The following is a 114,393-nucleotide window of genomic DNA, read 5'->3' on the forward strand; positions in this document are numbered from 1 at the left end:
GCATTCTGACGAATAGAGGTACGCACGCAGTCCATCGCGGTATCACCCCCGCCCAGTACCACCACACGTTTGCCTTCCATGCTAACGAAAGGCTCATCGGCGGTTTCGCCGTAGCCCATCAGCTGTTTGGTGTTGGCAATCAGGAACGGCAGTGCGTCGTATACGCCCGGCGCATCTTCGTTGTCCAGCCCACCGCGCATTGACTGATAGGTGCCCACGCCCAGGAACACGGCGTCGTAATCTTTCAGCAGCTCGTCAAGCAGCACGTCGCGACCCACTTCGGTATTGAGTTTGAACTCAATACCCATGCCGGTGAAGATTTCACGGCGGCGGGTCATCACCTCTTTCTCCAGCTTAAAGGCCGGGATGCCGAAGGTCAGCAGGCCGCCGATTTCCGGGTGACGGTCAAACACTACCGCCTTCACGCCGTTACGGGTCAGCACGTCCGCACAGGCCAGGCCCGCCGGACCCGCACCGATGATCGCCACACGCTTGTCGGTCTGACGTACGCCGGTCATGTCCGGGCGCCAGCCCATCTCGAACGCTTTATCGTTGATATAGCGCTCGATGTTACCGATGGTCACTGCACCGAACTCGTCGTTCAGTGTGCAGGAACCTTCGCACAGACGGTCCTGCGGACACACACGTCCGCACACTTCCGGCAGGGTGTTGGTCTGGTGAGACAGCTCGGCAGCTTCGAAAATACGCCCTTCGTTGGCCAGCTTCAGCCAGTTCGGGATGTAGTTATGGACCGGGCATTTCCACTCGCAGTATGGGTTGCCGCAGGACAGGCAGCGGTCTGCCTGTGCTTTGGCCTGGCCTTCTGAAAACGGCTCATAAATTTCAACAAATTCAATTTTACGGATCTTCAGCGGCTTCTTCGGCGGATCCACACGCTGCAGGTCGATAAACTGGTAAACATTCTGGCTCATCTGAATTCCTTACTGCGCCTGCACACGCAGCTCTGCTGCGCTACGACTACGGTGACCCAACAGGGCTTTAACATCGCTGGATTTCGGTTTAACCAGCGCGAATTTCGCAGAGAACGCTGGCCAGTTCGCCAGAATCTCTTCGCCGCGCACGGAACCGGTATGGTGCACGTGTTCGGTAATCAGACCGCGCAGGTGCTCCTCGTGGATCGCCAGGCTGTCAACGTCCAGCACTTCCACCAGCTCCGGGTTCACGCGTTTGCGGAACTCACCGTTTTCATCCAGTACATAGGCGAAACCACCGGTCATACCTGCGCCGAAGTTCACGCCCGTTTTGCCCAGCACGCAGACAATCCCACCGGTCATGTATTCACAGCCGTTATCGCCGATACCTTCCACCACGGTGATGGCGCCGGAGTTACGTACCGCGAAACGCTCACCCGCACGGCCTGCGGCAAACAGACGACCACCGGTTGCGCCGTACAGACAGGTGTTGCCGATGATGCTGGCATCACAGCTGCGGAAGGCAGAGCCGACCGGAGGACGTACCGCCAGCAGACCGCCCGCCATGCCTTTACCGACGTAGTCATTGGCATCGCCGGTCAGATACAGTTCCACGCCGCCGGCGTTCCACACGCCGAAGCTCTGGCCCGCGGTACCGCTGAAGTGTGCGGTGATCGGATCGGCTGCCAGCCCCTGGTCACCGTGCGTCTGTGCGATGTAACCGGAGAGGGACGCGCCCACAGAGCGGTCGGTGTTGCGAATATCAAACCAGAAGGTTTTGCTCTGCTTCTCATCCACAAACGGCTTCGCCTGCTGCAACAGTTGCGCATTCAGCACGCCATTATCGAACGGCGGGTTTTTCTCGGTGCAGTACACCGCTTTGCCTGGATGCGGCTCAGCCGTTTCCAGCAGGCGGGACAGCTTCAGGTTCTGCTGTTTGGCGGTAAAACCATCCAGCTCTTTCAGCAGGTCGGTACGGCCAATCAGATCCACCAGACGCGTCACGCCCAGCTGCGCCATCAGCTCGCGGGTTTCGCGGGCGATGAAGTCAAAGTAATTCGTCACTTTGAACGGCAAACCGTGGTAGTGGTTTTTACGCAGCTTGTCGTCCTGGGTGGCAACACCGGTTGCGCAGTTGTTCAGATGACAAATACGCAGGTATTTACAGCCCAGCGCCACCATCGGACCGGTACCGAAACCAAAGCTTTCCGCACCTAAAATCGCCGCTTTAATGATGTCGAGGCCGGTTTTCAGGCCGCCGTCCACCTGCAGACGGATCTTGTGACGCAGGCCGTTAGCTACCAGCGCCTGCTGCGTTTCAACCAGACCCAGCTCCCACGGGCAACCCGCATATTTCACGGAAGAGAGCGGGCTTGCTCCCGTACCACCGTCATAACCGGCGATGGTGATGAGATCCGCATAGGCTTTCGCCACACCGGTTGCGATGGTGCCGACGCCAGGTTCGGAAACCAGCTTCACGGAGATCATCGCTTTCGGGTTGACCTGCTTCAGGTCGAAAATCAGCTGTGCCAGATCCTCGATAGAGTAAATATCGTGGTGCGGCGGCGGGGAGATCAGCGTCACGCCCGGTACCGAGTAGCGCAGTTTAGCGATGTAAGGGGTGACTTTGTCACCCGGTAACTGACCACCTTCGCCCGGTTTTGCACCCTGAGCGACTTTAATCTGAATGACATCGGCATTGACCAGGTACGCTGGCGTCACACCGAAGCGGCCAGAGGCGACCTGCTTGATGCGCGACACTTTGTTGGTGCCATAGCGCGCCGGATCTTCACCGCCTTCGCCGGAGTTAGAGTTACCGCCGATGCTGTTCATTGCCTCAGCCAGCGCCTCGTGGGCTTCCGGACTCAGCGCGCCGATAGACATCGCGGCGGTATCAAAGCGTTTGAACAGTTCAGTCGCCGGTTCAACGTCATTGATGCTGACCGCCGTATCGCCCGGGTTCAGCGCCAGCAGGTCGCGCAGCGTGGCCGCCGGGCGGTTGTTTACCAGCTCAGCATACTGTTGATAATCGCTGTACTCACCGCTCTGAACGGCCTGTTGCAGGGTGCGCACCACATCAGGGTTATAGGCGTGGTATTCGCCGCCGTGCACATACTTCAGCTGTCCGCCCTGATCGAGTGGCTTACGTGCCAGCCAGGCGCGTTTGGACAGGTTCAGCAGATCCTGCTGGAAGTCGCTGAAGCTCGCTCCGCCGATGCGGCTAATCACGCCCTGGAAACAGACCTCCGCGACATCATCATGCAGACCAACGGCTTCGAACAGCTTCGAGCAGCGGTAAGAGGCGATGGTCGAGATGCCCATTTTGGACATGATCTTGTACAGACCTTTGTTGATGCCGTTACGGTAGTTCAGCATCACGGTACGGTAATCTTTTTCGATGGCGTTGGTGTCAACCAGTTTCGCCAGCGTTTCGTAGGCAAGGTACGGATAAATCGCCGTCGCACCAAAGCCCAGCAGCACGGCAAAGTGGTGCGGATCGCGGGCGCTTGCAGTCTCAACAATGATGTTGGCATCACAGCGCAGGCTTTTTTCAACCAGGCGAGTCTGAATCGCGCCCACCGCCATTGGTGCCGGAACCGGCAGGCGGTTCTTCGCGATGTTACGGTCGGACAGCACCAGCAGAACGGTACCGTTACGCACCATCTGTTCAGCTTTGTCGCACAGCGCGCTCACCGTCTCTTCGAGGCTCGCTTCAGTCACGTCGAAGGTAATATCGAGCGTGTCGGCGCGGTAGTGCTCCTCTTCCATGGTGGTGAGCTGGGTAAAGTCGGAGTAGAGCAGGATCGGCGACTTAAAGGTCAGACGGTGCGCCTGGCCTTCGGCTTCGCAGAAGACGTTCATCTCTCGGCCGATGCTGGTCGCCAGCGACATCACGTGTGCTTCACGCAGCGGATCGATTGGCGGGTTGGTCACCTGCGCAAACTGCTGACGGAAGTAGTCGTAAATGATACGCGGCTGGCTGGAGAGTACGGCGAACGGGGTATCGTCACCCATGGAGCCGACCGCTTCCTGGCCGTTTTCACCCAACACGCGGATAACGGAGTCCAGTTCTTCCGCGCTGTAGTTGAACTGTTTCTGGTAGCTGGCCAGGGTATCGTCATCCAGCTCGCGGCTGCCCACGTCCTGATCCGACAGATCTTCGAACGGCACCAGACGGCGAACGTTCTTTTCCATCCACTCTTTATACGGATGGCGGCTTTTCAGATCGTTATCGGTTTCCGCGGAGTGCAGAATGCGGCCGCCACGGGTGTCGATAACCATCAGCTCGCCAGGTCCGACGCGGCCTTTTTCGACCACTTCGTCAGGCTGGTAGTCCCAGATGCCCACTTCGGAGGCACAGGTAATCAGCTTGTCTTTGGTGATGACGTAGCGCGCGGGACGCAGACCGTTACGGTCGAGGTTACAGGCGGCAAAGCGACCGTCGGACATCACGATACCGGCCGGACCATCCCATGGCTCCATGTGCATGGAGTTAAAGTCGAAGAAGGCGCGCAGCTCCGGATCCATATCCGGGTTGTTCTGCCAGGCTGGCGGAACGAGCAGGCGCATGGCGCGAACGATATCCATCCCGCCAGCGAGCAGCAGTTCCAGCATGTTATCCATCGAGCTGGAGTCAGAGCCGGTTTCGTTAACGAACGGCGCGGCATCGTGCAGATCCGGAATCAGTGGGGTCTGGAATTTATAGGTACGCGCGCGTGCCCACTGGCGGTTACCGGTGATGGTATTGATTTCGCCATTGTGCGCAAGGTAGCGGAACGGCTGAGCCAGCGGCCAGCGTGGTACGGTGTTAGTGGAGAAGCGCTGGTGGAACAGGCAGATGGCCGATTCCAGACGCAGGTCCGCCAGGTCCAGGTAGAAGCGCGGCAGGTCAGCCGGCATACACAGACCTTTATAGATGTTCACCAGGTTTGAGAGGCTACAAACGTAGAACTCTTTATCGTCCTGCAGGCGTTTTTCAATGCGGCGACGGGCGATAAACAGGCGGCGTTCCATATCACGCGGACGCCAGCCCGCGGGCGCGTTGACAAAAATTTGCTCGATACGAGGCAGCGAGGAGAGGGCGATTTCACCGAGCACCCCTTCGTTGGTTGGCACATCGCGCCAGCCGACAATAGACAGGGTTTCGCGTTGAAGTTCTTCTTCGACGATGCGGCGTGATACGGCTGCTTTTTCAGCGTCCTGATTCAGGAACAGCATGCCGACAGCGTAGTTTTTAGCTAAACGCCAGCCGCGCTCTTCCGCCACGATGCGGAAGAAACGATCCGGTTTTTGCAGCAGCAGACCGCAACCGTCGCCGGTTTTACCATCCGCAAGGATAGCGCCACGGTGCTGCATACGGGCCAGTGCGTGTATAGCGGTACGCACTACCTTGTGGCTAGGTTCGCCTTCTATGTGGGCGATCAGGCCGAAACCACAGTTATCCTTCTCAAGGGATTTATCGTACAACATATCAGTGAACCTCCCCAGGCTCGTCGGGCTTCCCACTGAACCGTGGCGCACAGGCACAGAAAGAGGATGGCGACGGGGTTTGCGTTTCATACGCTTACCTCGCATTCGCCCTCTTAATATCCTTTTCGCGCAGGTAAACAAGTTTGAGGACTTGCTTCAGAGGGAATCTCAATTACTGCATAAATATGATGAGCAGGCTGCTCATCCAGAAAGCTTCCAGCGGATTTCCAACTTATCGGGAATCTGTACACAGGTCAAATGGCAATCTTATTTATACAAAAGTGTGCTAAAGTAAGGTTAATTAATTGATTTTTATAGATAATTAACCAGTTTCACATCCCTGTAACCTTGCTGTGGGCTTTGGGGTAGTGTGATCTGACTCACTATATGAAAGCGGTATTATCGCTGTAGCATGCTGAATAGTGCGATTTAAGCAGGATTTAATCTGGTCAGGCAGGAAAAGTCCGCATGATGTCACTGTTTTTCAGCGGAGACGATATAAATGAAAAAAACCAGTAGAACATAAGGAAAAGTAATTAAGCAGGCGATGAATGAAATTGCAATTATCCCGGTTAATTATGCAAAGGGTAAAAGCGCGCCGGGGCGATTGATCCAGGTCATCGCCGACGGCGGTTAAAAATGGCAGGCTTGTCCCCTTTCAACGGGGCGGTCTAACAGATTATGCAGTTACAGAAATTAGTCAATATGTTTGGTGGGGATCTTTCACGTCGATACGGGCAAAAGGTCCATAAGCTGTCGCTGCACGGTGGCTTCAGCTGCCCGAACCGCGACGGTACTATCGGACGCGGAGGCTGTACCTTCTGTAACGTGGCCTCCTTTGCTGACGAAGCGCAGCAGTATCAGTCCATCGCCGCCCAGCTCGTCCATCAGTCCACGCGGGTTAACAGGGCGAAACAGTATCTGGCCTATTTCCAGGCCTATACCAGTACCTGGGCTGAAGTGCAGGTGCTGCGCTCCATGTATCAACAGGCGGTGAGCCAGGCGAATATTGTCGGGCTATGCGTCGGCACACGCCCCGACTGCGTACCGGAGGCGGTGCTCGATCTGCTCAGTGAATATAAAGAACAGGGATACGAGATCTGGCTGGAACTGGGACTGCAGACCGCACACGATAAAACCCTGCACCGCATCAACCGTGGACATGATTTTGCCTGCTATCAGCGCACCACCCGGCTGGCGCGGGAGCGCGGGCTGAAGGTCTGCACCCATCTTATTGTCGGTCTGCCGGGAGAAGGGCAGCATCATGCGCTCGAAACCCTGCACAAGGTGGTAGAGACCGGCGTGGATGGCATCAAGCTGCATCCACTGCATATCGTCAGGGGCAGTATTATGGCAAAAGCGTGGGAGGCCGGGCGCCTGAACGGAATCGAGCTGGATGAGTATGTCGTCACCGCCGGAGAGATGATTCGCCACACGCCGCCGGGGGTGGTGTATCACCGTATTTCCGCCAGCGCCCGCCGTCCAACGCTGCTGGCACCGCTGTGGTGCGAGAACCGCTGGACGGGGATGGTGGAACTCGACCGCTATCTGAATGAGCAGGGGGTGCAGGGTTCGGCGCTGGGCATGCCCTGGATGCCTGCATTACCTGCGACGTCCGCCTAATAAGCTGCCCAGCACCCCGCGTATAATCTGATTCGTCACCTGGCGCGCTGCGCTTTTCGCCATGGTTTGCACCACCCCGTCGCGCTTACCGCCGCGCGGGCCGGTGCTGCCAAACAGTATGTCTTTTAGCCCGCCGAGAATACCGTCATCGACCGCCACAGCCTGACCTTTTGCGGCAGGCGACTGCTGTTTCTCCGTCGCGGCTTGCACTCCTTTCTGCAGCATTTCAAATGCGGACTCACGGTCCACCTGATCTTCGTACTTGCCATAAACCGGCGAGTGGTTGATCAACCCGTTACGCTCGTCGTCGCCGATCGGCCCCATTCTGGAGTTGGGAGCAATGACCATAGCGCGCTCGACCATGGATGGACTGCCTTTGGCATCCAGGAAAGAGATCAGCGCCTCGCCGGTACCCAGCGTCTGAATGGCCGCTTCGGTATCAAACGCCGGGTTGGCGCGCATGGTCTGTGCCGCCGCTTTGACGGTTTTCTGATCTTTCGGCGTAAAGGCGCGCAGGGCGTGCTGGACGCGATTACCCAACTGCCCCAGCACGTTGTCGGGAATATCGGCCGGGTTCTGCGAAACAAACCACACGCCCACCCCTTTGGAACGGATCAGGCGGATCACCTGTTCGATCTTATCCAGTAACACCTGCGGCGCATCACTGAACAGCAGGTGGGCTTCGTCAAAGAAGAAGACCAGCTTTGGTTTTTCCAGATCGCCCGCTTCCGGCAGCTGTTCAAAAAGTTCAGAGAGCATCCACAGCAGGCTGGCTGCGTACAGCTTCGGCATCTGATAGAGCTTTTCCGCGCTCAGGATGTTGATAATGCCTTTACCGCTACTGTCGGTACGCATCCAGTCTTTGATATCCAGCATCGGCTCGCCGAAGAAGTGTTCTGCGCCCTGCTGCTCAAGGGTAAGTAATCCGCGCTGGATGGCGCCGATGGAGGCGGAGCTTATATTGCCGTACTGCGTCTGGAAGGCTTTCGCGTTATCGCCGATGTACTGCGTAATGGCCCGCAGATCCTTAAAATCGAGCAGCAGCAGCCCCTGGTCGTCGGCAATGCGGAAGATAATGTTCAGCACGCCAGACTGCACCTCGTTCAGATCGAGCAAACGCGCCAGCAGCAGCGGGCCGAGATCGGACAGGGTCGCCCGTACCGGGTGGCCCCTCTCGCCGAAAATATCCCACGCCACTACCGGATTGCTTTGCGGCTGCCAGTCGGTCACGCCGATATTCTTCAGACGTTCGAGTAACTTATCCGATGCGACCCCCTCCCGGGCGACACCGCTGAGATCGCCTTTTACATCAGCCATAAAGACCGGCACGCCGATGTTAGAAAACGACTCGGCCAGCTTTTGCAACGTCACCGTTTTACCCGTGCCCGTTGCCCCGGTGATCAGGCCATGACGGTTTGCCATCGTGGGCAGTAAAAACAGCTCGGTATTCGGCGTCCGGGCAATCAGCAGGGGTGTACTCATGATGCGCATCCTCGTGGAATCCTGCGTGGAGTATAGGCAACCTGACGGCAAAATGAATGTGTCAATTTCTTAGTTTGCAGCGCATTACGCAACGCGGACTATGCTTTTGCATAGGGTTCACAACATATTGGAAAGCTATGTCCAGATTCTTCTTCAACGACCGCAAACAGCTGGTTAATGATGCCATTGAAGGTATGCTGATTTCTGCTCCGCAAGGCAATCTCGTCAGGCTGGATAGCGATCCGGCTATTCGTGTGGTGGCGCGTGCCGACTGGGATAAAAGTCGTGTGGCTGTCATATCCGGTGGCGGCTCCGGTCATGAACCGGCGCACGCGGGTTTTGTCGGAAAAGGCATGCTCACCGCAGCCGTTTGCGGCGATCTGTTCGCGTCGCCGAGCGTCGAGGCGGTGCTCAGCGCTATTGTGGCTGTCACGGGCGATCGCGGCTGCCTGCTGATCGTCAAAAATTACACCGGGGATCGTCTCAACTTTGGCCTCGCGGCAGAAAAAGCCAAACGCTACGGACTCAAAGTAGAGATGGTGATCGTGGCTGACGACATTGCCCTGCCGGATAACAAGCAGCCGCGTGGTATCGCCGGAACCGCGCTGGTGCATAAGATCGCCGGGTATGCCGCCGAACAGGGCAAGTCGTTAGATGAGGTGCGCGACATGGCCCGCCAGGCCTGCGATAACCTCTGGAGTCTGGGCGTGGCGATGCAAACCTGCAACCTGCCGGGCAGCGATGATGAAGAGGGGCGTATCAAAAACGGCCATGTTGAGCTGGGGCTGGGGATCCACGGCGAGCCCGGGGCCTCGGTGGTAGCGACACAAAACAGCAAGGCGATTATCGATACGCTGGTGCAGCCGCTGCAGGCCCTGGCGGGTGAGGGACGACTGGCGGTCCTGATTAATAACCTTGGCGGCGTGTCGGCCCTGGAGATGGCGCTGTTGACCAAAGAGCTGGCGCACTCTGCCCTGAAGGACCGTATTGCGTATTTGATTGGTCCGGCGCCGTTGGTAAGTTCGTTGGACATGAAAGGGTTCTCGTTATCGCTGCTGAAGCTGGACACGGCGCTCGAGCAGGCACTTAACGCACCGGTGGAGACGCTGGGCTGGCAAAAGCCCGTGGCCTTTGCGCCGCTGCGCACGCTGGCGCACACGCCGCTACATGACAGCGTGGAATTTACCCCATCGATGAATGCGCAAGTGGCACAGTACGTCGCCACGATAACGGAGCGGTTAATCGCCCTGGAAAACCGTCTAAACGCACTGGATGCGAAAGTAGGGGATGGCGATACCGGTTCGACCTTTGCGCAAGGCGCGCGGGATATTGCGCAATGGCTGGAGAGCGAGCGCCTGCCGCTGAACGATCTGCCGCAGCTATTGCTGGTGGTGGGTGAAAGGCTGGCGACAGTAATGGGGGGGTCAAGCGGAGTCTTAATGTCGATCTTCTTCACCGCTGCCGGACAGGCGCTACGAAACGGCAAGCCGTTGCCTGATGCTTTGCTGACCGGGCTTGCACAAATGAAGCACTATGGCGGCGCCGATCTGGGCGATCGCACCTTGATCGATGCGCTGCAGCCCGCGCTGGAAGCGTGGCAGAAAGAGGGGATTCAGGCTACCGCCGGGGCGGCAAAGCAGGGGGCAGATGCCACGACGAATATGGGCAAAGCCGGGGCAGGGCGCTCATCGTATGTGAATAAAGAGAATCTGCAAGGGGTGGCCGATCCGGGTGCGGTCGCGGTGGCCGAGGTGTTTGCGGCACTGGTGCGGTTGTAGGCAAATGCCCGGTGGCGTTACGCTTACCGGGCCTACAAAGCACATGCAGGCCGGGTCAGGCGTAGCCGCCACCCGGCACATTCACCTCAGAAATCCGCTTTTAACACCACGCGGTAACGGGCCTTACCGTCACGGACATGCTGGATCGCTTCGTTGATTTTCGACATCGGGTACATTTCGATGGTTGGCGCGACACCGGTGCGCCCGGCAAACTTCATCAGTTTGCGCAGCTCGTACGGCGTGCCCGTGGCGGAACCTGAGATGCTGCGGTCGCCACCAATCAGCGTAAAGGCTGGAACCGGCAGCGGCTTCATCACGGCACCAACGGTATGGAAATTACCGCCATAGGCCAGCGCTTCAAAGTAGGGCTGCCAGTCGAGATCGACGTTCACGGTGTTGATGATCAGATCGAACTGCCCCGCCAGGGTGGTCAGCGCTTCTGGATCCCGGCTGTTTACTACCTTGTCGGCACCCATCGCCAGCACTTCCTGCTCTTTGGCCGGGTTGGAGCTAAACGCGGTGACTTCACAGCCCATCGCATGCAGTAGCTTGATGGCGATATGGCCCAGGCCACCGATACCAATCACGCCCACGCGGCTGGTGGCGGTGATATGGTGCATCAGCAGCGGTTTAAATACCGTGATCCCACCGCACAGCAGCGGACCGGCAGATTCGATATCCATCTGCTCAGGCAGAGGAATAACCCACTGCCAGTCGGCACGCAGTTTGTCGGCGAAACCGCCGTTGTTCAGAATGGTAGGTGTTGCGCCTTCCAGACAGTTGATCTGGTTGCCGCTGATACAGGCGTCGCAGTGACCACAGCTGCGTGCAGTCCAGCCGATGCCCACGCGCTGACCGATTTTCAGGCCCTTATCCTGTGCGGCATCGCCCAGGGCAACGACGCGACCGATAACTTCGTGACCGCCAATCAGCGGGTATTGTGAGAAACCCCATTCGTTATCGATCATCGACAGGTCAGAATGGCAAATGCCGCAGTAATCCACCTGCACTTCGACGTCTTCTGCTTTCAGCTCGCCCGCATCGTATTCGTACAGCTCGAGTTCTGCACCCGCCTGCGGTGCGGCGTAGCTTTTTATCTTTGACATCAGTTTTCCCCCTCATGGTGTTGAACTGAGAGTGTAGAGCATTCAGTTTACAAGCGCTTAACAGAAGGGGGCGGGAAGAGAGATTACAGCGTTTTCAGCATCCGCACTTCGCAATCAACATGGCCGGTGCAGCCCAGCGGCTGGTCGATATGCTCAAAGCCGAGGTGCTCATACAGCCTGATAGCTTCGGTCAGGAAGGCGGTGGTTTCGAGGTAGCAACGTTTAAACCCTTGCGCGCGGGCATGATCCAGCGCCAGTAACGCCAGTTTTTTCGCTAAACCCTGACCACGTACGACGGGGAGAAAATACATTTTTTGCAGTTCGCAGATGTCCGGTTCGCTGCAGGCGAGCGGCGCAACGCCACCGCCGCCCACAACCTGCCCGTTCTGCTCGACAACCCAATAGGCATGCCCCGGCTGGCTGTACACCGCGTACAGTTCGTCGAGATTGGGATCCGCAACGGTATAACCTTTATCAGCCGTCAGGCCGTATTCGGCAGATACCCGGCGGATAACGCCGGCAATGGCCGGGTTATCCGTGGCGGTGATACGGCGCAGGTGCGCCGTTACAGGAGCATTTACACGCATTGCTTCACTCATTACAACGCACTAATGATTGCCTGCTGCTCAATCAGCTTCGCTTTAGCTTCCGCGTAACCGTTCAGCTTCTCACGCTCTTTGGCGATCACCGCTTCCGGGGCGCGGGCAACAAAGCCTTCATTGGACAGTTTGTTTTCGATACGGCCAATTTCATCGTCAACTTTAGCCACTTCTTTCGCCAGACGCGCCAGCTCAGCATCTTTATCAATCAGGCCAGCCATTGGGATCAGCAGCTCGGCGCCGTCGATGATTTTGGTCACGGAGACCGGACCTTTATCATCAGCAGGCAGCACGGTGATGCTCTCCAGACGCGCCATGGTCTGCAGGAAGGTGCTGTTTTCGTTCACGCGACGCTGCGCCGCTTCGCTGCAACCGCGCAGCAGCAGTGCCAGTGGTTTACCCGGTGCGATGTTCATTTCAGCGCGGATATTACGCACGGCAACGATCGCCTGCTTCAGCCATTCGGTATCGGATGCGGCGGCTTCGTCAATCTGCGCGGCGTCGAATGCCGGGAACGGCTGCAGCATGATGGTATCGGCGTTGATACCTGCAATGACTTTCACGCGCTGCCAGATGGTTTCAGTGATGAACGGGATGATCGGGTGCGCCAGGCGCAGCAGGCCTTCCAGAACGGTGATCAGCGTATTACGCGTACCGCGCAGTTCCGCTTCAGTGCCGCCGTTCATGACCGGCTTGGTCAGCTCCAGGTACCAGTCGCAGAACTGGTTCCAGGTGAATTCGTACAGAATGCCTGCAGCGATATCGAAGCGATAGTTATCCAGCGCCTCGCGGAACGCTTTGGTGGTCTGGTTGAATTCAGCCAGGATCCAGCGGTCTGCCAGAGACAGGGTCATGTCACCGCCGTTAAAACCGCAATCCTGATCTTCGGTGTTCATCAGCACGAAGCGGCTGGCGTTCCACAGCTTGTTACAGAAGTTGCGATAACCTTCCAGGCGCTTCATGTCCCAGTTGATATCGCGACCGGTCGAAGCCAGTGCCGCCAGGGTGAAACGCAGGGCATCGGTACCGTGCGGCTCAATGCCGTCCGGGAACTGCTTCTCGGTGCGCTTGCGGATCTTCTCAGCCAGCTGCGGCTGCATCATGTTGCCGGTACGTTTTTCCAGCAGATCTTCCAGGGAGATACCGTCAACCATATCCAGCGGATCGATAACGTTACCTTTGGATTTGGACATCTTCTGGCCTTCGTCGTCACGAATCAGACCGGTCATGTAGACGGTATGGAACGGAACCTGCGGCTTGCCGTTTTCATCTTTAATGAAGTGCATGGTCATCATGATCATGCGGGCGATCCAGAAGAAGATGATATCGAAGCCGGACACCATCACGCTGGTTGGGTGGAACTGACGCAGTGCGTCGGTGTTCTCTGGCCAGCCGAGGGTAGAGAAGGTCCACAGCGCGGAGGAGAACCAGGTGTCCAGCACGTCTTCGTCCTGACGCAGCGCGACATCTGCGCTCAGGTTGTTTTCCTGACGCACTTCGTCTTCAGTACGGCCAACGTAGACGTTACCTTCGTTGTCATACCATGCCGGGATACGGTGACCCCACCACAGCTGACGGGAGATACACCAGTCCTGAATATCACGCATCCAGGAGAAGTACATGTTTTCGTACTGCTTAGGCACAAACTGGATGCTGCCGTTTTCAACTGCTTCAACAGCCGGCTTTGCCAGCACGTCGGCACGCACGTACCACTGGTCGGTCAGCATCGGCTCGATCACCACGCCGCCACGGTCGCCATAAGGGACGGTCAGGTCGTGCGGTTTGATTTCGTCCAGCAGGCCCAGCGCGTCGACAGCGGCAACGATCGCTTTACGCGCGGCGAAACGCTCCATCTTCTGGAATTCTGCCGGAATCTCGTTTGAGTAGACGTCAGATTCTTCGCCTTTGGTGTCATATACCTCTGCGCTTTCACGGATATCGCCGTCAAAGGTCAGGATGTTGATCATTGGCAGGGCGTGGCGACGACCGACTTCGTAGTCGTTAAAGTCGTGTGCCGGAGTGATCTTGACGCAGCCGGTGCCTTTTTCCATGTCGGCGTGTTCGTCGCCAACAATCGGAATACGACGGTTAACCAGCGGCAGAACCACAAATTTACCAATCAGATCTTTGTAACGTGGATCTTCCGGGTTAACGGCCACGCCGGTATCGCCCAGCAGGGTTTCCGGACGGGTGGTGGCGACAACCAGGTAATCTTTACCGTCTGCGGTTTTTGCGCCGTCGGCCAGCGGATAGCGGATGTGCCACATGGAGCCTTTAGACTCGCGGTTTTCCACTTCCAGGTCAGAGATGGCGGTACGCAGTTTTGGATCCCAGTTTACCAGGCGCTTGCCACGGTAAATCAGGTCTTCTTTATACAGGCGCACGAAGACTTCTTTAACGGCGTTGGAGAGGCCTTCGTCCATGGTGAAGCGCTCACGCTCCCAGTCCACGGAGTTGCCGAGACGGCGCATCTGACGGGTAATGGTGCCGCCCGATTCCGCTTTCCACTGCCAGATTTTGTCGATAAAGGCGTCGCGACCGTAGTCGTGACGGGTTTTACCTTCTTCAGCGGCAATCTTACGCTCAACCACCATCTGGGTAGCGATACCCGCGTGGTCAGTACCGGCCTGCCACAGGGTGTTTTTGCCCTGCATGCGCTGGTAACGGATCATGGTGTCCATGATGGTCTGCTGGAAGGCATGCCCCATATGCAAACTGCCGGTGACGTTCGGCGGCGGGATCATGATGCAGAAGGACTCTTTGCTTTCATCGCCGTTAGGCTTGAAATAGCCCTGCTGTTCCCAGTGCTCGTAAAGCGGCTGTTCGATATCGCGTGGGTTGTATGTCTTTTCCATTATTTCCAGGTTGCCGTATTCAGGTTAAAACCAGCCATGCGGTACGCTTTATAGCGTTCGCGCGCCAGTTGTTTCAGGGAGTCTTCGTGAGGGACAAAGTCTACCACTTCTGTGAAAGCGGTGGCAAAATCTGCAAAGCCGGTACGCAGGCTAATCAGAATATCGCGTGGACTGCTGTTACGCTTTTGCGGCCAGGCGATCTCCACCGGGGCACCGCCGCGCGGCCCTTCTCCCGCCAGATTATGCGGAACAAAACTTTCCGGTGGTCGTGCCCACAGCGCTTCATCCAGACGGATGGCCTGCTGTTCATCTTCGCAGGCGATCAGCACGCGAAGACCCGCGCGCCAACGTTCTGCGGCAATGTCGCACACCAGCTGTTCAACGGCACTTAAGCCATCCTGTTGGGTGTCATTGTCCAGAAGATAGAACGTTGCGTTTTTCATATATGGGGTTTCTTGTCAGGGATTTAAATGCAAAGCCGGGTGGCGGCTCCGCCTTACCCGGCCTACAAAGAGTATTTTTCCGTAGGCCCGGTAAGCGTAGCGCCACCGGGCATCAGACGGCAATTACTCGTCGCCGTTGAAACCTGCACGGTTCAGCAGGAACTGCGACAGCAGGGCAACCGGACGACCGGTCGCGCCTTTGGCTTTACCGGAGCGCCATGCGGTGCCCGCAATGTCCAGGTGCGCCCAGTTGTACTTGCGGGTAAAGCGCGACAGGAAGCAACCCGCGGTAATAGCCCCGCCGGGACGACCGCCGATGTTGGCCATATCCGCAAAATTAGACTCGAGCTGTTCCTGATACTCATCGCCCAACGGCAGACGCCATGCGCGGTCGCCCGCCTGTTCAGAGGCGCCAATCAGCTCATGCGCCAGCGGGTTGTGGTTCGACATCAGACCGGTAATGTGGTGGCCGAGGGCAATCACACAGGCGCCGGTCAGGGTTGCCACATCGATAACCGCTTCCGGATCGAAGCGCTCAACATAGGTCAGCACGTCGCACAGCACCAGACGGCCTTCGGCATCGGTGTTCAGCACTTCAACGGTCTGCCCGGACATGGTAGTGAGGACGTCGCCAGGACGGTAGGCGCGACCACCCGGCATGTTTTCACAGCCCGCCAGCACGCCAGTTACGTTGATCGGCAGCTGCAGCTCGGCCACCATGCGCATCACGCCGTAAACCGCCGCTGCGCCGCACATGTCGTACTTCATCTCGTCCATGCCTTCGGCAGGCTTGATGGAGATCCCACCGGAGTCGAAGGTCAGGCCTTTACCCACCAGCACAATCGGACGTGCGTCTTCAGCCGGGTTGCCTTTGTACTCAATAACCGACATCAGAGATTCATTTTGTGAACCGTTGCCGACGGCCAGGTAGGAGTGCATCCCCAGCTCTTTCATCTGCTGTTCGCCAATTACGCGGGTGACGACGTTTTTGCTGTAGGAGTCGGCCAGCTGGCGCGCCTGCGAGGCGAGGTAGCCCGCGTTACAGATGTTTGGCGGCATATTACCGAGGTCTTTCGCGGCCTTGATGCCGGCGGCAATTGCCAGCCCATGCTGAATGGCGCGTTCACCGCTGGTCAGCTCCCGGCGGGTTGGCACGTTAAAGACCATTTTACGCAGCGGACGGCGCGGTTCGCTTTTGGTGGTTTTCAGTTGATCGAAGCTGTACAGGGTCTCTTTGGCTGTCTCAACCGCCTGGCGGACCTTCCAGTAGGTATTGCGGCCCTTGACGTGCAGTTCGGTCAGGAAGCACACGGCTTCCATTGAGCCAGTATCATTCAGCGTATTGATTGTTTTCTGAATAACCTGTTTGTACTGGCGCTCATCCAGCTCACGCTCCTTGCCGCAGCCAATCAGCAGAATGCGCTCGGACAGAACGTTAGGCACATGATGCAGCAGCAATGTCTGCCCCGGTTTGCCTTCCAGCTCGCCGCGGCGCAGCAGAGCGCTGATGTAGCCGTCACTGATCTTATCGAGTTGTTCGGCGATCGGAGAGAGTCTGCGGGGTTCAAACACGCCGACAACGATGCAGGCACTCCGCTGTTTCTCCGGGCTACCGCTTTTTACACTGAACTCCATGAACTACGCTCCTGAATCTTAAAGACAACAGCGGCAGCTACGGATAGAATTGAAACCTTTCGTAACTCGTACCCGCTGTTGCGGTGACTTCGTGTTAATCTTACGTTATTACGGTTTCGGCACGTCATTACAACTTCTGAAGCGCGAATCCGTCGGGTGTTCTAATCTTAGCGATGATTTCGACGACTCAAGAGAATAAATGACGTTTAAGCCATGAAACAAGCGATTTTCCTGCAAAGAGACGGGTTTTTACGGGCGTATTTAATGTGATAATCATAAGATATCTGGTGCGGGAGACGCTTAAAAGCCAGCTGGCGATACTCTTCATCCTGCTTCTGATTTTTTTCTGTCAGAAACTGGTAAGGATCCTCGGCGCGGCTGTCGATGGCGAAATCCCCACAAATCTGGTGCTTTCTCTGCTTGGGCTGGGCGTGCCTGAAATGGCGCAGCTTATCCTGCCACTCAGCCTTTTCCTCGGACTGTTGATGACGCTCGGTAAACTTTATACCGAAAGTGAAATCACCGTCATGCATGCCTGTGGACTGAGCAAAGCGGTTCTGGTTAAAGCCGCCATGTTACTGGCGCTGTTCACCGGCATCGTGGCCGCCGTGAACGTTATGTGGGCCGGTCCGGTCTCCTCTCGTCATCAGGATGAAGTGCTGGCTGAAGCAAAAGCGAACCCCGGCATGGCCGCGCTGGCCCAGGGGCAGTTCCAGCAGGCAACGGATGGTAACTCCGTGCTGTTTATTGAAAGCGTGGATGGCAGCCGCTTTAACGACGTGTTCCTCGCGCAAATTCGACCTAAAGGCAATGCCCGTCCCTCTGTCGTGGTGGCCGATTCTGGTCAGCTTGCGCAGGATAAAGACGGTTCGCAGATCGTTACGCTGAATAAAGGCACCCGCTTTGAAGGGACGGCGATGCTGCGTGATTTCCGCATCACCGACTTCCAGAATTATCAGGCAATTATTGGTCACCAGGCGGTGGCGCTGGATCCGACTGATACCGAGCAGATGGACATGCGTACCCTGATCAATACCGATACCAATCGCGCCCGCGCGGAGCTGCACTGGCGTATCACGTTGGTGTTCACTGTCTTTATGATGGCATTGATGGTGGTGCCGCTCAGCGTGGTGAATCCTCGTCAGGGGCGTGTACTCTCCATGTTGCCTGCCATGCTGCTTTATCTGGTGTTCTTCCTGCTGCAGACGTCGATAAAATCGAACGGGGGTAAAGGAAAAATTGACCCGGTTATCTGGACCTGGGTGATTAACGGACTCTATCTGCTGTTGGCCGTCGCCCTCAACCTGTGGGACACCGTGCCGATGCGCCGTGTGCGGGCCCGGTTTATGCGTAAAGGAGCGGTGTAATGCAGGCGTTTGGCGTTCTTGACCGCTATATCGGTAAAACCATTTTTACCACCATCATGATGACGTTATTCATGCTGGTGTCGCTCTCCGGCATCATCAAGTTTGTCGACCAGCTGAAAAAGGCCGGGCAGGGGAGCTACGATGCAATGGGCGCGGGCATGTATACCCTGCTCAGCATTCCAAAAGATGTGCAAATCTTCTTCCCAATGGCGGCGCTGTTAGGCGCGCTGCTCGGGCTGGGGATGCTGGCGCAGCGCAGTGAGCTGGTGGTTATGCAGGCCTCTGGCTTTACCCGCATGCAGGTTGCGCTGTCCGTTATGAAAACCGCAATCCCCCTGGTATTGCTGACCATGGCGATGGGCGAGTGGGTTGCGCCGCAGGGCGAGCAGATGGCGCGTAACTACCGTGCGCAAATGATGTACGGCGGCTCGCTGCTCTCTACTCAGCAGGGGCTGTGGGCGAAAGACGGGAATAACTTTGTCTACATCGAACGGGTCACCGGCGATAACTCTCTCGGCGGTGTGAGTATCTACAGCTTTAACGATAAACGTCGTTTGCAGGCGGTACGCTACGCCGCGTCGGCCACCTTTGATGCTGATAAGAAGGTCTGGCGTCTGTCGCAGGTGGATGAGTCGAACCTGCAGGATCCTAAACAGATCACCGGATCGCAAACCGTTTCCGGCGCATGGAAAACCAACCTGACCCCGGACAAACTCGGTGTGGTGGCGCTGGATCCCGATGCGCTCTCCATCAGCGGCCTGCACAACTATGTGAAGTACCTGAAGTCGAGCGGCCAGGATGCCGGGCGTTATCAGCTCAATATGTGGAGCAAGGTCTTCCAGCCGCTCTCCGTGGCGGTGATGATGCTGATGGCGCTGTCGTTTATTTTCGGCCCGCTGCGTAGCGTTCCTATGGGTGTGCGGGTCGTGACGGGCATCAGCTTCGGCTTTGTCTTCTACGTCCTGGATCAAATTTTCGGGCCGCTGACCCTGGTGTACGGCATACCGCCGGTTATCGGCGCGCTGCTGCCGAGCGCCTCGTTCTTCCTGATCAGCCTCTGGCTGTTGCTGAAGCGCTCCTGACCCTTCTCGCCTCACTTCCTCTGTCGGGAGGTGAGGCGTCTCGCCTGTTTTACCCCTCACTTTTTTGCACAACCTTCAACGTCTTGCCTGGAATTTGAGTATTATTGTGCGATGACGTCGTGAAGAGATCCCCTATGAAGCAAATTCGGTTACTGGCGCAATACTATGTCGATCTGATGATGAAGCTTGGCCTGGTGCGCTTCTCCCTGTTGCTGGCACTGGCGCTTGTGGTGCTGGCGATTGTGGTGCAGATGGCCATTACCATGGTACTGCACGGCCAGGTTGAGAGTATCGACCTGATACGTTCCATTTTCTTTGGCCTGCTTATTACCCCGTGGGCGGTTTATTTCCTCTCGGTAGTGGTTGAACAGCTTGAGGAATCCCGCCAGCGGCTGACCCGGCTGGTGGAAAAGCTGGAGGAGATGCGCGAACGTGACCTGAAGCTCAACGTGCAATTAAAAGATAACATTGCCCAGCTGAACCAGGAGATCTCAGATCGTGTGAAGGCGGAGGCCGAACGCCAGACCACGCTGGAACAGCTGAAAATCGAGATGAAAGAGCGTGAACAGACGCAGATCCAGCTTGAGCAGCAATCCTCATTCCTGCGCTCGTTCCTCGACGCCTCCCCGGATCTGGTTTTCTACCGCAATGAAGACAAAGAGTTCTCAGGCTGTAACCGGGCAATGGAACTCCTGACCGGTAAGAGCGAAAAACAGCTAATTAATCTACGGCCGCAGGACGTCTACTCCCCGGAGGCGGCGGCCAAAGTTATCGAAACCGACGAGAAGGTGTTCCGTCATAACGTCTCCCTGACCTATGAGCAGTGGCTCGACTACCCGGACGGGCGCAAAGCCTGCTTTGAAATCCGTAAAGTGCCGTACTACGACCGCGTCGGTAAGCGCCACGGACTGATGGGCTTCGGGCGCGATATTACCGAGCGCAAGCGCTACCAGGATGCGCTGGAGCGCGCCAGCCGGGACAAAACCACCTTTATTTCCACCATCAGCCATGAGCTGCGTACACCGCTGAACGGCATCGTAGGGTTAAGCCGCATTTTACTCGATACCGAACTGACCACCGAGCAGGAGAAATATCTTAAAACCATCCATGTTTCGGCGGTAACGCTCGGTAATATCTTCAACGATATTATTGATATGGATAAGATGGAGCGACGCAAAGTCCAGCTGGATAACCAGCCGGTGGACTTTACCAGCTTCCTCGCCGATCTGGAAAACCTCTCCGGTCTGCAGGCGCAGCAGAAGGGGCTACGCTTTGTGCTGGAGCCGACTCTGCCGCTACCGCATAAGGTGGTGACAGACGGCACGCGCTTGCGTCAGATCCTGTGGAATTTGATCAGTAATGCGGTCAAATTCACCCAGCGCGGCCAGGTTGCGGTGCGCGTGCGCTATGGCGAGGGAGAGATGCTGCACTTCGAAGTGGAGGATTCCGGGATCGGCATTCCGCAGGAGGAGCAGGACAAAATCTTCGCCATGTATTATCAGGTGAAAGACAGCCATGGGGGCAAACCCGCCACCGGAACCGGCATCGGCCTGGCGGTATCGCGCCGGCTGGCGAAGAGCATGGGCGGTGACATCATCGTGACCAGCAACCCTGGACACGGCTCCCTGTTTACCCTGAGCGTCCATGCTCCGGCAGTGGCGGAAGAGGTCGAAGACACCTTTGCACGTGATGATATGCCGCTGCCTGCCCTGCACGTGCTGCTGGTGGAAGATATCGAACTGAACGTCATTGTGGCGCGCTCGGTGCTGGAGAAACTGGGCAGCAGCGTGGATGTCGCCATGACCGGTAAAGCTGCGCTGGAGATGTTCACGCCGGGGGAATACGACCTGGTGTTGCTCGATATTCAACTGCCGGATATGACCGGGCTGGATATCTCCCGTGAGCTGACGAGCCGTTACGCCAGCGATGAGCTACCGCCGCTGGTGGCGCTGACCGCCAACGTGCTGAAAGATAAAAAAGAGTACCTGGATGCCGGTATGGACGACGTACTTAGCAAACCGCTGGCGGTGCCTGCCTTAACCGCCATGATTAAAAAGTTCTGGGACACCTGTGACGAAGAGGAGAGCACCATGACGACGGTAAATACAGAGAAAGCGCAGTCTTTGCTGGATATCGACATGCTTGAGCAGTACATCGATCTGGTTGGTCCGAAGTTGATTACCGATGGCCTGGCAATCTTCGAGAAGATGATGCCGGGCTATTTAAACGTGCTGGAGTCTAACCTGACGGCGCGGGATCAGAAAGGTATCGTTGAAGAGGGGCATAAGATCAAAGGAGCGGCCGGGTCGGTGGGTTTGCGTCGTCTGCAGCAGCTTGGCCAGCAGATCCAGTCCCCGGATCTACCCGCGTGGGAAGATAACGTGGGTGAATGGGTTGAAGAGATGAAACAGGAGTGGCAGAACGATGTGGCCGTGCTGAAAGCCTGGGTGGAGAGCAGAAAAAAATGACCCCGGCCAGGCCGGGGTGCGCGAATACTGCGCCAACACCAGGGAAATCTTGGCTGCGCCTGAATATGTTTTTGTAAGTTGATGGCGTAGCCGGAAAATTTAGGCCGCACGCAGTTAAGATAGCAAATCTTAAATACTTTGTTACATGAATCAGTTAAATGTGTGAAGCATACCGTTTTAATCAGAATCTTTAATGTGCATTTAACGTTTTTCGAGAGGGATCGCAGGATGAAAAAGGTTGGCCTGGTACTGAGCGGTTGTGGTGTTTACGATGGTTCCGAAATTCATGAGGCAGTTCTGACGCTGCTGGCCCTGGCGCGTAATGGCGCCGAAGCGGTCTGTTTCGCACCGGATAAAGCCCAGTCAGATGTGATCAACCACCTGACCGGCGAAGCGATGACCGAAAGCCGTAACGTCCTGATTGAGGCAGCACGGATCGCGCGTGGACAGGTTCGTCCGCTCAGCGAGGCCCGGGCCGCTGAACTGGATGCGCTGATCGTGCCGGGCGGTTTTGGCGCGGCAAAAAACCTGAGCGATTTTGCCCAGCAGGGAAATGCCTGCCGGGTAGATAGCGAGTTAAAAGCACTGGCGCTGCAGATGCATGAGGCGGGTAAACCATTGGGCTTTATTTGTATCGCCCCCGCGATGCTGCCGGCCATTTTTGATATGCCGTTGCGCCTGACCATCGGAACAGATATTGATACCGCAGAGATCATCGAGGACATGGGCGGTGAACATATCCCTTGCCCTGTGGACGATATCGTGGTCGATGAGGAGAACAGGATCGTGACCACGCCCGCATATATGCTGGCGCAAACTATCGCGGAAGCCGCGGCAGGCATTGAGAAGCTGGTCACCCGCGTGCTGGTGCTTGCTGCATGAGGTTAAGGCGTCCGAAAGCTGGCTGGGTAAGACGGATAGCCATTCGCATTCTGGTGATAATGGCGGTCTTCTGGGGCGGGGGAATCGCTCTGTTCAGCTTCCTGCCGGTGCCGTTTTCAGCGGTAATGGTGGAGCGGCAGGTGAGCAACTGGCTGAGCGGTAATTTTCGCTACATCGCCCATTCTGACTGGGTGAGTATGGATGAAATCTCGCCCTGGATGGGGCTGGCCGTTATCGCTGCCGAAGATCAAAAATTCCCCGAACACTGGGGCTTTGACATCGGGGCCATAGAGAAGGCGTTAGCGCATAACGAGCGCAACGAGAGCCGCATTCGCGGCGCGTCCACGCTTTCTCAGCAGACGGCGAAAAACCTGTTTTTATGGGATGGTCGCAGCTGGGTAAGAAAGGGCTTTGAAGCCGGGCTGACGCTGGGCATCGAAACGGTGTGGAGTAAAAAAAGGATCCTGACGGTATACCTGAATATCGCGGAGTTTGGCGAGGGTGTGTTTGGTGTTGAAGCCGCGGCGCAGCGCTATTTTCACAAACCAGCCAGCCGCCTGACGCCATCAGAAGCCGCGCTGCTGGCGGCTGTATTACCGAATCCGATCCGTTTTAAGGCCAGCGCGCCCTCAGGCTATGTACGCAACCGCCAGGCGTGGATCCTGCGCCAGATGCGTCAGCTGGGTGGGGAAGGATTTATGCAGGCCTATAAGCTGCATTAATCTTCATCAAACCCGGCGTTAAACAGCGCAATGACCGCCGCCAGCGCCTCAACTTCCTGAGGGCCGGTGGCTTCGATTTCGATCTGACGGCCCTTCGCCGAATCCAGCATCAGCAGAGCGATTACGCTGTTGGCTTCGGCTTCGGTGCCTTCGTCATTACGCAGCAGAACTTCCGCGTCAAACCCCTGCATCAGTTCAAATAACTTCATCGCCGGGCGAGCGTGCATGCCCAGCTTATTGGTAATTTCAACGGTCTGCTTTACGGTCATGTTTTACGTTTTTCCAGCGTACGATGACGGGACTGCACGTTTTTACCGCGCGAGCGGAAATAGTCAGCCAGCTGCTCAGCAATATAGACCGAACGGTGTTTGCCCCCGGTACAGCCAATCGCCACCGTCAGGTAGCTGCGATTGTTTGTCTCCAGCATCGGCAACCAGAGCTCAAGGTAGCTGCGCGTCTGATAGATAAAGTTATGCACTTCCGTATGTCTGTCAAGGAAAGCGGCAACGGGCTTATCCAGACCGGTCATCGGACGCAGCTTAGGATCCCAGTGCGGGTTCGGTAAGAAGCGCACGTCAAACACGTAGTCCGCATCGATAGGGATACCGTGCTTAAAGCCAAACGATTCAAAGACCATCGTCAGCTCACGCTCGCGTTTGCCCAGCAGACGGGTACGCAGCATCTCCGCCAGTTCATGGACAGACATTTCAGAGGTATCAACGATCAGATCGGCGCGGGAGCGCAGCGGCTCCAGCAGATCGCTCTCCTGGTCAATGGCGCTTTCCAGCGACAGATTTTTACTGGAGAGTGGATGCAGACGACGGGTATCGCTATAGCGACGGATCAGCGTGTTGCGATCGGCGTCAAGGAACAGAAGCTGAGGCGAAAATGCGTCCGGCAAGCTGCTCATCGCCTGCTCAAAGATCTCCGGTGATTCCGGCATGTTACGTACGTCGATGCTGACCGCCGCAGAGATCTGCCGATCCGCCAGAGAACGCGCCAGGTCTGGCAGCAGCACCACCGGCAGGTTATCCACGCAGTAAAAACCCATATCTTCCAGCGCGCGCAGGGCGACCGACTTCCCGGAGCCCGAACGCCCGCTGACGATCATCAGTACCATGTACCGTTTCTCCTCAGGACTGCAGATGTCAACGCCATCACCCGATTACGCATCATCCTGATTGCCTTCCGTTTCCGTAATAATTTGATAGAGTTCTTCGTCGCTCTGTGCCGCGCGCAAACGGCGGCAGATGGTTTTATCCGCCAGACGTTTGGCCACCAGTGAGAGCGTGTGCAGATGCGTTTTAGTCTGATCGGCTGGCACCAGCAGGGCAAACAGCAGATCGACAGGCTGGTTATCAATAGCATCAAAGGCGATAGGTGTTTCCAGCTGAACAAACACCCCTACAGCACGCAGCGTATCCTCTTCCAGTTTGCCATGCGGAATGGCGATGCCATTGCCGATGCCGGTACTGCCCATTTTTTCGCGGGTCAGGATCGCTTCAAAGACCACTTGTGGCGGCAGGCTCAGTTGTTTTGCGGCCAGTTCACTGATGATCTCCAGCGCACGTTTTTTGCTCTGGCAGTGAACGGCACTGCGGGTACATTCCTGATTAAGGACACTGCTCAGTTGTAGAGTGGAATCGTTATTCATCATAATTTCACCTAAGCGCTAACTGTACAAAGGGCCTGTTGTGTTCCACAACAGGCCGTCCTGCACCCGTTAACTGCCCGGACAATTAGTGTTGTTTCAGTTTATCTTTATGTTTGTTTAGCTGTCGTGCCAGCTTGTCGATCAAGCCGTCGATAGCCGCGTACATGTCCTGCCCTTCCGCACTGGCATGGATTTCGCCCCCGTTGACGTGCAGGGTAGCATCCGAGATATGAGTCACTTTTTCCACTTTTAACACAACATAGACCTGGTTGATCCTCTCGAAATACTGTTCGAGCTTAGCAAATTTTGTGTTAACAAAATCGCGCAGGGCTTCAGTGATTTCGACATTGTGTCCTGTGATGTTGAGCTGCATAGTGTCTTCCTTATCGGTTGTGTCAGACCAGTTGTTTACGCTGGTTTGACGGCGGAATGGATAAAGACTCTCGATACTTCGCAACAGTGCGGCGTGCCACCATAATACCTTGTTCGGACAGCATGGTGGTCAACTTACTGTCACTTAGCGGTTTCGCGGGGTTTTCCGCGGCGATTAACTTTTTCACCAGCGCCCGGATCGCCGTCGACGAGGCTTCGCCGCCGCCTTCGGTGTTGACATGGCTGGAGAAAAAATACTTAAGCTCAAAAATACCACGCGGGCTGTGCAGATACTTCTGCGTCGTCACGCGAGAAATTGTCGACTCGTGCATCTCGACGGCCTGGGCGATATCGGCCAGCACCATCGGTTTCATGTACTCTTCACCTTGTTCAAAAAACGCCTGCTGCTGCTCGACGATGCAGCGGCTGACGCGCAGCAATGTATCATTACGGCTCTCAAGGCTTTTGATCAGCCAGCGGGCTTCCTGCAGATTGCTACGGATGAACTGGTTATCCGAGTCGTTACGGGAGCTGGTGCACATTGAGGCGTATTGCTGATTAATTTGCAGGCGGGGGATGCTGTCGGAATTCAGCTCTACAGTCCACAGACCGTTATGTTTGCGCACCAGCACATCGGGAATGACATACTCGGGCTCACTGGTCTGGATGGATTGCCCCGGGCGCGGATCCAGGGACTGAATCAGGTTAACCGCTTCTTTCAGGATTTCTTCTTTCAACCGCGTGACGCGCATCAATGAGCGGAAGTCGTGGTTGGCCAGCAGATCCAGGTGTTCACTGATGATAAGCCGGGCCTCTTCCAGCCACGGTGTCTCTTTCACAAACTGCGAAAGCTGAATTAACAGGCAGTCCCGGAGATCTCTTGCCGCGACGCCAATGGGATCAAAGCGCTGAACGCGTTTCAGAACCGCTTCGACCTCTTCTGGCTCAATTTCATCATCACCGATGCTCTCCAGAATGTCGTCCAGCGATACGGTTAAGTAGCCGGTTTCATCGACGGCATCCACAATCGAGGTGGCAATGGCGCGATCGGTATCGGAAAACGGTGTCAGCTCTACCTGCCACATCAGGTAATCCTGCAGCGACTGGGTGGTCTCACCCTGATAAACCGGTAATTCGTCGTCCTGATAGTCTGCGCGCGTGCCGGATGGCGTACCTGCAGTGTAGATCTCATCCCAGCTGGCATCGAGGGGGAGCTCGTCAGGCATCTCTTTTTGCTCAAGCGCATCAACCGTGTCGAGGGTCTCGTTATCCTGGGTTTGCTGCGTTTCTACCTCGTCGTGAAGATCGGTTTGCTCGAGCAGGGGGTTACTTTCCAGCGCTTGCTGGAGCTCCTGCTGAAGTTCCAGCGTCGACAGCTGCAACAGACGAATGGCCTGTTGTAACTGCGGCGTCATTGCCAGCTGTTGGCTGAGCCTTAATTGCAAACCTTGCTTCATGTTCAGAGCATTTTTCTCCGTTTACGCGAGACTGAACTTCTACCCTATCAGAGTCTGAAGTCTTCCCCAAGGTACACGCGTTTAACATGATCGTCTTCGAGGATCTGCTGCGGGGTACCGTGGGCAATAAGATGGCCCTGGCTGACGATATAAGCTCGCTCACACACCGCCAGCGTCTCGCGCACGTTATGGTCGGTGATGAGAACGCCAAGACCGCTGTCACGCAGATGCTCAATAATACGTTTAATATCAATAACCGAAATGGGGTCAACGCCCGCAAAAGGTTCATCGAGCAGAATAAATTTCGGATTTGCCGCCAGCGCGCGGGCAATCTCCACACGTCGCCGTTCACCACCTGAAAGCGCCTGACCCAGGCTGTCGCGCAGGTGTTCGATATGAAACTCTTCCATCAGCTCGTTGGCGCGATCCTGACGCTGTTCAGCGGTCAAATCGTCGCGGATCTGCAGCACTGCCATCAGGTTATCGAAAACGCTCAGACGGCGAAAAATCGAGGCTTCCTGCGGCAGATAACCTATCCCGCGGCGCGCACGCGCGTGCAGGGGCAGCAGGCTGATATCTTCGTCATCAATGATGATGTTCCCCGCGTCGCGAGGGACAATGCCTACCACCATATAAAATGTGGTGGTTTTACCCGCACCGTTAGGACCCAACAGGCCGACAATCTCGCCGGAGTTCACGGTCAAACTAACATCTTCCACTACGCGACGGCCTTTATAGGCTTTGGCGAGATTCTTTGCAGTTAATGTTGCCATAACGAATTAGTTACTCTTTTTCTGTGCCGGGGCCTGATTGTTATTTTTGTCCTGCAGCTGCGACGGAACCAGTACGGTGGTCACGCGTTTGCCTTTTTCACTGAAGGCCTGCATTTTTTGCTCTTTAACCAGGTAGGTGATCTTGTCGCCCTTGATGTTGCTGTCGAGCTGTTCCAGGAACGCATTACCGGTAAGGACAACGAAATCTTTCGCCAGCTCGTAGTGCATCTGGGAGGCGCGGCCTTTGACCGGCTTACCGTTATCCTGCATCTGATAGAAGGTGGCCGGGTTACCGTAGCCATCGATAATCTCTTTCCCGTCCTCACCGCCCGGACGCGTCACCACTACCTTGTCGGCGTTGATTTTAATGGTGCCCTGAGTCACGACGACATTGCCGGTAAAGGTAACAACATTGCCCTGCATATCGAGTGATTGCGTATCGGATTCGATATGAATCGGTTGCTCGGTATCACCCGTCACAGCAAGCGCAGGCAGGCTAAGGGCCAGCAGCGCGCTGGCTATAACACAATTAAGGCTGAGTTTGTTTGTTTTGAATTTCATAGGAGGTTCTAACCTTTTCAATCAGCTCTGCGTTCTTGCTGCGTAAGTTCCCGCGCATTCTCAGACCGCTGGAATTAAATGTTGTGCCGTATAACGTGACCAGATCCTGCGATGTTACATCCTGAGTCACAAGGTTTATCTGTGCGTTATCGGTCGTGATTTTGCGCAGCTGCGAGTCTGCGGTTAGCGCATTCACTTCAACATGACCATACAGATAAAGCATACGGTCATTCGTCAGTTTTGCCCGGTCTGATTTAATCGACCATGTCGGAACTTTATCGGTATCAAAGGTGGTCATCACCGGCTGGGTAAACCAGGAGACGCCCTGTTCGGAAAAATACTCAACGTGCTGAGCAATAAGGCGATAGTTCAGCGCACCTTCCGGGCTGTAAACGACGGTATCGCTGTGATCGCTTTTATACGTTGGATCGTTAGTGTTGACCGTCGGCGCTTGTTCATCGTCCTGGTCAGCGAGATTTACGCCAATCAGGACCAGTGCGACAAGCGTTAGCAGAATAATAACCCAACGTCTGGTTTTACTCATATCGATTGCCCTTTGGCCTCATCAAGCTTACCTTGCGCCAGCAGTAACAGGTCGCAGACTTCTCGTACTGCGCCACGGCCACCGTTAATTCGCGTGACATAGTCAGCGCGCGGGATCAAAAGCGGATGGGCATCGGCAACGGCGATGCTGAGTCCCACTTCTGCCATCACTGGCCAGTCAATAAGATCGTCCCCTACATAGGCGACGTTTTCCGGGGCGATATCAAGTTTACCCATTAAGTCCCTGAAAGCGACCATCTTATCCGATTGCCCCTGATAGAGATGGGTAATACCCAGCGTTTCGCACCGATCTTCTACCAGTTTAGCCTTACGCCCGGTGATGATGGCAACTTCAATGCCAGAGGTGAGGGCGCAGCGAATGCCGTAGCCATCGCGCACGTTGAAGGCCTTCAACTCTTCACCGTTATTGCCCATATAAATCAGGCCGTCTGACAGCACGCCATCCACATCCAGGATCAGCAGGCGAATCTTTTCGGCCTGCGACATCATCTGCGCGCTTACCGGGCCATAACAGGTTGCAAGGGATGCACCCGTATTCATCATTGTCTTATCCTTCATTACACTACGCCTGCGCGCAAAAGATCATGCATATGTACCACACCCAGCAACTGGTCGCCATCGGCAACCATAACGGAGGTGATATGACGGGACTGCATCAGGTTCAGCACCTCAACGGCAAGCGTACCGGAACGCACCCGAATACCGCCTGAGGTCATCACATCGGCGATACCCAGCTTACGGACATCCACCCCCATATCAAACACGCGACGCAGATCCCCGTCGGTAAAGATGCCGTCAATCTTCATCCGATCGTTGCAGATGACGGTCATCCCCAGGTTCTTACGGGTAATTTCCAGCAGCGCGTCGCGCAGGGAGGCCTCTTTGCTGACGTGCGGAATTTCATCGCCCGTATGCATAATATCATTCACGCGCAGCAGCAATTTACGCCCCAGCGCACCGCCCGGGTGGGAGAGGGCGAAATCTTCGGCGGTAAAGCCGCGTGCTTCGAGCAGAGCGACGGCCAGCGCATCGCCCATGACCAGTGCGGCAGTGGTGCTTGAGGTCGGCGCCAGCCCCAGGGGACAGGCTTCTTTCGGCACTTTGACGCACAGGTGGATGTCTGCAGCGCGCGCCATGCTGCTCTCAGGGCGACTGGTAATACAGATGAGGGGAACCTGCAGGCGTTTTAGCACCGGGATCAGCGCCAGGATCTCATTCGATTCACCCGAGTTGGATAACGCAATGACAATATCCTGCGACGAAACCATGCCCAGATCGCCATGCGCCGCTTCGCCGGGATGGACAAAAAAGGCGGTCGTACCGGTACTGGCGAAGGTTGCCGCCATTTTACGGCCAATATGTCCGGATTTGCCCATCCCCATCACCACGACTTTGCCAGAGCAGTGGAAAAGTTTTTCGCACGCCAGACTAAAGTCCTGATTAATATATTGATCTAACTGCGCCAGACCTTCACGTTCAATCTCCAGAACCTCTTTTCCTGCTTTCTGAAAGTCAAAACCCGGCTGCAATTCTATTTGCGACATAATGCGTTTCCGTTTACCCAGAGAGAAGCGGCGAGAGCCAGTACAGCATCGCCATCCATACGACAAATCCCACCGTCAGCAGCGCGCCAGCACCCTGACCAATCTGCCTTTTTCGCCGCCAGCAGAGCAGGGCGAAGATTACGCTGACTAATACCATCACCCCGTAATCGCGGCTGAACGCGAGCGGATTAAACGCGCCAGGGGCAATCAGAGCGGGCAGGCCAAGCACAATGGCAATATTAAAAATATTCGAGCCAATAATGTTGCCGATCGCCATGTCGTCTTCACCTTTACGCGCCCCGGCGATAGCCGTTGCGAGCTCAGGCAAGCTGGTGCCAATGGCAATCACCGTCAGGCCGATGGTTAATTCGCTTATGGCGAAGTAGTTGGCCAGAACCGTGGCGTTATCGACAATCATCTTCGTCGCCATGGGCATAATGATTAACGCCACGCCCAGCCAGAGCAGCGCGACGGGTAAGTTCCCCTCACGCGGCAGCTCTGCCACCTGCTCACGGGTTAACGTGTCACTGCCTTGCTTTTCTGCCGCCCGGGCAAGCTTTACAATGTAAAACAGCCAGATGACTGCCAGCGCCAGCAGGAAAATGCCATCGCTGAGGGTTAACTGTCCGTCATATAACACGTAACCAGCCAGCAGACTGACAATTAACATTAGCGGCAATTCTCGCCGCAGAACATCAGAATGCACGCGAAATGGATGCAGGAGCGCAGCAAGGCCCAGAATGAGTAAAATATTGACGATATTGGATCCAATCGCCGTTCCCACCGCAAGATCAATCTGATCGTGCATTGAGGCGGCAGCAGAGACGATGATCTCCGGCAGAGAGGTGCCAACGCTGACCACCGTCATCCCAATAATCAGGGGGGGAACACCCAATAAGCGACAGAGGATTGATGCGGAGAACACCAGACGGTCGGCACTGTAGACCACCAAAAGTAAACCAATTATTAACAGTGCCGTTGCAAGAAGCATCAAAAGTCCTTTCTTCAGGTATACTCGCCGGTCCACCGAGAAAAAATCTCTGCCGCTGCATACTGTCTTTAGACGTAACGAACCTTAATTTTGACTTTATGCGCTGTAAAAGTAAAACAAATGCCAGCTTTCGCTTACCGGCAGAGGTAATATTCTGTAAAAATGTTGGGTTTGCGGCGAAATCAGGCATCAAGCCGATCCTGAACCGGCAACAGAAAGGAAATGCACATGAGCCTGAATGAGGCGAATTTAGTCGATGTCCGTGGCGTCAGCTTCACGCGCAGCAGCCGGGTCATTTTTGATAACATCTCTCTCACCGTGCCACGCGGTAAAATTACCGCCATTATGGGCCCTTCCGGCATTGGTAAAACGACGCTATTACGCCTGATTGGCGGCCAGATCCCGCCAGACCAGGGTGAGATCCTCTTTGATGGCGAAAATATCCCGGCGATGTCACGCTCGCGCCTGTATACCGTGCGTAAGCGCATGAGCATGCTGTTTCAGTCAGGCGCGCTATTTACTGACATGAACGTCTTCGATAATGTCGCCTACCCGCTGCGTGAGCATACGCATCTGCCGCCGGCGCTGCTGAAAAGCACCGTGATGATGAAGCTTGAGGCCGTGGGTCTGAGGGGCGCGGCGAAGCTGATGCCTTCTGAACTCTCTGGTGGGATGGCCCGTCGTGCGGCCCTGGCGCGCGCGATCGCGCTGGAACCCGATTTGATCATGTTCGATGAGCCTTTTGTCGGGCAGGATCCCATCACTATGGGCGTGCTGGTCAAATTGATCTCTGAGCTGAACAGCGCGCTGGGTGTTACCTGTATTGTGGTCACTCACGACGTACCCGAAGTGCTGAGCATTGCCGACTACGCCTATATCGTGGCGGATAAAAAAATTGTGGCGCACGGCAGCGCCCAATCATTACAGAACAACAGCGATGCGCGAGTCCGTCAGTTCCTCGACGGGATTGCGGATGGCCCTGTGCCGTTCCGTTATCCAGCGGGTGATTATCATAAAGATTTATTGGGAATAGGGAGTTAAGCCACTCATGCTGTTAAATGCGTTGGCCGCTCTCGGACACCGTGGCATAAAAACCATCAGGACGTTCGGGCGTGCCGGGTTGATGTTATTCAATGCGCTGGTCGGGAAACCGGAATTCCGCAAACATGCCCCTTTGCTGGTACGCCAGCTGTATAATGTCGGCGTACTGTCGATGCTCATTATCATTGTTTCCGGGGTCTTTATCGGGATGGTGCTGGGGCTGCAGGGATATCTGGTCCTCACTACCTATAGCGCAGAAACCAGCCTCGGGATGCTGGTGGCGCTCTCGCTGCTGCGCGAGCTGGGGCCGGTGGTCGCAGCGCTGCTGTTCGCAGGGCGTGCCGGTTCGGCACTGACCGCGGAAATTGGCCTGATGCGTGCCACTGAGCAGCTCTCCAGTATGGAAATGATGGCCGTGGATCCGCTGCGTCGGGTGATCTCCCCGCGCTTTTGGGCCGGTATGATCTCTCTGCCGCTGTTGACTATCCTTTTTGTCGCGGTCGGCATCTGGGGCGGCTCGATGGTTGGCGTGCAGTGGAAAGGGATCGATGCCGGTTTCTTCTGGTCAGCGATGCAGAGTGCCGTTGACTGGCGTCTGGATCTGGTTAACTGCCTGATTAAAAGCGCAGTATTTGCCGTAACGATCACCTGGATTGCGCTGTTCAATGGTTACGATGCAATCCCGACGTCTGCCGGTATCAGCCGGGCAACCACACGCACCGTTGTTCATTCGTCGCTGGCCATACTGGCTCTGGATTTTGTGCTCACCGCACTGATGTTTGGGAAATGAGTTCATGCAAACGAAAAAAGTAGAAATTTGGGTTGGCGTATTTGTCTTGCTGGCACTGCTGGCAGCACTATTTTTAAGCTTTAAGGTGGCGGACGTGACCACCATCCGCACCGAGCCGACATATCGCGTTTACGCCACGTTCGATAATATCGGTGGCCTGAAAAGCCGTTCTCCGGTTCGTATTGGCGGGGTGGTGGTGGGGCGCGTTGCCGATATCACCCTTGATGAGAAAACCTACCTGCCGCGCGTCGCGCTGGATATTGAAGAGCGCTACAACCATATTCCGGATACCAGCTCCCTTTCTATTCGCACATCTGGCCTGTTAGGTGAACAATATCTGGCCCTGAACATCGGTTTTGAAGATCCCGAGCTGGGAACGACTATCCTGAAAGACGGTGGTGTGATTCAGGATACGAAATCAGCTATGGTGCTGGAAGATATGATTGGTCAGTTCCTTTACAACAGTAACAGTAAAGGAGGTGACGAGAATCAAGCTGCTCAGACACCTGCGCAGAGTGACATTACGCCGCCTGTTGGCACGACGAATTCATCTCAGGAGAAGTAATTCATGATTAAACGACTGTTAATGGTTGCCATGCTGATAATTGCCCCTTTGACTGCAGCTAACGCAGCCGATCAGAGCAATCCTTATCAACAGATGAATGAGGCAGCAAAGAAAACCTTCGATCGCCTTAAAAATGAGCAGCCGAAGATCCGCTCCAATCCTGATTATCTGCGTGATGTGGTTGATCAGGAGCTGCTGCCGTATGTACAGGTGAAATATGCCGGCGCTCTGGTGCTGGGCCGTTACTACAAAGACGCTACGCCCGCGCAGCGCGAAGCCTATTTTGCTGCGTTCCGTGAATACCTGAAGCAGGCCTACGGTCAGGCACTCGCGATGTACCACGGTCAGACGTATCAGATTGCACCGGAGCAGCCGCTGGGTTCCGCGACCATCCTGCCGATCCGCGTGACTATCGTCGATCCGAATGGCCGTCCGCCAGTGCGTCTGGATTTCCAGTGGCGTAAAAACAGCCAGACCGGTAACTGGCAGGCTTACGACATGATTGCGGAAGGTGTCAGCATGATTACCACCAAGCAGAACGAATGGAGCGATCTGCTGCGCACTAAAGGCATCGATGGACTGACCGCGCAGCTGAACAGCATTTCGCGTCAGAAAATTACCCTGGAAGGGACCAATTAATTATGTCGCAGTTGAGCTGGACCCGTGAGGGTGAGACGTTATTACTCTCAGGCGAGCTGGATCAGGATTATCTGAATCCTCTGTGGGATGCGCAGGACGAGGCCATGAAAGGCGTTTCCTGTATCGACCTGAGCGGTATCTCTCGCGTTGATACGGCGGGTGTGGCGCTTCTGGTTCACCTGGTCTCAACGGGCAAGCGGCAGGGCGTAGAGGTGTCGCTTGCGGGCGTCAGCGACAATGTCGTCACGCTGGCCCAGCTCTATAATCTGCCGGAAGACGTATTGCCTCGCTAATTTTTTCAGTACGTTACTATCAAAAGCCCTGACAGTTTCATCGTCGGGGCTTTTTGCTTGTTTAAGACCGCGTCACTTTGCTCTAAGATGTTGGGCTTGTTTTCACTACCAGATGATATAGAACCCATGGAAAATCATGAAATCCAGACAGTGCTGATGAACGCACTCGCCCTTCAGGAAGCCCACGTCTCCGGCGACGGCAGCCACTTTCAGGTTATTGCTGTGGGTGAGATTTTTGACGGCATGAGCCGCGTGAAGAAGCAGCAGGCTGTCTATGCGCCGCTGATGGAATATATCGCGGACAATCGTATCCATGCCCTGTCGATCAAAGCGTTCACCCCAACTGAATGGGCACGCGATCGCAAACTAAACGGTTTTTGAGCTGAGGGTGGTTTGCCCGCAGCACGGTTGAATTTATACAGAGAGTAAATCATGGACAAATTTCGTGTTCAGGGGCCTACGCGTCTCCAGGGCGAAGTCACAATTTCCGGCGCCAAAAACGCCGCGCTGCCGATCCTGTTCGCGGCACTGCTTGCAGAAGAGCCGGTAGAGATCCAGAACGTACCGAAGCTGAAAGATATTGATACCACAATGAAGCTGCTCGGCCAGCTGGGTACCAAGGTTGAGCGTAACGGCTCCGTTTGGATCGATGCCAGCAATGTGAATAACTTCTCCGCACCTTACGATCTGGTGAAAACCATGCGTGCCTCTATCTGGGCGCTCGGTCCGCTGGTAGCCCGTTTTGGTCAGGGTCAGGTCTCTCTGCCGGGCGGCTGTGCTATTGGCGCGCGTCCGGTCGATCTGCATATTTTCGGCCTCGAGAAGCTGGGTGCGGAAATCAAGCTGGAAGAGGGCTACGTCAAGGCATCGGTTAATGGCCGTCTGAAAGGCGCGCACATCGTAATGGATAAGGTGAGCGTTGGCGCAACCGTCACCATCATGTCTGCGGCAACGCTGGCTGAAGGCACCACCATCATCGAGAACGCCGCGCGCGAGCCGGAGATCGTGGATACCGCGAACTTCCTGAATGCGCTGGGGGCGAAGATCACCGGTCAGGGCACAGACCGTATCACCATCGAGGGCGTGGCTCGCCTGGGCGGGGGTGTTTATCGCGTCCTGCCTGACCGTATCGAAACCGGTACTTTCCTGGTCGCTGCGGCGATCTCCGGCGGCAAGATTGTCTGCCGCAACGCGCAGCCTGATACGCTCGATGCGGTACTGGCTAAACTGCGCGAAGCTGGCGCTGACGTTGAAACCGGCGAAGACTGGATCAGCCTGGATATGCACGGTAAGCGTCCGAAGGCGGTCAATGTGCGTACTTCACCACATCCGGCATTCCCGACCGATATGCAGGCGCAGTTCACCCTGCTGAATCTGGTGGCAGAGGGTACAGGCGTGATCACCGAAACGATCTTTGAAAACCGCTTTATGCACGTACCGGAACTGATCCGTATGGGCGCGCATGCTGAGATCGAAAGCAACACCGTGATTTGTCATGGCGTTGAAAAACTGTCCGGTGCCCAGGTGATGGCAACGGATCTGCGTGCTTCTGCGAGCCTGGTGCTGGCGGGTTGTATTGCGGAAGGTACTACGCTGGTGGATCGTATTTATCACATCGATCGCGGCTATGAACGCATTGAAGATAAACTGCGCGCCCTGGGTGCAAATATTGAGCGTGTGAAAGGCGAGTAATCATCCCGGCAGCCCCCTGCCATATCGACCGGGGGGTTGCTGTTCCCGTTCAAATGAGCGTCATTCCTGGCGCTCTTTTTCTTGTCTTTTCTGGCGCATCATGCGCGTTCTGTCGACAAATTCGTGGGTAATCGGGTCGTGGTAGCGTGATGGCCAGATGATCCAGGGGTCGGTGCCTAATGCTGTTGCAATGATCAGTTCTCCCTTCGGCCAGGGGCGCGTCAGCGCATTTGCCAGGGTGGAGGAACTCAGTCCATTACGGCGGGATTCTGCAGCCAGTGAGGTTCCTTTTTTACGCAGCGCGGCGATGATATCGGCCGAGTGCCAGTCGGTAAATTTCTTATCCATTCAGCTATCCCTCTGTTCGGGTACATGTACGTCATTTCCTCTTAAATGACGAGGTTACTATACCTTCTTCGAACATCGGTTCTAAAAAGTTCGCATTACAGGAAGCAATATTCGGATTTTGCCAGGGCTTTAATCATGCGGCCTGTAAGCGAATTATTTAACAATTAGATGGAAAGAAACAGGAACTTATTAGAACTCTCTTTTCACGTAAAAGAGAGTTCACAGGGGGTTATCGATCGCGCTGAACGGCAATGTGCGCGAGCCCGATCAGAGCATCTCGCCATGGGCTGTCAGGGATGACCTGAAGTGCGGCAATGGCTTTATCGGCTTCTTCCTCGGCACGCTGGCGTGTCCATTCCAGAGAGCCGCAGGTTGCCATTGCTTCCAGTACTGGTTCCAGAAGGTGTCGGCCATTTCCCTGCTCAATGGCTTCGCGGATAAGCTTTGCCTGTTCCGGGGTACCATGGCGCATGGCATGCAGCAGCGGAAGCGTCGGTTTACCTTCGTTCAGGTCATCGCCGACGTTCTTACCGAGCGTTTCGCCATCGGCGCTGTAATCGAGTAAATCGTCAATCAGCTGGAAGGCGGTGCCAAGGTAGCGTCCGTAATCCTGCAGCCCACGTTCCTGCGCATCAGTACAACCAGCAAGGATGCCGGAGCACTGCGCAGCAGCCTCAAAAAGACGCGCGGTTTTGCTGTAGATCACCCGCATGTAATTTTCTTCGGTGATGTCCGGATCGTTGACGTTCATCAGCTGCAGAACTTCGCCTTCCGCGATGACGTTGACCGCTTTGGACATCACTTCCAGAATTTTCAACGATCCCAGGCTGGTCATCATCTGGAAGGCGCGCGTATAGATGAAATCGCCTACCAGCACGCTGGCAGCATTGCCGAACGCGGCATTAGCGGTGGCTTTGCCACGACGCATATCTGACTCATCGACGACGTCATCGTGCAGCAGCGTGGCGGTATGAATAAATTCAATCAGCGCCGCGATCGTTACGTGCGCATTCTCCTGATAGCCGACCGCACGGGCGGCCAGTACAGCGATCATTGGACGGATGCGTTTTCCTCCACCGCTGACGATGTAGTAACCCAACTGATTGATTAGTTGAACGTCAGAATCGAGCTGTTCCAGGATCGCTGCATTCACACCCGCCATATCTTGCGCGGTTAACTCATTGATTTTTTCTAAATTCATCGCAAAAGCCGGGCTTATAGTCCTGTTTTCCACATATCAAATGGGCTAACGAAGGGTTCGGTTTATCAATAGTAGCGCTGATTGTACTGAAAAAACGCGGCAGATAAACGTTACCGTACATGTTGTGTTTTTTTTCTTCATGTATTGACTGTAGCACTTGTCAAAGGCTCGCGTTTTGCGTAATATTCGCGCCCTATTGTGAATATTTATAGCGCACTCTGAATCACACGAGGATGTGCGCGGAAGCGGAGTTTATATGTACGCGGTTTTCCAAAGTGGTGGTAAACAACACCGAGTAAGCGAAGGTCAGACCGTTCGCCTGGAAAAGCTGGACATCGCAACTGGCGAATCTATTGAATTCGCTGAAGTTCTGATGATCGCAAACGGTGAAGAAGTCAAAATCGGCGTTCCTTTCGTTGATGGCGGCGTTATCAAAGCTGAAGTTGTTGCTCACGGTCGTGGCGAGAAAGTTAAAATCGTTAAGTTTCGTCGTCGTAAACACTACCGTAAGCAGCAGGGCCACCGTCAGTGGTTCACTGATGTGAAAATTACTGGCATCAGCGCCTAAGACCTGAGGAGAGATTTAAATGGCACATAAAAAGGCTGGCGGCTCCACACGTAACGGTCGCGATTCAGAAGCTAAACGCCTTGGCGTTAAGCGTTTCGGTGGCGAAACCGTTCTGGCGGGTAGCATCATCGTTCGTCAGCGTGGCACCAAATTCCACGCTGGTAACAACGTAGGTTGCGGTCGTGACCACACTCTGTTTGCTAAAGCAGACGGTAAAGTGAAATTTGAAGTTAAAGGCCCGAACAACCGTAAATACATCAGCATTGTTGCTGAGTAAGGTTTTCTCGGTCCGGTAACGGATTAAAGCCCCGCAACCTGTTGCGGGGCTTTTTACATTGGAAACCCGGTAATTTTTTCTGTAGGGAAAACGGGCATGAAGCAGCAGGCCGGCATTGGTATTCTTTTGGCGCTCACGACCGCGATGTGCTGGGGTGCGTTGCCAATTGCAATGAAGCAGGTACTGGAAGTGATGGAGCCGCCAACGGTGGTGTTCTACCGCTTTCTGATGGCCGGTATTGGGTTGGGGATTATCCTTGCGATAAAAGGTAAACTTCCCCCACTGCGCATCTTTCGCAAACCGCGCTGGCTGGTATTGCTTGCGATTGCGACGGGGGGCTTGTTCGGCAACTTCATCCTGTTCAGTTCTTCCCTGCAATACCTCAGTCCCACGGCCTCGCAGGTTATTGGTCAGCTCTCACCGGTCGGCATGATGGTTGCCAGTGTCTTTATCCTTAAAGAAAAGATGCGCGGCACGCAGATTATCGGGGCACTGATGCTTCTCTGCGGCCTGGTGTTGTTCTTCAATACCAGCCTGATAGAGATTTTTACCCGCCTGACGGATTACACCTGGGGTGTGATTTTCGGCGTGAGCGCGGCGGCGGTGTGGGTGAGTTATGGCGTCGCGCAAAAGGTGTTATTGCGCCGTCTGGCGTCACAGCAGATCCTGTTTTTGCTGTACACTTTATGTACAATTGCTCTGTTGCCGCTGGCGAAACCGGGTGTCATTACTCAGTTAAGCGACTGGCAGCTGGCGTGTCTGATCTTTTGTGGTCTTAACACGTTAGTGGGCTATGGTGCCCTGGCAGAAGCGATGGCGCGCTGGCAGGCAGCGCAGGTGAGCGCGCTGATTACGCTGACACCGCTGTTTACACTGTTATTTTCAGATTTATTATCAATGGCCTGGCCCGATTTCTTCGTCAAACCGATGCTAAACCTGTTGGCTTATATCGGTGCGTTTGTCGTGGTTGCGGGCGCGATGTATTCCGCCATTGGTCATCGTCTTTGGGGACGTTGGCGCAAAAGTGAAGCGGTTGTAGTGTCCCCCGCTCAGGCGAATGATTTACGGAGAGTAAAATGAAGTTTGTTGATGAAGCAACGATCCTGGTCGTGGCAGGTGATGGCGGTAATGGTTGCGTTAGCTTCCGCCGCGAAAAATATATCCCAAGAGGCGGCCCAGACGGCGGTGATGGCGGTGATGGCGGTGACGTATGGCTTGAAGCTGATGAGAACCTCAACACCCTGATCGACTACCGTTTTGAAAAATCTTTCCGTGCTGAGCGTGGCCAGAACGGCCAGAGCCGTGACTGTACCGGTAAACGTGGGAAAGACGTTACGATCAAAGTGCCTGTCGGGACGCGTGTTATCGATCAGGGTACGGGCGAAACCATGGGTGATATGACCAAACACGGTCAGCGCCTGATGGTCGCAAAAGGCGGCTGGCATGGCCTGGGCAATACCCGTTTCAAATCCTCCGTTAACCGTACTCCTCGTCAGAAAACGATGGGCACGCCGGGTGATAAGCGCGATCTGCAGCTGGAGCTGATGCTGCTGGCAGACGTGGGTATGCTGGGGATGCCGAACGCCGGTAAATCCACCTTCATCCGCGCCGTCTCTGCAGCCAAACCAAAAGTGGCTGACTATCCGTTTACGACCCTGGTACCAAGCCTCGGCGTGGTGCGTATGGATAACGAGAAGAGCTTCGTGGTGGCCGACATCCCGGGCCTGATCGAAGGCGCTGCCGAAGGGGCCGGTTTAGGTATTCGCTTCCTGAAACACCTTGAGCGCTGCCGCGTACTTCTACACCTCATCGACATCGATCCGATCGACGGTTCCGATCCGGTGGAAAACGCCCGTATTATTATTGGCGAGCTGGAAAAATACAGCGATAAACTGGCTGCGAAGCCGCGCTGGCTGGTCTTCAACAAGATTGATTTGATGGATAAAGCGGAAGCCGAAGCGAAGGCGAAAGCCATTGCTGAAGCGATGGGCTGGGAAGATAAGTACTATCTTATCTCTGCCGCCAGCCAGATGGGCGTGAAAGAGCTGTGCTGGGACGTGATGACCTTTATCATCGAGAACCCGATCGCCCAGGCAGAAGAAGCGAAACAGCCTGAAAAAGTCGAATTCATGTGGGATGACTACCACCGTCAGCAGCTCGAAGAGCAGGCTGAAGAAGAAGACGACGAAGACTGGGATGACGACTGGGATGAAGATGACGAAGAAGGCGTCGAATTCATCTATAAGCGTTAAGACCATCATCAGCCCCCTTATCAAGGGGGCTTTTTTTAGTTCAGTTTTTCCGGCAGCCAGCAGGCGACCATCAACCCGCCTTCGGGGCGGTTTTCCAGCGTCAGTTTGCCGCGATGCAACTGCACAATACGCTGTACAATGCTCAACCCAAGACCGCTACCGCCATAGCGTTGATCGATACGGCGAAACGGCTCGGTAATCGACTGGCGATGGGCTTCCTCAATGCCTGGCCCCCGATCGCAGACGCTTACCCGCGTACCGCCATTGATCTCCTGCATCTCAACTTCAACAGTGGTTCCTACCGGGCTATAACGGACCGCGTTTTCCAGCAGATTACGCAGCATCAGCCGAAGCAGGACGGCATCACCCTGTACGCTCTGCGGACCCGCCTGCGGCCAGATCAGGGTATGGCTTTTCGCCTCATTCTCCAGCGCCAGCGGCGCAAATATGGCTTCGCTCCAGTTCACCGTATCGTAGTGACCACTGGCCATGGCCTGGCCCGCACGCGCCAGCATCAGAAGTTGTTCCACGGTATGCATCAGCTGATCGATTCGGGCAATCAGCGTTGTCGCCTGAGGCGAGCCTGACTGCGCCATCAGCTCCAGATGCAGACGGATGCCCGCCAGCGGCGTGCGCAGTTCGTGCGCGGCGTCGGCGGTGAACAGACGCTCCTGCTGAATGGTTTGGTCCAGCCGGGCAAGGAGTTGATTGAGCGAGGTGGTGACGGCGCCAATCTCCTCCATATCGGAGTACATCGGCAGCGGGGAGAGATTATCAGCAGAGCGGTTTGCCAGGCTGGAGCGTAGCTGATTAAGCGGACGGGTAATCCAGCTAACGGCCCAGAAGGAGAACAGCAGCGTAAACCCTACCATCACCAGTGAAGGGACCAGCAACGAGGCAATTGCCTCCCGGATCTCTTTTTCTACATGCTGGTTGCGCGTTTTTGCCGAAAGCGTCTCGTTTACCAGAAAACCGATCTGCTCCCGGCTCTCATGCCAGAGCCAGATGACGCTGATCAGTTGGAAGAAAAGCAGGATCACGGCCAACAGCACCATCAGACGACGGCGCATGCTGTTCATTTTTGACTCTCAAGGCGATATCCCACGCCGCGCACCGTTTTGATCCGATCTTTACCCAGTTTACGCCGCAGATTATGGATATGGACCTCCAGGGTGTTGGAGCCAGGATCGTCCTGCCAGGAGTAGATGTCCTGCTGTAAAGTCTCACGATGGACGGTCTGTCCGGTGCGCATGATCAGCCTTGTTAACAAGGCGAACTCTTTAGGGGTGACTTCGACCGGCTGGGAGTGCTGCAACACCTGCTGGGTTTGCAGATTCAGCGTGAGATCGCCATCGCAGAGCAGGTTGTCACTGTGTCCCTGATAGCGTCGTATCAACGCTCTGGCGCGCGCCTGAAGTTCCGCCAGCGCAAAAGGCTTGACCAGATAGTCATCGGCGCCGGAATCCAGGCCGTTAATCCGGTCTTCCAGCGCGTCGCGTGCGGTCAGGATCAACACGGGGTTATCGACCCCACGGCGGCGCCACTGACTCAGCAGAGTGGCACCGTCTTTATCCGGCAGGCCCAAATCAAGAATAACCAGGCTATATTCACCGCTCTGGATAAGGGCATCAGCCTCGGCGGCGGTACCCGCGCAATCAAGCGTATAACCCTCAGCTGAGAGCGCCAGAGCCAGCCCTTCCTGCAGTAGCAGATCGTCTTCAACAATGAGTAATTTCATCGCTAGTTATTCTGATAGATATCCTTGTAAAGCCGGCTTTCGAAGCGTACCAGCGGAATACGGCGGTTACGTTGGTCAGCAGGTTCAACCGCGTAGCCAGAAAGATATTGCACAAATGCCATTCGCTGCCCGCTGGCGGTGGTGATAAACCCGGCAAGGTTATAAACGCCCTGCAGGGAGCCCGTTTTGGCGGAAACTTTGCCATCGACGCCCGCAGCGTGCAGGCCGGCACGGTACTGCAAGGAGCCGTCATAACCGGCGAGCGGCAGCATTGAGATGAAGTTTAGTTCAGTGTCGTGCTGAGCAATGTACTGAAGGACCTGCATCATGGTGGCAGGGGAGATCAGGTTATGACGCGAAAGGCCTGAGCCATCGACCGCGATAGTATTACCCAGATCGATATTGGCCTGCTGACGGAGGATCTGGCGGACCGCATCTGAACCGGCACGCCAGGTGCCCGGAACGCCAAAGCGAGCGTGACCAATCATGCGGAACACGGTGTCGGCGATCATGTTGTCCGATTTTTTCAGCATGATTTTCAGCAGGTCGTGCAGCGGCGCCGATTGCTTGCTGGCAATCACGGTGCCCGGCTCGTTGCTCTGCGTCTGGCGCAACAGCGTGCCGCTGTAAGTAATGTTGGCCTGCTTGAGCTCATTTTTCAGGATCGCCCCGGCATAGCTTGCGCCATCCTGAATGGCGAAGGCCAGAGGCAGCGGATCGGCGCGTTGCGTCAGACAGCCGGTCAGGGTAAAGCGGTTCAGATCGCCCGGAACCACATCCAGTTCGCAGTACTGCGCTTCCGGAGAGCCTTTAGCCAGGGTACGCACCTGGCTAAACATATTGACCGGATAGTAAGACGCCACCCGAATAAAGGCTAAATCGTTCGGTTTTGGTGCGCTGTATAACGAAATGGAGAAACAGTTGCGATCGACGATCGCTGCCGCTGGCGGGGCGCTAAAGCATTGGGTCATGTCATTCCACGGCCAGCCGGGGGCTTTATCGTGGCTGGCGAAAATGGACGTATCAATAAGCACGTTGCCTTCAATGCGCTGAACGCCAGACTTCTTTAGCACGGCGACCATGTTGCGGATATCCTGACGCTTGAACGTTGGATCGCCGCCGAAGCGGGCAATAAGATCGCCTTTAAGGACGCCGTTCTCGACGTTGCCTTTGCTTTCAAGCGTGGTCGTAAAACGAAAATCAGGACCCAGCTGTAGCAGGGCTGCCAGCGCCGTGATCACCTTTTGGGTACTGGCGGGCAGCGCCATCTGCTGACTGTGATAGTCAATCTCAGGCGCCTGTGCCCCCACCTTTTGCACGACCAGGGCAAGATTGGCGCCATCGGGCAGTTGGTTAATATACTCGTCGACGTTCGCTGCCTGGACAGTGAACGCAATAGTGGTGGTCAATCCGATGATAAATCTGGAAAATCGCATAATCTCGCGCTAACAACCCGGAAACAAACCGTCATACTACGGCCCAACGCCCTGTAAAGTAAACGATGACCCATACTGAACTTCGCGGTAAAATACGTATCAAATTGAAAAATTGCTGCTGACCTGGAACTTTGCTTCCGGGTCAGTTTTCTTTTGCTTCTGACCTGTGCCAGGCTGTGATGCCTGCGGGGCCAGTAGTCGGGTCGGTCAACCGTACCTAACAGGAATGTCAAAGAGGTATAACAAATGCAAGCTATTCCGATGACCTTACGTGGAGCTGAAAAACTGCGTGAAGAGCTGGATTTTCTGAAATCTGTGCGCCGCCCTGAAATCATTGCCGCGATTGCGGAAGCGCGTGAGCATGGCGATCTGAAAGAGAATGCTGAGTATCACGCCGCGCGTGAGCAGCAGGGTTTCTGCGAAGGGCGTATTAAAGATATCGAAGCCAAACTGTCGAACGCGCAGGTGATTGATATCACAAAAATGCCAAATAACGGGCGCGTCATCTTTGGTTCAACCGTCACCGTCATCAATCTCGATACCGACGAAGAGGTTTCTTACCGCATCGTCGGTGATGACGAGGCTGACTTTAAGCAAAATCTGATCTCGGTAAACTCGCCAATCGCGCGCGGTCTGGTGGGCAAAGAGCAGGACGATGTGGTCACCATCCGTACGCCAGGCGGCGAAGTGGAATTCGAAATTATCAAGGTTGATTACCTGTAATTCGCATCTCCGGGCAGATGTTGATACATTGTAAAGATAGGAAAAAGGCCGCATAGCGGCCTTTTATCAACTCAAGGAGCATGGCATTTTGCTCACCTGCTAAAGAAAAACCCCTCGTTTTACACAGTAAATGTGTTCAATTCAGGATAATCTTAGCGTGGCAGCGAGATTTTACGCTCTTTAGATGGGCGGTAGAGCACCAGCGTTTTACCGATGACCTGTACATTACAGGCGCCGGTCTCGCGCACGATAGCTTCCACAATCAAGGTCTTGGTGTCTCTGTCTTCAGAGGCGATTTTCACCTTGATTAATTCGTGGTGCTCCAGCGCTTGTTCAATCTCGGCCAGTACCCCTTCGGTCAAACCATTGTTGCCAAGCATAACTACAGGCTTGAGCGGATGTGCCAGACCTTTAAGGTGCTGTTTTTGTTTAGTACTCAGATTCATCGTATATTTTTGCTTACGTTGGGATTGAAAACGGTTCATTCTACCGCCATCTCCCTGATATCGCCAAATTGCTAAGTGGAAATTTACACCACAGGCTACGATGAACCAGGACGGAAAGTTAAATGACAGGTAAAAAGCGTTCTGCTAGCTCGAGCCGTTGGCTCCAGGAACACTTTAGCGATAAATATGTTCAACAGGCACAGAAAAAGGGGTTACGTTCCCGTGCCTGGTTTAAACTTGATGAAATACAGCAAAGTGACAAACTCTTTAAGCCGGGGATGACGGTTGTCGACCTCGGTGCAGCGCCCGGTGGATGGTCGCAATATGCGGTCACCCAAATCGGCGGAACGGGTCGAATTATCGCCTGCGATCTTTTACCTATGGATCCCATCGTTGGTGTGGACTTCCTTCAGGGCGATTTTCGTGATGAATTAGTACTGAAAGCGTTACTTGAACGGGTAGGTGACAGTAAAGTTCAGGTTGTCATGTCCGATATGGCGCCAAATATGTGCGGAACACCGGCGGTGGATATCCCTCGCTCCATGTATCTGGTAGAACTGGCGTTAGAAATGTGTCGTGATGTATTAGCGCCGGGTGGTAGTTTTTTAGTGAAGGTGTTCCAGGGCGAAGGTTTCGAGGAGTATCTAAAGGAAATTCGCTCCCTGTTTACGAAGGTCAAAGTTCGTAAGCCGGACTCTTCGCGTGCGCGTTCACGTGAAGTGTATATTGTAGCGACCGGGCGAAAATGATAGCCGGTGAATTTCAGGCGAAAGTTTGAAATAAATCGGATACAGAGTATCCTGACGCTGTTTTTAACACAGTTGTAATAAGAGGTTAATCCCTTGAGTGACATGGCGAAAAACCTAATACTCTGGCTGGTCATTGCCGTTGTGCTGATGTCAGTATTCCAGAGCTTTGGGCCCAGCGAGTCTAATGGCCGCAAGGTGGACTACTCTACCTTCCTGCAAGAGGTCAACCAGGATCAGGTTCGCGAAGCGCGTATCAACGGACGTGAGATCAACGTTACCAAGAAAGATAGTAACCGTTACACGACTTACATTCCGGTGAACGATCCTAAGCTGCTTGATAACCTGCTGACTAAAAACGTCAAGGTTGTCGGCGAGCCGCCGGAAGAACCAAGCCTGCTGGCTTCTATCTTCATTTCCTGGTTCCCGATGCTGCTGCTTATCGGCGTCTGGATCTTCTTTATGCGTCAGATGCAGGGCGGCGGTGGCAAAGGTGCCATGTCGTTCGGCAAGAGCAAGGCGCGTATGTTGACGGAAGACCAGATCAAAACCACTTTTGCTGACGTTGCGGGCTGCGACGAAGCAAAAGAAGAGGTGGGTGAACTGGTTGAATACCTGCGTGAGCCGAGCCGTTTCCAGAAACTGGGCGGTAAGATCCCGAAAGGCGTTCTGATGGTAGGTCCTCCTGGTACCGGTAAAACCCTGCTGGCGAAAGCCATTGCGGGCGAAGCGAAGGTACCATTCTTTACCATTTCAGGTTCTGACTTCGTTGAAATGTTCGTCGGTGTTGGTGCATCCCGTGTGCGTGACATGTTCGAACAGGCCAAGAAAGCAGCACCGTGCATCATCTTCATCGATGAAATCGACGCCGTAGGCCGCCAGCGTGGCGCGGGCCTGGGTGGTGGTCACGATGAACGTGAACAGACGCTGAACCAGATGCTGGTTGAAATGGATGGCTTCGAAGGTAACGAAGGGATCATCGTTATCGCCGCAACTAACCGTCCGGACGTTCTTGACCCTGCGCTGCTGCGTCCAGGCCGTTTCGACCGTCAGGTTGTGGTTGGTCTGCCAGACGTTCGTGGTCGTGAGCAGATCCTGAAAGTCCATATGCGTCGCGTACCGCTGTCTCCGGACATCGATGCGGCAATCATTGCGCGTGGTACGCCGGGCTTCTCCGGTGCCGATCTGGCTAACCTGGTGAACGAAGCTGCACTGTTTGCTGCCCGCGGCAACAAGCGTGTGGTCTCGATGGTCGAGTTCGAGAAAGCGAAAGACAAAATCATGATGGGTGCGGAACGTCGCTCCATGGTGATGACGGAAGCGCAGAAAGAGTCCACGGCTTATCACGAAGCAGGTCATGCGATTATTGGTCGCCTGGTACCGGAACACGATCCGGTGCATAAAGTGACGATTATTCCACGTGGTCGTGCGCTTGGCGTCACGTTCTTCCTGCCGGAAGGCGACGCAATCAGCGCCAGCCGCCAGAAACTGGAAAGCCAGATTTCAACCCTTTACGGTGGTCGTCTGGCAGAAGAGATTATCTACGGTGTTGAACATGTTTCGACCGGTGCGTCTAACGACATTAAAGTCGCGACAAACCTGGCCCGTAACATGGTGACCCAGTGGGGCTTCTCCGACAAACTTGGTCCGCTGCTGTATGCGGAAGAAGAAGGCGAAGTGTTCCTCGGCCGCAGCGTGGCGAAAGCAAAACATATGTCCGATGAAACTGCACGTATCATCGACCAGGAAGTCAAAGCGCTGATCGAACGTAACTACGGTCGCGCCCGTCAGATCCTGAATGACAATATGGATATCCTGCACGCCATGAAAGATGCGCTCATGAAATATGAAACCATCGATGCGCCGCAGATCGACGACCTGATGGCTCGCCGTGATGTTCGTCCGCCAGCGGGCTGGGAAGATCCAGGCGCCTCCAACAACTCTGACAACAACGGTACGCCACGTGCGCCGCGTCCGGTCGATGAACCGCGTACGCCGAACCCGGGCAACACTATGTCAGAACAGTTGGGCGACAAATAAGCCACCGCTGTAAATGATGTTCTCTTAACCTGAAACCCTGGGGCTTGCCCCGGGGTTTTTCTTGTCTGCTTAACCAAAAAATCAGGACTTGCTATGAAACTCTTCGCCCAGGATTCTTATCTCGATCTTTCTCATCCTCATGTGATGGGGATCCTGAACGTCACGCCAGACTCTTTTTCCGATGGCGGCACGCATAACACGCTTATTGACGCGGTCAGGCATGCGAATCTGATGATCAACGCTGGGGCGACGATCGTAGACGTAGGCGGAGAGTCAACGCGACCCGGTGCGGCGGAAGTCAGCGTGGACGAAGAGTTGTCGCGTGTTATTCCTGTGGTCGAGGCCATTGCTCAGCGTTTCGAAGTCTGGATCTCGGTGGATACTTCAAAACCTGAAGTGATTCGTGAATCGGCGAGAGTAGGGGCTCACATCATTAATGACATACGCTCCCTCAGCGAGCCGGGCGCGCTTGAAGCGGCTGCCGAAACGGGCTTGCCGGTATGCCTTATGCACATGCAGGGGCAGCCGAAAACCATGCAGGATGCGCCGAAATACCAGGACGTGTTTGCGGACGTGAATCGCTATTTTGAAGAGCATATTGCGCGCTGCGAACGTGCCGGTATCGCAAAAGAGAAATTGCTACTCGACCCGGGCTTCGGTTTCGGTAAAAATCTCTCTCATAACTATGAACTTCTTGCGCGCTTATCTGAATTTCACCATTTTGGCCTGCCGCTGCTGGTCGGAATGTCGAGGAAATCCATGGTAGGGCAACTGCTTAATGTTGGGCCATCAGAACGTCTGAGTGGCAGTCTGGCCTGTGCGGTAATTGCGGCGATGCAGGGAGCACATATAATTCGCGTCCATGACGTAAAAGAAACAGCAGAAGCCATGCGAGTGGTGGAAGCCACACTGGCAGCTAAGGAAAACTCCCGCTATGAGTAATCGTAAATTTTTTGGTACCGACGGCATTCGTGGACGCGTGGGCGATGCGCCAATCACTCCTGAATTTGTGCTGAAGCTAGGCTGGGCGGCTGGCAAAGTGCTGGCAAGCCACGGCTCACGCAAAATCATTATCGGTAAAGATACCCGTATTTCCGGCTACATGCTTGAATCAGCGCTGGAAGCAGGCCTGTCTGCCGCAGGGCTTTCTGCCTCTTTCACGGGACCTATGCCAACCCCAGCTGTAGCCTATCTGACCCGAGCTTTCCGTGCCGAAGCGGGCATTGTTATCTCTGCGTCACATAACCCGTTCTACGATAACGGCATCAAATTCTTCTCCATTGACGGTACGAAGTTGCCGGATGAGGTTGAAGAAGCTATTGAAGCGGAAATGGAAAAAGAGCTGACCTGCGTTGACTCCGCTGAGCTGGGTAAAGCCAGCCGTATCGTCGATGCCGCGGGTCGCTACATTGAATTCTGTAAAGGCACATTCCCCAACGAGCTGAGCCTGGGCCATCTGAAAATCGTGGTCGATTGTGCGAACGGTGCAACTTATCATATTGCCCCTAACGTGTTCCGTGAACTGGGCGCGCAGGTGGTGGCGATTGGCTGCGAGCCTAACGGGCTGAACATCAATGCTGAAGTGGGCGCGACGGATGTCCGCGCTCTGCAGGCGCGCGTGCTGGCAGAAAAAGCCGATCTGGGCATCGCCTACGACGGTGACGGCGACCGCGTCATCATGGTCGATCACGAAGGCAATAAAGTCGACGGCGACCAGATCCTCTACATCATCGCCCGTGAAGGCCTGCGTCAGGGGCAGCTGCGCGGCGGTGCCGTCGGTACGCTGATGAGCAATATGGGCCTGGAGCTGGCGCTCAAACAGCTTGGTATTCCGTTTGTACGTGCGAAGGTCGGCGACCGTTACGTGCTGGAGAAATTGCAGGAGAAAGGCTGGCGTATCGGTGCCGAAAACTCTGGCCATGTGATCCTGCTCGACAAAACCACTACCGGTGATGGGATTGTGGCAAGCCTGCAGGTTGTGGCGGCGATGGTGCGTAACCATATGTCTCTGCACGATCTGTGCAGCGGGATGAAGATGTTCCCGCAGATTCTGGTAAACGTGCGCTTTACGGCAGGTAAGGGCGATCCGCTGGAAAACGAGAACGTGAAAGCGGTGATGGCTGAAGTGGAAGCGGCGCTGGGCTCCCGTGGCCGCGTCCTGCTGCGTAAGTCGGGTACTGAACCGCTGATCCGCGTGATGGTTGAAGGGGAAGACGAAGCGCAGGTTACCGAGTTTGCTCATCGCATCGCCGATGCGGTAAAAGCGGCGTAAAGCTCGTTAAGTGGTTAAAAAGGCGGCTTTTGCCGCCTTTGTTTTGTACGGGTGAGGCGGTTTTGCTGTTTTTTTCCGCACTTGATACAATGAGCTGAAATTGCCCTTGCGAAGGTCATTCGCTTTGGTTAGTATTCACACCCGCTTCAGTGGGAAAGCAAAATTCCTGCTTATTGGTTGAAGCATTGGTATGCGGCAAATCCGCAAGGAACAGGTTGATTATGTACGAAGCTCTTTTGGTAGTTTTCCTTATTGTAGCCATCGCTCTGGTAGCGCTGATCATGCTGCAGCAAGGTAAAGGCGCTGATATGGGGGCCTCCTTTGGAGCAGGCGCTTCTGGTACGCTGTTCGGTTCAAGTGGTTCTGGTAACTTCATGACCCGCGCAACGGCGATTCTGGCAACGCTGTTTTTCATTATCAGTCTGGCGCTTGGCAATATCAATAGCAATAAAATCAACAAAGGAAGCGAGTGGGATAACCTGAGTGCGCCAGCGAAATCTGAGCAGACTCAGCCAGCTGCACCGGCTAAGCCGACCAGCGATATCCCGCAGTAATAGCAGTATCTGTGCTGAGGTGGTGGAATTGGTAGACACGCTACCTTGAGGTGGTAGTGCCCTAACGGGCTTGTGGGTTCGAGTCCCATCCTCAGTACCAATATTCCGAAAGAAAGACGTCGAAAGACGTCTTTTTTTCGTCTGTACTTTTATTTTTCGTAGACCCGGCAAGTATTGCGCCGCCGGACAAAAAGAGGGCGGGAGCGCTGCGCTTGCCCGCCCTGCGCGTCACGAAATTTGGCAATAAAAAAGGCGCCCTCAGGCGCCTTTTTTATGTCTTGTTCGCGACTACTGCTTATCGCTGTTTTCCAGATTCTCAACCTGCGGCAGACCGTTACCGGTTGAGACGGAGAGCAGGCCGTTCTCGGTATAGGTGAACAGCTTGGCGCGCGTATCGGTAATATCCAGGTTACGCATCGTCAACTGGCCAATACGGTCGTCAGGCGAGAAGACGGAATCGCCTTTCTCCATGGTCAGACGCTCTGGCTGGTAGGTCAGGTTGTCAGACACGGTATTCAGAATCGAGTAATCATTGCCGCGACGCAGTTCCAGAGTGACTTCGCCGGTAATCGCGCTCGCCACCCAACGCTGCAGGGCATCACGCAGCATCAGCGCCTGCGGATCGAACCAGCGGCCCTGGTACAGCAGTTTACCTAACTGACGACCATGAGAGTGATACTGCTCGATGGTGTCTTCGTTATGAATACCGGTCAGCAGACGCTCATAAGCGATATGCAGCAGCGCCATCCCCGGGGCTTCGTAGATGCCACGGCTCTTCGCTTCAATGATACGGTTTTCGATCTGATCGCTCATGCCCAGACCGTGACGGCCGCCGATGCGGTTAGCTTCCAGCATCAGTTCCACGTCGTCAGAGAAGGTCTGACCGTTCAGGGCTACCGGATGACCACGCTCGAAACGCACGGTCACTTCTTCTGCCGGGATTTTGACGTTTTCGTCCCAGAACTTCACACCCATGATCGGGTTGACGATTTTCACGCTGGAGTTCAGGAACTCGAGGTCTTTTGCTTCGTGCGTGGCACCCAGCATGTTGGAGTCAGTGGAGTAGGCTTTTTCGACGGACATTTTGTAGTCGAAGCCGCAGGCGATCATAAATTCAGACATTTCATGACGACCGCCCAGCTCATCGATAAAATCGGTATCCAGCCACGGCTTGTAGATCTGCAGTTCGGCGTTGGTCAGCAGGCCGTAACGGTAGAAACGCTCAATGTCGTTGCCTTTATAGGTGCTGCCATCGCCCCAGATGTTTACGCCATCTTCTTTCATGGCGGCAACCAGCATGGTGCCGGTAACAGCACGGCCCAGCGGGGTGGTGTTGAAATAGGTCAGGCCGCCGGTAGTGTTATGGAAAGCGCCGCACTGAATGGCAGCGATACCTTCGGCAACCAGCTGCTTGCGGCAGTCAATCAGGCGTGCGTTCTCTGCACCGTACTCCATGGCACGACGAGGGATCGCGTCATAATCGTCCTCATCCGGCTGACCCAGGTTCGCAGTATATGCATACGGAACCGCTCCCTTCTGGCGCATCCACAGCAGTGCAGCGCTGGTATCCAGGCCGCCTGAAAAAGCGATGCCAATACGTTGTCCTTGCGGAAGATGCTTGAGAATCGTCGTCATAAAATAAAACCCTGCTTGATTGACTGATGAGTGATCGCTTCACCCTAAAATGCATTTTTATGCAGAATAAGTGAGTTTTCATTTAATCATCTTTTGGCAAGTACCGAAAGAGATTCGTGGATTTTTTGTAAAAATTTCCCGCCTGAATCGCTGCACTTGGCAGGGTTGACAGAGGGCCTACGCTATCAATATACTGTATGCCGATTTTACGTCCCGTCCTCGGTACCAAATCCCAGCATTATTTGCATTTTTTACCCACAGCGAGTAGAATTTGCCACGTTTCAGGCGCGGGGTGGAGCAGCCTGGTAGCTCGTCGGGCTCATAACCCGAAGGTCGTCGGTTCAAATCCGGCCCCCGCAACCACTTTCCTATAAAGTCCTTTTTCAAATATACTGTGAAGACTTAGCGCCTTCGTAGCTGGATTTGAAAAAATTCTTTTTGAAAGTGCTCCAGGCCACAGTTGTGGCTATAGGGTTCAGTTATCTAAAGCCCCGATTTATCGGGGTTTTTTGTTATCTGACTACAGAATAACTGGGCTTTATGCCCTTTTTTTACGTCTTGGGGGTGGGCTTGTCCACATTAGAGCAAAAATTAACAGAGATGATTACAGCACCGGTCGAAGCACTGGGCTATGAACTGGTCGGCATCGAATTCGTTCGGGGTCGTACATCCACGCTGCGCATCTATATTGATAGTGAAGATGGCATCAATGTTGATGATTGTGCTGATGTCAGCCACCAGGTGAGTGCGGTTCTTGATGTTGAAGATCCCATTACTGTTGCCTACAACCTGGAAGTTTCCTCGCCTGGTCTCGACAGACCTATGTTCACGGCTGAACACTACACGCGCTTTACTGGTGAAGAAGTGGCTCTCGTTCTGCGCATGGCCGTACAGAACCGCCGTAAATGGCAAGGCGTTATCAAAGCCGTTGATGGTGAGATGATCACGGTTACAGTCGAAGGCAAAGATGAAGTGTTCGCGCTGAGTAATATCCAGAAGGCGAACCTGGTTCCCCACTTTTAACAGTCTGGATTGAGGTGAAAAGCCCGCGATGAACAAAGAAATTTTGGCTGTTGTTGAAGCCGTTTCCAATGAAAAAGCCCTGCCGCGTGAGAAAATTTTCGAAGCGCTGGAAAGTGCACTGGCTACGGCAACCAAGAAAAAATACGAACAAGAGATCGATGTCCGCGTTGAAATCGATCGTAAAAGCGGCGACTTCGATACTTTCCGTCGTTGGGTTATCGTTGAAGAAGTGACCCAGCCAACGAAAGAGATCACTCTCGAAGCGGCGCGTTTCGAAGATGAAAGCCTGAACGTTGATGATTACGTTGAAGATCAGATCGAATCCGTGACCTTCGACCGTATCACCACGCAGACTGCTAAACAGGTTATCGTACAGAAAGTACGTGAAGCTGAGCGTGCGATGGTTGTTGATCAGTTCCGCGAGCACGAAGGTGAGATCATTACCGGCGTGGTGAAGAAAGTTAACCGCGACAACATTTCTCTGGATCTGGGTAACAACGCTGAAGCGGTTATCCTGCGTGAAGATATGCTGCCACGCGAAAACTTCCGCCCGGGCGACCGTATTCGCGGCGTACTCTATTCCGTGCGTCCTGAAGCACGCGGTGCTCAGCTGTTCGTGACCCGTTCCAAGCCTGAGATGCTGGTCGAACTGTTCCGCATCGAAGTGCCGGAAATCGGCGAAGAAGTTATCGAGATTAAAGCCGCAGCCCGCGATCCGGGTTCCCGTGCAAAAATCGCGGTGAAAACCAACGACAAGCGTATCGATCCGGTTGGTGCTTGCGTCGGTATGCGTGGCGCGCGCGTTCAGGCTGTTTCGACTGAACTCGGCGGCGAGCGTATCGATATCGTTCTGTGGGACGACAACCCGGCGCAGTTCGTGATTAACGCGATGGCCCCGGCTGATGTTGCGTCTATCGTTGTAGACGAAGACAAGCACACCATGGATATCGCTGTTGAAGCAGGCAACCTGGCGCAGGCTATCGGCCGTAACGGGCAGAACGTCCGTCTGGCTTCACAGCTGAGCGGCTGGGAACTCAACGTGATGACCGTTGACGATCTGCAGGCTAAGCACCAGGCTGAAGCCCATGCAGCTATTGATACCTTCACTAAGCACCTGGACATTGACGAAGAGTTCGCCACCGTTCTGGTTGAAGAAGGTTTCTCTACGCTGGAAGAACTGGCCTATGTGCCAATGAAAGAACTGCTGGAAATTGACGGTCTGGATGAAGCCACCGTTGAAGCCCTGCGTGAACGCGCTAAAAACGCACTGACCACCCTGGCACTGGCTCAGGAAGAAAGCCTTGGTGATAACAAGCCGGCTGATGACCTGCTGAATCTGGAAGGTCTTGATCGTGCGATCGCGTTCAAGCTGGCTGCCCGTGGTGTTTGTACGCTGGAAGATCTCGCTGAGCAAGGCGTTGATGACCTGGCCGATATCGAAGGTTTAACCGACGAGAAAGCCGGCGAACTCATCATGGCCGCACGTAATATCTGCTGGTTCGGCGACGAAGCGTAATAAACTGTAGCAGGAAGGAACAGCATGACTGATGTAACTGTAAAAACGCTGGCTGCTGAGATTCAGACCTCCGTGGATCGCCTGGTACAGCAATTTGCTGATGCAGGGATCCCGAAGTCCGCTGATGACTCAGTGACCGCTCAAGAAAAACAAACCTTGTTAACGCACCTGAACCGCGAACACGGTTCTACGCCTGACAAGTTAACGCTGCAACGCAAAACGCGTAGCACGTTAAATATTCCAGGTACCGGTGGAAAAAGTAAATCGGTACAAATCGAAGTCCGCAAGACGCGCACCTTTGTAAAACGTGATCCGCAAGAGGCTGAACGCCTCGCTGCGGAAGAGCAGGCACAGCGTGAAGCGGAAGAGCAAGCCCAGCGTGAGGCAGAAGAAAACGCCAAACGTGAGGCAGTATTAAAAGCTGAACGTGAGGCCGCAGAAAAAGCGAAACGTGACGCCGCTGAAAAAGCGAAGCGCGACGCTGCGGAAAAAGACAAAGTGAGCAATCAACAGACTGACGATATGACCAAAACCGCCCAGGCAGAAAAAGCCCGTCGTGAAAATGAAGCAGCTGAGCTGAAGCGTAAAGCGGAAGAAGAAGCCCGCCGTAAGCTCGAAGAAGAAGCCCGTCGTGTCGCTGAAGAAGCGCGCCGTATGGCAGAAGAGAACGAGAAAAACGGTGTGAATACCGCTGAGCCGTCGGAAGATACCAGCGATTATCACGTAACGACCTCTCAGCACGCGCGTCAGGCAGAAGATGACAACGACCGCGAAGTTGAAGGTGGCCGTGGTCGTACCCGTAGCACGAAAGCTGCGCGTCCGGCGAAAAAAGGCAACAAGCACGCTGAATCCAAAGCTGACCGTGAAGAAGCACGTGCTGCCGTTCGCGGTGGTAAAGGCGGCAAGCGTAAAGGTTCCGCTCTGCAGCAGGGCTTCCAGAAGCCAGCTCAGGCCGTTAACCGTGACGTTGTGATCGGCGAAACCATCACCGTTGGCGATCTGGCTAACAAGATGGCGGTTAAAGGCTCTCAGGTCATCAAAGCGATGATGAAGCTGGGCGCAATGGCGACCATCAACCAGGTTATCGACCAGGAAACTGCACAGCTGGTTGCCGAAGAGATGGGCCACAAGGTTATCCTGCGTCGTGAAAACGAGCTGGAAGAAGCGGTAATGAGCGACCGTGATACTGGCGCAGCAGCTGAACCGCGTGCTCCGGTTGTGACCATCATGGGTCACGTTGACCACGGTAAAACCTCTCTGCTGGACTACATTCGTTCCACTAAAGTCGCCTCCGGCGAAGCAGGCGGCATTACCCAGCATATCGGTGCCTACCACGTAGAAACCGATAACGGCATGATCACCTTCCTGGATACCCCGGGCCACGCAGCGTTTACCTCTATGCGTGCTCGTGGTGCTCAGGCAACGGATATCGTTGTTCTGGTGGTTGCAGCAGACGACGGCGTGATGCCGCAGACCATCGAAGCTATCCAGCACGCAAAAGCGGCGCAGGTGCCTCTGGTTGTTGCAGTCAACAAAATCGATAAACCAGAAGCGGACATGGATCGCGTTAAAAACGAACTGTCCCAGTACGGTGTTATGCCGGAAGAGTGGGGCGGTGAGTCTCAGTTCATCCCGGTTTCTGCAAAAGTGGGTACCGGTATTGATGACCTGCTGAACGCTATCCTGCTGCAGGCTGAAGTTCTGGAGCTGAAAGCGGTTCGCAATGGTATGGCGAGCGGTGCGGTAATCGAGTCCTTCCTGGACAAAGGCCGTGGTCCGGTTGCGACCGTTCTGGTACGTGAAGGTACCCTGAATAAAGGCGACATCGTTCTGTGTGGCTTCGAATATGGCCGTGTTCGTGCAATGCGTGACGAACTGGGTCGTGAAGTGCTGGAAGCGGGTCCATCCATTCCGGTGGAAATCCTGGGTCTGTCCGGTGTTCCGGCAGCCGGTGACGAAGTTACCGTTGTTCGTGACGAGAAGAAAGCGCGTGAAGTTGCGCTGTACCGTCAGGGCAAATTCCGTGAAGTTAAACTGGCTCGTCAGCAGAAATCTAAACTCGAGAACATGTTCGCCAACATGACTGAAGGCGAAGTTCACGAAGTGAACGTGGTTCTGAAGGCCGACGTACAGGGTTCTGTGGAAGCGATCTCCGACTCTTTACTGAAACTGTCTACCGACGAAGTGAAAGTGAAGATCATCGGCTCCGGCGTAGGTGGTATCACCGAAACCGACGCAACTCTGGCTGCAGCGTCCAACGCGATTCTGGTTGGCTTCAACGTTCGTGCCGATGCCTCTGCGCGTCGTGTGATCGAAGCGGAAAGCCTGGATCTGCGTTACTACTCCGTCATCTATAACCTGATCGACGAAGTGAAAGCGGCGATGAGCGGTATGCTGTCTCCGGAACTGAAACAGCAGATCATCGGTCTGGCTGAAGTTCGTGACGTGTTCAAATCACCGAAATTCGGTGCTATCGCGGGCTGTATGGTTACCGAAGGCAACATCAAGCGTCACAACCCAATCCGCGTCCTGCGTGACAACGTGGTTATCTATGAAGGCGAGCTGGAATCCCTGCGCCGCTTCAAAGATGACGTTAACGAAGTCCGTAACGGCATGGAATGTGGTATCGGCGTGAAGAACTACAACGACGTTCGCGTTGGCGATATGATCGAAGTGTTCGAGATCATCGAAATTCAGCGTACCATCGCTTAATTGCTGAGAGCAGGCCGGGATCGCCTCGCGCCACCCGGCATTAAATTTCAAAAGGGGCTTTAGCCCCTTTTTTGTCTGGAGAATTTATTATGGCGAAAGAATTTGGTCGCCCGCAGCGCGTTGCTCAGGAGATGCAAAAAGAGATCGCAATCATCCTGCAGCGCGAAATCAAAGACCCGCGTCTGGGCATGATGACCACCGTATCCGGTGTTGAAGTGTCCCGCGATCTGGCCTATGCCAAAGTGTTTGTCACCTTCCTGAACGACCAGGATGAAGATGCGGTTAAGCTTGGCATCAAAGCGCTGCAGGATGCGTCCGGTTTTATCCGTTCCCTGCTGGGCAAAGCTATGCGTCTGCGTATCGTGCCGGAACTGACCTTCTTCTACGACAACTCGCTGGTTGAAGGGATGCGCATGTCCAACCTGGTCACCAGCGTGGTGAAGCAGGATGATGAGCGTCGTGTGAACCCGGACGATAAAAAGGAGGACTGATGAGTCGTCCTCGTCGTCGCGGTCGCGACGTGCACGGTGTTCTGCTGCTGGATAAACCTCAGGGGGCGTCCAGCAACGACGTGCTGCAAAAAGTAAAGCGTCTCTACAATGCTAACCGTGCGGGTCACACCGGCGCGCTGGATCCGCTGGCGACCGGTATGCTGCCGATTTGTCTGGGTGAAGCGACGAAGTTTTCCCAGTATCTGCTGGATTCGGACAAACGCTACCGGGTGGTTGCAAAACTGGGTCAGCGCACGGACACTTCCGATGCGGATGGGCAGGTCGTCGAAGAGCGTCCAGTGACGTTTAGCAGCGAACAGCTTGAGGCTGCGCTGGAGAGCTTCCGTGGCGACACCCAACAGGTGCCGTCTATGTACTCGGCGCTGAAGTATCAGGGCAAAAAGCTCTACGAGTATGCGCGTCAGGGGATTGAGGTGCCACGCGAGGCCCGTCCGATTACGGTGTATGAGCTGTTATTTATTCGTCACGAAGGCGATGAGCTGGAGCTGGAAGTCCACTGCTCAAAAGGCACGTACATTCGCACTATCATCGACGATCTGGGTGAAAAGCTGGGCTGTGGCGCGCACGTCATTTATCTGCGCCGTCTGGCGGTCAGCAAGTATCCGGCTGAACGTATGGTAACCCTGGAGCAACTGCAGGCGCTGGTAGATCAGGCGCAGGAGCAGGGCACAGAGGCCGCGGCGCTGTTGGACCCCTTACTGATGTCGATGGACAGTCCTGCTTCGGACTATCCGGTAGTGAATCTTCCGTTAGCCTCCTCCGTTTACTTTAAAAACGGCAACCCGGTGCGCACGACGGATGTGCCCGCGCAGGGGCTGGTTCGCGTCACGGAAGGGGATGACAACACATTCATCGGTATGGGTGAAATTGACGACGAAGGTCGCGTTGCCCCACGCCGTCTGGTGGTTGAATATCCGGCATAAGCTGACGCCTTGCCTTGCGATAAGCAGGGGAGGCGGGTAGAATATTGCGGCTTAACGTCTGGCGAATTGTTTAACAATCGGCAAACGTTATACATGGGAAAGCTGAATTAGAGATCGGCTTCCTTTCATTCTTTACATTCTGGAGTTTTAAAATGTCTCTAAGCGTTGAAGCTAAAGCTAAAATCGTTTCTGAGTTTGGTCGTGATGCTAACGACAGCGGTTCTACCGAAGTTCAGGTTGCACTGCTGACTGCACAGATTAACCACCTGCAGGGTCACTTTGCAGAGCACAAAAAAGATCACCACAGCCGTCGTGGTCTGCTGCGCATGGTTTCTCAGCGTCGTAAACTGCTCGACTACCTGAAACGTAAAGATGTTGCACGCTACACCGCGCTGATCGAGCGTCTGGGTCTGCGTCGCTAAGTCTTGCGAGTTTCAGAAAAGGGGGCCTTATGGCCCCTTTTTTCAACCAGACCGCAGCAATTCACTGGAAACTAATGTATTGTTGCTATAAATGATCTTCATTGCAGAGGTTCGCGCGGCTAATGAGAGGCTTCACCCATGGGGGTGTCGGTTGTCATTAGTCGCGAGGATGCGAAGAAGGTCCGGTAAAAGTCAGCACGCCTCTGGTGTGCTGTCATTCATTTAAGAAAGGACAGAATCTTGCTGAATCCGATCGTTCGTAAATTCCAGTACGGTCAACATACCGTTACGCTGGAAACCGGCATGATGGCACGTCAGGCTACTGCTGCTGTTATGGTAAGCATGGATGACACCGCGGTATTCGTAACCGTGGTTGGCCAGAAAAAAGCTAAACCAGGTCAGGACTTCTTCCCACTGACCGTAAACTACCAGGAGCGTACCTACGCTGCCGGTAAAATCCCGGGTGGTTTCTTCCGTCGTGAAGGCCGTCCAAGCGAAGGCGAAACCCTGATTGCGCGTCTGATTGACCGCCCGGTTCGTCCGCTGTTCCCGGAAGGCTTCGTTAACGAAGTTCAGGTTATCGCGACCGTTGTTTCCGTTAACCCACAGGTTAACCCGGACATCGTTGCGATGATCGGCGCATCCGCAGCCCTGTCCCTGTCTGGTATTCCATTCAATGGTCCTATCGGTGCGGCGCGCGTCGGTTATATCAATGACCAGTACGTTCTGAACCCAACTCAGGACGAGCTGAAGGCAAGCAAGCTGGACCTGGTGGTTGCCGGTACCGAAGCTGCGGTACTGATGGTTGAATCCGAAGCAGAACTGCTGAGCGAAGACCAGATGCTGGGTGCTGTGGTATTTGGCCACGACCAGCAGCAGATCGTTATCCAGAACATCAATGACCTGGTGAAAGAAGCCGGTAAACCACGTTGGGACTGGCAGCCAGAAGCGGCAAACGACGCGCTGAACGCACGCGTTGCAGCTCTGGCCGAAGCGCGTCTGAGCGATGCATACCGCATCACCGACAAGCAAGAGCGTTATGGTCAGGTTGACGTCATCAAATCGGAAACCATCGCAACTCTGGTGGCAGAAGATGAATCCCTGGACGCTAACGAGCTTGGCGAAATCCTGCACGCTATCGAGAAGAACGTAGTGCGTAGCCGCGTTCTGGCAGGCGAGCCGCGTATCGATGGCCGTGAAAAAGACATGATTCGTGGTCTGGATGTACGCACTGGCGTTCTGCCACGTACTCACGGTTCCGCGCTGTTCACCCGTGGTGAAACGCAGGCGCTGGTTACCGCGACCCTGGGTACTGCCCGTGACGCACAGAACATCGACGAACTGATGGGCGAGCGCACTGACAGCTTCCTGTTCCACTACAACTTCCCTCCGTACTCCGTAGGTGAGACCGGTATGGTGGGTTCGCCGAAGCGTCGTGAAATTGGTCACGGTCGTCTGGCGAAGCGCGGCGTGCTGGCTGTGATGCCAGATGCTGATAAATTCCCGTACACCGTACGTGTGGTTTCTGAAATCACCGAATCTAACGGTTCATCTTCTATGGCTTCCGTGTGCGGTGCTTCTCTGGCACTGATGGATGCAGGTGTACCGGTGAAAGCAGCCGTTGCGGGTATCGCAATGGGTCTGGTGAAAGAAGGCGACAACTTCGTTGTTCTGTCTGACATCCTGGGCGACGAAGATCACCTGGGTGATATGGACTTCAAAGTTGCGGGTTCCCGCGAAGGTATCTCTGCCCTGCAGATGGATATCAAAATTGAAGGCATCACCAAAGAGATCATGCAGGTTGCACTGAACCAGGCTAAAGGTGCACGTCTGCACATCCTGGGCGTGATGGAACAGGCGATCAACGCGCCGCGTGGCGACATTTCTCAGTTCGCTCCACGTATCCACACCATTAAGATCAGCCCGGACAAGATCAAAGACGTTATCGGTAAAGGCGGTTCTGTTATCCGTGCTCTGACCGAAGAGACCGGCACCACCATCGAAATCGAAGATGACGGTACTGTGAAAATCGCAGCGACCGACGGCGAGAAAGCGAAATACGCTATCCGTCGTATCGAAGAGATCACTGCCGAGATCGAAGTGGGCCGTATCTACAACGGTAAAGTGACCCGTATCGTTGACTTTGGCGCATTCGTTGCCATCGGTGGCGGTAAAGAAGGTCTGGTTCACATCTCTCAGATCGCGGATAAGCGCGTTGAGAAAGTGACCGATTACCTGCAGATGGGTCAGGAAGTACCGGTTAAAGTTCTGGAAGTTGACCGCCAGGGCCGTATCCGTCTGAGCATTAAAGAAGCGACCGAGCAGTCTCAGCCTGCTGCTGCGCCGGAAGCTCCGGCTGGCGAACAGGGCGAATAAGGTTGCCATTTGCCCTCCGCGCAAGCGGGGGGCTTGTTATCAGGCAGGACGCCTTGTTAAGCCGCCGGGGGACAGGACGTTCATCCAATTGTTGTCTTCGGGAGTGGGAAATGAAGCCTTTTCTGCGCTGGTGTTTCGTTGCGACAGCTTTGACGCTGGCAGGATGCAGCAACTCTGCCTGGCGTAAAAGTGAAGTCCTCGCAGTGCCACTGCAACCGACTCTGCAGCAGGAAGTGATTCTGGCACGCATGGAACAAATACTTGCCAGTCGGGCTTTAACCGATGACGAACGCGCACAGCTTTTATATGAGCGCGGAGTGTTGTATGATAGTCTCGGTCTGAGGGCACTGGCGCGAAATGATTTTTCACAAGCGTTGGCGATCCGACCGGATATGCCTGAAGTATTCAATTACTTAGGCATTTATTTAACGCAGGCAGGCAATTTTGATGCTGCCTATGAAGCGTTTGATTCTGTACTTGAGCTTGATCCAACTTACAACTACGCGCACTTGAATCGCGGAATTGCCCTGTATTACGGCGGTCGTGACAAGTTAGCGCAAGATGATCTGCTGGCGTTTTATCAAGACGATCCTAACGATCCTTTCCGTAGCCTGTGGCTTTTCATTGTTGAGCAGAAGCTCGACGAAAAGCAGGCTAAAGACGCGTTAAAGCAACGCTTCGACAAATCGGACAAGGAACAGTGGGGATGGAATATTGTCGAGTTCTACCTGGGCAACATTAGCGAAGCAACGCTGATGGAACGCCTGAAGGCGGACGCAACGGATAACACCTCGCTCGCTGAGCATCTCAGTGAAACCAACTTCTATTTAGGTAAGTACTACCTAAGTCTGGGGGATACGGACAGCGCTACGGCACTGTTCAAATTAGCGGTTGCTAATAACGTACATAACTACGTTGAGCACCGTTATGCATTGTTGGAATTATCGCTCTTGGGCCAGGAGCATGACGACCTGGCAGAATCGGACCAGCAATAGCTGACGACATAAACATCAGCCCGTAATCTTTTGATTGCCATCACCTTTACTGGTGAGGGCGTTGTTGTTCGTCAATACACCTACTTTGAGCCGGTTCACACTTTCAATGAAAATTACCGAAAATTTTCACGATGAGTTATGTAGACTGGCCGCCATTGACATTGAGGCACTCGTACTACATGGCTGAATTCGAAACCACTTTTGCAGATCTGGGCCTGAAGGCTCCTATCCTTGAAGCCCTTAACGATCTGGGTTACGAAAAACCATCTCCGATCCAGGCAGAATGTATCCCACATCTGCTCTCTGGTCGTGACGTGCTGGGCATGGCCCAGACTGGTAGCGGTAAAACTGCAGCATTCTCGCTGCCGCTGCTGAATAACATTGACCCGGACCTGCGTGCACCGCAGATCCTTGTACTGGCTCCGACCCGTGAACTGGCTGTTCAGGTGGCGGAAGCTATGACTGAATTCTCTAAACATATGCGCGGCGTGAACGTGGTAGCCCTGTACGGCGGCCAGCGTTATGACGTGCAGTTACGCGCCCTGCGTCAGGGTCCACAGATCGTCGTCGGTACCCCGGGTCGTCTGCTGGATCACCTGAAACGCGGTACGCTGGATCTCTCTAAACTGAGCGGTCTGGTACTGGATGAAGCTGACGAAATGCTCCGCATGGGCTTCATCGAAGACGTAGAAACCATTATGGCGCAGATCCCGGAAGGTCATCAGACCGCGCTGTTCTCTGCAACCATGCCGGAAGCGATCCGTCGCATTACCCGTCGCTTCATGAAAGAGCCGCAGGAAGTGCGCATCCAGTCCAGCGTGACCACTCGCCCGGACATCAGCCAGAGTTACTGGTCTGTTTACGGCATGCGTAAAAACGAAGCGCTGGTGCGTTTCCTGGAAGCAGAAGATTTTGATGCGGCGATCATCTTCGTTCGTACCAAAAATGCGACCCTGGAAGTGGCAGAAGCCCTGGAGCGTAGCGGCTACAACAGCGCAGCGCTGAACGGCGACATGAACCAGGCGCTGCGTGAGCAGACCCTGGAGCGTCTGAAAGATGGTCGTCTGGATATCCTGATTGCAACCGACGTGGCAGCACGTGGTCTGGACGTTGAACGTATCAGCCTGGTTGTTAACTACGACATCCCGATGGACTCCGAGTCTTACGTTCACCGTATCGGCCGTACCGGTCGTGCAGGTCGTGCGGGCCGTGCGCTGCTGTTCGTTGAGAACCGCGAGCGTCGTCTGCTGCGTAACATCGAACGCACCATGAAGCTGACGATTCCAGAAGCCGATCTGCCAAACGCAGAGCTGCTGGGCAAACGCCGTCTGGAAAAATTCGCCGCGAAAGTACAGCAGCAGCTGGAAAGCAGCGATCTGGATCAGTACCGTGCGCTGCTGACGCAAATTCAGCCGACCGCCGAAGGCGAAGAGCTGGATATCGAAACGCTGGCCGCTGCACTGCTGAAGATGGCGCAGGGCGAACGTTCTCTGATCGTGCCGCCAGATGCACCTATGCGTCCTAAGCGTGAGTTCCGTGACCGTGATGACCGCGCTCCGCGTGGCGATCGTGGTCCACGTTCAGAGCGTGGTGGTGAAGATCGTCCACGTCGCGAACGTCGTGATGCTGGCGAAATGGAGCTGTACCGCATTGAAGTGGGCCGTGATGATGGTGTTGAAGTTCGTCATATCGTTGGCGCGATCGCTAACGAAGGCGACATCAGCAGCCGTTACATCGGTAACATCAAGCTGTTCGGTACCCACTCTACCATCGAGCTGCCAAAAGGTATGCCGGGCGAGGTTCTGCAACACTTTACCCGTACCCGCATCCTGAACAAGCCGATGAACATGCAGCTGCTGGGCGATGCGCAGCCGCGTCCGGACCGTGGCGGCGAACGTCGTGGCGGTGGCCGCAGCTTCGGTGGCGAGCGTCGTGAAGGTGGCCGTGGTTTCGGCGGTGAGCGCCGTGAAGGCGGTCGTGGTGAAGGTCGTCGTTTCAGCGGCGAACGCCGTGAAGGCAGCCGTCCACCACGTCGTGAAGATGGCCCGGTTCGTCGTCGTGACGCGTAATCTTCACGCCATTTAGCGTAAAGTAAAATATACAGCCCCGATATTTTTATCGGGGCTTTTTTTATTCCCTTTGTACTATTGTACTGGTACAGTGCAGCACATTAAGATGCAGGTCCCAAATTATTGACTGGAGAAAAGGCTGTATGGCGACACTAACCACCACCCAAACGTCACCTTCGCTGCTCGGCGGTGTGGTGATCATCGGCGGCACCATCATAGGCGCGGGGATGTTCTCTCTGCCGGTGGTCATGTCCGGGGCGTGGTTCTTCTGGTCGCTGGCGGCGCTGGTTTTCACCTGGTTCTGTATGCTGCACTCCGGCCTGATGATCCTCGAAGCTAATCTCAACTACCGCATTGGGTCGAGCTTCGATACCATCACCCGCGACCTGCTGGGCAAACGCTGGAATATCGTCAACGGTATCTCCATCGCCTTTGTGCTCTATATCCTGACCTACGCCTATATCTCTGCCAGCGGCTCGATTCTGCATCACACCTTCGCAGAGATGTCGCTGAACGTACCGGCGCGTCTGGCGGGTTTTGCCTTTGCCCTTGGCGTGGCGTTTATCGTCTGGATGAGTACCAAAGCGGTCAGCCGGATGACGGCCATCGTGCTGGGCGCTAAGGTCATCACCTTTTTCCTCACCTTCGGCAGCCTGCTGGGTCACGTTACGCCAGCCACCCTGTTTAATGTGGCAGAAAGCAATACCTCGTACTCCCCGTATCTGCTGATGACCCTGCCGTTCTGTCTGGCGTCGTTTGGCTATCACGGTAACGTTCCGAGCCTGATGAAGTATTACGGCAAAGACCCGCGTACCATCACCCGCTGCCTGGTCTACGGTACGCTGCTGGCGCTGGGGCTGTACGTTATCTGGCTGCTGGGGACGATGGGCAACATTCCGCGTCCGGAATTCATCGGCATTGCGCAGAAGGGCGGGAATATTGATGTGCTGGTGCAGGCCTTGAGCGGCGTGCTGAACAGCCGTAGTCTGGACCTGCTGCTGGTGATCTTCTCCAACTTCGCCGTGGCGAGCTCTTTCCTCGGGGTGACCCTGGGACTGTTTGACTACCTGGCCGATCTCTGTGGCTTTGATGATTCTGCGTCGGGCCGCCTGAAAACCGCGCTGCTGACCTTCCTGCCGCCTGTGATAGGTGGTCTGCTGTGGCCGAACGGTTTCCTGTATGCCATTGGCTATGCCGGACTGGCGGCAACCATCTGGGCGGCGATTGTCCCGGCACTGCTGGCGCGTAAATCACGTAAGCGCTTCGGTAGCCCAACATTCCGCGTCTGGGGAGGCAAGCCGATGATTGCGTTGATCCTGGTGTTTGGTATCGGCAACGCGCTGGTGCACGTGCTGTCGAGTTTTAATCTGCTGCCGGTGTATCAATAGGTCTCATTCCCCTCATCCTAACCCTCTCCCCAAAGGGGAGAGGGGATCGTCCGTGCATATATTTTTTGTGGGGATCCCTCAGCCCGAAGGGAGAGGGGGCTAAACAATAAACTACCCCACCAACTCTTCTTTCACCTGCATCGCCAGATCGAACGAATGCAGCCGCGCCTGATGATCGAAAATCTGGCCATTGACCATAATCTCATCCGCCTGGGTTTCACGCAGTACCGCTTCCAGCCCGTGACGCACCTTCGTCTTATCCCCCACCAGCGACATGCTCAGCGCCTGCTGCACGCCATACTGCTCTGAGGCCGACCACAGCTGATGCATATTCTCTACCGGCGGCGGTAGCTGCCCACTTTCGCCACGACGCAGCTTCATAAATGCCTGCTGCATGGAGGTAAACAGGAATTCCGCATCGCGGTTGCTGTCAGCCGCAATGATGTTGATACACACCATCGCATAAGGTTTCTCCAGCCGCGCGGAGGGCTTAAAGTGAGTGCGATACAGATGCAGCGCCTGGTGCAGCATATCCGGGGCAAAGTGTGAAGCGAAGGCAAACGGCAGGCCAAGCTGCGCGGCCAGTTGCGCGCTGTAAAGGCTGGAGCCTAACAACCATACCGGGATCTGTTCGCCGTAGCCCGGCACCGGGCGTACCTGAGGATTCGGATCATGGGCGTCGAACCAGTCCACCAGTTCTGCCACATCGCGTGGGAAATTATCAATATCACCGCTCATATGGCGGCGCAGCGCGCGCATGGTTGGCTGATCGCTGCCTGGCGCCCGGCCCAGACCCAGATCGATCCGACCCGGATAGAGGGTATTAAGGGTGCCAAACTGCTCGGCAATCACCAGCGGCGAGTGGTTAGGCAGCATCACGCCACCCGAGCCTAAATGTAGCGTGGTGGTATTTGCCGCGAGATAGCCGAGCAGCACCGAGGTGGCAGCGCTGGCAATCCCGACCATGTTATGGTGTTCCGCCAGCCAGTAGCGATGATAGCCGCGCTGTTCAGCCAGGCGGGCGAGATCCAGTGAGTGAGTAAAGGCTTCCCTTGCCGAGGAGCCTTCAGGGATCGGCGCCAGGTCCAGCACCGAAAACGGAATGGATTTATCAGTCATAACAGCTCACTTTGTCGACGGTGAATCTTTAATAGTGCATTAAAATTTTACAGTCGTTGTTAACAAAGTGAGCCTTTTTTAATCCTGCAGCTCCAGACCGGCCAGACGCCGCCAGTAGCCGTTACACTCGCTGTTCGCCGCCAGCGCCAGCGGGGCCGCGCCATTTTCATTGGCACGGAAGGCGTCGATCATGGCGAAGGTTTCGGTGCCCAGCGGCGACAGACGCACCATATCCACCAGCCCTTTCATCGAGGCCAGTTCGTTGCCGAGATTGTAAACGTAACCGCTCATGGTCTGAATACCGTTGAGGACAAACACCTGCTGATCCTCCTGCGACAGCACGCTGCGTCCGTTCGGATATTTGATGCAGCAGGTTTCGCACTCATCTTTCGGCAGGTTTTCGGAACGTGCGGTAAAGCAGCGAGCAGAGTAGGCCAGAGGCAGATGTCCGTAGCTGAGCACTTCCACTTCGAACTGATTGCGGATCCCCAGCTCGTCGCACTGCGCCAGGATGTTTACCAGCCAGTCACGGGAGAGCTCCACCGGCATACACCAGCGCATCATGCCCTGTTTTAGCAGCAGACGCAGGGTCACGGCGTTGTAGCAGTTCAGCGCGTGCCCGGCGACAAACGGCAGCTTGCGCTCGGCGCACAGGTTCACTACGCCAAGATCGCTGGCTTCCAGCAGAAATTCGCCGTTTTCCACATAACGCTTCAGCTCATTCAGTTCGGATGAAGCCTGCACCAGCGCCAGCGTTGACAGCACCACCTGTTTCCCGCTGTTGGCCAGGGTTTTCGCCATCTCCAGCCAGTCGCCCACCTTCGTGGCGCGCCGCTTGCTGCACACCGCCTCGCCAAGATAAATCACGTCGGCCTGGCTGGCTGCCGCCTGCTGATAAAAGTCTTCCAGCGTCTCTTTTGACCAGTAGTAGAGCACCGGTCCTAATGAATATTTCATGCTTTCTCTCACTGCCATTTACGGTGATACGCACCCAGCGTGGTCTGCGTCCCTTCGGACATAGCGCCGAGGGTCTCCATCCATGCTGGCTGCGGGGCATAGCTTTGCGGATTTGCCATGCAGCGATCGATCGCCTGCCGCCACACTTTTGCTACCTGGCTGACGTACGCCGGGCTACGCTGGCGACCTTCTATTTTCACCGACGCGATATTGGCGGCCAGCAGTTCCGGCAGCAGCGCCAGAGTGTTCAGGCTGGTGGGCTCTTCAAGAGCATGATAGCGCTCGCCATCCACCAGATAGCGGCCTTTGCACAGCGTCGGATAGCCAGCGTTTTCATGTTCCTGATAGCGGTCGATCAGCACCTCGTTCAGACGCGACTCCAGCCCTTGCGGCGTTTGCTGCCAGCGAACAAAGCGGGCAGGGGAGCAGGCACCCACGGTATTGGGGGATTCCCCGGTGAGATAGGAGGAGAGGTAGCAGCGCCCTTCGGCCATAATGCACAGGCTGCCGAAAGCAAAAACTTCCAGCGGAACTGGCGTGACCCGTGCGAGTTGCTTAACCTGATGAATAGAGAGCACGCGCGGCAGCACCACGCGCGCCACGTCGAAATGACGATGATAAAAGCGGATGGCCTCTTCATTGGTGGCAGACGCCTGCACGGAGACATGGCGCTCAATGTGCGGATAGCGTTCGGCGGCGTACTCCAGCATGGCAAGATCGGCCAGAATCAGGGCGTCGGCGCCCAGCTGTGCCGCCATATCCACCGCCCGCTGCCAGCGTTGATAGCCGTCGGGGTGGGCAAAGGTATTAATTGCGATATGCAGCTTGCGGCGATGAAGATGTACGAAGCTCACCGCTTCCTGCAGCTTTTTCTCGGTAAAATTGAGACCAGCGAAGTGACGGGCATTGGTATCGTCTTTCAGCCCGATATAAACCGCATCGGCGCCGTTTTCGATGGCCGCCTTAAGCGCCGGTAAGTTTCCGGCAGGGCAGAGCAGCTCCATAATTTATCCTGACGTTCGCAGCCCCAAAGGGATGCAAAATTGTTATCGAACAGGGATTTTAATTAACCATCCGGCGACAATTTTTGATTTAAGGCAGCTAATGGCGTATTGATGACACCAATAATGGGTTACGTCGGATATCAGTTTGTTGATTTACCCCGCTATACCGACGACTGGATATGGCAAAATATCAGGACTATAGATATCAGGGAGTATTGCTCGTGCTGGATAAACTGCGTTCACGTCTCGTACAATTTGGCCCGTCACTGCTGAGCGTGCCGGTTAAGCTGGCGCCCTTTGCGCTGAAGCGCCAGGTGCTGGAGCAGGTGCTTAGCTGGCAGTTCCGCCAGGCGCTGGCGGATGGCGAGCTGGAATTTCTTGAAGGGCGCTGGTTAAGTATCGAGGTGCGGGATATTGGTCTGCGCTGGTACACCTCCGTTGAAAATGAACAGCTGGTGGTGCGTCAATCCGCGGAGGCGGACGTTAGCTTCAGCGCTGACGCCAGCGATCTGTTGATGATTGCGGCACGCAAGCAGGATCCCGATACGCTCTTCTTCCAGCGTCGTCTGGTGATTGAAGGCGATACCGAGTTAGGTCTGTATGTCAAAAACCTGATGGATGCGATTGAACTGGAACAGATGCCGAAGCCGCTGCGCGTGGCGCTGTTGCAACTGGCCGATTTTGTCGAGGCGGGTCTGAAAACTCCGCCAGAAAGTAAACACATTTCTGTAGGTGAGCCATGTTGATTCGAGTAGAAATTGGGATCGATGCCCCGGGTATTGACGCCTTATTACGCCGGTCGTTCGAAGGTGAGGGTGAAGCGCAACTGGTTCGCGATCTTCGTGAAGACGGCCTGATTACGCTGGGCCTGGTCGCCACCGATGATGAAGGTCAGGTTATTGGCTATGTGGCCTTTAGCCCGGTCACCGTACAGGGCGAAGAGCTGCAGTGGGTTGGCATGGCGCCGCTGGCGGTAGATGAAAACTATCGTGGACAAGGGCTGGCGCGCCAGCTGGTTTACGAAGGGTTAGATTCACTCAATGAGTTTGGCTATGCCGCGGTAGTAACGTTGGGCGATCCGGACTTCTATAGCCGTTTAGGCTTTGAGAAAGCGGCACACTACGATCTGCACTGCCGCTGGCCGGGCACCGAGTCGGCTTTCCAGCTTCATCCTCTGGCTGACGATGCGCTTAACGGCGTCAGCGGTCTGGTGGAATACCACGATCGCTTTAATAGCTTTTAACCGGCGACCTTTGCAGGCTCTCGCGTAGCGCCTCAAAGGTACCGTCTCCACTGACGAGGCGCTCTTTCTGGCGCTTCGTCAGCTGCTTGATGCGATACTCCAGCCTCAGCGCCAGCGAGCGATCCCCTACGGCCGCAGAAAACGCCAGCGTCAGATCCCCTTTGCCCCTTAACGCCTTCGCCCCTTTTCCGCTTTGATGTTGCAGGAAACGGCGCGCGACATCCGTAGTGATGCCCGTATAAAGCGCATTATCAGCGGTTCGAACAAGATAGAGAAACCAGCACACGGCGACAGATTCAGTATGTTAAGGTGAATGCACCTTAGCATGAGAGAGAAGCGAAATGGAAACTCTGGCCGCCATCAATCGCTGGCTGGCGAAGCAGCACGTGGTCACCTGGTGTGTGCATCATGATGATGAACTGTGGTGTGCAAACGCCTTTTACTATTACGATCCGCAGCGCGTTGCGTTTTATGTCTTAAGCGAAGATAAAACCCGCCATGCGCAGATGACAGGGCAGCAGGCGAAAGTCGCCGGGACGGTCAACGGGCAGCCCAAAACCGTGGCGCTGATCCGGGGCCTGCAGTTTAAAGGGGCGATCCGTCGTCTGGAGGGGGAGGAAAGCGACGCGATGCGTAAGCACTACACTCGTCGCTTTCCGGTTGCCGCCGTGATGTCAGCCCCGGTCTGGGAAATCCGTCTGGATGAACTCAAGTTCACTGACAACACGCTGGGCTTTGGTAAAAAGCTTCACTGGCTACGCGCCGAGTAACCGCAGCGCCTCGCGATTAAACGCGGGCAGATCGTCAGGCGTCCGACTGGTGACCAGCTGATCTTTATCGACCACCACTTCCTGATCGTAAAAATCGGCACCGGCGTTTTTCAGATCGATCACGATCGGTTTCACGGCGGTAAGCTTACGCCCGCGCACAACCTCAGCGCTGATCAGCAGCTGCGGACCGTGGCAGATGGCAAAGACCGGTTTACCGCTGGCGACAAAATCCCGGGTAAAGGAGACGAAACGCTCGTCGCCCCGCAGTGAGTCAGGGGAGTGTCCGCCCGGCAATAACAGGGCGTCAAAGTCAGATGGGCTGACTTCATCAATGGTTTTATCGATGGTGACGCTGGCTTCGCCTTTATGGCCTTTTACCGTTTTGCCTGCTTCTTTTTCAATGGTTATCACCTCGTGTCCCGCTTTGCGAAACGCCTCGGCAGGCGAGGTGAATTCTGAATCTTCAAACTCGTCGGTAATCAGGACCGCAATTTTCTTGCTCATGCTTCCTCCGTTGTTTTGGCTTCAGACAGCTTTTTCTCAGCTTGTGGTAAATACTTAACGTTCAGACCACTAAGTGTGGTTGAGCGGCGTGAAATCGCATACGGACTAATCTGCAAAGGAGGAGAAATGAGTCAGGTTTTAATTACCGGCGCGACCGGCCTCGTGGGTGGACACCTGCTGCGTATGCTCATCCAGGAGCGGGGGATCGCCTATATTGCCGCTCCGACGCGTCGCCCGCTGGGCGATATCGAAGGGGTGTTTAACCCCCACGATCCGCAGCTGACCGATGCGCTGGCACAGGTCCATGATCCGGTTGATACCGTCTTTTGCTGCCTGGGCACCACCCGGCGTGAGGCGGGCAGCAAAGAGGCTTTTATCCATGCCGATTACACCCTGGTGGTAGACACGGCCCTGACCGGTAAAAGGCTCGGAGCGAAGCATCTGCTGGTGGTGAGCGCCATGGGGGCCAACGCGCATTCGCCGTTCTTCTACAACAAGGTGAAAGGCAAAATGGAAGAGGCTCTGATCGCCCAGAAGTGGGAGCGACTGACCATAGTGCGCCCTTCAATGCTGCTGGGCGAGCGGGAAAAGCACCGTTTCAGCGAATCGTTTTTTGCGCCGCTGTTTAGCCTGTTGCCCGGAAACTTGAAGTCTGTCGAGGCGCGGGACGTGGCGCAGGTTATGCTGCAGGAGGCGCTGGGCGCGTCAACATCCGGGGTCAATATTATCCCGTCAGCGAAGATCAGGGAGATGGCGCAGGGAGAAGGAGAATAACCCCCTGACCATATCAGGGGGTAGGGAGATTACTGGATGTAGGTAAAGGCGGTGGTCACGTGTTTCACGCCGCTCACCCGGCTGGCGATATCCGCTGCCGCTTTGCCCTCGCGATCGGTCACCAGGCCGAGCAGGAATACTTCGCCGTTCTCGGTGGTCACTTTCACGTTAGAGGATTTCACCTGATCGCTGCCCAGCAACTGGGAGCGGACTTTGGTGGTGATCCAGGTGTCGTTTGAGGCGGCACCCAGGCCAATCGGCTGGCCCTGACGTATTTCGTTAAACACTTCGGTGGTACCTTCTACGCCCATGGCAATTTGCTTCGCGCGGGAGGCAAGTTCGGTACCCGGTGCTTGGCCGGCCAGCAAGACTTTGCCCTGATAGGCCGTCACGTTAATACGCGCTTCTTTCTTGAGCTGTTGATCTTTGGACAGTGCGCTGTTCACGCGCAGTTCCAGGGTGCTGTCATCCACCTGTGTGCCCACGGTACGCGGGTCAGTGGCGGCCTTAGTGCTCACTGCGGCAGTACCCACTACCGCTGCAGCCACACATCCCTGAAGCAGCAGCGCAGAAATAAGGACTGCGAGGGGCGAAAGTGCCTTCATGTATACTCCTTAATCATCCTGGTGAGGGAAAAGCGTGTTATCGATCAGATCGCATAAACAGTTCACCGTCAGCATGTGCATCTCCTGAATGCGCGCGCTGCGGTGAGAAGGAATACGGATCTCCACATCATGCGGACCTAACAGCCCCGCCAGCTCGCCGCCATCGTAACCGGTCAACGCCACGATAGTCATATCGCGCGTAACGGCCGCTTCAACGGCTTTAACGATATCGCGGCTATTGCCGCGGGTGGAGATCGCCAGCAGAACATCACCGGCATGCCCTAACGCGCGCACCTGTTTGGCGTAGATCTCATCATGGAGACGATCGTTGGCGATCGCCGTTAAGACCACATTATCGGTATTGAGTGCGATGGCAGGTAAACTTGGACGCTCTGTCTCAAAACGATTGATCATACTGGCAGCAAAATGCTGTGCGTTGGCGGCCGACGTGCCATTGCCACAACAGAGGATTTTGTTGCCGTTAAGCAGGGACTGAACCAGCGTCATCGCCGCGCGGGAGATGGCGTCCGGCAGCGCTTCTGCTGCTGCAATCTGAGTCTGAATGCTTTCCGTGAAGCAAACCTTAATTCTTTCGAGCACGGTATCCCTTAACGATCTGATTTACGCGTCTTCGCCGAAGGCGTTTTTGAACCATTCGATGGCGTTGCCGGTGAAGGCTACCACATCGAACCGGCAATCCACAGTGTCAAAGCTGCCATTATGCCGGGCAAGCCACAACTGGGCAGTGTGTAATAATTTTTGTTGCTTGGCCCGGGTCACGCTGGCGGCGGCACCGCCATAGTGGGATGACTGGCGGTAGCGCACCTCAATGAACACGATGGTCGGGCCGTCCTGCATGATAAGGTCAATCTCACCGCCGCGTCCGCGAACGTTGGCGGCGATAAAACGCAGTCCCTTGCGCTCAAGCCAGCGCCGCGCCTGTAGTTCGCGCGCGTCGCCGGTCTGTTTGCGGGTTAGCTGGCCGGAACGATCTGTCCCTGCTGGTATTTGAGCCATGATAACTTCCTGTTAATCACGCAGTCCTGAGTAGCGGTGAGATCGCCCGTATTGCCGTTAAGGGTGAAGCCCGGCACCTGGCGCATCTGGGTGAAGTGGTTCGCCAGCGCCCAGGCATCCACGCCCATGGCATACAGACGCGCCAGCGAATAGTCGTTACGTACGCTGCTGAGCGCCTGCTGCATCAGCTCCGGATTAGCCCCTGCGAGCATCGGGATTTCGCTGTACTGCAGCCCCTCCATCTCCAGGCGGAAGTCCGGGCCTGCGGTGCCCTGCGCGCTGCGCGAGCTGGCATACAGCGACACGCCTGTCTGGCTGCCGTTACGCATGGCGATCATCGGTTTGATAAAGGCGATCTCTTCCGGAGTAGCGACGATGTAAGCTGCATCCACGTTGCCGCCGCCGCTAATCTGCGCATCCGTTGGCGGCGCCGGGATAGTCAGGCCACCGATAGTCACGCTCTGCTGCTGCGGCAGGCTGGCAGTGACCGGGCTACCGCTAAGGGCGATACCCGCTCCGCCGTTGACGCCTGCGCGAAGTTCTGAGGCTGAGCCAAATTTCTGCTGCAGGACAATGCCGCCGCCGAGCAGTTGCCACTCCTGGGCGAAGGCGGTCGCGACGCGATCGCCCAGCTGGCTGCGCGGCGTCAGCAGAAGAGGGGCCTGCTTGCCTTGTTCATGGATATGGCGAGCCGCATCGCGGGCTTCGTCTTCTGGCGACAGGGCGAAGTAGCAAACGTTAGGCAGGTTTTGCACCTGTTCTGGCTGGTTCAGGGCCAGCACGTTCAGCGCTGTCCTGCTTCTCATCAGCTCTTCGACGTTGTTTTTCAGCAGCGGGCCAACCACAATGCTGGCGCCATCCTGCTGCACCTGATTCAGCACCTGGTCGAGCGGCTGGTTGCTGGTGTCGTACACTTTTATCTCGGCAGAGGGGTTTGCCATGGTCTGCGGCTGGGCGACGGTTTGCGGATCTTGCGTCGTAACCGGCGCCTGGACCGGATCCTGTACGCTGCCTTCCGGCACGGCAGCAGGCTGTGAGTTAGCTGGCTGAGAAGTGTCAGGAGCCTGCACCGGATTCTGAAGCGTACCTTCCTGGGTTGCGACAGGCTGGGTGGCGGTCAGATCGTTGGTTTCGGCTGCAGACGGGCTCACGACATCACCGGCGTTGGCCGCCTGGGCGACCTGGGCGGGAACCGCGCTGCCGGCGACGGCGACGGTGCCGTTTCTCGCGGCTTCAAACCCCTGCTGGATGGTGCGACCAAAGACGGCGGCCTGGCCACCCAGCGGCAGCAGAAGGGCAATTTTGCTGGTGGAGGCAGGCTTGAAGTTCTGCACGTTAACCAGCTGCGTTGGCAGCATGGTTGCCCCTGGGTTGTTTGGGTAGCGGGTTTGCCAGTCTTTGATCCCGGCTTTGAGCATATCCGGATCGTTGCGGTTATCGAACCAGACGCGCTGCAGATCCAGCCAGCCCTGAAGCACATTTTCGTCGGCGTTGATCACCAGCGCATTAGCCTGATCGGGATTCATGGCAGAGAGCGTCTGCCAGGTGGCGTCGATGTTTTTCTGCTTTTCAGCGGCGGAGAGCAGCGGCTCCTGGGCAATCAAGGCCCGCAGCAGCGTCAGGGAAGGACGCCCCTGCTCTGCGGCAATACTGACCTGCCAGAAACGCGCCTGCTGGTTTTTATCCAGCGCGCTGATGTCGATATTGCCGAGGATTGTCTTTGCCCCTGCAACATCTTTTTGCGCAATTTTCAGTTCTGCGGCCAGCAGGGATTGCTCGCGACGCTGGGTATCGGTCAGATCCTGCGGCAGCTGGTTAAACAGATCGGCGGCGTGCTGGGTTTTACCCTCTTTCAGCAGTGCACGAATGGCGAGTAATTGCCAGTTGATCCTGGTATCATTCGAGCTCTGCTCCATCTGGTGCAGATAGAAGCCGGAGTCAGCCTGGGCTGTACCCTCCATGTGGGCAGCACTTTGATCGGGCGCCTGCGTACCACAGCCAGCAAAGATCAGGGCTGCCAGCACCAGCGGAAGGCTGCGCGTGACTTTATTATGAAGAAACGTTAAGGGTACCATACTGTATCCAGTGATATTTTTTACGCAATGCTCAATATTAAATCGGCAATACGGATGAAACAATGAAACAACACGAAACGGCAGATAATTCTCAGGGTCAGCTTTATATTGTACCTACTCCTATCGGGAATTTATCTGATATTACCCAACGTGCGCTCACCGTATTGCAAGGCGTTGATCTTATTGCAGCTGAAGATACCCGCCACACCGGCCTGCTTCTGCAACATTTCGCCATTAATGCCCGTCTGTTCGCTCTGCACGATCATAACGAGCAACAAAAAGCCGACACGCTGGTGGCGAAACTGAAAGAGGGGCAGAACATCGCTCTGGTGTCCGATGCCGGCACGCCGCTGATTAACGACCCGGGCTATCACCTGGTACGCACCTGTCGCGAGGCGGGTATTCGGGTTGTGCCCTTACCGGGGCCATGCGCCGCCATTGCCGCCCTGAGCGCGGCGGGTCTGCCGTCTGACCGCTTCTGCTACGAAGGCTTCCTGCCCGCTAAATCCAAAGGCCGTCGCGACGTGCTGAAGGCGCTGGAGGCCGAACCGCGTACCCTAATCTTCTACGAGTCCACCCACCGTCTGCTGGATAGCCTGGAAGACATGGTTGCCGTCTGGGGTGAAGCGCGTTACGTGGTGCTGGCGCGTGAGTTAACCAAAACCTGGGAGACCATCCACGGCCTGCCGGTTGGCGAACTGCTGGCATGGGTGAAAGAGGATGAAAACCGCCGCAAGGGCGAAATGGTGCTGATTGTTGAAGGGCATAAAGCCGAAGAAGACGCCCTGCCTGCGGATGCGCTGCGCACCCTCGCGCTGCTGCAGGCCGAGTTGCCGCTGAAGAAGGCGGCCGCGCTGGCGGCGGAGATCCACGGCGTGAAAAAGAACGCGCTGTATAAATACGCCCTGGAGCAGCAGGGGGAGTAAGCCAGTGAGCCGTTATCAACCACCTTTACCCTATTTTAAGCCAATGGCGTTCGGAACTGGCCTGGCTACCCGTGGAAAAGGTGATCCACTTCCAGCAGATCCCTGGTCAATGCGATAAGACAAGCGACTGCACCGCATTTATAGCGTTTATGCTGCAAAATCTCGCCGATGCGCTGCGTGAAGTTATCGCGGCACCTTGTGCAGTGTCGGAAGAAATGTCGGAATAGACGATAACCACGTCGGCATCGCATGTGCTGAGAGGCGCTTTATTTAATCTCCTTCTGCCTCAGGGCAAAAAAAAGCATGGCCGAAGCCATGCTAAAGAGGTTTACTGCAAACTCAGGTCACCGGTGCCGGGTTAAATACCGCCAGCTGGTTGTGCAATCCCCACTGATCGGAGAAGGTCTTTTTACGGCCGCTTGCCACGTCAAGGATGAAGTGGAACAGCTTCCAGCCCACATCCTCGATGCTCTCTTCTCCGGTGGCGATGGTGCCTGCGTTGATGTCCATCAGATCGAACCAGCGGTTGGCAAGCTCGGTGCGGGTCGCCATTTTAATCACCGGTACCGCCATCAGGCCGTACGGGGTGCCACGACCGGTGGTGAACACCTGCACGGTGATCCCGGAGGCCACCTGCTGGGTGCCGCAGACGAAATCACTGGCCGGGGTGGCGGCATAGATCAGGCCACGTTTCGTCGGACGCTGGCCCGGGGAAAGCACCTCAACAATGGCGCTCTTGCCCGATTTAGCGATGGAGCCCAGCGCTTTTTCTACCACGTTCGCCAGACCGCCTTTTTTGTTGCCCGGAGACGGGTTAGCGCTGCGGTCGGTTTTGCCCATATCGAGATAGTTATCGTACCAGGCCATCTCTTCCAGCAGGCGTTTGCCCACCTCTTCGTTGATGGCGCGCGGCGTCAGCAGGTGGATCGCATCGCGCACTTCGGTCACTTCCGAAAACATTACCGTGGCGCCACAGCGCACCAGCAGATCCGAGGCATAACCCACCGCCGGGTTGGCCGTGACGCCCGAGAAGGCATCGCTGCCGCCGCACTGCATCCCCACCACCAGCTCTGAGGCCGGGCAGGTTTCACGCTTGCGCTGGTTCAGTTTTGCCAGGTGGCGATCCGCAACCTGCAGAATGTCATCCACCATTGAACGGAAGCCGACGTGCTGCTCGTCCTGCAGACGCACGATGCTGGCGTCGTCCACCGGGATTGCCTGCACATCTTCGGTGCCCTGCAGCAGTTTTTCCGGCTGCAGCTTCTCGCAGCCGAGGCCGACAACCATCACTTCGCCGCCAAAGTTCGGGTTGAGGGCGATATTGTGGATGGTGCGGATAGGAACAATCGCCGCCGGGGCGTTAATCGCCACGCCGCAACCGTAGAGGTGGTTCAGACCCACCACGCCGTCGACGTTCGGGTATTTAGGCAGCAGATCGCGCTCGATGATCTTCACCACGAAATCGACCACCCCTGCCACGCAGTGCACGCTGGTGCTGATGCCGAGCAGGTTTTTGGTGCCCACACTGCCGTCCGCATTGCGGTAGCCTTCAAAGGTGTAGCCTTCCAGCGCTGGCAGCGGCTCCGGCACGCGGGTTGCCAGCGGCAGAGTGTTCAGCGGCGGGGCTTCCGGCAGGGCGACCAGAGATTCATCAATCCAGCTGCCACGGGGGATCGCGCGTACGGCATAGCCAATGACTTCGCCGTAACGCACGATTTCGCCCTGCGCCGGGATATCGACCAGCGCCACTTTATGGCCTTGCGGAATATGCTCAATCAGCTCAAGCCCGTCCGGGAAACGCGTTCCGGCTTTTAATCCCTGATCGTTAACAATAATCGCCACGTTATCAGTGTCGTGCACCTTAATATAAAACGCGGTCGGCGACGTTTGACGAATTTCGATGTCGGCCATTGTCCAGTATTCTCCAGCGAGTGGGGGATAATTAATTCGTAAAAGAGTACGTATATTTTCTTGTTATAGGAAATAAAGACTCTGCTCAGTGGAATAAAGAATGTCAGGCGTGAGCAGTTAATAATGTGATCGCGATCACTCATTTTTGACGTTAGCCTGCGTACAGGGGGAGTAATGGTGAAATCTGTGCATTAGCGCCCAGAGTGTTGGGCATATGCTCAAACTAATATTCATTACTCACTCGATAATTGAGCAATACCACAATGCGCGGTCAGGGGGGCTTGATTATACTCATTAACGATTTCATGGATCCGGTTAATTAACCGCGATTGTCTGTTATTAGCAAAATAATCAGGAATGCTCTTTCTTAAAATAATAAAAATACTTTCATTGATGTGCCAGAGGAAATAAATATGTTGCTGGATACTACAGTTGAAACAAAAAAGGGTTTCCCTACCCGTTATTTAATATTGCTCATCATCTTTATTGTTACCGCCGTTAATTACGCCGACCGTGCCACGCTCTCTATTGCCGGAACGGAAGTGGCAAAAGAGCTGCAGTTAAGCGCCGTATCGATGGGCTACATCTTCTCCGCCTTCGGCTGGGCCTACCTGCTGATGCAGATCCCCGGCGGCTGGCTGCTGGACAAGTTCGGTTCGAAAAAGGTCTACACATACAGCCTCTTCTTCTGGTCGCTGTTCACCTTCCTGCAGGGGTTTGTCGATTTCTTCCCGCTGGCATGGGCGGGCGTCTCGATGTTCTTTATGCGCTTTATGCTCGGCTTCTCTGAGGCGCCATCCTTCCCGGCTAACGCCCGCATCGTGGCGGCCTGGTTCCCGACCAAAGAGCGCGGTACGGCATCGGCGATTTTTAACTCCGCACAATACTTCTCGCTGGCGCTCTTCTCGCCGCTGCTTGGTTGGCTGACCTTTGCCTGGGGCTGGGAGCATGTCTTTACCGTCATGGGGGTGATTGGTTTTGTCCTGACCGGCCTGTGGGCGAAGTTTATTCACAACCCAACCGACCATCCACGCATGAGCGCCGATGAGCTGAAGTTCATTAAGGACGGCGGCGCGGTGGTCGATATGGACCACAAAAAGCCAGGCGACAAAGCGGCCAGCGGTCCGAAGCTGCATTACATCAAACAGTTATTGTCTAACCGCATGATGCTGGGCGTGTTTTTCGGGCAATACTTTATCAACACCATCACCTGGTTCTTCCTCACCTGGTTCCCGATTTATCTGGTGCAGGAAAAGGGGATGTCGATTCTGAAAGTGGGTCTGGTGGCTTCCATTCCGGCGCTGTGCGGTTTTGCTGGCGGCGTACTGGGCGGCGTATTCTCGGATCATCTGATTAAGAAAGGCAAATCGATCACCCTAGCGCGTAAACTGCCAATCGTGCTGGGTATGCTGCTGGCCTCCACAATCATTCTGTGCAACTACACCAATAATACTGCGCTGGTGGTGGGGCTGATGGCGCTGGCCTTCTTCGGTAAAGGGTTTGGTGCGCTGGGCTGGCCGGTGATTTCCGATACCGCGCCTAAAGAGATTGTCGGCCTGTGCGGTGGTGTGTTTAACGTCTTTGGCAACGTAGCGTCAATCGTCACTCCGTTGGTGATTGGCTATCTGGTCAGTGAACTGCATTCGTTCAACGCGGCGCTCCTGTTCGTAGGGTGTTCGGCGCTGATGGCGATGTTCTGCTACCTGTTCGTAGTGGGTGACATCAAACGTATGGAATTGCAGAAATAAGCAAAGGTATAAGCGATGAGTAACGATATTTTCCCAAACAAATTTAAAGCGGCCCTCGCGGCACATCAGATTCAGATCGGCTGCTGGTCCGCCCTCGCGAGCCCAATCAGCACCGAGGTGCTGGGACTGGCAGGTTTTGACTGGCTGGTGCTGGACGGTGAACATGCGCCGAACGACGTCACCACGTTCATCCCGCAGCTGATGGCGCTGAAAGGCAGCAACAGCGCGCCGGTAGTGCGCGTGCCGACCAATGAGCCGGTGATCATCAAGCGTCTGCTGGATATTGGTTTCTACAACTTCCTGATCCCGTTTGTGGAGAATGTCGAAGAGGCAGTGCAGGCGGTGGCTTCCACCCGCTACCCGCCAGAAGGCATCCGCGGCGTGTCGGTTTCCCATCGCGCCAATATGTTTGGCACCGTGCCAGACTACCTCGCGCAGTCGAACAAAAATATCACCATCCTGGTACAGATTGAGAGCCAGCAGGGCGTGGATAACGTCGATGCCATTGCCGCCACTGACGGCGTAGACGGCATTTTCGTCGGCCCAAGCGATCTGGCGGCGGCCTTTGGTCACCTGGGTAACGCCGGTCACCCGGAAGTACAGCGCGCGATTCAGCACATCTTTACCCGCGCCAAAGCGCACGGTAAGCCGTGCGGTATTCTGGCGCCGGTTGAGGCCGATGCCCGCCGCTATCTGGAATGGGGCGCGACCTTTGTCGCCGTTGGCAGCGATCTTGGCGTGTTCCGCTCCGCCACCCAGAAATTAGCTGATTCTTTCAAGAAATAACCACCACCACTGAATAAAGAGAGACGCAATTATGACACTGAAAGTTGGTTTTATTGGCCTGGGTATCATGGGTAAACCAATGAGTAAAAACCTCATCAAAGCAGGTTACTCACTGGTGGTTGCAGACCGTAACCCGGAAGCTATTGCCGAAGTGATTGCCGCAGGCGCGGAAACGGCCACCACGGCAAAAGCCATTGCTGAGCAGTGTGATGTAATCATCACCATGCTGCCAAACTCCCCACACGTGAAAGAGGTGGCGCTGGGTGAAGGCGGCATCATTGAAGGGGCGAAACCTGGCACCGTACTGATCGACATGAGTTCTATCGCGCCGCTGGCGAGCCGTGAAATCAGCGACGCGCTGAAAGCCAAAGGCATCGACATGCTGGATGCGCCGGTGAGCGGCGGCGAGCCAAAGGCCATCGACGGCACCCTGTCGGTAATGGTGGGCGGCGATAAGGCGATTTTCGACAAATACTACGACCTGCTGAAAGCGATGGCTGGCTCTGTCGTGCATACCGGTGAGATTGGTGCGGGTAACGTTACCAAGCTGGCAAACCAGGTCATCGTGGCCCTCAACATCGCGGCGATGTCAGAAGCGCTGACCCTTGCCACCAAAGCGGGCGTTAACCCGGACCTGGTGTATCAGGCGATCCGCGGCGGCCTGGCGGGCAGCACCGTACTGGATGCGAAAGCGCCGATGGTGATGGATCGCAACTTCAAGCCGGGTTTCCGTATCGATCTGCATATCAAGGATCTGGCGAACGCGCTGGATACCTCCCACGGCGTAGGCGCGCAGCTGCCGCTGACCGCGGCGGTGATGGAGATGATGCAGGCGCTGCGTGCTGATGGGCTGGGAACGGCAGACCACAGCGCCATCGCGTGCTATTACGAAAAACTGGCGAAAGTGGAAGTCACTCGCTAACAAAGACGGGCGCGGGAACGCGCCCGCTATTTTTGCCTTAAGCGGTACAGGCTATAACTATGAAAATCGTAATCGCCCCTGACTCTTATAAAGAAAGCCTGTCTGCCACCGAGGTAGCGCAGGCAATAGAAAAAGGCTTTCGGGAGATTTTTCCCGATGCAGAGTATGTTTCGGTTCCCGTTGCGGATGGCGGGGAAGGAACGGTTGAAGCGATGATTGCCGCTACCCAGGGCACGATGCAGCACGCCGTGGTGACGGGGCCACTGGGCGAAAGCGTCAATGCCTGCTGGGGTATCTCTGGCGATGGCGTGACGGCGTTTATTGAGATGGCAGCGGCAAGCGGACTGGCACTGGTTCCTCCGGCACAGCGTAACCCGTTAATCACCACCTCCCGTGGCACCGGCGAGCTGATCCTCGCGGCTCTCGATAAAGGCGCACGCAATATCATTATTGGTATTGGCGGCAGCGCGACTAACGACGGCGGCGCAGGGATGGTTCAGGCCCTCGGCGCAAAACTGACGGATGCCAACGGCACCGAAATCGGCCACGGCGGTGGCAGCCTGATGGCGCTGAACAATATTGATATTTCGTCCCTCGATCCGCGTCTCAAAACCTGCGCCATCCGGGTGGCCTGCGATGTCAGTAACCCACTGACTGGCGATCAGGGCGCATCCCGCATTTTCGGCCCGCAGAAAGGGGCGACAGAAGCTTGCATCCTCGAGCTCGACAACAATCTTTCTCACTACGCCGATGTGATTAACGCCTCGCTGCGTATTGATGTCAAAAATGTGCCCGGCGCGGGTGCAGCAGGCGGAATGGGCGCCGCGCTGATGGCGTTCCTCGGTGCGGAGCTGAAAAGCGGCATCGAAATTGTCACCCAGGCGCTGAATCTCGAAGAGCATATCCACGACTGCACCTGGGTAGTGACCGGTGAAGGGCGCCTGGACAGCCAAAGTATTCACGGCAAAGTACCGGTGGGCGTGGCGCGCGTCGCCAGTAAATATCATAAACCGGTGATTGGTATCGCCGGCAGCCTGACCAGCGATGTCGGCGTGGTTCATCAGTATGGTATCGACGCGGTGTTCAGCGTCCTGACCAGCATCAGCACCCTGGAACAGGCATTCCGCGGCGCGTCTGACAATATTTATCGCGCCTCGCGCAATATTGCCGCCACCCTGCAGATAGGGATGCGCACGGAAGGGTGACAGCGGCGTGCAAACCCTCTATACTGCGCGCCGAAGCTGACCAGACAGTCGCCGCTTCGTCGTCGTCCTCCATTGGGGGAGACGGGCGGAGGGGAGGAAAGTCCGGGCTCCATAGGGCAGGGTGCCAGGTAACGCCTGGGGGGGAAACCCACGACCAGTGCAACAGAGAGCAAACCGCCGATGGCCCACGCAAGTGGGATCAGGTAAGGGTGAAAGGGTGCGGTAAGAGCGCACCGCGCGGCTGGTAACAGTCCGTGGCACGGTAAACTCCACCCGGAGCAAGGCCAAATAGGGGTTCACATGGTACGGCCCGTACTGAACCCGGGTAGGCTGCTTGAGCCAGTGAGCGATTGCTGGCCTAGATGAATGACTGTCCAACGACAGAACCCGGCTTATCGGTCAGCTTCAACTACTTTTAAACAAAAACCCCGCTTCGGCGGGGTTTTTGCTTTATGTCTCAGACCTTCATTGATGAATATGTGATACAGACGAGGCACACCAACGGTTGTTCTGTTCCGGATATTTTAAAAATGTGCAACCGCTACAACCTTCATTTCACACCACACATTTATGGCTTTACCTGTGTCACCAGGTCGAAAAATTGTCCTACAGCAAAAGCTTTAACATCGTCGACAGTGAGTAAAACTCCAGATTGAGTGGTGTTTATCGAATGTTACCGCTTGAAATTTCCCTTAAGTAAGATCCTTGTTTTATATGTGGTTATTGCTTGTAAAATGACCGCCATGATTATTTCAATACTAAGTAGAGGGATTTATGAAACAGTACAACAATGATCTCATCCCAGAAATTCTGGCAAGCCTGAAAGACCCAGACTTCACCCCTGAACAAACCGCTGAAATGCCCGAAGATGCCCGCAAAATTGTCATGCAACAACTGGCATTACAACCACGTCCTGTTACTACCGCGTAAAATATTACTTCGATGTCAGCCAGATCCTGACGGCGGAACAGCGTGCAGAAGTCAGATCGCAAATCGCCCAGGCGCTGAGCGAATAAGCTGTCAGTGACGTTCCAGTCATTAGTAACCCGCGCATGTGGCGGGCTTTTTATTCTTTGAAGTGCATCACAATGAGAAGGTTTTCTCCGTTTATTTTTTAAATAGAGTATTTTTTTCTTTTTTTACCTAAATACCACACTAACGTTGTGATTTTTTTCTCTTCCTCCCCGGATATGATATTTCCATACCAATAACCAGCGCCTGCACCTCTCTGGCTCATTATCGCTAATGAGCAGATATCCATAAAAAATAACTGTTTACCCTACAAAATAAGCGAGTGCCTAATGGATACGGCGACAAATAATAGCGTGATTGTGAACGACTCACCGGCCGCAAGACGGGCAGGAATGAGTGAGAGTGAATGGCAAGAAGCGATTAAATTCGACAGTAATGATACCGGTTGGATAATCATGAGTATCGGCATGGCCATCGGTGCCGGCATCGTTTTTTTGCCGGTCCAGGTTGGATTAATGGGCCTGTGGGTTTTTTTACTTTCTTCCATTATTGGTTATCCGGCGATGTACCTGTTTCAGCGTCTGTTTATCAATACGCTGGCGGAATCGCCGGAGTGCAAAGATTACCCGAGCGTTATTAGCGGCTATCTGGGTAAAAACTGGGGCATCCTGTTAGGCGCACTCTATTTTGTCATGCTGGTTATCTGGATGTTTGTCTATTCCACGGCAATAACCAATGACAGTGCCTCTTATCTGCATACTTTCGGCGTAACGGACAGCTTGCTGTCAGAAAACCCTCTCTATGGCTTATTACTGATCTGCATCCTGGTGGCGATCTCGTCCCGGGGTGAAAAACTGCTGTTCAAAGTATCAAGCCTGATGGTGCTAACCAAGCTGCTGGTGGTGGCGGCACTGGGGATCTCGATGATTGGCATGTGGCACCTCTATAACGTTGGGACGCTACCGCCGATGGGTTTACTGATCAAAAACGCTATTATTACGCTGCCGTTTACCCTGACCTCGATTTTGTTTATCCAGACGCTCAGCCCGATGGTGATCTCCTACCGTTCCCGCGCAAAATCTATCGAAGTGGCAAGATACAAAGCTCTGCGGGCAATGAACATCGCGTTTGGCATTCTGTTTGTGACGGTCTTTTTTTACGCGGTCTCTTTTACCCTGGCGATGGGGCATGACGAAGCGGTCAAAGCCTATGAACAGAATATTTCCGCCCTGGCAATTGCCGCGCAGTTTATTAGCGGTGATGGCGCGGGTTGGGTAAAAATCGTCAGCGTTATTCTGAATATCTTCGCCGTAATGACGGCTTTCTTTGGCGTCTATCTCGGCTTCCGTGAAGCAACGCAAGGCATAGTGATGAATATCCTGCGCCGTAAACTGCCGGCGGATAAAATCAATGAATCCACCGTTCAGCGCGGCATTATGGTATTTGCCATACTGCTTGCATGGAGCGCCATTGTATTAAACGCGCCCGTGCTCAGTTTCACCTCTATCTGCAGCCCTATTTTCGGCATGGTGGGCTGTTTAATTCCGGCGTGGCTGGTCTGTAAGGTGCCTGCGCTAAATAAATACAAAGGTGTGTCGCTGGTGATTATTATTATCACCGGCCTGTTGCTTTGTGTTTCTCCTTTCCTCGCGTTTTCCTGAAGTACAATAAAGGTCGTAACGATGTCTGAGCAAATGAACCCTTTATGGAATCTGTTTATTCACGCGGTGCAGGAAGAAGTTAAACCTGCCCTGGGATGTACGGAGCCTGTGTCGCTGGCGCTGGCCTGTGCCATCGCGGCTGAACAGTTAAGCGGAGAAATTACGCGAATTGAGGCGTGGGTTTCACCGAACTTAATGAAAAATGGACTGGGTGTGACGGTGCCGGGTACCGGCATGGTTGGGCTACCTGTTGCCGCTGCGCTGGGTGCGATTGGGGGTAACCCCCGGGGCGGGCTGGAGGTTTTAAAAGATGCTTCGCCCGAGGCGATTACCCGTGCTAAAGCGTTACTGGCGGCGGGAAAAGTGCAGGTAAAACTGCAACAACCCTGCGACGAAATCCTCTATTCCCGCGCCACCGTTTATGCCGGAGCGGAATCGGCAAACGCTACCATTGCCGGAGGGCATACGCGGGTCGTGCAGATCGGCTATCAGGGCGAAACACGCTTCATGCTGGATGAGCAACAGCAATGCTCTGACAGCGATCCGCTGAAGATGCTTTCGGACACGTCGCTGTCGCAAATTCTGGCATTTGTTGAGCAGGTGCCGTTTCCCGCCATTCGTTTTATTCTGGAAGCCGGGCGTTTGAACGACGCGCTATCCCGCGAGGGATTAACGGGCAAATGGGGGCTTCATATTGGCGCGACGTTGCATAAACAGCAGGCGCGTGGCTTTATCGACCAGGGGTTAGGATCGGAAATTATCATCCGCACCAGCGCCGCGTCAGATGCCCGGATGGGCGGGGCGACGCTGCCCGCCATGAGCAATTCCGGCTCGGGTAATCAGGGGATCGCTGCAACAATGCCTGTTCTGGTGGTGGCGGAGTATGTCCAGGCTGATGAAGAAAGACTGGCGCGGGCGCTGATGCTTTCGCACCTGTCGGCAATTTATATCCATTACCAGCTTCCTCGCCTGTCGGCGTTGTGCGCTGCGACGACCGCGGCCATGGGCGCGGCAGCAGGTATGGCATGGCTGCTGGATGGGGGCTATAAGTCCGTCTCAATGGCAATAAGCAGTATGATTGGCGACGTCAGCGGCATGATCTGTGATGGTGCAGCCAACAGCTGTGCTATGAAGGTGTCAACCAGCGTGGCAAGCGCCTGGAAGTCCGTAATGATGGCGCTTGATGATTGTGCTGTGACTGGCGACGAAGGGATTGTGGCGCACGATGTTGAACAGTCCATTGCCAATCTGTGCTCGCTCGCATGCCGTTCGATGCAGGCGATCGATCGGCAAATCATTGAGATAATGGCAGAGAAGGCATCCTGAAATAACGGCCTCTCCCTGGAGGAGAGGCCGTCTGTTACACAGGTAAATCAATTAACAGCGCGCGCAGCGGCGTATCGGCCACCAGGGTGATATTCGCCTCGTCGCGGATAAACGCCCCATCCCCGCAGGTCAATGCTTCGCGCTCTTCTGCTGGCGTCTGCGCATGTACCGTGCCGTGGATAGATTGCAGGTAGGCACGCGGGCCGTGCAGCTGAAAACTCAGACGCTCCCCTTTGTCCAGCTCGATATGATGCAGCCACACCTGCTGGCGCAGCTGCAGGCTGCCTGCGCTGCCATCCGGCGAGGCCAGCAGCTGCTGTTTAGCATCCAGTAGATCGATCTTCTGTAGCGGCGGATTTTCCCGCTCCGGGCAGGCATCCAGCCACAGCTGCAGGCGCGTGAGCGTCTTATCTTTGCTGAGGTTATGTTCGCTATAGCTGGTGCCAGGCTGAGTGGCTATCAGCAATGCTTCACCGGCTTTCGCCTGGACATGGTTACCCTCGCTGTCGCGGTACTCTGCTTCGCCTTCAAGGATCAGGTTCAGGATATCCACTTTTGGATAGGTACGCGGCTGGAAAGAGGCCCCCGGGGCGAGTACTTCCTGGTTCAGTACGCGCAACGAGGCATAGCCCAGCAGTTTCGGGTCAAAGTAGTGTCCAAAGGAAAAGGTGTAGCGGGCCTGCAGCCAACCGAAATCGGCTTGTCCGCACTGCTTAGCTGTTCTTGTCGTAATCATAAAACTTGACCTCTCTTTACACTAAAACAATGGTAAAGGTATGGACGCTGCATTGTTAGCCAGATATTCTGCCCGGTATGTTCAAATTTCCTGAATGAGAACGCCATGGCTAAAGAGAGAGCATTGACCCTTGAAGCGCTGCGAGTAATGGACGCCATCGATCGACGCGGCAGCTTTGCGGCAGCAGCAGATGAACTGGGGCGCGTGCCATCTGCCCTGAGCTACACCATGCAGAAACTGGAAGAAGAGCTGGATGTGGTACTGTTTGACCGCTCCGGTCATCGAACAAAATTCACCAACGTCGGGCGTATGCTGCTGGAGCGCGGGCGCGTGTTGCTGGAAGCGGCGGATAAACTGACCACTGACGCCGAAGCCCTGGCCCGCGGCTGGGAAACGCATCTGACTCTGGTGACCGAAGCGCTGGTGCCTACCGCGGCGCTCTACCCGCTGGTGGAGCGTCTGGCGGATAAAGCCAATACCCAGCTTTCCATTATCACCGAGGTGCTCGCCGGGGCGTGGGAGCGTCTGGAGCAGGGCCGGGCGGATATAGTGATCGCGCCGGATATGCACTTCCGCTCCTCGTCCGAGATCAACTCCCGCAAACTCTATACCGTGATGAATGTTTATGTCGCCGCACCGGATCACCCGATTCATCAGGAGCCCGAGCCGCTGTCTGAAGTGACCCGCGTCAAATATCGCGGCGTGGCGGTGGCCGATACCGCTCGCGAGCGGCCGGTATTAACCGTTCAGCTGCTTGATAAGCAGCCGCGCCTCACCGTCAGTACGCTGGAAGACAAGCGTCAGGCGCTGCTGGCCGGGCTGGGCGTGGCCACCATGCCGTATCCGTTTGTCGAAAAAGATATTGCCGAAGGGCGTCTGCGGGTCGTAAGTCCGGAGTACACCAGTGAAGTGGATATCATTATGGCGTGGCGTCGCGACAGCATGGGCGAAGCCAAATCCTGGTGTCTGCGTGAGATCCAGAAGCTGTTCACCCAGAAGTAAAATACAGGCCCGGCAGGCGTAGCGCCGCCGGGCAATTTCTCAGCCTTTCGGCAACGGATCCGGCCCAAAACGGTTTTCACCTTCCGTGCCGCGCTGGCAGTTAAAGATTAATATCACCAGCCAGCCGACCAGCGGGATCAGCACCAGCAGCAGCCACCACGCCGACCGGTCGGTATCATGCAGCCGGCGAAACAGCACCGCCCAGGACGGCAGAAGCACCAGCACGCCATACAGAGTGGTGAGAACGCCTTCGCCGCCAGCTCGCTCCCAGCCCAGCATCTTGTCGATCAGCCCCAGCACGCAAATCAGAATGAAGTTCACCAGGGTGAACATCCAGAACTCTTTGCGGCGAGCGCGACCTTTAAAACCCACATAATTTCTCAGAACTTTTAGATACCAGTCCATGTTTTGCAGCCTCAGTAGCGATTAATCACTTGTTTTCTAAGCGATCAAATAAAGCATAGACGGGAATAAAAGGAGGGTAAAGGGCGCCAGAAAAGCGCCCCTGAGGCTTAGCCGAAGCGGACGTCCCGGCCGTGCGGTTCGTTCAGATCCTGCCACGGGCCAATGGAAATAATGCCCGTCGGGTTGATGGTTTTATGGCTGCGATAGTAGTGGTTGCGGATGTGATCAAAGTCGACCGTCTCCGCAATACCCGGCATCTGATAAATATCGCGCAAGAAACCGTACAGGTTGAGGTAATCGCTGATGCGGTGTTTGTCGCACTTGAAATGGGTCACATAAACCGGGTCAAAGCGCACCAGCGTGGTCCACAGACGAATATCGGCTTCGGTGAGCTGGTCGCCGGTCAGATAACGGTGCTGGCCGAGGATCTGCTCCAGCCGCTCCAGTGAGGCAAAGACGTTGGTCACGGCTTCGTCGTAGGCTTCCTGGCTGGTGGCAAATCCGGCCTTATAGACGCCATTGTTTACGTTGTCGTAGATCCAGCTATTCAGGTCATCAATTTTATCGCGCAGCGCGGGCGGATAATAATCGCCAGCCCGTGCGCCGTGAGCATCAAACGCGGTGTTGAACATGCGGATGATCTCGGCCGATTCATTGCTGACGATAGTCTGATTTTTTTTGTCCCACAGTACCGGAACGGTGACGCGGCCGGTGTAGTGCGGATCGGCACGCAGGTAGAGCTGGTAAAGAAAATCATGGTGATAGAGCGTGTCGCCGGTCGCTGCCGGGAAGTCGTCACCGAAGGTCCAGCCGTTCTCCAGCATCAGTGGATGCACCACTGAAACGGGGATGAGTGATTCCAGCCCCTTCAGCGCCCGGACGATCAGCGTGCGGTGCGCCCACGGGCAGGCCAGAGAAACATAGAGGTGGTAACGATCTTTCTCTGCCGCAAAGCCGCCTTCGCCGCTTGGGCCAGGCGCGCCGTCGGCGGTGAGCCAGTTACGGAAGGCCGAAACAGAACGTTTGAAACGTCCCCCGGTTGATTTGGTGTCATACCAGGTATCCTGCCAGACGCCGTCTACGAGTTGTCCCATCTATTCCTCCTTAGATAGCAAAAGCGAGGAGAGATCTCCTCGCTTTTGGATTCAGTATAGCGTGCTTACCACTTCTTATTCAGGACGCGGTCAATGCTGTATGCACCCGGACCGGTGATGGCCAGCAGCAGGTAACCCCCTGCGATGGTAAGGTTCTTCATGAACATCAGTGAGTTCACCCCTTCCGCAAAGTTGCTGTGGAACAGGAATGCGGTCAGCAGCGTGAAGCCTGCGGTAAACAGCGCGGTAGTACGGGTCAGGAAACCGAACAGAATCGCCAGGCCACCACCCAGTTCAAGCAAAATGGTCAGCGGCAGCAGGAACCCAGGAACGCCCATTGCTTCCATATACTGTTGCGTACCCGCGTAACCGCCGATTTTGCCCCAGCCTGCGGTAATAAACAGGATTGGCATCAGAATGCGCGCTACCAGTACACCAACATCTTCTAATTTTTTCATCTTACTCTCCAGGGAACCACTTGGGCTGTAAATACTCTTTATTGTGCAAAATCGGGCGGATGCCGCGGTCTCGCTGTCGATGGAGAGAATCATAAACGGGGCGAATGTCGATTGTTAGCAAGGAATACTGTCAATCTTCATCAAAGATATTGAGTAACAGGAGACAGGAGAGGGGGTAAAAGTAAAGCGCCCTTAGGCGCTTTACCGGTGTAGCAGGCTAAATATCAGTGCGTTTCGGATTTGCGAAGCTGTTGCTGGGTAAGGGTGGTTTTAACCAGCTTCCAGGCGCTCCAGATACCAAATCCACGACGCGCCCAGCGGATCAGCCTGTTCGGATGCCGGACAGCCTTCACCGCCAGAATGCTGCTACCCACCAGCGCCCAGGCGCGCAGGTTGAGGAACATATTCCATCCGCGGTCGTAGCTATGCGTCGCTTCCAGCCACGCACGGCTGCCAGCTGACAGATCCAGCCGTTGCTGCTGGATCTGGCTCAGCAAAAACGCCTTTTCTCGCTCACGTTCCGCTCGGCTTCTGCTCACTTTTTGTCATCCTCCAGCAACGACCGGTCGTTGGCCAGTTCCTTACGGGTATGATGTAACAGGGTGGAGTGGCGCACTTTGCGCATCGTCCAGATTCCCCCTATCAGGGCGGCAAGCAGCAGCACCACGGTGGTGCCAATCATCACATTGAGACGATACTGCGGATCCACTGCCCAGATAATCAATACCATCAGGCTCATCAGGCCAAAGGCGGCGAAGAGCATAGTCAACCCGAGCATCAGTAGCAGCTGGAAGAGGTTCGCTTTCTCTTCTTCCAGTTCAACCACCGCCAGCCGGATACGCGTCTCTGCGATGCCGACCAGTGTGGTCAAAATCCGCTGTCCGATACCGAGAACGTTTTTTGCGGGACCTTGTGGTTGACGTGAATCTTCCATAATTAACGTCGCGTAAGCAGCATGCCGATGACAACGCCAACCGCAGCGCCGATACCCACGCCGGCCCACGGATTCTCACGCACGTACTCATCGGCGCGCGCGGCGGCCTCGCGGGTCTGTTTCGCCAGCTCGTCGCCGGTTTCTCCCAGACGGTAGCGGCTCTCATGCAGGGCCTGCTCCGCTTTATGGCGCAGTTTGCTCAGCTCATCTTTCGACTTATTGCCCGAGGAGCTCAGCACCTCTTCCAGGGTATCCGCCAGGGACTTCAGTTCAGCGCGTAAATGGTCTGACGTGGTATCTTTTGACATGATTCTCTCCTGTTGAGACGTCCGTTAAATCAGTAATCGCGAGACTCCAGCGCTTTTAGTTCGTTCTGCGCCTCTTGCAGTTTATGCTCACGCTTAGCAATTTTATCTGCATCGCCTTTCTCCTTTGCCTCCGCCAGATCCCGACGGCGTTCCGCAATCTCTTCTTTCTGTTCGGCAATCTCGCGCTGGTGATCGGCGCGAAGCTTGCTGTCGGAACAGTTAGCTTTGACTTCGCTCAGGGCTTTATTCAATCCGTTGATTCGGCTCTGATTGTTATGCTTTTCAGCGTAGCTTATCTCGCGTTGGATCTCCTGTTCCTTCTCCTGACAAAGCGATAAAGCGAACGAAGCTGTGCTTAAAGAAAAAAGGGCGAGGCCCAGGGCGATGCGGTATTTCATTGTTGAAACCTTCCATTGTTTTTCGACATAACCTGCGGAAATGTCGATTTCCAGAGTCGTGCGGAGTACGAGTGAGAGGTGCTCCGCGTACTTAAGCATAGTAAGTAAACGGTGATATCACCAAAGTGAGTGAAAAGATTCAGAATAGTGGAAATTTAGCCTAACAGACGCGAGGTATCACGCAAACGCGTCAGCCAGACAGCCGTTTTATTGTCATCATCCTGTTGGGCAATGATGTAACCATGCGGCAGGCTGCGGTCGAGTACCTTCTTCGCGGCAGCGCTCTGCACGCTGGAGTCAAAGGTAATCAGCAGCACGTCTTTCTGCGGGGTAATGCTTTTAAACTGTATGCCGTTGGCATCCAGATGGTGCCAGATGGAGAAACCATCCGGCATGCTGACGCCCTGATTGACGGCGCGGATCGCCAGCGTCGATTCCTGTTTTTGCAGCGCCGCCCAGGCCAGTAGCAGGGCGCTGAACATAACCAGCGCGACCATGACGTAAGAGAGACGACGCAGAGATGCGTTTGGATTGGCCATTACGTTAGCCCTGACTTCCATGTTTTTTCTTCCAGAGAACGACCAGCGAACCAATCAGCCCGAACACCAGCAGTACCACCGGCAGCAGCATCAGGCAGGACATCAGCTGATCTTCATACTTCAGGAACACCGGCGTCTTGCCGAGCAGATAACCGAGCGTCGTGAGGATCAGCACCCAGAGCAGACCGCTCATCCAGTTAAAGAACTGAAAACGCGCGCTGCTGAGGCCAGAAAGACCGGCGATGGTTGGCAGCAACGTACGGACAAAGGCGATAAAACGGCCTACCAACAGCGCAGAGAGCCCATGCTTGTGGAACAGATGATGCGCCCGTTGATGATAGTGCGCCGGTAAGTGCGACAGCCAGTTTTGCACGATGCGCGTATTGCCAAGCCATCGCCCCTGGATATAGCTCAACCAGCAGCCGAGGCTGGCGGCAATGGTCAGCAGCAGCACGGTCTGCGGAAATTGCATTGCCCCTTTTGCACACAGCACCCCAACCAGCACCAGCAGGCTATCGCCAGGCAGGAAAGCAGCAGGCAGCAGACCGTTTTCAAGAAACAGAATCATAAACAGGACAAAATAGAGCATGCCAATCATGGAAGGATTGGCCAGCGTTTCGAAATCCTGAGCCCATAAGGCATTAAGTAGTTGGGTCAAAAGTTCCATTCAGTGTTCCTGGAAATCGGTTAACGACGCACCTGTCAACCGGGGCAAACAGCACGGCGACATTTTTTTATGATTTCATTATGGTCGCTCGCGGACACAGTGTGTGGCCAGAACTGTTCCCTGTTAAATGGCAAAGTAAGCAAGCACTAACTAACAAGCTAAACGGCAAATTGCATCTAATTGTAACAAACGCCAATGGTATCCGTCACAGTATTTGCGTATGCCGAAGATAGATTTTGTATTAACCCAGGGAGAGGACGCGAGGCTATTTACAAAGGCTGACACTATAGATGTTTACTTACCCACCGGGGCCGGAAGGCGCAGCGAAGCGCCTGCCGAAGTAAGAAGAAAACTATTTTGCGTGACTGACCGCGCTATCAAGGTGAACAACCGGATTTTCTGCAAAAAGATAGCGGTCGGCGTTAAATTCGAAGTCGTCACTGGTTTCATTGAACAGCATCTGTTTGGTGTTTTCGAGATGCTGCCACATCGCCAGTTTTGCCGCATGCGGATCTTTACGAATCAGGGCCTTAAGAATTTGGTCATGATCGTCGCACCAGTTATCCACGGTGCGGGAATCGATGTGATCGTGCAATTTTTTCCAGTACGGGTTATGAACGCGCTGAGTCCACATTTTTTCGACGATTGCCGCGAGCGCAGTATTTTGCGTCGCCATGGCCACCTGAACGTGAAATTGCAGATCCCACTCGGAGTCACGAAAACATTTTTCTTTACGCGCGTTGTCCTGGATCTCCATCAGCTTCATGATGTCCTGCTTGGTCACCTGGGTCGCCGCAAACTCTGCAATATTGCTCTCGATAAGCTGACGGGCCTGGAGCAGCTCAAAGGGACCATAGTTGGCAAATTCCTGATTTTCATCCGGGGCCGGGGAGTGTTTTGGCTGGCTGGCGATAACATGAATGCCGGAACCTTTGCGCACTTCAACATAGCCTTCCACTTCCAGCATGATGATGGCTTCACGAACCACGGTGCGGCTTACGCTCTTTTCATCAGCGATAAAACGCTCGGCAGGTAATTTATCACCCACCAGATAAACGCCTTGCTCGATGCGTGTTTTTAGCTCGGCAGCAAGTTGCTGATAAAGACGGCGGGGTTCGTTGATTTCCATTTGTGCTCCAGGCAGGGTACGGCAATTAATTTGTTATACCACTTTTACCCCTTTGCCTCCAGATTTCGCTATCAAAAAAGCCGCTCTGGAGCGGCTTTTGCATTGTCCGGCGGCGCTTCGCTTGCGCGGCCGGGCGATTTTAAAGCCCGTGCAAGCGTTAGCGCCGCCGGGCAAAAATCACAGGCTAACTCTGCGTTGCCGGCCTTCCGACAGACTCTTTCTGCAGCTCTTCTGCAGACTTGCTCTTCAGCACCGTCCAGATAAGCACTGCGCCCAGCAGGTCGAAGATAGCCAGTACCGCGAACAGCGGGCTAAAGCCGATGGTGTCAGCCAGCGCACCGACCACCAGAGCGAACAGGGTGCTGGCGGTCCAGGCGGCCATCCCGGTCAGACCATTAGCCGTCGCCACTTCATTACGACCGAAGACGTCAGAAGAGAGGGTAATCAGCGCACCGGAGAGAGACTGGTGAGCAAAACCACCGACGCACAACAGCGCAATAGCAACATACGGGCTGGTGAACAGGCCGATCATCCCTGGGCCAATCATCAGCAGGGCGCCCATGGTCACGACCATCTTACGGGAGACAATCAGGTTCACGCCGAACCAGCGCTGGAACAGCGGCGGCAGGTAGCCCCCGACGATACAGCCCAGGTCTGCAAACAGCATTGGCATCCAGGCGAACATGGCGATCTCTTTCAGGTTAAAGCCGTAAACTTTAAACATGAACAGCGGGATCCAGGCGTTGAACGTACCCCATGCAGGCTCAGCCAGGAAGCGCGGCAGGGCGATACCCCAGAACTGACGGGTACCCAGGATCTGCAGGACAGACATTTTCTTGCCGTTATTGGTCTGATGCTGGGATTCCTGGCCGTTGATGATGTAGTCGCGTTCTTCGGTAGAAAGTTTTTTCTGGTCGCGCGGGTGTTTATAGAAGATGAGCCAGGACATCGCCCAGGCGAAGCTCAGCACGCCGGAGAGAATAAACGCCAGCTGCCAGCTGTGCATCACGATAGCCCAAACCACCAGCGGGGGGGCAATCATCGCGCCGATGGAAGAGCCCACGTTGAAGTAGCCCACCGCGATGGAGCGCTCTTTCGCCGGGAACCACTCGGACGCCGCTTTCAGACCCGCCGGGATCATGGCGGCTTCCGCAGCACCTACCGCGCCACGCGCCAGTGCCAGACCGCCCCAGCTGCCTGCCAGCGCGGTTGCGCCGCAGAAGATCGCCCAGGTGACGGCGAACACCGCATAGCCCACTTTGGTGCCCAGAATATCCAGCACGTAGCCTGCTACCGGCTGCATGATGGTGTAAGCCGCGGAATAGGCCGCGATAATATAAGAGTATTGTTGCGTGGAGATGTGCAGCTCTTCCATCAGCGTAGGCGCAGCCGCCGCTATGGTGTTACGCGTCAGGTAGCCCAGCACGGTGCCGAGCGTCACCAGTGCAATCATGTACCAACGTAACCCTTTAATTTTACGCATGTAAAACCTCATCGTTATGTTATTGCCGCACCGGAGTACGGTCATCTCTACGTACTGCGTGAGATGTTTTCAACGGGAGGGCGTGACCGGGAACTCTCCCGGCACGGCCCGAACCTTGCCATAAGTAACGTGCATAATTCGGTATCCTTACCGCTGAGTCCGATGCCTGTGGCACCGGTAATGCATTCCGTCGGCTTATAATTTGCGACGGCAGAACGATAACTTGTCATACAACTTTAAAAGGTGAGTGACATCACAAAAGTGTCAATGATTGTAAGGGCAATGTCAGGGCTGCGTCAGGCCAGAGCTGGCGCGGCGTTAAGCGCTATTTAACCCTTTAGATGTAGATTTTTTGTCGACGTTTATTGATCTAACTCACGAAAAAATCATCGGCCTCTGGAAATTGGTGTGATAACTTTGCAGCATCTGAACATTGCTGTTTTCTGACGTGCCCGTTAAGAGGATGACGACATGACACCGTTTATGACTGAAGATTTTCTGTTAGATACTGAATTTGCCCGCCGCCTGTACCATGATTACGCGAAAGACCAGCCGATTTTCGACTACCATTGCCACCTTCCGCCGCAGCAGGTTGCCGACAATTACCGTTTTAAAAACCTGTATGACATCTGGCTGAAAGGCGACCATTACAAGTGGCGCGCCATGCGCACCAACGGCGTGGCGGAACGCCTGTGTACCGGCGACGCGTCCGATCGCGAAAAATTCGACGCCTGGGCAGCAACCGTGCCGCACACTATTGGTAACCCGCTCTACCACTGGACCCACCTTGAGCTGCGCCGCCCGTTCGGGATCACCGGCAAGCTGCTCTCTCCGTCCACGGCGGATGAGATCTGGAACGAATGCAATGAGCTGCTGGCGCAGGACAAATTCTCTGCCCGCGGCATCATGAAGCAGATGAACGTGAAGATGGTCGGCACCACCGACGATCCGATTGACTCCCTGGAGCATCACGCCGTCGTTGCCAAAGACACCTCTTTTGACGTCAAAGTGCTGCCAAGCTGGCGCCCGGATAAAGCCTTTAATATCGAACAGGCGACCTTTGGCGACTACATGGCGAAGCTCGCCGACGTTTCTGATACCGAAATCCGCCGCTTCAGCGATCTGCAGACGGCGCTCACGAAGCGTCTGGATCACTTTGCGGCTCACGGCTGTAAAGTCTCTGACCACGCGCTGGACGTGGTGCTGTTTGCCGACGCGAACGAAGGCGAACTGGACAGCATCCTGGCGCGTCGCCTGGCCGGTGAAACCCTGAGCGAGCACGAAGTGGCGCAGTTCAAAACCGCGGTACTGGTCTGGCTGGCGGCTGAATATGCCCGTCGCGGCTGGGTGCAGCAGTATCACATTGGCGCGCTGCGCAACAACAATCTGCGTCAGTTTAAACTGCTGGGCGCAGACGTTGGTTTCGACTCCATCAACGACCGTCCGCTGGCGGAAGAGCTGTCTAAACTGCTGAGCAAACAGAATGAAGAGAATCTGTTGCCAAAAACCATTCTTTACTGCCTGAACCCACGCGATAATGAAGTGCTGGGCACCATGATCGGTAACTTCCAGGGCGAAGGGATGCCGGGCAAGATGCAGTTCGGTTCCGGCTGGTGGTTCAACGATCAGAAAGACGGCATGGAGCGTCAGATGACGCAGCTGGCGCAGCTCGGTCTGCTGAGCCGCTTTGTCGGGATGCTGACCGACAGCCGCAGCTTCCTTTCCTATACTCGCCATGAATATTTCCGTCGCATTCTGTGCCAGATGATTGGCCGCTGGGTTACCGCAGGAGAAGCGCCAGCCGATATCCAGCTGCTGGGCGAAATGGTGAGAAACATTTGCTTTAACAATGCGCGCGACTACTTCGCTATTGAACTGAACTAAGGCCTTCTGAGGTTGATATGCAATACATCAAAATCCATTCGCTGGATAACGTAGCGGTCGCGCTGGCCGACCTGAGCGAAGGCCTGGACGTGACGTTTGATAACCAGACCGTCACGCTGCGCCAGGCCATGGCGCGCGGGCACAAATTTGCCCTGCAGCCAATTGCCAAAGGGGAGAACGTGATCAAATACGGTCTGCCTATTGGCCATGCCCTGGCGGATATCGCGGCGGGTGAATTCATTCACTCCCACAATACGCGCACCAATCTTAGCGATCTGGATGAGTACAGCTATCAACCTGAGTTACAGGCTGAGAGTCGCCAGGCGGCGGATCGTGATGTCCAGATCTACCGCCGCGCCAGCGGTGAGGTGGGGATCCGCAATGAACTGTGGATCCTGCCTACCGTCGGCTGCGTCAACGGGATTGCCCGTCAGATCCAGAGCCGCTTCCTGAAAGAGACTAACGAAGCAGAAGGCACCGACGGGGTGTTCCTGTTCAGCCACACCTACGGCTGTTCCCAGCTGGGTGACGACCACATCAATACCCGCACCATGCTGCAAAACATGGTGCGTCACCCGAACGCCGGAGCGGTGCTGGTGATTGGCCTCGGCTGTGAAAACAACCAGGTCGATGCTTTCCGCGAAACGCTGGGGGATTTCGACCCTTCCCGCGTTCACTTTATGGTTTGCCAACACCAGGACGACGAGGTGGAAGCCGGGCTGGAGCACTTGCATCAGCTGTATGAGGCGATGCGCCATGATAAGCGTGAGCCAGGCAAGCTGAGCGAGCTGAAGTTTGGTCTGGAGTGCGGCGGCTCGGACGGCTTGTCCGGCATTACCGCCAACCCGATGCTGGGTCAGTTCTCTGATTACGTCATCAGCAACGGCGGCACCACCGTGCTGACCGAAGTGCCGGAGATGTTCGGCGCGGAGCGGATCCTGATGAGCCACTGCCGCGACGAAGCGACCTTTGAAAAAACCGTCACCATGGTGAACGACTTCAAACAGTACTTTATTGCTCATAACCAGCCGATTTACGAGAACCCATCGCCAGGTAACAAAGCGGGTGGCATCACGACCCTGGAAGAGAAATCCCTCGGCTGTACCCAGAAAGCGGGTGCCAGCCAGGTGGTGGATGTTCTGCGTTACGGCGAGCGGCTGAGCACGCCGGGTCTGAACCTGTTAAGCGCCCCGGGCAACGATGCCGTCGCCACCAGCGCGCTGGCAGGGGCAGGGTGCCATATGGTGCTGTTCAGTACCGGTCGCGGCACGCCGTATGGCGGTTTTGTGCCAACGGTGAAAATTGCCACCAACAGCGAGCTGGCGGCGAAGAAAAAGCACTGGATTGATTTCGATGCTGGTCAGCTGATCCACGGCAAAGCCATGCCGCAGCTGTTAACGGAATTCGTGGATGTGATTGTGGATATCGCCAACGGCAAGCAGGCCTGCAACGAGAAAAACGACTTCCGCGAGCTGGCGATCTTCAAGAGTGGTGTGACGCTGTAGTACCGTGCGGCCTGAAGCTTACCCTCTCCCTCCGGGAGAGGGTACAAACACTAAAAACGGCAACCTCGGGTTGCCGTTTTGCTGTTAACCTCGAAGCGCGTTTTTTGCCAGACGCGCATCTTCAGCCTGACAGGCTGCGGCGGTAAACAGCACGTCGGTGGAGGAGTTCAGCGCGGTTTCGCAGGAGTCCTGCAGCACGCCGATGATAAAGCCTACCGCCACAACCTGCATTGCCACTTCATTCGGGATACCAAACATATTACAGGCCAGCGGGATCAGCAGCAGAGAACCGCCCGCCACGCCCGATGCACCACAGGCGCACAGCGCCGCCACAACGCTCAGCAGCAGCGCGGTCGGCAGATCCACCGGCACACCCAGGGTATGCACGGCCGCTAAGGTCAGCACGGTGATGGTAATCGCCGCACCCGCCATGTTCACCGTCGCACCCAGCGGGATGGAGACGGAATAGGTATCACGATCCAGGTTCAGCTTCTCGGCCAGCGCCATGTTAACCGGAATGTTGGCCGCAGAGCTGCGGGTGAAGAAGGCGTAGACGCCGCTCTCACGCAGACAGGTCAGTACCAGCGGATAAGGGTTACGGCGGATCTGCCAGAACACCAGCAGCGGGTTAATCACCAGCGCGACCAGCAACATACAGCCAACCAGCACGATCAGCAGCTGGGCATAGCCCCACAGGGTTTCGAAGCCAGTAGTTGCCAGGGTGGAAGAGACCAGGCCAAAGATACCGATTGGCGCAAAGCGGATCACCACTTTCACCATAAAGGTCACGGCGTTGGAGACATCGTTAACCAGATTTTTGGTGGTCTCGTTACCGTGGCGCAGGGCGAAGCCCAGGCCGACGGCCCACACCAGAATGCCGATGTAGTTAGCGTTCAGCAGCGCGTCAATCGGGTTAGAAACCATGCTCAACAGCAGGCCGCGAAGCACTTCCACGATGCCGGATGGCGGGGTGATATCACCCGCTGCAGAGGTGAGGTGCAGCGTGGACGGGAACAGGAAGCTGAAAACGACCGCGGTCAGCGCGGCAGAGAAAGTACCCAGCAGATACAGGAACAGAATGGGACGAATGTTGGTTTTTTGTCCTTTCTGGTGATTAGCAATAGACGCCATTACCAGCATCAGCACCAGTACCGGTGCCACCGCTTTTAACGCGCCAACGAACAGGGTGCCGAGCAGGCCGGTGGCTATAGCGGCTGGTTTGGACACCAGCGCCAGTAAAACACCCAGCACAAGGCCTACCAGTATTTGTTTAACAAGACTGCCCTGCGCCAGGCGCGCGAGCAGACCAGGAGATTGCATGGTCATAATAATTCCTTCAGTGAAATTGCGTTCCGTCCCGGAGATGCTCTGAGGCACTTATATTCCGGTGAGAGGTGTGTGTTTGTCAGGATGAGTATATTGAATGCGCGAAGACAGGGAAGAGTAAAATGCTGGAATTTACGTACTGCGTCATATTTTTTAACTGCGCGTTTACATTTTTGCTGAGTGGCTCGCTTAAACTCCTCTGCGAAGGGTATTGCCCGGCGGCGCTTTGCTTACCCGGCCTACAAATCGTAGGCCCGGCAAGCGTAGCGCCGCCGGGCGATTATTACCCGATCTGCTGCTTTTTATCGTTCTGGTGGTTCACCCAGGCATTGATAATCAACGTCAGGACCAGAATGCCAAACACCACGCCCAGCGAGATGGCGATCGGGATGTGGTAGAAATCGACAATCATCATCTTGATACCGATAAACACCAGGATCACCGACAGGCCGTACTTCAGCATTGAGAAGCGCTCCGCCACGCCCGCCAGCAGGAAGTACATGGCACGCAGGCCGAGGATCGCAAACAGGTTTGAGGTCAGAACAATGAAGGGATCGGTGGTGACCGCGAATATCGCCGGAATACTGTCCACCGCGAAAATCACGTCGCTCAGCTCAACCATTATCAGCACCAGCAGCAGCGGTGTGGCGAACAGCAGGCCGTTCTTACGCACGAAGAAATGCTCGTTTTCAATGGTGTCGGTCATGCGCAGATGGCCACGCAGCCAGCGCACCAGCGGCTTCTCGCCAATACCGGTTTCATCTTCCTTCGCCAGCGCCATTTTCACGCCGGTAAAGAGCAGGAAGGCGCCAAAGACATACAGCAGCCATTCGAACTGGGTAATCAGCCAGCTACCGGCGAAGATCATGATGGTACGCAGCACGATCGCGCCCAGCACGCCATACACCAGCACCCGACGCTGCAGCGCTGCAGGCACCGCAAAATAGCTGAACAGCATCAGCCAGACAAAGACGTTATCGACGGCCAGGGCTTTTTCAATCAGATAGCCCGTGAGGAAGGCCAGCGCCTGCGGATCGGCCACCGCGCGGCCTTGCGTGACGGAGAGATACCACCAGAAGGCGGCACAGAAGAGCAGGGAGAGCGTGACCCACACCAGCGACCAGGCAGCTGCCTGCTTCATGGTCATGCCATGAGCGCCGCGTCGACCCTGCAAAAAGAGATCGATCGCCAGCATAATGACCACGACGATGGCGAATCCACCCCACAACAGCGGAGTACCGACAGTATTCATACAATTTTCCTTCCACAAAAAAAACGGCTAACGTCAGAAGACGATAGCCGTTGCGTTTTTTGTGCATAGACCTCGCCTTCCGGCAAGGTCTCACTTACAACAAGAAAGGAATACGCTCATCGTATTCCTTTTTCGTTGCCCGGCGACCGGATGCGGGATAACACGCATCGTAATGACGATCCACCGACCAGGAAGTTACTCCCCTTTGCAGGTAACAAAATATGTCAGGCCATTGGTTTCGTCAATGACCTGCGCTAATTCATTACACAGCTTTACGCGGTAACTTCTGCATTCAGGCCGTCCGCCGGGAATACCACTCCCGTCTGGCGACGGATTTCGGTCTGCAGCTTCGCCGTGGTACGGCTCACTGCAAGGCCCGGATGGTTAACTTCCTGGGTTTCGACCAGACGCGCGAACACCTCTGCCTCATACAGCATAGTGTTGATATGCTGAGGCTGCGTCAGCTCCTGGGCCTTGCCGCCGCGCGGCACGAAGCTCAGTTTCTGGCACTCGGAAATTTTCTCGATCACCAGCGCGCCGTTTTCACCCTGGATCTCGCTTGGCAGCACCGAGTCACTCACTTTGGAGTGCTGAAGCGTCACGCTGAAATCGCCGTAATCCAGCACCACCAGGCCGTGGGCATCCACGCCGCTTTCCAGCAGGCTGGCGGTAGCCTGAACCCGGTGCGGCTCTCCCCACAGCGCTACGGCCGAAGCCAGGCAGTAGAAGCCGATATCCATAATCGAGCCGTTAGAGAACTGTGGATTAAAGGTGTTCGGGTTCTCACCGTCCAGATAGCGCTGGTAGCGCGACGAATACTGGCAATAGTTGATAAAGGCTTTACGGATGCGACCCACTTTCGACAGCGACTGCTGTAACAGCAGAAAATTCGGCAGGCTGGCGGTTTTAAAGGCTTCAAACAGCACTACCTGGTTTTCCCGCGCAAGCGCAATGGCCGCTTCAACCTCGTCAATATTGGAGGCCAGCGGCTTCTCGCAGATCACGTGTTTTTGATGGCTGAGAAACAGCTTCGTTTGCGGGAAGTGCAGCGAGTTAGGGCTGGCGATATAGACCGCGTCAATGGCATCGCTTTGCGCCATCTCTTCCAGCGAGGTAAACAGATGCTCGACAGGATAGTCGTTGGCAAACGCCTGGGCCTGTTCAAGGCTGCGGGAGTAGACTGCGGTAAGTTTATATTTGCCGGTTTCATGAGCGGCATCGACGAACTGGCGAGTGATCCAGTTCGTCCCAATGACTGCGAAACGTATCATAAACGTTTACGAACTCCGTTAAGGGAACCTGATGCCACTGTAGCACGTCATCATGACAAATCGCGTGCGCTAATCCGCATTACTCTTTAACGATAAATGCGTCAGCCACAGCCTGGTATCAAACTCCAGCTGGTGGTACTGCGGCTCCATATGACAGCAGAGGGAGTAGAATGCTTTGTCGTGCTCTTTCTCTTTCAGGTGCGCCAGCTCGTGCACCACAATCATACGCAGGAAGGCTTCCGGTGCGTTGCGAAACACGGTCGCCACGCGGATCTCCGCTTTGGCCTTGAGCTTGCCGCCCTGCACCCGGGAGATGGCGGTATGCAGACCCAGGGCATTCTTCAGCACGTGGATCTTATTGTCGTACATCACTTTATTGATCGGCGGGGCGCTCTTCAGGTAACGGCTTTTGAGATCCTGCGTATACTGCCAGAGGGCTTTATCGGTGGCGACATCATGGGTGCCCGAATAGCGTTTTTCCAGGAAGGCGCCCAGTTTTTGCTCGGCAATTAAGGTGCGGACCTGGGAAAGCAGATGCTCGGGGTAGCCCTGGAGATAAGTAAGTTGGTTCATCAAAAGCCCACATCAGTGTGAAAACGGGTATACTCACGCACCCTTTTCAGGGATAACGCCGAAATTTTACCATTCAGGAGGGCCGATGAGCCACTTAGACAACGGTTTCCGTTCACTCGACTTAAAACGTTTCCCGGAAACGGACGACGTTAACCCGCTTCAGGCGTGGGAAGCGGCGGATGAATATCTGCTGCAGCAGTTGGATGACACCGAAATCAGCGGCCCGGTTCTGATCCTGAATGATGCTTTCGGCGCCCTGGCTTGCGCGCTGGCCGAACACGCGCCTTACAGCATCGGCGATTCATACCTGAGCGAACTGGCGACGCGCGAAAACCTGCGTCACAACGAACTCGACGAAGGCAGCGTGAAATTCCTCGACAGCACTGCGGAATATCCGCAGGCGCCGGGCGTGGTATTGATCAAAGTGCCAAAAACGATGGCGCTGCTGGAGCAGCAGCTGCGTGCGCTGCGCAAGGTGGTGACGCCAGAGACGCGCATTATCGCCGGGGCCAAAGCGCGTGATATTCACACCTCCACGCTGGAGCTGTTCGAGAAAGTGCTGGGGCCAACCACCACCACGCTGGCCTGGAAAAAGGCGCGCCTTATTAACTGTACCTTCAGCGCGCCGGCGCTGGCGGATGCGCCTGAGACCCTGAGCTGGAAGCTGGAAGGCACCGACTGGACTATCCATAACCACGCCAACGTCTTCTCCCGTACCGGGCTGGATATCGGCGCACGCTTCTTTATCGAACATCTGCCGGAAAACCTGGAAGGGGAGATCGTCGATCTCGGCTGTGGTAACGGGGTGATCGGTCTGACGCTGCTGGCAAAGAACCCGGAAGCCAGCGTGGTCTTTAGCGATGAATCGCCGATGGCGGTGGCCTCCAGCCGTCTCAACGTAGAAACCAACATGCCGGAAGCGCTGGATCGCTGCGAATTTATGATCAACAACGCGCTGTCGGGCGTGGAGCCGTTCCGCTTTAACGCGGTGTTCTGCAACCCGCCGTTCCACCAGAAGCATGCCCTGACGGATAACGTCGCCTGGGAGATGTTTCACCATGCGCGCCGCTGCCTGAAAATCAACGGCGAGCTGTATATCGTGGCCAACCGCCACCTGGACTACTTCCACAAGCTGAAGAAGATCTTCGGCAACTGCACCACCATTGCCACCAACAGCAAATTCGTGGTGCTGAAAGCGGTGAAGCTGGGACGCCGTCGTTAAGATTCAAACCGGTGCGGCCTGATGCCCTCACACCGGCCCTCTCCCACGCGAAGAGGGTGCAAACACCAAAAACGGCAACCGGGTTGCCGTTTTGCTTTTACCTCGCCGCCCGGCAATGCCGTTAGATCTCCAGTGCCAGCTTCGTCCCCTGGGCAATCGCCCGCCGGGCATCCAGCTCCATCGCCACGTCGCACCCGCCAATCAGATGCACCCTTTTACCCGCCTCGCGCAGCGGTTCCGCCAGATCGCGCTTTGGCTCCTGTCCGGCGCATAAAATCACATGATCTACCTGCAGCAGCTGCGGTTCACCGCCGATCAGCACATGCAGCCCTTCGTCGTCGATCTTCTGGTAACTCACCGCCGGGATCATTTTTACGCCGCGGGCGAGGAGGGTGGCGCGGTGGATCCAGCCGGTGGTTTTACCCAGCCCTTCGCCCGGTTTGCTGGCCTTGCGCTGCAGCATCACGATCTGGCGCGGGCTTTTTGGCAGCTGTGGCCCTTCCGGACGCAGGCCGCCCACCTGGTTCAGGCTGGTGTCGATACCCCATTCCGCGCAGAACTCCGCGATATTCTGACTGCTGGCCTCACCCGACTGGCTCAGGTACATGGCGGTATCAAAGCCAATCCCGCCGCAGCCGATAATCGCCACCCGCTCTCCCACCGGGGCTTTATCGCGCAGCACGTCGAGATAGCTCAGTACCTTCGGATGATCGATACCCTCGATCGCAGGCGTGCGCGGGGCGATCCCGCTGGCAAGGATCGTTTCGTCAAAGTCGCTCAGATCGTCCGCGGTCACCCACTGGTTGAGACGCAGAACCACGCCGGTGAGGTCGATCATCCGGCGGTAGTAACGCAGCGTCTCATAGAACTCCTCTTTGCCGGGGATCTGTTTGGCGATATTAAACTGACCGCCAATCTCAGCGGCGGCATCAAACAGCGTCACGCTGTGCCCGCGCGAGGCGGCATTCACTGCAAACGCCAGCCCCGCCGGGCCTGCGCCCACCACCGCCAGCCGCTTTTTATTCACGGCCGGAACGATGGGCATGCGGGTTTCATGGCAGGCGCGGGGGTTCACCAGGCAGGAGGTCACTTTGCCGACGAAGATCTGATCCAGGCAGGCCTGGTTGCAGCCGATACAGGTGTTGATCTCATCCGCCCGCCCGCTCTGCGCTTTCGACAGCAGCTCGGCATCGGCGAGGAAAGGACGCGCCATCGACACCATGTCGGCATCGCCGTTAGCCAGCACATCGTCCGCCACCTGAGGATCGTTAATGCGGTTAGTCGTCACCAGCGGGATCGAGACCTTGCCTTTCAGCCTGCGGGTCACCCAGCTGAATGCCGCGCGCGGCACCGGGGTAGCAATGGTCGGGATGCGCGCCTCGTGCCAGCCAATCCCGGTGTTGATGAGGGTCGCCCCTGCCGCTTCAATGGCCTGCGCCAGCCGAACGGTTTCGTCGAAGGTACCGCCCCCCTCCACCAGGTCGAGCATCGACAGGCGGAAGATGATAATAAAGTCGCTCCCGGCACGCGCACGCACGGCGCGCACCACCTCGACGGCAAAGCGCATTCGGCGGGCATAGTCGCCGCCCCATTCGTCCTCGCGCTGGTTGGTGCGGGCGGCGAGAAATTCGTTAATCAGATAACCTTCCGAGCCCATCACCTCCACGCCGTCATAGCCGGCTTCCCGCGCCAGCGCTGCGCAGCGGGCAAAGTCGTCAATCAGGGTCAGGATCTCGTCGTGGGTCAGAGCATGCGGCTTAAAGCGGTTGATTGGCGCCTGGATCGCCGAGGGGGCCACCGGATTGGGCTGATAGCTGTAACGCCCGGTATGCAAAATTTGCAGGGCGATTTTGCCGCCCGCCTGGTGGACGGCGTCGGTGACGATCCGGTGATGGGGCAACTGACCGGCATCGTTCAGCACCGCGCCGCCCTCCATCCCGACACCGGAAGGGGCAGGCGCCACGCCGCCAGTAACGATCAGCGCCACCCCGTGACGGGCGCGCTCGGCATAAAACGCGGCCAGCCGTTCTGCGCCGTCCGGGCGCTCCTCCAGTCCGGTATGCATTGAGCCCATTAACACGCGGTTTTTAAGGGTGGTGAACCCCAGATCGAGCGGGGCGAACAGCGACGGGTAGCGGCTCATAGTCTCTTCCAGTGTAAAATTATTGTTATGTGGTCGGATGAGTTAGTAATTTAGCCAGCGTGGAGTAAAAGGGAAAAGGGTAATGCGGTGATTGTGATGGGATTCAAAGATTACCCCTCACCCTAACCCTCTCCCCACAGGGGAGAGGGTTAGGGTGCGGTCTTACAGAGGAGAAGGAACAATCGGGTGCCGTCTTACAGAGTGGGCTCGGTCGGCATTTCTCCCTCGCCCCTTTGGGGAGAGGGCCGGGGTGAGGGGGAACGCACTAATCCCGGCGCCTGCCACATCGACGTGGTCAGGCCGCTGTCCACCAGCCCGAGCTGATCGGCATACACCGCCTGCCACTTCTGCATCATGCCGTCGTACAGTTCCCGGTGCGCCGGGTTCGGGGTGAACTCCCGGCTCCATTTCACCAGTCTCTCCCCCGTGGCGGCCATATCCGCATACAATCCGGCCCCGGCTCCGGCGGCGATGGCACACCCCAGCGCGGTCGCCTCTTTCACCTCCGGCACCCGCACCGGCAGGCCGGTGACGTCGCTTAAAATCTGGCTCCACAGCGCCCCTTTGGCGCCGCCGCCGGCAAACACCAGGCTCTCAAAGACCACGCCGGAGAATTGCGAAATCTGCGCCAGATTACAGGCGGAAACAATCGCCGCATTCTCCTCCAGAGCGCGGAACAGGGTGGCCTTATTACATTTTTCCGGATCGATGGAGAGGTTAATAAACGACGGCGCAGCGTGATACCACTGCTTAAAGTGCATGGCGTCGGAGAAGATCGGCATCACCCCGTGGGAGCCCGCCGGCACCCGGCTGGCCATCTCCTCCATCAGAGCGTAGGTATCCATCCCCATCCGTTCGGCAATCAGCTTCTCTTCAGCGCAGAAGGCGTCGCGGAACCAGCGCATGGTCAGCCCGGTAAAGAAGCTGATCGACTCCGCCTGGGCCATCCCCGGGATCACGTGCGGGTTCACGCGGATGTTCATTTGCGGATCGGTACGCACCTGCGGCAGGTTGACCACCTGCTGCCAGAAGGTGCCGCCCAGCACTGCGGTTTGCCCGGCGCGCACCACCCCCAGCCCCAGACAGCCCAGCTGCACGTCGCCGCCGCCCATCACCACCGGGGTACCTTCCCGCAGCCCCGACTGCTGGGCGGCTTCCCGGGTGATAGCCCCCAGCAGGGTGCCGGTCTCTTTGACCGGGGAGAGAATATCGGCGCGCAGCCCGGCCATATCCAGCAGCGCGGGCCGCCAGTCGCGGGAAAAGAGATCTAACATGCCGGTGGTGCCCGCATTGGACGGGTCAACGGCCAGCTCGCCGGAGAGCTTCGCCGCCAGCCAGTCGCTGATCATGGTGATGGTGGCGGCTTTGCGATAGATGTCCGGGCGATGGTGCGCCAGCCACAGCAGGCGCGGCATGGCGCTCAGGGCCAGAGTCTGGCCGGAGACGTCATAGACTTCGGATTCAAAACGGTAGTCGTGGATCTCTTTGAGTTCAGCCACTTCGCGGCTGGCGCGGGCATCGACGTTGGCGCAGGCCCAGATCGCCTCGCCGTTGCGATCGTAAAGGACAATCCCCTCGCGCATTGAGCAGCAGGCGACGGACTGGATATCCGCTGCGCCAAGGTGCGCCCGCTCCAGCGCCTGATGGATACACTGGCAGGCCAGCCGCCAGTTGGTGTCGAGATCGAACTCCATCGAGCCGGGAACATTCTCCACGCTCAGGTGCTTCCACTCGGCCTGGCCGACGGCTATCTGGTTGCCCTGCAAATCGAAAATCACGGCGCGAACGCTGCCTGTCCCTGCATCTAACGCTAAAAGGTAACTCATGAGCTTGCCTCATCGTAAGCGCAGGGCGAAAACAGGCTCTTAGGTTGCCAGAGCCAGCACCGCGCGGGCTGTCGTCTCTTCCGTCACCAGGCCATTGATACGGCGACCCTTCAGTGCGGCATAAATCGCATCGGCTTTCTCTTCGCCTCCGGCGACGCCCACGATGGTAGGCAACTGTGCCAGTTCATCGAGCGTAACGCCCAGTAATTCACGGTGGATCTCCAGGTCGGGTACCCGTTCACCCCCGGCATTGAGGAAATAGCCCAGGATGTCGCCTACCGCGCCTTTGCGGGCAAACATCAGCTGTTCCCCTTCGCTGATATAGCCGGAGCGCAAAATGGTGGCATCCCGACGCTGGTTAACGGCGCCGATCCCGACTACCGCCGCATCGGCGGCGGTGGCGGCGAGGATCACATCCCGCACGCTGGTTTCCCGTTTCAGGATCCCGGCCACTTCAGCAGATGAGACCCGCAGCGGGGCGGGGATCATGCTGACGCTGCATGCGGCATCCAGCTGGCCAATGCCGGTCATATAGGGCCCGACGCCGCCGGAAAGGGTCACCAGCCGCACCCGCTGCGAGCTGATAAAGCCGCTTAAGTGCTGAATACAGCTCATGGTGGTTTCACCAAACCCCACCGCCAGCAGCTGGCCGGGTTCCAGCACGCCCATCAACGACTGCGCGGCGCCAATACCTAAGCGCACGCTCATCGCCGGGGTATTCAGCGCAGGCAACACCCGCGCCAGCTTCAGGCCGAAACGCTGCTGAAGCTCGGTTTCCAGCGCCAGACACCCTTCGTAGCGGGAGTTGATCTGCACGCGGATCACCCCGGACTGTCGGCCTTTCTCCAGCAGACGCGAAATCTTGAGCCGCGGTAAACCCAGCCGCTCACCAATATCGTTCTGCGTCAGTCCGTCGTGGTAGTAGCACCAGGCCACGCGCGCCACCAGTTCTTCATCCGACAGCGCCAGTCCGGCAAATCGTCCCTCTTCGGCAACGCGTTTCTCAGCCATATTTGAACTCTTATCAAAATTTAGATCATATGTTCGCTTCGCCGCAGGCTGAATCTGTGAGCCACACGGCAAAACGGATATTCCGGAATGTTTCAGCTTTGTCGGGATCATATCCATAAAACTGTGATCCCTGCACGGTTGTAAATATAGTTCACCGTCTACGCTTCTGAACATTATTAATTTCAAAAATCATTTGTTCAATAGCGGAGCGATAATGACAGCACTTATCGAGGCGCGCGGGATCCAGAAGCAGTTCTCCGGCGTTCCAGTATTGAAAAATATTGATTTCACTCTGCTTGCGGGTCAGGTGCATGCCCTGATGGGCGGCAACGGCGCCGGGAAATCCACGCTGATGAAGATTGTCGCCGGCGTTGAGACACCAGATAGCGGTGAACTTTCTATTGAGGGCCGTCCTTTTGCTCGCCTTAAACCTGGCCAGGCGCACCAGTTGGGGATCTACCTGGTGCCGCAGGAGCCGATGCTGTTCCCTAACCTCAGCGTGCGCGAAAACATTCTCTTCCGCCTGCCGCGCGGGCAGGCCACCGCCCGGCGTCTGGACGAAAAGCTGGAGCAGCTCCAGTGCCAGCTCAATTTAGATGCCGCCGCCAGCACCCTCGAGGTGGCGGATCAGCAGATGGTGGAGATCCTGCGCGGGCTGATGCGCGAGGCGAAGATCCTGATCCTCGATGAACCCACCGCCTCACTGACGCCGGGGGAGACGGAACGCCTGTTCCGCCAGATCCGCGCGCTCCAGGGGACGGGCGTCGGGATTGTCTTTATCTCCCACAAGCTGCCGGAAATTCGCCAGCTCGCCAGCCACGTCTCGGTGATGCGCGACGGGGCGGTGGTACTGAGCGGTGAAACTGCTCAGTTTGATGATAACGCGCTAATTGCCGCCATGACCCCGGTCAGCCGCGACCAACGGTTGAGCGACACGCAAAAGCTGTGGCTGGCGCTGCCGGGCAACCGCCGCACCCAGGCGCAGGACTTCCCGGTGCTGCGGGTGGAGACGCTTACCGGGGAGGGCTTTATCGATCTCAGTCTGGAGATCTATGCCGGAGAGATCGTCGGTCTGGCCGGGTTAGTCGGATCCGGACGCACCGAGTTTGCCGAAACCCTGTACGGGTTGCGCCCGTCGCGCGGGGGGCGGATCTGGCTGGAGAACCAACAGATCGACGACGATCCGGTCAGCGTCCGGCTGAAGAAGGGGCTGGTCTATCTGCCGGAGGATCGGCAGGTCTCCGGCCTGTTCCTCGATGCGCCGGTACGCTGGAACACCGTCGCCCTTAACGAACCCTCTCTCTGGCAGCAGCGCCAGCGCGAAGCGGCGGTGGTGGAGCGCTATCACCGGGCGCTGGGGATCAAACTCAATAATGCCGATCAGACCCTGCGCACCCTGTCGGGGGGCAATCAGCAGAAGGTGCTGCTGGCGCGCTGTCTGGAGGCTAATCCGCTGCTGCTGATCGTCGATGAACCGACCCGCGGGGTGGACGTCTCGGCCCGCGCTGATATCTACCAGCTGATTAAAAGCGTGGCGGCGCAAAACGTGGCGGTGCTGATGATCTCCAGCGACATGGATGAGTTTCCCGGTCTGGCGGATCGGGTGCTGGTGATGCATCAGGGAGTACTCAGCGGGGAACTGTCGCGCCACGCCGTCAGCCTCGATCGCATGATGGCCCTGGCCTTCGGAGGACAGGCATGAAAACACTGCTTAAAAACCGCGAGCTCAGCGCGCTGCTGGCGATCCTCGCCCTGTTTGTGGTGCTGGTGGCGCTTAACCCGGCTTATCTCAGCCTGCAAACCCTGGGGATGATCTTTGCCAGCTCGCAAATTCTGATCCTGCTGGCCCTCGGGGCCGGGCTGGTGATGCTGACCCGCAATATTGACGTCTCGGTTGGCTCGATTGTCGGGCTGTGCGCCATCGCCGTGGGCGTGGCGCTGAACAACGGTTACGGCCTGCCGGTGGCGATCCTGTTTGCGCTGGCCATCGGGGCGCTGGCGGGGGCTTTCAACGGTCTGCTGGTGGTGGGGCTGCGCATCCCGGCGATTGTCGCCACCCTCGGCACGCTGGGACTTTATCGTGGGGCGATGCTGCTCTGGACCGACGGGAAGTGGATCGAAGGCCTGCCGGTGAGCCTGAAAGCGCTGTCGGAGCCGGTGGCACTCGGGATATCGCCGCTGGGGATAGTGGTGCTGGCCTTCGCCGCCATTGGCGCCTGGACGCTGTCGCGCACCGCTTTTGGCCGTGATTTTTACGCCGTCGGGGATAACCTTGCCGCCGCCCGCCAGCTGGGTGTGGCCGTCAACCGCACCCGGATGGCGGCTTTTACCCTTAACGGCGTACTGGCGGCCTGCGCCGGGATCGTCTTTGCCGCGCAGATCGGCTTCGTGCCGAACCAGACCGGCAGCGGGCTGGAGATGAAAGCCATCGCCGCCTGCGTGCTGGGAGGCATCTCGCTGCTGGGCGGCGCCGGCACCTTAATCGGCGCGCTGCTGGGGGCCTTCTTCCTGACCCAGATCGACACCGTGCTGGTGCTGTTCCGCCTTCCGGCCTGGTGGAACGACTTTATCGCCGGACTGGTGCTGCTGGGGGTGCTGGTGCTCGACGGGCGGCTGCGTCAGGCCCTGGCGCGGCATCAGCGGGCACTGAAGTACAGCCGTTTCCAGCCGGGTAATAAAGGGGGGAAGCACGTCACCCCGTTTCCCAAACGCAAAAAAGAGGTGGCGTAAATGAAGCTTAACTGGGAGTGGGCGCTGCTGCTGTTACTGGTGCTGGAGATCCTGCTGTTTGGCATCCTCAACCCGCGAATGCTCGACATCAACATGCTGCTGTTCAGCACCAGCGATTTTATCTGCATCGGCATTGTGGCGCTGCCGCTGACGCTGGTCATTATCAGCGGCGGGATCGACATTTCGCTCGGCTCAACTATCGGCCTGTGCGCCATCGCGCTGGGGGTAATGATGCAGTCGGGCGTGCCGATGGCGGCGGCGATCCCGCTGACCCTGCTGCTGGGGCTGCTGTGTGGGCTGTTTAACGCCCTGCTTATCCACTACACGGGCATCAGCCCATTGGTTATCACCCTCGGCACGCTGTACCTGTACGGCGGCGGGGCGCTGCTGCTCTCGGGCATGGCCGGGGCCACCGGCTAC

The 114,393-nt window shown here is 55.8% G+C and carries 108 protein-coding genes, 2 tRNA genes, 1 other RNA gene and 2 pseudogenes (2 of these 113 running past the window's edge); 58 read left to right on the plus strand and 55 right to left on the minus strand.

The window, feature by feature from the left end:
- Positions 1-932: the 5' portion of a glutamate synthase subunit GltD gene (gene gltD / locus MXM41_RS17585; RefSeq protein WP_325933374.1), read on the minus strand. It extends 487 nt beyond the left edge of the window; 932 of the gene's 1,419 nt are visible here — the first part of the coding sequence; the start codon lies at positions 930-932; its stop codon lies beyond the left edge, outside the window.
- A 9-nt stretch (positions 933-941) separates the two neighbouring features.
- Entirely contained in the window at positions 942-5,402 is a 4,461-nt protein-coding gene (gene gltB, locus MXM41_RS17590; protein WP_325933375.1) for a glutamate synthase large subunit, read from the minus strand.
- A gap of 681 nt (positions 5,403-6,083) precedes the next feature.
- Between gltB and MXM41_RS17595 the strand changes: the two genes are divergently transcribed.
- Positions 6,084-7,025, plus strand: coding sequence for a TIGR01212 family radical SAM protein (locus MXM41_RS17595; RefSeq protein WP_325933376.1), 942 nt, complete (start codon positions 6,084-6,086; stop codon positions 7,023-7,025).
- On the opposite strand, the gene MXM41_RS17600 is transcribed toward MXM41_RS17595, so the two are convergent.
- Positions 7,005-8,507 (minus strand): DUF853 domain-containing protein, encoded by a 1,503-nt coding sequence (locus MXM41_RS17600; protein ID WP_325933377.1) that lies wholly within the window; start codon positions 8,505-8,507, stop codon positions 7,005-7,007. The two genes, MXM41_RS17595 and MXM41_RS17600, sit on opposite strands and share 21 nt — an antisense overlap.
- 137 nt (positions 8,508-8,644) lie before the next feature.
- Between MXM41_RS17600 and MXM41_RS17605 the strand changes: the two genes are divergently transcribed.
- On the plus strand, positions 8,645-10,285 hold the full coding sequence (locus MXM41_RS17605; RefSeq protein ID WP_325933378.1) for a dihydroxyacetone kinase subunit DhaK: 1,641 nt from the start codon (positions 8,645-8,647) through the stop codon (positions 10,283-10,285).
- 86 nt (positions 10,286-10,371) lie between these two features.
- Here the strand turns inward: MXM41_RS17605 and ahr are convergent, their stop codons facing one another.
- The 5 genes from ahr to pepA form a co-directional block, all read right to left on the minus strand.
- Positions 10,372-11,391: an NADPH-dependent aldehyde reductase Ahr gene (gene ahr / locus MXM41_RS17610; protein WP_325933379.1), complete on the minus strand. Its 1,020-nt coding sequence runs from the start codon at positions 11,389-11,391 to the stop codon at positions 10,372-10,374.
- 83 nt (positions 11,392-11,474) lie between these two features.
- Positions 11,475-11,978 (minus strand): GNAT family N-acetyltransferase, encoded by a 504-nt coding sequence (locus MXM41_RS17615; protein ID WP_325933380.1) that lies wholly within the window; start codon positions 11,976-11,978, stop codon positions 11,475-11,477.
- A gap of 11 nt (positions 11,979-11,989) precedes the next feature.
- Complete coding sequence (locus tag MXM41_RS17620; protein ID WP_325933382.1) at positions 11,990-14,845, minus strand: valine--tRNA ligase; 2,856 nt, start codon at positions 14,843-14,845, stop codon at positions 11,990-11,992.
- Positions 14,845-15,288, minus strand: coding sequence for a DNA polymerase III subunit chi (gene holC, locus MXM41_RS17625; protein ID WP_325933386.1), 444 nt, complete (start codon positions 15,286-15,288; stop codon positions 14,845-14,847). Before holC ends, MXM41_RS17620 begins: the two co-directional genes overlap by 1 nt.
- A 123-nt stretch (positions 15,289-15,411) precedes the next feature.
- Entirely contained in the window at positions 15,412-16,923 is a 1,512-nt protein-coding gene (gene pepA / locus MXM41_RS17630) for a leucyl aminopeptidase (protein WP_103177200.1), read from the minus strand.
- 266 nt (positions 16,924-17,189) lie between these two features.
- On the opposite strand from pepA, the gene lptF reads away from it, so the two are divergent.
- From lptF to mtgA, 5 genes are all read left to right on the plus strand, one after another.
- A complete protein-coding gene (gene lptF / locus MXM41_RS17635; protein WP_325933391.1) occupies positions 17,190-18,290 on the plus strand; it encodes an LPS export ABC transporter permease LptF in 1,101 nt (366 codons plus the stop codon).
- A complete protein-coding gene (gene lptG / locus MXM41_RS17640) occupies positions 18,290-19,372 on the plus strand; it encodes an LPS export ABC transporter permease LptG (protein ID WP_325933392.1) in 1,083 nt (360 codons plus the stop codon). The genes lptF and lptG overlap by 1 nt, the downstream gene beginning before the upstream one ends.
- Before the next feature lie 134 nt (positions 19,373-19,506).
- The gene (gene arcB, locus MXM41_RS17645) at positions 19,507-21,840 is read left to right on the plus strand and encodes an aerobic respiration two-component sensor histidine kinase ArcB (RefSeq protein ID WP_325933394.1); all 2,334 of its coding nucleotides are present in this window, start codon (positions 19,507-19,509) and stop codon (positions 21,838-21,840) included.
- A 228-nt stretch (positions 21,841-22,068) separates the two neighbouring features.
- Positions 22,069-22,722, plus strand: coding sequence for an isoprenoid biosynthesis glyoxalase ElbB (elbB, locus tag MXM41_RS17650; protein WP_325933395.1), 654 nt, complete (start codon positions 22,069-22,071; stop codon positions 22,720-22,722).
- The gene (gene mtgA, locus MXM41_RS17655; RefSeq protein WP_325933397.1) at positions 22,719-23,444 is read left to right on the plus strand and encodes a monofunctional biosynthetic peptidoglycan transglycosylase; all 726 of its coding nucleotides are present in this window, start codon (positions 22,719-22,721) and stop codon (positions 23,442-23,444) included. Before elbB ends, mtgA begins: the two co-directional genes overlap by 4 nt.
- On the opposite strand, the gene npr is transcribed toward mtgA, so the two are convergent.
- The 11 genes from npr to MXM41_RS17710 form a co-directional block, all read right to left on the minus strand.
- The gene (gene npr / locus MXM41_RS17660) at positions 23,441-23,713 is read right to left on the minus strand and encodes a PTS phosphocarrier protein NPr (protein ID WP_032614489.1); all 273 of its coding nucleotides are present in this window, start codon (positions 23,711-23,713) and stop codon (positions 23,441-23,443) included. The genes mtgA and npr overlap by 4 nt on opposite strands.
- A complete protein-coding gene (gene rapZ, locus MXM41_RS17665) occupies positions 23,710-24,564 on the minus strand; it encodes an RNase adapter RapZ (RefSeq protein ID WP_325933398.1) in 855 nt (284 codons plus the stop codon). Before rapZ ends, npr begins: the two co-directional genes overlap by 4 nt.
- A 45-nt stretch (positions 24,565-24,609) precedes the next feature.
- Positions 24,610-25,101, minus strand: a complete 492-nt coding sequence (gene ptsN, locus MXM41_RS17670) for a PTS IIA-like nitrogen regulatory protein PtsN (RefSeq protein WP_039031625.1) — start codon at positions 25,099-25,101, stop codon at positions 24,610-24,612.
- A gap of 82 nt (positions 25,102-25,183) precedes the next feature.
- Positions 25,184-25,471: a ribosome hibernation promoting factor gene (hpf, locus tag MXM41_RS17675; RefSeq protein WP_039031626.1), complete on the minus strand. Its 288-nt coding sequence runs from the start codon at positions 25,469-25,471 to the stop codon at positions 25,184-25,186.
- A gap of 22 nt (positions 25,472-25,493) precedes the next feature.
- Entirely contained in the window at positions 25,494-26,927 is a 1,434-nt protein-coding gene (gene rpoN, locus MXM41_RS17680) for an RNA polymerase factor sigma-54 (protein WP_325933399.1), read from the minus strand.
- A 47-nt stretch (positions 26,928-26,974) separates the two neighbouring features.
- Positions 26,975-27,700, minus strand: a complete 726-nt coding sequence (lptB, locus tag MXM41_RS17685) for an LPS export ABC transporter ATP-binding protein (protein ID WP_325933400.1) — start codon at positions 27,698-27,700, stop codon at positions 26,975-26,977.
- 6 nt (positions 27,701-27,706) lie between these two features.
- A complete protein-coding gene (lptA, locus tag MXM41_RS17690; protein ID WP_325933401.1) occupies positions 27,707-28,261 on the minus strand; it encodes a lipopolysaccharide ABC transporter substrate-binding protein LptA in 555 nt (184 codons plus the stop codon).
- Entirely contained in the window at positions 28,230-28,805 is a 576-nt protein-coding gene (gene lptC, locus MXM41_RS17695; protein WP_325933402.1) for an LPS export ABC transporter periplasmic protein LptC, read from the minus strand. The genes lptA and lptC overlap by 32 nt, the downstream gene beginning before the upstream one ends.
- The gene (kdsC, locus tag MXM41_RS17700; RefSeq protein ID WP_325933403.1) at positions 28,802-29,368 is read right to left on the minus strand and encodes a 3-deoxy-manno-octulosonate-8-phosphatase KdsC; all 567 of its coding nucleotides are present in this window, start codon (positions 29,366-29,368) and stop codon (positions 28,802-28,804) included. The genes lptC and kdsC overlap by 4 nt, the downstream gene beginning before the upstream one ends.
- A gap of 14 nt (positions 29,369-29,382) precedes the next feature.
- Complete coding sequence (gene kdsD, locus MXM41_RS17705; protein ID WP_325933405.1) at positions 29,383-30,369, minus strand: arabinose-5-phosphate isomerase KdsD; 987 nt, start codon at positions 30,367-30,369, stop codon at positions 29,383-29,385.
- 13 nt (positions 30,370-30,382) lie between these two features.
- Positions 30,383-31,360 (minus strand): calcium/sodium antiporter, encoded by a 978-nt coding sequence (locus MXM41_RS17710; protein WP_325933407.1) that lies wholly within the window; start codon positions 31,358-31,360, stop codon positions 30,383-30,385.
- Between the two features lie 228 nt (positions 31,361-31,588).
- Between MXM41_RS17710 and mlaF the strand changes: the two genes are divergently transcribed.
- The 7 genes from mlaF to murA all read left to right on the plus strand — a co-directional run bounded on the left by mlaF (position 31,589) and on the right by murA (position 36,380).
- On the plus strand, positions 31,589-32,401 hold the full coding sequence (gene mlaF, locus MXM41_RS17715) for a phospholipid ABC transporter ATP-binding protein MlaF (RefSeq protein ID WP_325933408.1): 813 nt from the start codon (positions 31,589-31,591) through the stop codon (positions 32,399-32,401).
- A gap of 7 nt (positions 32,402-32,408) precedes the next feature.
- Positions 32,409-33,191: a lipid asymmetry maintenance ABC transporter permease subunit MlaE gene (mlaE, locus tag MXM41_RS17720; RefSeq protein ID WP_032614466.1), complete on the plus strand. Its 783-nt coding sequence runs from the start codon at positions 32,409-32,411 to the stop codon at positions 33,189-33,191.
- Between the two features lie 4 nt (positions 33,192-33,195).
- Complete coding sequence (mlaD, locus tag MXM41_RS17725; RefSeq protein WP_139563703.1) at positions 33,196-33,756, plus strand: outer membrane lipid asymmetry maintenance protein MlaD; 561 nt, start codon at positions 33,196-33,198, stop codon at positions 33,754-33,756.
- A 3-nt stretch (positions 33,757-33,759) separates the two neighbouring features.
- Positions 33,760-34,395: a phospholipid-binding protein MlaC gene (gene mlaC, locus MXM41_RS17730; RefSeq protein ID WP_325933409.1), complete on the plus strand. Its 636-nt coding sequence runs from the start codon at positions 33,760-33,762 to the stop codon at positions 34,393-34,395.
- On the plus strand, positions 34,395-34,688 hold the full coding sequence (gene mlaB / locus MXM41_RS17735) for a lipid asymmetry maintenance protein MlaB (protein ID WP_325933643.1): 294 nt from the start codon (positions 34,395-34,397) through the stop codon (positions 34,686-34,688). Before mlaC ends, mlaB begins: the two co-directional genes overlap by 1 nt.
- A gap of 126 nt (positions 34,689-34,814) precedes the next feature.
- A complete protein-coding gene (gene ibaG / locus MXM41_RS17740) occupies positions 34,815-35,069 on the plus strand; it encodes a BolA family iron metabolism protein IbaG (RefSeq protein WP_032614457.1) in 255 nt (84 codons plus the stop codon).
- 51 nt (positions 35,070-35,120) lie between these two features.
- A complete protein-coding gene (gene murA, locus MXM41_RS17745) occupies positions 35,121-36,380 on the plus strand; it encodes a UDP-N-acetylglucosamine 1-carboxyvinyltransferase (protein ID WP_325933410.1) in 1,260 nt (419 codons plus the stop codon).
- Between the two features lie 60 nt (positions 36,381-36,440).
- Here murA and sfsB read toward each other — a convergent pair whose 3' ends face one another.
- On the minus strand, positions 36,441-36,728 hold the full coding sequence (sfsB, locus tag MXM41_RS17750) for a DNA-binding transcriptional regulator SfsB (protein ID WP_325933411.1): 288 nt from the start codon (positions 36,726-36,728) through the stop codon (positions 36,441-36,443).
- Positions 36,729-36,957: 229 nt separating this feature from the next.
- The gene (gene ispB / locus MXM41_RS17755) at positions 36,958-37,929 is read right to left on the minus strand and encodes an octaprenyl diphosphate synthase (RefSeq protein ID WP_325933412.1); all 972 of its coding nucleotides are present in this window, start codon (positions 37,927-37,929) and stop codon (positions 36,958-36,960) included.
- 256 nt (positions 37,930-38,185) lie between these two features.
- Between ispB and rplU the strand changes: the two genes are divergently transcribed.
- The 4 genes from rplU to cgtA all read left to right on the plus strand — a co-directional run bounded on the left by rplU (position 38,186) and on the right by cgtA (position 41,026).
- Entirely contained in the window at positions 38,186-38,497 is a 312-nt protein-coding gene (rplU, locus tag MXM41_RS17760) for a 50S ribosomal protein L21 (RefSeq protein WP_042325074.1), read from the plus strand.
- A gap of 19 nt (positions 38,498-38,516) precedes the next feature.
- Entirely contained in the window at positions 38,517-38,774 is a 258-nt protein-coding gene (gene rpmA / locus MXM41_RS17765; RefSeq protein ID WP_007673187.1) for a 50S ribosomal protein L27, read from the plus strand.
- 96 nt (positions 38,775-38,870) lie between these two features.
- Positions 38,871-39,854: a DMT family transporter gene (locus MXM41_RS17770; protein ID WP_325933413.1), complete on the plus strand. Its 984-nt coding sequence runs from the start codon at positions 38,871-38,873 to the stop codon at positions 39,852-39,854.
- Positions 39,851-41,026, plus strand: a complete 1,176-nt coding sequence (cgtA, locus tag MXM41_RS17775) for an Obg family GTPase CgtA (protein ID WP_325933414.1) — start codon at positions 39,851-39,853, stop codon at positions 41,024-41,026. Before MXM41_RS17770 ends, cgtA begins: the two co-directional genes overlap by 4 nt.
- A gap of 35 nt (positions 41,027-41,061) precedes the next feature.
- Here the strand turns inward: cgtA and pmrB are convergent, their stop codons facing one another.
- The 3 genes from pmrB to dacB are packed head-to-tail and all read right to left on the minus strand — an operon-like array spanning position 41,062 to position 44,200.
- The gene (gene pmrB, locus MXM41_RS17780) at positions 41,062-42,105 is read right to left on the minus strand and encodes a two-component system sensor histidine kinase PmrB (RefSeq protein WP_325933415.1); all 1,044 of its coding nucleotides are present in this window, start codon (positions 42,103-42,105) and stop codon (positions 41,062-41,064) included.
- Positions 42,102-42,764: a two-component system response regulator PmrA gene (pmrA, locus tag MXM41_RS17785; protein ID WP_325933416.1), complete on the minus strand. Its 663-nt coding sequence runs from the start codon at positions 42,762-42,764 to the stop codon at positions 42,102-42,104. Before pmrA ends, pmrB begins: the two co-directional genes overlap by 4 nt.
- A 2-nt stretch (positions 42,765-42,766) precedes the next feature.
- A complete protein-coding gene (gene dacB, locus MXM41_RS17790) occupies positions 42,767-44,200 on the minus strand; it encodes a serine-type D-Ala-D-Ala carboxypeptidase (RefSeq protein ID WP_325933417.1) in 1,434 nt (477 codons plus the stop codon).
- Positions 44,201-44,446: 246 nt separating this feature from the next.
- Here dacB and greA point away from each other — a divergent pair, with 246 nt between their 5' ends.
- On the plus strand, positions 44,447-44,923 hold the full coding sequence (gene greA, locus MXM41_RS17795) for a transcription elongation factor GreA (RefSeq protein WP_325933418.1): 477 nt from the start codon (positions 44,447-44,449) through the stop codon (positions 44,921-44,923).
- A gap of 152 nt (positions 44,924-45,075) precedes the next feature.
- Here the strand turns inward: greA and yhbY are convergent, their stop codons facing one another.
- Positions 45,076-45,369 (minus strand): ribosome assembly RNA-binding protein YhbY, encoded by a 294-nt coding sequence (yhbY, locus tag MXM41_RS17800; protein WP_032614629.1) that lies wholly within the window; start codon positions 45,367-45,369, stop codon positions 45,076-45,078.
- A 122-nt stretch (positions 45,370-45,491) separates the two neighbouring features.
- Between yhbY and rlmE the strand changes: the two genes are divergently transcribed.
- From rlmE to MXM41_RS17830, 6 genes are all read left to right on the plus strand, one after another.
- On the plus strand, positions 45,492-46,118 hold the full coding sequence (gene rlmE / locus MXM41_RS17805; protein ID WP_103177173.1) for a 23S rRNA (uridine(2552)-2'-O)-methyltransferase RlmE: 627 nt from the start codon (positions 45,492-45,494) through the stop codon (positions 46,116-46,118).
- Positions 46,119-46,220: 102 nt separating this feature from the next.
- A complete protein-coding gene (ftsH, locus tag MXM41_RS17810; protein WP_039031647.1) occupies positions 46,221-48,155 on the plus strand; it encodes an ATP-dependent zinc metalloprotease FtsH in 1,935 nt (644 codons plus the stop codon).
- Positions 48,156-48,248: 93 nt separating this feature from the next.
- Positions 48,249-49,097, plus strand: coding sequence for a dihydropteroate synthase (gene folP / locus MXM41_RS17815; RefSeq protein WP_325933419.1), 849 nt, complete (start codon positions 48,249-48,251; stop codon positions 49,095-49,097).
- Positions 49,090-50,427: a phosphoglucosamine mutase gene (glmM, locus tag MXM41_RS17820; protein WP_325933420.1), complete on the plus strand. Its 1,338-nt coding sequence runs from the start codon at positions 49,090-49,092 to the stop codon at positions 50,425-50,427. Before folP ends, glmM begins: the two co-directional genes overlap by 8 nt.
- 221 nt (positions 50,428-50,648) lie before the next feature.
- Positions 50,649-50,981, plus strand: a complete 333-nt coding sequence (gene secG / locus MXM41_RS17825) for a preprotein translocase subunit SecG (protein ID WP_039031650.1) — start codon at positions 50,649-50,651, stop codon at positions 50,979-50,981.
- Positions 50,982-50,994: 13 nt separating this feature from the next.
- Positions 50,995-51,081 (plus strand) — tRNA-Leu (locus MXM41_RS17830).
- A 188-nt stretch (positions 51,082-51,269) separates the two neighbouring features.
- Here MXM41_RS17830 and argG read toward each other — a convergent pair.
- A complete protein-coding gene (gene argG / locus MXM41_RS17835) occupies positions 51,270-52,616 on the minus strand; it encodes an argininosuccinate synthase (RefSeq protein WP_325933421.1) in 1,347 nt (448 codons plus the stop codon).
- Positions 52,617-52,902: 286 nt separating this feature from the next.
- On the opposite strand from argG, the gene MXM41_RS17840 reads away from it, so the two are divergent.
- The 12 genes from MXM41_RS17840 to mtr all read left to right on the plus strand — a co-directional run bounded on the left by MXM41_RS17840 (position 52,903) and on the right by mtr (position 66,552).
- Positions 52,903-52,979, plus strand: a tRNA-Met gene (locus tag MXM41_RS17840).
- A gap of 207 nt (positions 52,980-53,186) precedes the next feature.
- Complete coding sequence (gene rimP, locus MXM41_RS17845) at positions 53,187-53,639, plus strand: ribosome maturation factor RimP (RefSeq protein ID WP_139156304.1); 453 nt, start codon at positions 53,187-53,189, stop codon at positions 53,637-53,639.
- A gap of 28 nt (positions 53,640-53,667) precedes the next feature.
- Entirely contained in the window at positions 53,668-55,155 is a 1,488-nt protein-coding gene (nusA, locus tag MXM41_RS17850; RefSeq protein WP_325933422.1) for a transcription termination factor NusA, read from the plus strand.
- Between the two features lie 24 nt (positions 55,156-55,179).
- Positions 55,180-57,867, plus strand: coding sequence for a translation initiation factor IF-2 (gene infB / locus MXM41_RS17855; protein WP_325933424.1), 2,688 nt, complete (start codon positions 55,180-55,182; stop codon positions 57,865-57,867).
- A gap of 89 nt (positions 57,868-57,956) precedes the next feature.
- Entirely contained in the window at positions 57,957-58,358 is a 402-nt protein-coding gene (gene rbfA / locus MXM41_RS17860) for a 30S ribosome-binding factor RbfA (protein WP_325933426.1), read from the plus strand.
- Positions 58,358-59,302 (plus strand): tRNA pseudouridine(55) synthase TruB, encoded by a 945-nt coding sequence (gene truB / locus MXM41_RS17865; protein ID WP_325933427.1) that lies wholly within the window; start codon positions 58,358-58,360, stop codon positions 59,300-59,302. The genes rbfA and truB overlap by 1 nt, the downstream gene beginning before the upstream one ends.
- A 152-nt stretch (positions 59,303-59,454) precedes the next feature.
- Positions 59,455-59,724, plus strand: a complete 270-nt coding sequence (gene rpsO / locus MXM41_RS17870; RefSeq protein WP_032614416.1) for a 30S ribosomal protein S15 — start codon at positions 59,455-59,457, stop codon at positions 59,722-59,724.
- A 240-nt stretch (positions 59,725-59,964) separates the two neighbouring features.
- Entirely contained in the window at positions 59,965-62,100 is a 2,136-nt protein-coding gene (gene pnp / locus MXM41_RS17875) for a polyribonucleotide nucleotidyltransferase (RefSeq protein ID WP_325933429.1), read from the plus strand.
- 110 nt (positions 62,101-62,210) lie between these two features.
- Positions 62,211-63,095: a lipoprotein NlpI gene (gene nlpI / locus MXM41_RS17880; RefSeq protein ID WP_325933431.1), complete on the plus strand. Its 885-nt coding sequence runs from the start codon at positions 62,211-62,213 to the stop codon at positions 63,093-63,095.
- Between the two features lie 106 nt (positions 63,096-63,201).
- Positions 63,202-63,282, plus strand: coding sequence for a protein YrbN (gene yrbN, locus MXM41_RS22870; RefSeq protein WP_138370335.1), 81 nt, complete (start codon positions 63,202-63,204; stop codon positions 63,280-63,282).
- Positions 63,275-65,164, plus strand: coding sequence for a DEAD/DEAH family ATP-dependent RNA helicase (locus tag MXM41_RS17885; RefSeq protein WP_325933432.1), 1,890 nt, complete (start codon positions 63,275-63,277; stop codon positions 65,162-65,164). Before yrbN ends, MXM41_RS17885 begins: the two co-directional genes overlap by 8 nt.
- Positions 65,165-65,307: 143 nt before the next feature.
- The gene (gene mtr / locus MXM41_RS17890) at positions 65,308-66,552 is read left to right on the plus strand and encodes a tryptophan permease (RefSeq protein WP_325933433.1); all 1,245 of its coding nucleotides are present in this window, start codon (positions 65,308-65,310) and stop codon (positions 66,550-66,552) included.
- Positions 66,553-66,663: 111 nt separating this feature from the next.
- Here the strand turns inward: mtr and MXM41_RS17895 are convergent, their stop codons facing one another.
- The 3 genes from MXM41_RS17895 to ubiU all read right to left on the minus strand — a co-directional run bounded on the left by MXM41_RS17895 (position 66,664) and on the right by ubiU (position 69,632).
- Positions 66,664-67,671: a luciferase-like monooxygenase gene (locus MXM41_RS17895; RefSeq protein WP_325933434.1), complete on the minus strand. Its 1,008-nt coding sequence runs from the start codon at positions 67,669-67,671 to the stop codon at positions 66,664-66,666.
- 78 nt (positions 67,672-67,749) lie between these two features.
- Complete coding sequence (locus MXM41_RS17900) at positions 67,750-68,628, minus strand: U32 family peptidase (protein ID WP_325933435.1); 879 nt, start codon at positions 68,626-68,628, stop codon at positions 67,750-67,752.
- Between the two features lie 8 nt (positions 68,629-68,636).
- Entirely contained in the window at positions 68,637-69,632 is a 996-nt protein-coding gene (gene ubiU, locus MXM41_RS17905; protein WP_325933436.1) for a ubiquinone anaerobic biosynthesis protein UbiU, read from the minus strand.
- A gap of 221 nt (positions 69,633-69,853) precedes the next feature.
- Here ubiU and ubiT point away from each other — a divergent pair, with 221 nt between their 5' ends.
- Positions 69,854-70,378, plus strand: coding sequence for a ubiquinone anaerobic biosynthesis accessory factor UbiT (gene ubiT / locus MXM41_RS17910; protein WP_325933438.1), 525 nt, complete (start codon positions 69,854-69,856; stop codon positions 70,376-70,378).
- On the plus strand, positions 70,372-70,875 hold the full coding sequence (locus MXM41_RS17915; protein WP_325933439.1) for an N-acetyltransferase: 504 nt from the start codon (positions 70,372-70,374) through the stop codon (positions 70,873-70,875). The genes ubiT and MXM41_RS17915 overlap by 7 nt, the downstream gene beginning before the upstream one ends.
- On the opposite strand, the pseudogene MXM41_RS17920 reads toward MXM41_RS17915, so the two are convergent.
- Positions 70,862-71,202, minus strand: a pseudogene (locus MXM41_RS17920) (GIY-YIG nuclease family protein). The gene MXM41_RS17915 and the pseudogene MXM41_RS17920 sit on opposite strands and share 14 nt — an antisense overlap.
- Positions 71,203-71,216: 14 nt before the next feature.
- Between MXM41_RS17920 and MXM41_RS17925 the strand changes: the two are divergent.
- Positions 71,217-71,645 carry a YhbP family protein gene (locus tag MXM41_RS17925; protein WP_325933441.1) on the plus strand — a complete coding sequence of 143 codons (429 nt, stop codon included), beginning with the start codon at positions 71,217-71,219 and terminating at the stop codon, positions 71,643-71,645.
- On the opposite strand, the gene MXM41_RS17930 is transcribed toward MXM41_RS17925, so the two are convergent.
- On the minus strand, positions 71,631-72,149 hold the full coding sequence (locus tag MXM41_RS17930; RefSeq protein ID WP_325933443.1) for a type 1 glutamine amidotransferase domain-containing protein: 519 nt from the start codon (positions 72,147-72,149) through the stop codon (positions 71,631-71,633). The genes MXM41_RS17925 and MXM41_RS17930 overlap by 15 nt on opposite strands.
- Before the next feature lie 126 nt (positions 72,150-72,275).
- Here MXM41_RS17930 and MXM41_RS17935 point away from each other — a divergent pair, with 126 nt between their 5' ends.
- The gene (locus tag MXM41_RS17935) at positions 72,276-72,923 is read left to right on the plus strand and encodes an NAD(P)H-binding protein (protein WP_325933444.1); all 648 of its coding nucleotides are present in this window, start codon (positions 72,276-72,278) and stop codon (positions 72,921-72,923) included.
- 29 nt (positions 72,924-72,952) lie between these two features.
- Here the strand turns inward: MXM41_RS17935 and dolP are convergent, their stop codons facing one another.
- Genes dolP through MXM41_RS17955 form a run of 4 tightly spaced genes read right to left on the minus strand, consistent with a single transcriptional unit; the run spans position 72,953 to position 76,620 of the window.
- Positions 72,953-73,528, minus strand: coding sequence for a division/outer membrane stress-associated lipid-binding lipoprotein (dolP, locus tag MXM41_RS17940; RefSeq protein WP_325933446.1), 576 nt, complete (start codon positions 73,526-73,528; stop codon positions 72,953-72,955).
- A gap of 9 nt (positions 73,529-73,537) precedes the next feature.
- Positions 73,538-74,128 (minus strand): DnaA initiator-associating protein DiaA, encoded by a 591-nt coding sequence (diaA, locus tag MXM41_RS17945; protein WP_032614385.1) that lies wholly within the window; start codon positions 74,126-74,128, stop codon positions 73,538-73,540.
- A 21-nt stretch (positions 74,129-74,149) separates the two neighbouring features.
- Positions 74,150-74,545, minus strand: coding sequence for a YraN family protein (locus MXM41_RS17950; RefSeq protein ID WP_325933447.1), 396 nt, complete (start codon positions 74,543-74,545; stop codon positions 74,150-74,152).
- On the minus strand, positions 74,503-76,620 hold the full coding sequence (locus tag MXM41_RS17955; RefSeq protein ID WP_325933448.1) for a penicillin-binding protein activator: 2,118 nt from the start codon (positions 76,618-76,620) through the stop codon (positions 74,503-74,505). The genes MXM41_RS17950 and MXM41_RS17955 overlap by 43 nt, the downstream gene beginning before the upstream one ends.
- Before the next feature lie 62 nt (positions 76,621-76,682).
- Here MXM41_RS17955 and rsmI point away from each other — a divergent pair, with 62 nt between their 5' ends.
- Entirely contained in the window at positions 76,683-77,546 is an 864-nt protein-coding gene (rsmI, locus tag MXM41_RS17960; RefSeq protein WP_325933449.1) for a 16S rRNA (cytidine(1402)-2'-O)-methyltransferase, read from the plus strand.
- 32 nt (positions 77,547-77,578) lie between these two features.
- Positions 77,579-77,770, plus strand: a pseudogene (locus MXM41_RS17965) (Fic family protein); the annotation flags it as partial.
- A 115-nt stretch (positions 77,771-77,885) separates the two neighbouring features.
- Here the strand turns inward: MXM41_RS17965 and garD are convergent.
- The gene (gene garD / locus MXM41_RS17970) at positions 77,886-79,457 is read right to left on the minus strand and encodes a galactarate dehydratase (protein WP_325933451.1); all 1,572 of its coding nucleotides are present in this window, start codon (positions 79,455-79,457) and stop codon (positions 77,886-77,888) included.
- A gap of 413 nt (positions 79,458-79,870) precedes the next feature.
- Here garD and garP point away from each other — a divergent pair, with 413 nt between their 5' ends.
- From garP to MXM41_RS18010, 8 genes are all read left to right on the plus strand, one after another.
- Positions 79,871-81,205 carry a galactarate/glucarate/glycerate transporter GarP gene (garP, locus tag MXM41_RS17975; RefSeq protein WP_325933452.1) on the plus strand — a complete coding sequence of 445 codons (1,335 nt, stop codon included), beginning with the start codon at positions 79,871-79,873 and terminating at the stop codon, positions 81,203-81,205.
- 15 nt (positions 81,206-81,220) lie between these two features.
- Entirely contained in the window at positions 81,221-81,991 is a 771-nt protein-coding gene (gene garL, locus MXM41_RS17980) for a 2-dehydro-3-deoxyglucarate aldolase (RefSeq protein ID WP_325933454.1), read from the plus strand.
- A gap of 31 nt (positions 81,992-82,022) precedes the next feature.
- Complete coding sequence (garR, locus tag MXM41_RS17985) at positions 82,023-82,913, plus strand: 2-hydroxy-3-oxopropionate reductase (RefSeq protein ID WP_325933455.1); 891 nt, start codon at positions 82,023-82,025, stop codon at positions 82,911-82,913.
- A gap of 59 nt (positions 82,914-82,972) precedes the next feature.
- Entirely contained in the window at positions 82,973-84,118 is a 1,146-nt protein-coding gene (garK, locus tag MXM41_RS17990) for a glycerate 2-kinase (protein WP_325933457.1), read from the plus strand.
- 32 nt (positions 84,119-84,150) lie between these two features.
- An RNA gene (gene rnpB / locus MXM41_RS17995) (RNase P RNA component class A) lies at positions 84,151-84,529 on the plus strand.
- A gap of 363 nt (positions 84,530-84,892) precedes the next feature.
- A complete protein-coding gene (locus MXM41_RS18000; protein ID WP_325933458.1) occupies positions 84,893-85,048 on the plus strand; it encodes a hypothetical protein in 156 nt (51 codons plus the stop codon).
- A gap of 371 nt (positions 85,049-85,419) precedes the next feature.
- Positions 85,420-86,751: a hypothetical protein gene (locus MXM41_RS18005; RefSeq protein ID WP_325933460.1), complete on the plus strand. Its 1,332-nt coding sequence runs from the start codon at positions 85,420-85,422 to the stop codon at positions 86,749-86,751.
- Positions 86,752-86,772: 21 nt separating this feature from the next.
- A complete protein-coding gene (locus MXM41_RS18010) occupies positions 86,773-88,077 on the plus strand; it encodes a serine dehydratase subunit alpha family protein (RefSeq protein WP_325933462.1) in 1,305 nt (434 codons plus the stop codon).
- 34 nt (positions 88,078-88,111) lie between these two features.
- On the opposite strand, the gene MXM41_RS18015 is transcribed toward MXM41_RS18010, so the two are convergent.
- The gene (locus tag MXM41_RS18015) at positions 88,112-88,813 is read right to left on the minus strand and encodes a pirin family protein (protein ID WP_325933463.1); all 702 of its coding nucleotides are present in this window, start codon (positions 88,811-88,813) and stop codon (positions 88,112-88,114) included.
- Positions 88,814-88,918: 105 nt separating this feature from the next.
- Here MXM41_RS18015 and MXM41_RS18020 point away from each other — a divergent pair, with 105 nt between their 5' ends.
- On the plus strand, positions 88,919-89,815 hold the full coding sequence (locus MXM41_RS18020; protein WP_039031688.1) for a LysR family transcriptional regulator: 897 nt from the start codon (positions 88,919-88,921) through the stop codon (positions 89,813-89,815).
- 39 nt (positions 89,816-89,854) lie between these two features.
- On the opposite strand, the gene MXM41_RS18025 is transcribed toward MXM41_RS18020, so the two are convergent.
- The 11 genes from MXM41_RS18025 to MXM41_RS18075 form a co-directional block, all read right to left on the minus strand.
- Positions 89,855-90,220, minus strand: a complete 366-nt coding sequence (locus MXM41_RS18025; RefSeq protein WP_325933464.1) for a DUF805 domain-containing protein — start codon at positions 90,218-90,220, stop codon at positions 89,855-89,857.
- Positions 90,221-90,327: 107 nt separating this feature from the next.
- Complete coding sequence (locus MXM41_RS18030) at positions 90,328-91,314, minus strand: glutathione S-transferase family protein (protein WP_325933465.1); 987 nt, start codon at positions 91,312-91,314, stop codon at positions 90,328-90,330.
- Between the two features lie 65 nt (positions 91,315-91,379).
- Positions 91,380-91,772 (minus strand): DoxX family protein, encoded by a 393-nt coding sequence (locus tag MXM41_RS18035; RefSeq protein WP_032614333.1) that lies wholly within the window; start codon positions 91,770-91,772, stop codon positions 91,380-91,382.
- A 224-nt stretch (positions 91,773-91,996) separates the two neighbouring features.
- Positions 91,997-92,311 (minus strand): YqjK-like family protein, encoded by a 315-nt coding sequence (locus MXM41_RS18040; RefSeq protein ID WP_325933466.1) that lies wholly within the window; start codon positions 92,309-92,311, stop codon positions 91,997-91,999.
- Complete coding sequence (locus MXM41_RS18045; protein WP_039031693.1) at positions 92,308-92,706, minus strand: phage holin family protein; 399 nt, start codon at positions 92,704-92,706, stop codon at positions 92,308-92,310. The genes MXM41_RS18040 and MXM41_RS18045 overlap by 4 nt, the downstream gene beginning before the upstream one ends.
- 2 nt (positions 92,707-92,708) lie before the next feature.
- On the minus strand, positions 92,709-93,014 hold the full coding sequence (locus MXM41_RS18050; protein WP_325933467.1) for a YqjD family protein: 306 nt from the start codon (positions 93,012-93,014) through the stop codon (positions 92,709-92,711).
- A gap of 29 nt (positions 93,015-93,043) precedes the next feature.
- The gene (locus tag MXM41_RS18055) at positions 93,044-93,412 is read right to left on the minus strand and encodes a DUF1090 domain-containing protein (RefSeq protein ID WP_325933468.1); all 369 of its coding nucleotides are present in this window, start codon (positions 93,410-93,412) and stop codon (positions 93,044-93,046) included.
- A gap of 155 nt (positions 93,413-93,567) precedes the next feature.
- Positions 93,568-93,951 (minus strand): EnvZ/OmpR regulon moderator MzrA, encoded by a 384-nt coding sequence (mzrA, locus tag MXM41_RS18060; RefSeq protein WP_325933469.1) that lies wholly within the window; start codon positions 93,949-93,951, stop codon positions 93,568-93,570.
- Positions 93,952-93,955: 4 nt separating this feature from the next.
- Positions 93,956-94,618, minus strand: a complete 663-nt coding sequence (gene yqjA, locus MXM41_RS18065) for a DedA family general envelope maintenance protein YqjA (protein WP_039031697.1) — start codon at positions 94,616-94,618, stop codon at positions 93,956-93,958.
- A gap of 352 nt (positions 94,619-94,970) precedes the next feature.
- Positions 94,971-95,747 carry a transcriptional regulator ExuR gene (gene exuR / locus MXM41_RS18070; protein ID WP_325933470.1) on the minus strand — a complete coding sequence of 259 codons (777 nt, stop codon included), beginning with the start codon at positions 95,745-95,747 and terminating at the stop codon, positions 94,971-94,973.
- Between the two features lie 184 nt (positions 95,748-95,931).
- Positions 95,932-97,230 carry an MFS transporter gene (locus tag MXM41_RS18075; protein ID WP_325933471.1) on the minus strand — a complete coding sequence of 433 codons (1,299 nt, stop codon included), beginning with the start codon at positions 97,228-97,230 and terminating at the stop codon, positions 95,932-95,934.
- A gap of 471 nt (positions 97,231-97,701) precedes the next feature.
- On the opposite strand from MXM41_RS18075, the gene uxaC reads away from it, so the two are divergent.
- Positions 97,702-99,114 carry a glucuronate isomerase gene (gene uxaC / locus MXM41_RS18080; protein WP_325933472.1) on the plus strand — a complete coding sequence of 471 codons (1,413 nt, stop codon included), beginning with the start codon at positions 97,702-97,704 and terminating at the stop codon, positions 99,112-99,114.
- A gap of 17 nt (positions 99,115-99,131) precedes the next feature.
- A complete protein-coding gene (locus MXM41_RS18085; RefSeq protein WP_325933473.1) occupies positions 99,132-100,619 on the plus strand; it encodes an altronate dehydratase family protein in 1,488 nt (495 codons plus the stop codon).
- 84 nt (positions 100,620-100,703) lie between these two features.
- On the opposite strand, the gene sstT is transcribed toward MXM41_RS18085, so the two are convergent.
- From sstT to MXM41_RS18105, 4 genes are all read right to left on the minus strand, one after another.
- A complete protein-coding gene (gene sstT, locus MXM41_RS18090) occupies positions 100,704-101,945 on the minus strand; it encodes a serine/threonine transporter SstT (protein WP_325933474.1) in 1,242 nt (413 codons plus the stop codon).
- Positions 101,946-102,228: 283 nt separating this feature from the next.
- Entirely contained in the window at positions 102,229-103,197 is a 969-nt protein-coding gene (locus MXM41_RS18095) for a TerC family protein (protein ID WP_325933475.1), read from the minus strand.
- A 272-nt stretch (positions 103,198-103,469) separates the two neighbouring features.
- Positions 103,470-104,468 (minus strand): Gfo/Idh/MocA family oxidoreductase, encoded by a 999-nt coding sequence (locus MXM41_RS18100; protein WP_325933476.1) that lies wholly within the window; start codon positions 104,466-104,468, stop codon positions 103,470-103,472.
- Between the two features lie 69 nt (positions 104,469-104,537).
- The gene (locus MXM41_RS18105) at positions 104,538-105,041 is read right to left on the minus strand and encodes a M48 family metallopeptidase (protein WP_325933477.1); all 504 of its coding nucleotides are present in this window, start codon (positions 105,039-105,041) and stop codon (positions 104,538-104,540) included.
- 85 nt (positions 105,042-105,126) lie between these two features.
- On the opposite strand from MXM41_RS18105, the gene rlmG reads away from it, so the two are divergent.
- Positions 105,127-106,263, plus strand: a complete 1,137-nt coding sequence (gene rlmG, locus MXM41_RS18110; RefSeq protein ID WP_325933478.1) for a 23S rRNA (guanine(1835)-N(2))-methyltransferase RlmG — start codon at positions 105,127-105,129, stop codon at positions 106,261-106,263.
- A 121-nt stretch (positions 106,264-106,384) separates the two neighbouring features.
- Here the strand turns inward: rlmG and MXM41_RS18115 are convergent, their stop codons facing one another.
- From MXM41_RS18115 to lsrR, 3 genes are all read right to left on the minus strand, one after another.
- Positions 106,385-108,406, minus strand: coding sequence for an NADPH-dependent 2,4-dienoyl-CoA reductase (locus MXM41_RS18115; protein ID WP_325933479.1), 2,022 nt, complete (start codon positions 108,404-108,406; stop codon positions 106,385-106,387).
- A 194-nt stretch (positions 108,407-108,600) separates the two neighbouring features.
- Complete coding sequence (gene lsrK, locus MXM41_RS18120) at positions 108,601-110,232, minus strand: autoinducer-2 kinase (protein WP_325933481.1); 1,632 nt, start codon at positions 110,230-110,232, stop codon at positions 108,601-108,603.
- 39 nt (positions 110,233-110,271) lie between these two features.
- Positions 110,272-111,243 carry a transcriptional regulator LsrR gene (gene lsrR / locus MXM41_RS18125; protein ID WP_325933483.1) on the minus strand — a complete coding sequence of 324 codons (972 nt, stop codon included), beginning with the start codon at positions 111,241-111,243 and terminating at the stop codon, positions 110,272-110,274.
- 214 nt (positions 111,244-111,457) lie between these two features.
- Between lsrR and lsrA the strand changes: the two genes are divergently transcribed.
- The 3 genes in view from lsrA to lsrD are tightly spaced (each overlapping or abutting the next) and all read left to right on the plus strand, a layout consistent with a single transcriptional unit that may run on beyond the window.
- Positions 111,458-112,945: an autoinducer 2 ABC transporter ATP-binding protein LsrA gene (gene lsrA / locus MXM41_RS18130; protein WP_325933485.1), complete on the plus strand. Its 1,488-nt coding sequence runs from the start codon at positions 111,458-111,460 to the stop codon at positions 112,943-112,945.
- Positions 112,942-113,973, plus strand: a complete 1,032-nt coding sequence (gene lsrC, locus MXM41_RS18135; RefSeq protein WP_325933487.1) for an autoinducer 2 ABC transporter permease LsrC — start codon at positions 112,942-112,944, stop codon at positions 113,971-113,973. The genes lsrA and lsrC overlap by 4 nt, the downstream gene beginning before the upstream one ends.
- Positions 113,974-114,393: the start of an autoinducer 2 ABC transporter permease LsrD gene (gene lsrD, locus MXM41_RS18140; RefSeq protein ID WP_325933489.1), read on the plus strand. 558 nt of this gene lie beyond the right edge of the window; the window shows 420 of its 978 coding nt (coding positions 1-420); the start codon lies at positions 113,974-113,976; its stop codon lies off the right edge, out of view.

Origin of the sequence: Leclercia adecarboxylata (genome assembly GCF_035787115.1) — a bacterium.
GTDB classification, from domain to species: Bacteria; Pseudomonadota; Gammaproteobacteria; order Enterobacterales; family Enterobacteriaceae; genus Enterobacter; species Enterobacter adecarboxylatus_E.

Excerpts from the sequence above, each read along its gene's own strand:
- gltB (WP_325933375.1), bottom strand. The coding sequence starts at position 5,402 with ATGTTGTACGATAAATCCCTTGAGAAGGATAACTGTGGTTTCGGCCTG.
- MXM41_RS17595 (WP_325933376.1), top strand. The coding sequence starts at position 6,084 with ATGCAGTTACAGAAATTAGTCAATATGTTTGGTGGGGATCTTTCACGT.
- MXM41_RS17600 (WP_325933377.1), bottom strand. The coding sequence starts at position 8,507 with ATGAGTACACCCCTGCTGATTGCCCGGACGCCGAATACCGAGCTGTTT.
- MXM41_RS17605 (WP_325933378.1), top strand. The coding sequence starts at position 8,645 with ATGTCCAGATTCTTCTTCAACGACCGCAAACAGCTGGTTAATGATGCC.
- ahr (WP_325933379.1), bottom strand. The coding sequence starts at position 11,391 with ATGTCAAAGATAAAAAGCTACGCCGCACCGCAGGCGGGTGCAGAACTC.
- MXM41_RS17615 (WP_325933380.1), bottom strand. The coding sequence starts at position 11,978 with ATGCGTGTAAATGCTCCTGTAACGGCGCACCTGCGCCGTATCACCGCC.
- MXM41_RS17620 (WP_325933382.1), bottom strand. The coding sequence starts at position 14,845 with ATGGAAAAGACATACAACCCACGCGATATCGAACAGCCGCTTTACGAG.
- holC (WP_325933386.1), bottom strand. The coding sequence starts at position 15,288 with ATGAAAAACGCAACGTTCTATCTTCTGGACAATGACACCCAACAGGAT.
- pepA (WP_103177200.1), bottom strand. The coding sequence starts at position 16,923 with ATGGAGTTCAGTGTAAAAAGCGGTAGCCCGGAGAAACAGCGGAGTGCC.
- lptG (WP_325933392.1), top strand. The coding sequence starts at position 18,290 with ATGCAGGCGTTTGGCGTTCTTGACCGCTATATCGGTAAAACCATTTTT.
- arcB (WP_325933394.1), top strand. The coding sequence starts at position 19,507 with ATGAAGCAAATTCGGTTACTGGCGCAATACTATGTCGATCTGATGATG.
- elbB (WP_325933395.1), top strand. The coding sequence starts at position 22,069 with ATGAAAAAGGTTGGCCTGGTACTGAGCGGTTGTGGTGTTTACGATGGT.
- mtgA (WP_325933397.1), top strand. The coding sequence starts at position 22,719 with ATGAGGTTAAGGCGTCCGAAAGCTGGCTGGGTAAGACGGATAGCCATT.
- npr (WP_032614489.1), bottom strand. The coding sequence starts at position 23,713 with ATGACCGTAAAGCAGACCGTTGAAATTACCAATAAGCTGGGCATGCAC.
- rapZ (WP_325933398.1), bottom strand. The coding sequence starts at position 24,564 with ATGGTACTGATGATCGTCAGCGGGCGTTCGGGCTCCGGGAAGTCGGTC.
- ptsN (WP_039031625.1), bottom strand. The coding sequence starts at position 25,101 with ATGATGAATAACGATTCCACTCTACAACTGAGCAGTGTCCTTAATCAG.
- hpf (WP_039031626.1), bottom strand. The coding sequence starts at position 25,471 with ATGCAGCTCAACATCACAGGACACAATGTCGAAATCACTGAAGCCCTG.
- rpoN (WP_325933399.1), bottom strand. The coding sequence starts at position 26,927 with ATGAAGCAAGGTTTGCAATTAAGGCTCAGCCAACAGCTGGCAATGACG.
- lptB (WP_325933400.1), bottom strand. The coding sequence starts at position 27,700 with ATGGCAACATTAACTGCAAAGAATCTCGCCAAAGCCTATAAAGGCCGT.
- lptA (WP_325933401.1), bottom strand. The coding sequence starts at position 28,261 with ATGAAATTCAAAACAAACAAACTCAGCCTTAATTGTGTTATAGCCAGC.
- lptC (WP_325933402.1), bottom strand. The coding sequence starts at position 28,805 with ATGAGTAAAACCAGACGTTGGGTTATTATTCTGCTAACGCTTGTCGCA.
- kdsC (WP_325933403.1), bottom strand. The coding sequence starts at position 29,368 with ATGATGAATACGGGTGCATCCCTTGCAACCTGTTATGGCCCGGTAAGC.
- kdsD (WP_325933405.1), bottom strand. The coding sequence starts at position 30,369 with ATGTCGCAAATAGAATTGCAGCCGGGTTTTGACTTTCAGAAAGCAGGA.
- MXM41_RS17710 (WP_325933407.1), bottom strand. The coding sequence starts at position 31,360 with ATGCTTCTTGCAACGGCACTGTTAATAATTGGTTTACTTTTGGTGGTC.
- mlaF (WP_325933408.1), top strand. The coding sequence starts at position 31,589 with ATGAGCCTGAATGAGGCGAATTTAGTCGATGTCCGTGGCGTCAGCTTC.
- mlaE (WP_032614466.1), top strand. The coding sequence starts at position 32,409 with ATGCTGTTAAATGCGTTGGCCGCTCTCGGACACCGTGGCATAAAAACC.
- mlaD (WP_139563703.1), top strand. The coding sequence starts at position 33,196 with ATGCAAACGAAAAAAGTAGAAATTTGGGTTGGCGTATTTGTCTTGCTG.
- mlaC (WP_325933409.1), top strand. The coding sequence starts at position 33,760 with ATGATTAAACGACTGTTAATGGTTGCCATGCTGATAATTGCCCCTTTG.
- ibaG (WP_032614457.1), top strand. The coding sequence starts at position 34,815 with ATGGAAAATCATGAAATCCAGACAGTGCTGATGAACGCACTCGCCCTT.
- murA (WP_325933410.1), top strand. The coding sequence starts at position 35,121 with ATGGACAAATTTCGTGTTCAGGGGCCTACGCGTCTCCAGGGCGAAGTC.
- sfsB (WP_325933411.1), bottom strand. The coding sequence starts at position 36,728 with ATGGATAAGAAATTTACCGACTGGCACTCGGCCGATATCATCGCCGCG.
- ispB (WP_325933412.1), bottom strand. The coding sequence starts at position 37,929 with ATGAATTTAGAAAAAATCAATGAGTTAACCGCGCAAGATATGGCGGGT.
- rplU (WP_042325074.1), top strand. The coding sequence starts at position 38,186 with ATGTACGCGGTTTTCCAAAGTGGTGGTAAACAACACCGAGTAAGCGAA.
- rpmA (WP_007673187.1), top strand. The coding sequence starts at position 38,517 with ATGGCACATAAAAAGGCTGGCGGCTCCACACGTAACGGTCGCGATTCA.
- MXM41_RS17770 (WP_325933413.1), top strand. The coding sequence starts at position 38,871 with ATGAAGCAGCAGGCCGGCATTGGTATTCTTTTGGCGCTCACGACCGCG.
- cgtA (WP_325933414.1), top strand. The coding sequence starts at position 39,851 with ATGAAGTTTGTTGATGAAGCAACGATCCTGGTCGTGGCAGGTGATGGC.
- pmrB (WP_325933415.1), bottom strand. The coding sequence starts at position 42,105 with ATGAACAGCATGCGCCGTCGTCTGATGGTGCTGTTGGCCGTGATCCTG.
- pmrA (WP_325933416.1), bottom strand. The coding sequence starts at position 42,764 with ATGAAATTACTCATTGTTGAAGACGATCTGCTACTGCAGGAAGGGCTG.
- dacB (WP_325933417.1), bottom strand. The coding sequence starts at position 44,200 with ATGCGATTTTCCAGATTTATCATCGGATTGACCACCACTATTGCGTTC.
- greA (WP_325933418.1), top strand. The coding sequence starts at position 44,447 with ATGCAAGCTATTCCGATGACCTTACGTGGAGCTGAAAAACTGCGTGAA.
- yhbY (WP_032614629.1), bottom strand. The coding sequence starts at position 45,369 with ATGAATCTGAGTACTAAACAAAAACAGCACCTTAAAGGTCTGGCACAT.
- rlmE (WP_103177173.1), top strand. The coding sequence starts at position 45,492 with ATGACAGGTAAAAAGCGTTCTGCTAGCTCGAGCCGTTGGCTCCAGGAA.
- ftsH (WP_039031647.1), top strand. The coding sequence starts at position 46,221 with ATGGCGAAAAACCTAATACTCTGGCTGGTCATTGCCGTTGTGCTGATG.
- folP (WP_325933419.1), top strand. The coding sequence starts at position 48,249 with ATGAAACTCTTCGCCCAGGATTCTTATCTCGATCTTTCTCATCCTCAT.
- glmM (WP_325933420.1), top strand. The coding sequence starts at position 49,090 with ATGAGTAATCGTAAATTTTTTGGTACCGACGGCATTCGTGGACGCGTG.
- secG (WP_039031650.1), top strand. The coding sequence starts at position 50,649 with ATGTACGAAGCTCTTTTGGTAGTTTTCCTTATTGTAGCCATCGCTCTG.
- argG (WP_325933421.1), bottom strand. The coding sequence starts at position 52,616 with ATGACGACGATTCTCAAGCATCTTCCGCAAGGACAACGTATTGGCATC.
- nusA (WP_325933422.1), top strand. The coding sequence starts at position 53,668 with ATGAACAAAGAAATTTTGGCTGTTGTTGAAGCCGTTTCCAATGAAAAA.
- infB (WP_325933424.1), top strand. The coding sequence starts at position 55,180 with ATGACTGATGTAACTGTAAAAACGCTGGCTGCTGAGATTCAGACCTCC.
- rbfA (WP_325933426.1), top strand. The coding sequence starts at position 57,957 with ATGGCGAAAGAATTTGGTCGCCCGCAGCGCGTTGCTCAGGAGATGCAA.
- truB (WP_325933427.1), top strand. The coding sequence starts at position 58,358 with ATGAGTCGTCCTCGTCGTCGCGGTCGCGACGTGCACGGTGTTCTGCTG.
- rpsO (WP_032614416.1), top strand. The coding sequence starts at position 59,455 with ATGTCTCTAAGCGTTGAAGCTAAAGCTAAAATCGTTTCTGAGTTTGGT.
- nlpI (WP_325933431.1), top strand. The coding sequence starts at position 62,211 with ATGAAGCCTTTTCTGCGCTGGTGTTTCGTTGCGACAGCTTTGACGCTG.
- yrbN (WP_138370335.1), top strand. The coding sequence starts at position 63,202 with ATGAAAATTACCGAAAATTTTCACGATGAGTTATGTAGACTGGCCGCC.
- MXM41_RS17885 (WP_325933432.1), top strand. The coding sequence starts at position 63,275 with ATGGCTGAATTCGAAACCACTTTTGCAGATCTGGGCCTGAAGGCTCCT.
- mtr (WP_325933433.1), top strand. The coding sequence starts at position 65,308 with ATGGCGACACTAACCACCACCCAAACGTCACCTTCGCTGCTCGGCGGT.
- MXM41_RS17895 (WP_325933434.1), bottom strand. The coding sequence starts at position 67,671 with ATGACTGATAAATCCATTCCGTTTTCGGTGCTGGACCTGGCGCCGATC.
- MXM41_RS17900 (WP_325933435.1), bottom strand. The coding sequence starts at position 68,628 with ATGAAATATTCATTAGGACCGGTGCTCTACTACTGGTCAAAAGAGACG.
- ubiU (WP_325933436.1), bottom strand. The coding sequence starts at position 69,632 with ATGGAGCTGCTCTGCCCTGCCGGAAACTTACCGGCGCTTAAGGCGGCC.
- MXM41_RS17915 (WP_325933439.1), top strand. The coding sequence starts at position 70,372 with ATGTTGATTCGAGTAGAAATTGGGATCGATGCCCCGGGTATTGACGCC.
- MXM41_RS17925 (WP_325933441.1), top strand. The coding sequence starts at position 71,217 with ATGGAAACTCTGGCCGCCATCAATCGCTGGCTGGCGAAGCAGCACGTG.
- MXM41_RS17930 (WP_325933443.1), bottom strand. The coding sequence starts at position 72,149 with ATGAGCAAGAAAATTGCGGTCCTGATTACCGACGAGTTTGAAGATTCA.
- MXM41_RS17935 (WP_325933444.1), top strand. The coding sequence starts at position 72,276 with ATGAGTCAGGTTTTAATTACCGGCGCGACCGGCCTCGTGGGTGGACAC.
- dolP (WP_325933446.1), bottom strand. The coding sequence starts at position 73,528 with ATGAAGGCACTTTCGCCCCTCGCAGTCCTTATTTCTGCGCTGCTGCTT.
- MXM41_RS17950 (WP_325933447.1), bottom strand. The coding sequence starts at position 74,545 with ATGGCTCAAATACCAGCAGGGACAGATCGTTCCGGCCAGCTAACCCGC.
- MXM41_RS17955 (WP_325933448.1), bottom strand. The coding sequence starts at position 76,620 with ATGGTACCCTTAACGTTTCTTCATAATAAAGTCACGCGCAGCCTTCCG.
- rsmI (WP_325933449.1), top strand. The coding sequence starts at position 76,683 with ATGAAACAACACGAAACGGCAGATAATTCTCAGGGTCAGCTTTATATT.
- garD (WP_325933451.1), bottom strand. The coding sequence starts at position 79,457 with ATGGCCGACATCGAAATTCGTCAAACGTCGCCGACCGCGTTTTATATT.
- garP (WP_325933452.1), top strand. The coding sequence starts at position 79,871 with ATGTTGCTGGATACTACAGTTGAAACAAAAAAGGGTTTCCCTACCCGT.
- garL (WP_325933454.1), top strand. The coding sequence starts at position 81,221 with ATGAGTAACGATATTTTCCCAAACAAATTTAAAGCGGCCCTCGCGGCA.
- garR (WP_325933455.1), top strand. The coding sequence starts at position 82,023 with ATGACACTGAAAGTTGGTTTTATTGGCCTGGGTATCATGGGTAAACCA.
- garK (WP_325933457.1), top strand. The coding sequence starts at position 82,973 with ATGAAAATCGTAATCGCCCCTGACTCTTATAAAGAAAGCCTGTCTGCC.
- MXM41_RS18000 (WP_325933458.1), top strand. The coding sequence starts at position 84,893 with ATGAAACAGTACAACAATGATCTCATCCCAGAAATTCTGGCAAGCCTG.
- MXM41_RS18005 (WP_325933460.1), top strand. The coding sequence starts at position 85,420 with ATGGATACGGCGACAAATAATAGCGTGATTGTGAACGACTCACCGGCC.
- MXM41_RS18010 (WP_325933462.1), top strand. The coding sequence starts at position 86,773 with ATGTCTGAGCAAATGAACCCTTTATGGAATCTGTTTATTCACGCGGTG.
- MXM41_RS18015 (WP_325933463.1), bottom strand. The coding sequence starts at position 88,813 with ATGATTACGACAAGAACAGCTAAGCAGTGCGGACAAGCCGATTTCGGT.
- MXM41_RS18020 (WP_039031688.1), top strand. The coding sequence starts at position 88,919 with ATGGCTAAAGAGAGAGCATTGACCCTTGAAGCGCTGCGAGTAATGGAC.
- MXM41_RS18025 (WP_325933464.1), bottom strand. The coding sequence starts at position 90,220 with ATGGACTGGTATCTAAAAGTTCTGAGAAATTATGTGGGTTTTAAAGGT.
- MXM41_RS18030 (WP_325933465.1), bottom strand. The coding sequence starts at position 91,314 with ATGGGACAACTCGTAGACGGCGTCTGGCAGGATACCTGGTATGACACC.
- MXM41_RS18035 (WP_032614333.1), bottom strand. The coding sequence starts at position 91,772 with ATGAAAAAATTAGAAGATGTTGGTGTACTGGTAGCGCGCATTCTGATG.
- MXM41_RS18045 (WP_039031693.1), bottom strand. The coding sequence starts at position 92,706 with ATGGAAGATTCACGTCAACCACAAGGTCCCGCAAAAAACGTTCTCGGT.
- MXM41_RS18050 (WP_325933467.1), bottom strand. The coding sequence starts at position 93,014 with ATGTCAAAAGATACCACGTCAGACCATTTACGCGCTGAACTGAAGTCC.
- MXM41_RS18055 (WP_325933468.1), bottom strand. The coding sequence starts at position 93,412 with ATGAAATACCGCATCGCCCTGGGCCTCGCCCTTTTTTCTTTAAGCACA.
- mzrA (WP_325933469.1), bottom strand. The coding sequence starts at position 93,951 with ATGGCCAATCCAAACGCATCTCTGCGTCGTCTCTCTTACGTCATGGTC.
- yqjA (WP_039031697.1), bottom strand. The coding sequence starts at position 94,618 with ATGGAACTTTTGACCCAACTACTTAATGCCTTATGGGCTCAGGATTTC.
- exuR (WP_325933470.1), bottom strand. The coding sequence starts at position 95,747 with ATGGAAATCAACGAACCCCGCCGTCTTTATCAGCAACTTGCTGCCGAG.
- MXM41_RS18075 (WP_325933471.1), bottom strand. The coding sequence starts at position 97,230 with ATGCGTAAAATTAAAGGGTTACGTTGGTACATGATTGCACTGGTGACG.
- uxaC (WP_325933472.1), top strand. The coding sequence starts at position 97,702 with ATGACACCGTTTATGACTGAAGATTTTCTGTTAGATACTGAATTTGCC.
- MXM41_RS18085 (WP_325933473.1), top strand. The coding sequence starts at position 99,132 with ATGCAATACATCAAAATCCATTCGCTGGATAACGTAGCGGTCGCGCTG.
- sstT (WP_325933474.1), bottom strand. The coding sequence starts at position 101,945 with ATGACCATGCAATCTCCTGGTCTGCTCGCGCGCCTGGCGCAGGGCAGT.
- MXM41_RS18095 (WP_325933475.1), bottom strand. The coding sequence starts at position 103,197 with ATGAATACTGTCGGTACTCCGCTGTTGTGGGGTGGATTCGCCATCGTC.
- MXM41_RS18100 (WP_325933476.1), bottom strand. The coding sequence starts at position 104,468 with ATGATACGTTTCGCAGTCATTGGGACGAACTGGATCACTCGCCAGTTC.
- MXM41_RS18105 (WP_325933477.1), bottom strand. The coding sequence starts at position 105,041 with ATGAACCAACTTACTTATCTCCAGGGCTACCCCGAGCATCTGCTTTCC.
- rlmG (WP_325933478.1), top strand. The coding sequence starts at position 105,127 with ATGAGCCACTTAGACAACGGTTTCCGTTCACTCGACTTAAAACGTTTC.
- MXM41_RS18115 (WP_325933479.1), bottom strand. The coding sequence starts at position 108,406 with ATGAGCCGCTACCCGTCGCTGTTCGCCCCGCTCGATCTGGGGTTCACC.
- lsrK (WP_325933481.1), bottom strand. The coding sequence starts at position 110,232 with ATGAGTTACCTTTTAGCGTTAGATGCAGGGACAGGCAGCGTTCGCGCC.
- lsrR (WP_325933483.1), bottom strand. The coding sequence starts at position 111,243 with ATGGCTGAGAAACGCGTTGCCGAAGAGGGACGATTTGCCGGACTGGCG.
- lsrA (WP_325933485.1), top strand. The coding sequence starts at position 111,458 with ATGACAGCACTTATCGAGGCGCGCGGGATCCAGAAGCAGTTCTCCGGC.
- lsrC (WP_325933487.1), top strand. The coding sequence starts at position 112,942 with ATGAAAACACTGCTTAAAAACCGCGAGCTCAGCGCGCTGCTGGCGATC.